Origin of the sequence: Kineococcus gynurae (assembly GCF_042433995.1) — a bacterium.
GTDB classification, from domain to species: Bacteria; Actinomycetota; Actinomycetes; order Actinomycetales; family Kineococcaceae; genus Kineococcus; species Kineococcus gynurae.
In genome coordinates this window covers 260173-375515 of record NZ_JBHLUI010000008.1, presented here as the reverse complement: position 1 = coordinate 375515, position 115343 = coordinate 260173, and the positions used below count along the sequence as shown (strand labels likewise).

103 protein-coding genes, 1 pseudogene and 1 riboswitch (2 of these 105 only partly in view) are annotated in these 115343 nt (G+C 74.0%); of the genes and pseudogenes, 49 read left to right on the top strand and 55 right to left on the bottom strand.

Going from position 1 to position 115343, the window contains the following annotated elements:
* Positions 1–182, top strand: the end of a protein-coding gene (locus tag ACFFKU_RS08185; protein WP_380137075.1) for a putative oxygenase MesX. 811 nt of this gene lie to the left of the window's left edge; 182 of the gene's 993 nt are visible here — the last part of the coding sequence; its start codon lies beyond the left edge, outside the window; its stop codon occupies positions 180–182.
* An 11-nt stretch (positions 183–193) separates the two neighbouring features.
* Entirely contained in the window at positions 194–1243 is a 1050-nt protein-coding gene (locus ACFFKU_RS08180; protein ID WP_380137074.1) for a methionine synthase, read from the top strand.
* Positions 1244–1271: 28 nt separating this feature from the next.
* On the opposite strand, the gene ACFFKU_RS08175 is transcribed toward ACFFKU_RS08180, so the two are convergent.
* From ACFFKU_RS08175 to ACFFKU_RS08145, 7 genes are all read right to left on the bottom strand, one after another.
* Complete coding sequence (locus tag ACFFKU_RS08175) at positions 1272–2771, bottom strand: mannitol dehydrogenase family protein (RefSeq protein ID WP_380137073.1); 1500 nt, start codon at positions 2769–2771, stop codon at positions 1272–1274.
* 183 nt (positions 2772–2954) lie between these two features.
* Positions 2955–3851 (bottom strand): carbohydrate ABC transporter permease, encoded by an 897-nt coding sequence (locus ACFFKU_RS08170; RefSeq protein ID WP_380137071.1) that lies wholly within the window; start codon positions 3849–3851, stop codon positions 2955–2957.
* Positions 3848–4840, bottom strand: coding sequence for a carbohydrate ABC transporter permease (locus ACFFKU_RS08165; RefSeq protein ID WP_380137069.1), 993 nt, complete (start codon positions 4838–4840; stop codon positions 3848–3850). The genes ACFFKU_RS08170 and ACFFKU_RS08165 overlap by 4 nt, the downstream gene beginning before the upstream one ends.
* Positions 4841–5003: 163 nt before the next feature.
* On the bottom strand, positions 5004–6362 hold the full coding sequence (locus ACFFKU_RS08160; RefSeq protein WP_380137068.1) for an ABC transporter substrate-binding protein: 1359 nt from the start codon (positions 6360–6362) through the stop codon (positions 5004–5006).
* A 64-nt stretch (positions 6363–6426) separates the two neighbouring features.
* Positions 6427–7470 carry a LacI family DNA-binding transcriptional regulator gene (locus tag ACFFKU_RS08155; RefSeq protein ID WP_380137067.1) on the bottom strand — a complete coding sequence of 348 codons (1044 nt, stop codon included), beginning with the start codon at positions 7468–7470 and terminating at the stop codon, positions 6427–6429.
* Positions 7471–7727: 257 nt separating this feature from the next.
* On the bottom strand, positions 7728–8762 hold the full coding sequence (locus ACFFKU_RS08150) for a zinc-dependent alcohol dehydrogenase family protein (protein WP_380137066.1): 1035 nt from the start codon (positions 8760–8762) through the stop codon (positions 7728–7730).
* A gap of 128 nt (positions 8763–8890) precedes the next feature.
* Positions 8891–9535, bottom strand: a complete 645-nt coding sequence (locus tag ACFFKU_RS08145; protein ID WP_380137064.1) for a transaldolase family protein — start codon at positions 9533–9535, stop codon at positions 8891–8893.
* 142 nt (positions 9536–9677) lie between these two features.
* Between ACFFKU_RS08145 and ACFFKU_RS08140 the strand changes: the two genes are divergently transcribed.
* On the top strand, positions 9678–10613 hold the full coding sequence (locus ACFFKU_RS08140; protein ID WP_380137063.1) for a sugar-binding transcriptional regulator: 936 nt from the start codon (positions 9678–9680) through the stop codon (positions 10611–10613).
* A gap of 28 nt (positions 10614–10641) precedes the next feature.
* Here ACFFKU_RS08140 and ACFFKU_RS08135 read toward each other — a convergent pair whose 3' ends face one another.
* The gene (locus ACFFKU_RS08135) at positions 10642–11598 is read right to left on the bottom strand and encodes a carbohydrate kinase family protein (RefSeq protein ID WP_380137062.1); all 957 of its coding nucleotides are present in this window, start codon (positions 11596–11598) and stop codon (positions 10642–10644) included.
* Between the two features lie 161 nt (positions 11599–11759).
* Between ACFFKU_RS08135 and ACFFKU_RS08130 the strand changes: the two genes are divergently transcribed.
* From ACFFKU_RS08130 to ACFFKU_RS08120, 3 genes are all read left to right on the top strand, one after another.
* Positions 11760–12554: an SDR family oxidoreductase gene (locus tag ACFFKU_RS08130; protein WP_380137061.1), complete on the top strand. Its 795-nt coding sequence runs from the start codon at positions 11760–11762 to the stop codon at positions 12552–12554.
* Positions 12555–12626: 72 nt separating this feature from the next.
* Positions 12627–13844 carry a trans-sulfuration enzyme family protein gene (locus ACFFKU_RS08125; RefSeq protein ID WP_380137060.1) on the top strand — a complete coding sequence of 406 codons (1218 nt, stop codon included), beginning with the start codon at positions 12627–12629 and terminating at the stop codon, positions 13842–13844.
* A gap of 736 nt (positions 13845–14580) precedes the next feature.
* Positions 14581–16113 carry a diguanylate cyclase domain-containing protein gene (locus ACFFKU_RS08120; RefSeq protein WP_380137058.1) on the top strand — a complete coding sequence of 511 codons (1533 nt, stop codon included), beginning with the start codon at positions 14581–14583 and terminating at the stop codon, positions 16111–16113.
* A gap of 5 nt (positions 16114–16118) precedes the next feature.
* Here the strand turns inward: ACFFKU_RS08120 and ACFFKU_RS08115 are convergent, their stop codons facing one another.
* Positions 16119–16790: an NAD(P)-dependent oxidoreductase gene (locus ACFFKU_RS08115; protein WP_380137057.1), complete on the bottom strand. Its 672-nt coding sequence runs from the start codon at positions 16788–16790 to the stop codon at positions 16119–16121.
* 99 nt (positions 16791–16889) lie between these two features.
* On the opposite strand from ACFFKU_RS08115, the gene ACFFKU_RS08110 reads away from it, so the two are divergent.
* Positions 16890–17891: an AraC family transcriptional regulator gene (locus ACFFKU_RS08110; protein WP_380137056.1), complete on the top strand. Its 1002-nt coding sequence runs from the start codon at positions 16890–16892 to the stop codon at positions 17889–17891.
* A 26-nt stretch (positions 17892–17917) separates the two neighbouring features.
* Complete coding sequence (locus tag ACFFKU_RS08105; protein WP_380137055.1) at positions 17918–18424, top strand: DUF1697 domain-containing protein; 507 nt, start codon at positions 17918–17920, stop codon at positions 18422–18424.
* Here ACFFKU_RS08105 and ACFFKU_RS08100 read toward each other — a convergent pair.
* Positions 18408–18656: a helix-turn-helix domain-containing protein gene (locus ACFFKU_RS08100; protein WP_380137053.1), complete on the bottom strand. Its 249-nt coding sequence runs from the start codon at positions 18654–18656 to the stop codon at positions 18408–18410. The genes ACFFKU_RS08105 and ACFFKU_RS08100 overlap by 17 nt on opposite strands.
* On the bottom strand, positions 18657–19145 hold the full coding sequence (locus ACFFKU_RS08095) for a DUF2975 domain-containing protein (RefSeq protein ID WP_380137052.1): 489 nt from the start codon (positions 19143–19145) through the stop codon (positions 18657–18659).
* 147 nt (positions 19146–19292) lie between these two features.
* Between ACFFKU_RS08095 and ACFFKU_RS08090 the strand changes: the two genes are divergently transcribed.
* Complete coding sequence (locus tag ACFFKU_RS08090) at positions 19293–21326, top strand: WD40 repeat domain-containing protein (protein WP_380137050.1); 2034 nt, start codon at positions 19293–19295, stop codon at positions 21324–21326.
* Between the two features lie 21 nt (positions 21327–21347).
* Here the strand turns inward: ACFFKU_RS08090 and ACFFKU_RS08085 are convergent, their stop codons facing one another.
* Positions 21348–22232: an SDR family NAD(P)-dependent oxidoreductase gene (locus ACFFKU_RS08085; protein ID WP_380137048.1), complete on the bottom strand. Its 885-nt coding sequence runs from the start codon at positions 22230–22232 to the stop codon at positions 21348–21350.
* A gap of 36 nt (positions 22233–22268) precedes the next feature.
* The gene (locus ACFFKU_RS08080; RefSeq protein ID WP_380137046.1) at positions 22269–22973 is read right to left on the bottom strand and encodes a DUF998 domain-containing protein; all 705 of its coding nucleotides are present in this window, start codon (positions 22971–22973) and stop codon (positions 22269–22271) included.
* A gap of 169 nt (positions 22974–23142) precedes the next feature.
* Here ACFFKU_RS08080 and ACFFKU_RS08075 point away from each other — a divergent pair, with 169 nt between their 5' ends.
* On the top strand, positions 23143–23814 hold the full coding sequence (locus tag ACFFKU_RS08075; RefSeq protein ID WP_380137045.1) for a TetR/AcrR family transcriptional regulator: 672 nt from the start codon (positions 23143–23145) through the stop codon (positions 23812–23814).
* Between the two features lie 13 nt (positions 23815–23827).
* Here ACFFKU_RS08075 and ACFFKU_RS08070 read toward each other — a convergent pair.
* A pseudogene (locus tag ACFFKU_RS08070) lies at positions 23828–24040 on the bottom strand (hypothetical protein); the annotation flags it as partial.
* 438 nt (positions 24041–24478) lie between these two features.
* Between ACFFKU_RS08070 and ACFFKU_RS08065 the strand changes: the two are divergent.
* Complete coding sequence (locus ACFFKU_RS08065; RefSeq protein WP_380137044.1) at positions 24479–25330, top strand: methylenetetrahydrofolate reductase; 852 nt, start codon at positions 24479–24481, stop codon at positions 25328–25330.
* 7 nt (positions 25331–25337) lie between these two features.
* On the opposite strand, the gene ACFFKU_RS08060 is transcribed toward ACFFKU_RS08065, so the two are convergent.
* The 4 genes from ACFFKU_RS08060 to ACFFKU_RS08045 form a co-directional block, all read right to left on the bottom strand.
* Positions 25338–26336 carry a PDR/VanB family oxidoreductase gene (locus ACFFKU_RS08060; protein WP_380137042.1) on the bottom strand — a complete coding sequence of 333 codons (999 nt, stop codon included), beginning with the start codon at positions 26334–26336 and terminating at the stop codon, positions 25338–25340.
* Positions 26333–27436 (bottom strand): aromatic ring-hydroxylating dioxygenase subunit alpha, encoded by a 1104-nt coding sequence (locus ACFFKU_RS08055; protein ID WP_380137041.1) that lies wholly within the window; start codon positions 27434–27436, stop codon positions 26333–26335. Before ACFFKU_RS08055 ends, ACFFKU_RS08060 begins: the two co-directional genes overlap by 4 nt.
* 193 nt (positions 27437–27629) lie before the next feature.
* Positions 27630–28373 carry an IclR family transcriptional regulator gene (locus ACFFKU_RS08050; protein WP_380137039.1) on the bottom strand — a complete coding sequence of 248 codons (744 nt, stop codon included), beginning with the start codon at positions 28371–28373 and terminating at the stop codon, positions 27630–27632.
* Positions 28374–28391: 18 nt separating this feature from the next.
* Positions 28392–28931: a MarR family winged helix-turn-helix transcriptional regulator gene (locus tag ACFFKU_RS08045; RefSeq protein ID WP_380137037.1), complete on the bottom strand. Its 540-nt coding sequence runs from the start codon at positions 28929–28931 to the stop codon at positions 28392–28394.
* 299 nt (positions 28932–29230) lie between these two features.
* Between ACFFKU_RS08045 and ACFFKU_RS08040 the strand changes: the two genes are divergently transcribed.
* The 9 genes from ACFFKU_RS08040 to ACFFKU_RS08000 all read left to right on the top strand — a co-directional run bounded on the left by ACFFKU_RS08040 (position 29231) and on the right by ACFFKU_RS08000 (position 39032).
* Entirely contained in the window at positions 29231–30112 is an 882-nt protein-coding gene (locus ACFFKU_RS08040; RefSeq protein WP_380137035.1) for a transketolase, read from the top strand.
* Positions 30112–31071, top strand: coding sequence for a transketolase family protein (locus ACFFKU_RS08035; protein ID WP_380137034.1), 960 nt, complete (start codon positions 30112–30114; stop codon positions 31069–31071). Before ACFFKU_RS08040 ends, ACFFKU_RS08035 begins: the two co-directional genes overlap by 1 nt.
* Positions 31068–32135, top strand: a complete 1068-nt coding sequence (locus ACFFKU_RS08030) for a zinc-dependent alcohol dehydrogenase (protein ID WP_380137032.1) — start codon at positions 31068–31070, stop codon at positions 32133–32135. The genes ACFFKU_RS08035 and ACFFKU_RS08030 overlap by 4 nt, the downstream gene beginning before the upstream one ends.
* Before the next feature lie 5 nt (positions 32136–32140).
* Positions 32141–33688 (top strand): sugar ABC transporter ATP-binding protein, encoded by a 1548-nt coding sequence (locus ACFFKU_RS08025; RefSeq protein WP_380138045.1) that lies wholly within the window; start codon positions 32141–32143, stop codon positions 33686–33688.
* Positions 33685–34683 (top strand): ABC transporter permease, encoded by a 999-nt coding sequence (locus ACFFKU_RS08020; RefSeq protein WP_380137031.1) that lies wholly within the window; start codon positions 33685–33687, stop codon positions 34681–34683. The genes ACFFKU_RS08025 and ACFFKU_RS08020 overlap by 4 nt, the downstream gene beginning before the upstream one ends.
* Before the next feature lie 135 nt (positions 34684–34818).
* Positions 34819–35799: a sugar ABC transporter substrate-binding protein gene (locus tag ACFFKU_RS08015; protein WP_380137029.1), complete on the top strand. Its 981-nt coding sequence runs from the start codon at positions 34819–34821 to the stop codon at positions 35797–35799.
* A 13-nt stretch (positions 35800–35812) separates the two neighbouring features.
* Complete coding sequence (locus tag ACFFKU_RS08010; RefSeq protein WP_380137028.1) at positions 35813–36631, top strand: SDR family NAD(P)-dependent oxidoreductase; 819 nt, start codon at positions 35813–35815, stop codon at positions 36629–36631.
* A gap of 4 nt (positions 36632–36635) precedes the next feature.
* Positions 36636–37514, top strand: coding sequence for a sugar phosphate isomerase/epimerase family protein (locus tag ACFFKU_RS08005; protein WP_380137027.1), 879 nt, complete (start codon positions 36636–36638; stop codon positions 37512–37514).
* 15 nt (positions 37515–37529) lie between these two features.
* Complete coding sequence (locus tag ACFFKU_RS08000) at positions 37530–39032, top strand: benzaldehyde dehydrogenase (protein ID WP_380137025.1); 1503 nt, start codon at positions 37530–37532, stop codon at positions 39030–39032.
* Between the two features lie 47 nt (positions 39033–39079).
* Here ACFFKU_RS08000 and ACFFKU_RS07995 read toward each other — a convergent pair whose 3' ends face one another.
* Both ACFFKU_RS07995 and ACFFKU_RS07990 read right to left on the bottom strand, forming a co-directional pair.
* Positions 39080–39784: a haloacid dehalogenase type II gene (locus ACFFKU_RS07995; protein WP_380137023.1), complete on the bottom strand. Its 705-nt coding sequence runs from the start codon at positions 39782–39784 to the stop codon at positions 39080–39082.
* A 77-nt stretch (positions 39785–39861) separates the two neighbouring features.
* Positions 39862–40647, bottom strand: a complete 786-nt coding sequence (locus ACFFKU_RS07990; protein WP_380137022.1) for an IclR family transcriptional regulator — start codon at positions 40645–40647, stop codon at positions 39862–39864.
* Positions 40648–40764: 117 nt separating this feature from the next.
* Here ACFFKU_RS07990 and pcaH point away from each other — a divergent pair, with 117 nt between their 5' ends.
* The 4 genes from pcaH to pcaDC are packed head-to-tail and all read left to right on the top strand — an operon-like array spanning position 40765 to position 44613.
* Positions 40765–41586, top strand: a complete 822-nt coding sequence (gene pcaH, locus ACFFKU_RS07985) for a protocatechuate 3,4-dioxygenase subunit beta (protein ID WP_380137021.1) — start codon at positions 40765–40767, stop codon at positions 41584–41586.
* The gene (pcaG, locus tag ACFFKU_RS07980; protein WP_380137019.1) at positions 41583–42203 is read left to right on the top strand and encodes a protocatechuate 3,4-dioxygenase subunit alpha; all 621 of its coding nucleotides are present in this window, start codon (positions 41583–41585) and stop codon (positions 42201–42203) included. Before pcaH ends, pcaG begins: the two co-directional genes overlap by 4 nt.
* Positions 42200–43429 (top strand): lyase family protein, encoded by a 1230-nt coding sequence (locus ACFFKU_RS07975; protein ID WP_380137017.1) that lies wholly within the window; start codon positions 42200–42202, stop codon positions 43427–43429. The genes pcaG and ACFFKU_RS07975 overlap by 4 nt, the downstream gene beginning before the upstream one ends.
* Positions 43426–44613, top strand: a complete 1188-nt coding sequence (pcaDC, locus tag ACFFKU_RS07970) for a bifunctional 3-oxoadipate enol-lactonase/4-carboxymuconolactone decarboxylase PcaDC (RefSeq protein ID WP_380137016.1) — start codon at positions 43426–43428, stop codon at positions 44611–44613. Before ACFFKU_RS07975 ends, pcaDC begins: the two co-directional genes overlap by 4 nt.
* Before the next feature lie 9 nt (positions 44614–44622).
* Here pcaDC and ACFFKU_RS07965 read toward each other — a convergent pair whose 3' ends face one another.
* Positions 44623–45975, bottom strand: a complete 1353-nt coding sequence (locus ACFFKU_RS07965) for an HNH endonuclease (protein WP_380137015.1) — start codon at positions 45973–45975, stop codon at positions 44623–44625.
* 116 nt (positions 45976–46091) lie between these two features.
* Positions 46092–46976 carry a LysR family transcriptional regulator gene (locus ACFFKU_RS07960; protein ID WP_380137014.1) on the bottom strand — a complete coding sequence of 295 codons (885 nt, stop codon included), beginning with the start codon at positions 46974–46976 and terminating at the stop codon, positions 46092–46094.
* A gap of 82 nt (positions 46977–47058) precedes the next feature.
* On the opposite strand from ACFFKU_RS07960, the gene ACFFKU_RS07955 reads away from it, so the two are divergent.
* The 3 genes from ACFFKU_RS07955 to ACFFKU_RS07945 are packed head-to-tail and all read left to right on the top strand — an operon-like array spanning position 47059 to position 49651.
* Positions 47059–48276 carry a thiolase family protein gene (locus tag ACFFKU_RS07955; RefSeq protein ID WP_380137013.1) on the top strand — a complete coding sequence of 406 codons (1218 nt, stop codon included), beginning with the start codon at positions 47059–47061 and terminating at the stop codon, positions 48274–48276.
* Positions 48273–48992: a 3-oxoacid CoA-transferase subunit A gene (locus tag ACFFKU_RS07950; protein WP_380137012.1), complete on the top strand. Its 720-nt coding sequence runs from the start codon at positions 48273–48275 to the stop codon at positions 48990–48992. The genes ACFFKU_RS07955 and ACFFKU_RS07950 overlap by 4 nt, the downstream gene beginning before the upstream one ends.
* Positions 48989–49651 (top strand): 3-oxoacid CoA-transferase subunit B, encoded by a 663-nt coding sequence (locus tag ACFFKU_RS07945; RefSeq protein WP_380137010.1) that lies wholly within the window; start codon positions 48989–48991, stop codon positions 49649–49651. The genes ACFFKU_RS07950 and ACFFKU_RS07945 overlap by 4 nt, the downstream gene beginning before the upstream one ends.
* Positions 49652–49670: 19 nt before the next feature.
* Here ACFFKU_RS07945 and ACFFKU_RS07940 read toward each other — a convergent pair whose 3' ends face one another.
* Positions 49671–50327 carry a TetR/AcrR family transcriptional regulator gene (locus ACFFKU_RS07940; RefSeq protein ID WP_380137008.1) on the bottom strand — a complete coding sequence of 219 codons (657 nt, stop codon included), beginning with the start codon at positions 50325–50327 and terminating at the stop codon, positions 49671–49673.
* Positions 50328–50418: 91 nt separating this feature from the next.
* On the opposite strand from ACFFKU_RS07940, the gene ACFFKU_RS07935 reads away from it, so the two are divergent.
* Together ACFFKU_RS07935 and ACFFKU_RS07930 are read left to right on the top strand one after the other, a co-directional pair.
* Positions 50419–52269: a bifunctional sugar phosphate isomerase/epimerase/4-hydroxyphenylpyruvate dioxygenase family protein gene (locus ACFFKU_RS07935; protein ID WP_380137006.1), complete on the top strand. Its 1851-nt coding sequence runs from the start codon at positions 50419–50421 to the stop codon at positions 52267–52269.
* Positions 52270–52278: 9 nt separating this feature from the next.
* Positions 52279–52716: a VOC family protein gene (locus ACFFKU_RS07930; RefSeq protein WP_380137005.1), complete on the top strand. Its 438-nt coding sequence runs from the start codon at positions 52279–52281 to the stop codon at positions 52714–52716.
* Positions 52717–52725: 9 nt separating this feature from the next.
* Here ACFFKU_RS07930 and ACFFKU_RS07925 read toward each other — a convergent pair whose 3' ends face one another.
* The 4 genes from ACFFKU_RS07925 to ACFFKU_RS07910 all read right to left on the bottom strand — a co-directional run bounded on the left by ACFFKU_RS07925 (position 52726) and on the right by ACFFKU_RS07910 (position 57061).
* A complete protein-coding gene (locus ACFFKU_RS07925) occupies positions 52726–53607 on the bottom strand; it encodes a serine hydrolase domain-containing protein (protein ID WP_380137004.1) in 882 nt (293 codons plus the stop codon).
* Positions 53608–53662: 55 nt separating this feature from the next.
* Complete coding sequence (locus tag ACFFKU_RS07920; RefSeq protein ID WP_380137002.1) at positions 53663–54919, bottom strand: excalibur calcium-binding domain-containing protein; 1257 nt, start codon at positions 54917–54919, stop codon at positions 53663–53665.
* A 102-nt stretch (positions 54920–55021) separates the two neighbouring features.
* Positions 55022–56233, bottom strand: coding sequence for a 4-hydroxybenzoate 3-monooxygenase (locus ACFFKU_RS07915; protein WP_380137000.1), 1212 nt, complete (start codon positions 56231–56233; stop codon positions 55022–55024).
* Positions 56234–56302: 69 nt separating this feature from the next.
* The gene (locus ACFFKU_RS07910; RefSeq protein ID WP_380136999.1) at positions 56303–57061 is read right to left on the bottom strand and encodes an IclR family transcriptional regulator; all 759 of its coding nucleotides are present in this window, start codon (positions 57059–57061) and stop codon (positions 56303–56305) included.
* A 268-nt stretch (positions 57062–57329) separates the two neighbouring features.
* Between ACFFKU_RS07910 and ACFFKU_RS07905 the strand changes: the two genes are divergently transcribed.
* Complete coding sequence (locus ACFFKU_RS07905; RefSeq protein ID WP_380136998.1) at positions 57330–57524, top strand: hypothetical protein; 195 nt, start codon at positions 57330–57332, stop codon at positions 57522–57524.
* Between the two features lie 91 nt (positions 57525–57615).
* Here ACFFKU_RS07905 and ACFFKU_RS07900 read toward each other — a convergent pair whose 3' ends face one another.
* Positions 57616–58359 carry an SDR family NAD(P)-dependent oxidoreductase gene (locus ACFFKU_RS07900; protein ID WP_380136997.1) on the bottom strand — a complete coding sequence of 248 codons (744 nt, stop codon included), beginning with the start codon at positions 58357–58359 and terminating at the stop codon, positions 57616–57618.
* A gap of 150 nt (positions 58360–58509) precedes the next feature.
* Here ACFFKU_RS07900 and ACFFKU_RS07895 point away from each other — a divergent pair, with 150 nt between their 5' ends.
* Positions 58510–59433 (top strand): alpha/beta hydrolase, encoded by a 924-nt coding sequence (locus tag ACFFKU_RS07895; RefSeq protein ID WP_380136996.1) that lies wholly within the window; start codon positions 58510–58512, stop codon positions 59431–59433.
* Positions 59434–59621: 188 nt separating this feature from the next.
* Here the strand turns inward: ACFFKU_RS07895 and ACFFKU_RS07890 are convergent, their stop codons facing one another.
* The 9 genes from ACFFKU_RS07890 to ACFFKU_RS07850 form a co-directional block, all read right to left on the bottom strand.
* Complete coding sequence (locus ACFFKU_RS07890) at positions 59622–62666, bottom strand: LamG-like jellyroll fold domain-containing protein (protein WP_380136995.1); 3045 nt, start codon at positions 62664–62666, stop codon at positions 59622–59624.
* A 367-nt stretch (positions 62667–63033) separates the two neighbouring features.
* Positions 63034–64002: a transketolase family protein gene (locus ACFFKU_RS07885; RefSeq protein ID WP_380136994.1), complete on the bottom strand. Its 969-nt coding sequence runs from the start codon at positions 64000–64002 to the stop codon at positions 63034–63036.
* 11 nt (positions 64003–64013) lie between these two features.
* Positions 64014–64910, bottom strand: a complete 897-nt coding sequence (locus ACFFKU_RS07880; RefSeq protein ID WP_380136993.1) for a transketolase — start codon at positions 64908–64910, stop codon at positions 64014–64016.
* Between the two features lie 35 nt (positions 64911–64945).
* On the bottom strand, positions 64946–65713 hold the full coding sequence (locus ACFFKU_RS07875) for an SDR family oxidoreductase (protein WP_380136991.1): 768 nt from the start codon (positions 65711–65713) through the stop codon (positions 64946–64948).
* A gap of 32 nt (positions 65714–65745) precedes the next feature.
* The gene (locus ACFFKU_RS07870; RefSeq protein WP_380136990.1) at positions 65746–67239 is read right to left on the bottom strand and encodes a sugar ABC transporter ATP-binding protein; all 1494 of its coding nucleotides are present in this window, start codon (positions 67237–67239) and stop codon (positions 65746–65748) included.
* 67 nt (positions 67240–67306) lie between these two features.
* Positions 67307–68281, bottom strand: a complete 975-nt coding sequence (locus ACFFKU_RS07865) for a substrate-binding domain-containing protein (RefSeq protein ID WP_380136988.1) — start codon at positions 68279–68281, stop codon at positions 67307–67309.
* A gap of 80 nt (positions 68282–68361) precedes the next feature.
* Positions 68362–69363 (bottom strand): ABC transporter permease, encoded by a 1002-nt coding sequence (locus ACFFKU_RS07860; RefSeq protein ID WP_380136987.1) that lies wholly within the window; start codon positions 69361–69363, stop codon positions 68362–68364.
* 93 nt (positions 69364–69456) lie between these two features.
* Complete coding sequence (locus tag ACFFKU_RS07855) at positions 69457–70278, bottom strand: SDR family oxidoreductase (protein ID WP_380136985.1); 822 nt, start codon at positions 70276–70278, stop codon at positions 69457–69459.
* The gene (locus ACFFKU_RS07850) at positions 70275–71789 is read right to left on the bottom strand and encodes an FGGY family carbohydrate kinase (protein WP_380136983.1); all 1515 of its coding nucleotides are present in this window, start codon (positions 71787–71789) and stop codon (positions 70275–70277) included. The genes ACFFKU_RS07855 and ACFFKU_RS07850 overlap by 4 nt, the downstream gene beginning before the upstream one ends.
* A gap of 93 nt (positions 71790–71882) precedes the next feature.
* Between ACFFKU_RS07850 and ACFFKU_RS07845 the strand changes: the two genes are divergently transcribed.
* Positions 71883–72896 (top strand): sugar-binding transcriptional regulator, encoded by a 1014-nt coding sequence (locus tag ACFFKU_RS07845; protein WP_380136981.1) that lies wholly within the window; start codon positions 71883–71885, stop codon positions 72894–72896.
* Here the strand turns inward: ACFFKU_RS07845 and ACFFKU_RS07840 are convergent.
* The 9 genes from ACFFKU_RS07840 to ACFFKU_RS07800 all read right to left on the bottom strand — a co-directional run bounded on the left by ACFFKU_RS07840 (position 72886) and on the right by ACFFKU_RS07800 (position 84154).
* Positions 72886–75243 (bottom strand): LamG-like jellyroll fold domain-containing protein, encoded by a 2358-nt coding sequence (locus ACFFKU_RS07840; RefSeq protein ID WP_380136979.1) that lies wholly within the window; start codon positions 75241–75243, stop codon positions 72886–72888. The two genes, ACFFKU_RS07845 and ACFFKU_RS07840, sit on opposite strands and share 11 nt — an antisense overlap.
* 332 nt (positions 75244–75575) lie before the next feature.
* Entirely contained in the window at positions 75576–76436 is an 861-nt protein-coding gene (locus ACFFKU_RS07835; RefSeq protein WP_380136977.1) for an aldo/keto reductase, read from the bottom strand.
* 61 nt (positions 76437–76497) lie between these two features.
* Positions 76498–76716, bottom strand: a complete 219-nt coding sequence (locus ACFFKU_RS07830; RefSeq protein ID WP_380136976.1) for an RNA-binding S4 domain-containing protein — start codon at positions 76714–76716, stop codon at positions 76498–76500.
* A 2-nt stretch (positions 76717–76718) separates the two neighbouring features.
* Complete coding sequence (locus tag ACFFKU_RS07825) at positions 76719–77081, bottom strand: hypothetical protein (protein ID WP_380136975.1); 363 nt, start codon at positions 77079–77081, stop codon at positions 76719–76721.
* Positions 77082–77159: 78 nt separating this feature from the next.
* Positions 77160–80690, bottom strand: a complete 3531-nt coding sequence (locus ACFFKU_RS07820; protein ID WP_380136973.1) for an ATP-binding cassette domain-containing protein — start codon at positions 80688–80690, stop codon at positions 77160–77162.
* A 269-nt stretch (positions 80691–80959) separates the two neighbouring features.
* The gene (locus ACFFKU_RS07815) at positions 80960–81223 is read right to left on the bottom strand and encodes a hypothetical protein (protein WP_380136972.1); all 264 of its coding nucleotides are present in this window, start codon (positions 81221–81223) and stop codon (positions 80960–80962) included.
* Between the two features lie 46 nt (positions 81224–81269).
* A complete protein-coding gene (locus ACFFKU_RS07810) occupies positions 81270–81764 on the bottom strand; it encodes an HNH endonuclease (RefSeq protein ID WP_380136971.1) in 495 nt (164 codons plus the stop codon).
* A 417-nt stretch (positions 81765–82181) separates the two neighbouring features.
* The gene (locus tag ACFFKU_RS07805; protein ID WP_380136969.1) at positions 82182–82919 is read right to left on the bottom strand and encodes a C40 family peptidase; all 738 of its coding nucleotides are present in this window, start codon (positions 82917–82919) and stop codon (positions 82182–82184) included.
* Between the two features lie 62 nt (positions 82920–82981).
* Positions 82982–83105, bottom strand: a riboswitch (cyclic di-AMP (ydaO/yuaA leader).
* A gap of 353 nt (positions 83106–83458) precedes the next feature.
* Positions 83459–84154 carry an iron-dependent transcriptional repressor DtxR gene (locus tag ACFFKU_RS07800; RefSeq protein WP_380136968.1) on the bottom strand — a complete coding sequence of 232 codons (696 nt, stop codon included), beginning with the start codon at positions 84152–84154 and terminating at the stop codon, positions 83459–83461.
* Positions 84155–84284: 130 nt separating this feature from the next.
* Here ACFFKU_RS07800 and ACFFKU_RS07795 point away from each other — a divergent pair, with 130 nt between their 5' ends.
* Positions 84285–85655, top strand: a complete 1371-nt coding sequence (locus ACFFKU_RS07795; RefSeq protein WP_380136967.1) for a cryptochrome/photolyase family protein — start codon at positions 84285–84287, stop codon at positions 85653–85655.
* 94 nt (positions 85656–85749) lie between these two features.
* Positions 85750–86721, top strand: a complete 972-nt coding sequence (locus ACFFKU_RS07790) for a hypothetical protein (protein ID WP_380136966.1) — start codon at positions 85750–85752, stop codon at positions 86719–86721.
* A gap of 30 nt (positions 86722–86751) precedes the next feature.
* Here ACFFKU_RS07790 and ACFFKU_RS07785 read toward each other — a convergent pair whose 3' ends face one another.
* Together ACFFKU_RS07785 and ACFFKU_RS07780 are read right to left on the bottom strand one after the other, a co-directional pair.
* On the bottom strand, positions 86752–87828 hold the full coding sequence (locus tag ACFFKU_RS07785; RefSeq protein ID WP_380136965.1) for a GGDEF domain-containing protein: 1077 nt from the start codon (positions 87826–87828) through the stop codon (positions 86752–86754).
* Between the two features lie 60 nt (positions 87829–87888).
* Entirely contained in the window at positions 87889–89136 is a 1248-nt protein-coding gene (locus ACFFKU_RS07780; protein WP_380138044.1) for an MFS transporter, read from the bottom strand.
* A 575-nt stretch (positions 89137–89711) separates the two neighbouring features.
* Here ACFFKU_RS07780 and ACFFKU_RS07775 point away from each other — a divergent pair.
* From ACFFKU_RS07775 to ACFFKU_RS07755, 5 genes are all read left to right on the top strand, one after another.
* Positions 89712–90416 (top strand): NUDIX hydrolase, encoded by a 705-nt coding sequence (locus tag ACFFKU_RS07775; protein ID WP_380136964.1) that lies wholly within the window; start codon positions 89712–89714, stop codon positions 90414–90416.
* A gap of 110 nt (positions 90417–90526) precedes the next feature.
* Positions 90527–91822: a quinolinate synthase NadA gene (gene nadA / locus ACFFKU_RS07770; protein WP_380136962.1), complete on the top strand. Its 1296-nt coding sequence runs from the start codon at positions 90527–90529 to the stop codon at positions 91820–91822.
* Positions 91819–93411, top strand: a complete 1593-nt coding sequence (nadB, locus tag ACFFKU_RS07765; protein WP_380136960.1) for an L-aspartate oxidase — start codon at positions 91819–91821, stop codon at positions 93409–93411. The genes nadA and nadB overlap by 4 nt, the downstream gene beginning before the upstream one ends.
* A complete protein-coding gene (nadC, locus tag ACFFKU_RS07760) occupies positions 93408–94322 on the top strand; it encodes a carboxylating nicotinate-nucleotide diphosphorylase (RefSeq protein WP_380136958.1) in 915 nt (304 codons plus the stop codon). Before nadB ends, nadC begins: the two co-directional genes overlap by 4 nt.
* Positions 94319–95464, top strand: a complete 1146-nt coding sequence (locus ACFFKU_RS07755; RefSeq protein ID WP_380136956.1) for a cysteine desulfurase family protein — start codon at positions 94319–94321, stop codon at positions 95462–95464. Before nadC ends, ACFFKU_RS07755 begins: the two co-directional genes overlap by 4 nt.
* On the opposite strand, the gene ACFFKU_RS07750 is transcribed toward ACFFKU_RS07755, so the two are convergent.
* From ACFFKU_RS07750 to ACFFKU_RS07735, 4 genes are all read right to left on the bottom strand, one after another.
* Positions 95454–95936 carry a 2'-5' RNA ligase family protein gene (locus tag ACFFKU_RS07750; RefSeq protein ID WP_380138042.1) on the bottom strand — a complete coding sequence of 161 codons (483 nt, stop codon included), beginning with the start codon at positions 95934–95936 and terminating at the stop codon, positions 95454–95456. The two genes, ACFFKU_RS07755 and ACFFKU_RS07750, sit on opposite strands and share 11 nt — an antisense overlap.
* 77 nt (positions 95937–96013) lie before the next feature.
* A complete protein-coding gene (locus ACFFKU_RS07745) occupies positions 96014–96268 on the bottom strand; it encodes a hypothetical protein (RefSeq protein WP_380138096.1) in 255 nt (84 codons plus the stop codon).
* A gap of 157 nt (positions 96269–96425) precedes the next feature.
* On the bottom strand, positions 96426–99425 hold the full coding sequence (locus tag ACFFKU_RS07740) for a S8 family serine peptidase (RefSeq protein ID WP_380136955.1): 3000 nt from the start codon (positions 99423–99425) through the stop codon (positions 96426–96428).
* A 308-nt stretch (positions 99426–99733) separates the two neighbouring features.
* Complete coding sequence (locus ACFFKU_RS07735) at positions 99734–100987, bottom strand: MFS transporter (RefSeq protein WP_380138040.1); 1254 nt, start codon at positions 100985–100987, stop codon at positions 99734–99736.
* 158 nt (positions 100988–101145) lie between these two features.
* Here ACFFKU_RS07735 and ACFFKU_RS07730 point away from each other — a divergent pair, with 158 nt between their 5' ends.
* Complete coding sequence (locus tag ACFFKU_RS07730; RefSeq protein ID WP_380136953.1) at positions 101146–102072, top strand: LysR family transcriptional regulator; 927 nt, start codon at positions 101146–101148, stop codon at positions 102070–102072.
* Here ACFFKU_RS07730 and ACFFKU_RS07725 read toward each other — a convergent pair.
* Positions 102062–102685 carry a superoxide dismutase gene (locus ACFFKU_RS07725; protein ID WP_380136951.1) on the bottom strand — a complete coding sequence of 208 codons (624 nt, stop codon included), beginning with the start codon at positions 102683–102685 and terminating at the stop codon, positions 102062–102064. The genes ACFFKU_RS07730 and ACFFKU_RS07725 overlap by 11 nt on opposite strands.
* 189 nt (positions 102686–102874) lie before the next feature.
* Here ACFFKU_RS07725 and ACFFKU_RS07720 point away from each other — a divergent pair, with 189 nt between their 5' ends.
* The 4 genes from ACFFKU_RS07720 (at position 102875) to ACFFKU_RS07705 (ending at position 108547) form a co-directional block, all read left to right on the top strand.
* Positions 102875–103660 carry an HAD family hydrolase gene (locus ACFFKU_RS07720; protein WP_380136950.1) on the top strand — a complete coding sequence of 262 codons (786 nt, stop codon included), beginning with the start codon at positions 102875–102877 and terminating at the stop codon, positions 103658–103660.
* Between the two features lie 147 nt (positions 103661–103807).
* A complete protein-coding gene (locus ACFFKU_RS07715; protein ID WP_380136949.1) occupies positions 103808–104191 on the top strand; it encodes a cold-shock protein in 384 nt (127 codons plus the stop codon).
* A gap of 7 nt (positions 104192–104198) precedes the next feature.
* On the top strand, positions 104199–105362 hold the full coding sequence (locus ACFFKU_RS07710; RefSeq protein WP_380136948.1) for a DUF3027 domain-containing protein: 1164 nt from the start codon (positions 104199–104201) through the stop codon (positions 105360–105362).
* 8 nt (positions 105363–105370) lie between these two features.
* Entirely contained in the window at positions 105371–108547 is a 3177-nt protein-coding gene (locus tag ACFFKU_RS07705) for a sacsin N-terminal ATP-binding-like domain-containing protein (protein ID WP_380136947.1), read from the top strand.
* A 33-nt stretch (positions 108548–108580) separates the two neighbouring features.
* On the opposite strand, the gene ACFFKU_RS07700 is transcribed toward ACFFKU_RS07705, so the two are convergent.
* The gene (locus ACFFKU_RS07700) at positions 108581–108838 is read right to left on the bottom strand and encodes a DUF2530 domain-containing protein (protein ID WP_380136945.1); all 258 of its coding nucleotides are present in this window, start codon (positions 108836–108838) and stop codon (positions 108581–108583) included.
* 71 nt (positions 108839–108909) lie between these two features.
* Here ACFFKU_RS07700 and ACFFKU_RS07695 point away from each other — a divergent pair, with 71 nt between their 5' ends.
* On the top strand, positions 108910–109686 hold the full coding sequence (locus tag ACFFKU_RS07695; protein WP_380136944.1) for an SDR family NAD(P)-dependent oxidoreductase: 777 nt from the start codon (positions 108910–108912) through the stop codon (positions 109684–109686).
* Between the two features lie 78 nt (positions 109687–109764).
* Here the strand turns inward: ACFFKU_RS07695 and ACFFKU_RS07690 are convergent, their stop codons facing one another.
* Positions 109765–111930 (bottom strand): putative bifunctional diguanylate cyclase/phosphodiesterase, encoded by a 2166-nt coding sequence (locus ACFFKU_RS07690; RefSeq protein WP_380136942.1) that lies wholly within the window; start codon positions 111928–111930, stop codon positions 109765–109767.
* Positions 111931–112058: 128 nt separating this feature from the next.
* Between ACFFKU_RS07690 and ACFFKU_RS07685 the strand changes: the two genes are divergently transcribed.
* The 4 genes from ACFFKU_RS07685 to ACFFKU_RS07670 all read left to right on the top strand — a co-directional run.
* On the top strand, positions 112059–112583 hold the full coding sequence (locus ACFFKU_RS07685) for a MarR family winged helix-turn-helix transcriptional regulator (RefSeq protein ID WP_380136940.1): 525 nt from the start codon (positions 112059–112061) through the stop codon (positions 112581–112583).
* Positions 112580–113881 (top strand): MFS transporter, encoded by a 1302-nt coding sequence (locus ACFFKU_RS07680; protein WP_380136939.1) that lies wholly within the window; start codon positions 112580–112582, stop codon positions 113879–113881. Before ACFFKU_RS07685 ends, ACFFKU_RS07680 begins: the two co-directional genes overlap by 4 nt.
* 77 nt (positions 113882–113958) lie before the next feature.
* Complete coding sequence (locus tag ACFFKU_RS07675; RefSeq protein WP_380136938.1) at positions 113959–114315, top strand: DUF3140 domain-containing protein; 357 nt, start codon at positions 113959–113961, stop codon at positions 114313–114315.
* Between the two features lie 40 nt (positions 114316–114355).
* A protein-coding gene (locus ACFFKU_RS07670) for a class I SAM-dependent methyltransferase (protein ID WP_380136937.1) crosses the window boundary here: on the top strand, positions 114356–115343 show its 5' portion. Its footprint extends 275 nt past the window's final position; the window shows 988 of its 1263 coding nt (coding positions 1–988); it begins with the start codon at positions 114356–114358; its stop codon lies beyond the right edge, outside the window.

Genomic DNA, 115343 nt, shown 5'->3' with positions numbered 1-115343 from the left:
GGGACGCCTTCACCCCGAGCCTCGCGCACCCCGACTTCACCCGCCCGCAGATCGAGTACGACCGCGAAGAACGCAGCCGGCTCGCGCTCACCCAGGGACGATTCACCGAGGAGCACTTCATGGAGCCGCACCGCGACGTGCTGCAGCAGTGGGCCGCCCGCTACCCGGCGCTCGTCGGTTGAGCGGCGGCCCCGTGACCACGTCGACCGGCACGTCCACCCTCCTGCCCACCGCCACCGTGGGCAGCCTGCCGAAGCCGTCGTGGCTCGCCGAGCCCGAGATCCTCTGGGCGCCGTGGAACCTCGAGGGCGCTGCCCTCGTCGAGGGCAAGCAGGACGCCCTGCGGGCCGTCGTGCACGAGCAGGAACGTCGCGGCCTCGACGTCGTGACCGACGGGGAGCAGACCCGTCGGCACTTCGTGACGACCTTCATCGAGCACCTCTCGGGCGTCGACTTCGAGCAGCGCGAGACCGTCCGCATCCGCGACCGCTACGACGCGAGCGTGCCGACCGTCGTCGGTGCCGTCACCCGTGAGCAGCCGGTGTTCGTCGACGACGCCCGGTTCCTCCGCAGCCAGACCGACCGGCCGATCAAGTGGGCGCTGCCGGGCCCGATGACGATGGTCGACACCCTCTACGACCGGCACTACCGCAGCCGGGAGAAGCTCGCGTGGGAGTTCGCCACGATCCTCAACCAGGAGGCGCGCGAACTCGAGGCGGCCGGCGTCGACGTCATCCAGTTCGACGAGCCGGCGTTCAACGTGTTCCACGACGAGGTGCGCGACTGGGGCGTCGCGGCGCTGGAACGGGCGGTCGAGGGCCTGCGGGCGCAGACCGCGGTGCACATCTGCTACGGCTACGGGATCAAGGCCAACAACGACTGGAAGGCGACGCTCGGGCCCGAGTGGCGGCAGTACGAGCACTCGTTCCCGCTGCTGCAGCGGTCCTCCGTCGACATCGTCTCCCTCGAGGGGCACCACTCCCACGTCCCGCTGGACCTGATCGAGCTGGTGCGGGGCAAGACGGTCATGCTCGGGGCGGTCGACGTCGCGAGCGAGGACGTGGAGACCCCGGAGGAGGTCGCCGACACCCTGCGCCGGGCGCTCGCGTTCGTCGACGCCGACCGCCTGGTCCCGAGCACGAACTGCGGCATGGCGCCCCTGCCCCGGTCCGTGGCCGACGCCAAGCTCAGCGCCCTCGTCGCGGGAGCGGCCCTGCTGCGCGAGGAGCTCGCCGCCCGCTAGGTGTACTGCCCAGGCACGCTCGGAGCCGTCAGAGGAGGCGTTCCAGCGTGGCCCGCGCCCCGTCCCGGTGCAGGTCGTCCAGCGCCCGCCGGTAGGCGGTGGTGAACTCCTCGTTCTCGGCGAGATCCCCGAACAGTTCGCGGTCGCGCAGGAACGCGAGCGGGTCCTCGCCGAGCTGGCGCCGGGCCGCGGCCAGGACGCGGTCCTGCCGCCGGTCGACCACGGTGATCGGTTCGCCGTGCTCGTCCACGCCCTCGGCGTAGCGGGCCCAGCTGGCCACGATCGCCGCGGCGCGGTGGACGTCGCGTCCGGCCTCGAGGTTGGCCCGGGCGACCGGGACGAGCCACTTGGGGATACGGTCGGAACTCTCCGCGGCCAGCCGGGCGGTGGTGTCACGCACGTGCGGGTTGCCGAAGCGCTCCATCAGCGTGTCCTTGTACTCCTCCAGATCGACCCCGGGCACCGGGGCGAGGGTCGGAGTGGCCTCGGCGTCCATGTAGGCGCGCACGAACGGGGCCAGGGCGGGGTCGGTCGCGGCGGCGTCGACGAGCTCGTGGTCGAGGAGCCGGCCGAAGTAGGCCAGACCCTGGTGGCTGGCGTTGAGCAGCCGGAGCTTCATGAGCTCGTAGGGCTCCACGTCGGGCACGACCTGGACCCCCACCCGTTCCAGCGGCGGGCGCCCGGCGGCGAAGGCGTCCTCGAGCGCCCACTGCGTGAACGGCTCGCAGACCACGGGCCAGGCGTCGGCGATGCCGAACTCGCGCGCGACCAGGTCGACGTCGGCGGGGGTGGTGGCCGGGGTGATCCGGTCGACCATGGAGTTCGGGAAGCGGACGTTCTCGCCCACCCACTCGCCGAGGGCCGGGTCGCGCAGCGCGGCGAACGCGGCGAACGCGGTCTTCGCCAGGTGCCCGTTGCCCTGCAGGTTGTCGCAGCTCATGATCGTGAACGGGTCGAGGCCACGCTCGCGCCGGCGCACGAGGGCCTCGACCACGAACCCGAACACGGTGCTGAGGCGGCCGGCGTCGGCCCCGGCGGCGGCGTCGGCCGCCACGGCGGGTGTCCCGGTGACGAACTGCCCCGTGATGTCGTCGAGGTTGTACCCGCCCTCGGTGACGGTGAGCGAGACGATCCGGGTGCCCGGGTCGGCCAGCTTCTCCACGACGGCCTCGGGGTCGTCGGGCGCGAAGAGATACTCGACCATCGAGCCGACGACGCGGGGTTCGAGCCGTCCGTCGGGGTGCTTGAGGACGAGGGTGTACAGGCGGTCCTGGGCGGCGAGGGCATCGCGCATCCGGGCGTCGCCCGGCAGGACCCCCACCCCGCAGATGCCGTACTCCCTGGCCGCCTCGAAGTCCTCCTCGAGCAACCGGTCCAGGTACATGGCCTGGTGGGCCCGGTGGAAACCACCGACCCCGAAGTGGACGACGCCCGCGGTCACCGCGTCGCGGTCGTAGCCGGGGACGGGGACCCGCTCCCCCACCGCGGTCAGGTTCGCAGCGGTCAACGGAATGGTCTCGACGGACATGGTCGTCTCCTGTGCGGTGCGGTGGTCGACGAGCGCGGGGAACGAGCGGGCGACGGGGAAGGACCCTGGTCACAGGCTGTCAGAGAGGAGCGGGCCCGACCCGGCGAGGGGTGCCGGCGGGGTGCCCCGGGTCCGGCCCCCACCACCGTCGCGGCGGGCGGGACCGGACCTCGGGGCGGATGACTACTTGACGGCGCCGAGGGACAGACCCTGGACGAGCTTGTCCTGCGCAGCGAACCCGGCGGCCAGGACCGGCAGGGAGATGACCATCGCCGCCGCGCAGACCTGGGCGAGGAAGAGGCCCTGGCTGGTGGCGAAACCGGTGAGGAAGACCGGCGACGTGCCGGCGACGATGCTGGTCAGCGTCCGCGCCAGCAGCAGCTCGTTCCAGCTGAAGATGAAGCAGATCAACGCGGTGGCCGCGATGCCCGGCAGGGCGACCGGGGCCACGACCGAACGGAGCAGCCGGATGAGGCCGGCGCCGTCGATCTGGGCGGCCTCCATCATCTCCACCGGCACCTCGGCGAGGAAGCTGCGCATCATCCACACCGCGATCGGCAGGTTCATCGAGGTGTAGAGCAGGACGAGCAGGTTGATGTTGTCGAGCAGACCGGTGTTCTTCGCGAACAGGAACAGCGGCAGCAGCCCGGCCACGATCGGCAGGAATTTGGTGGAGAGGAAGAAGAAGAGGACGTCGGTCCACTTCTTGATCGGCTTGATGGACAACGCGTAGGCCGCGGGGATGGAGAGGATCAGCACCAGGATGGTGGAGACCACCGACGCGGTGAGGGAGTTGATCAGCGGCGGCCACGGCGTGCGGCCCCCGTCGGCCCCGAAGAAGGCGCGGTAGCCGTCCAGCGTGAGCGGGGCGAAGACCGAGGGCGGGTTGGTGGCGGCGTCGACCTCGGAGTGGAACGACGTCAGCAGCATGAACAGGACAGGAGCCACGAACAGCAGGCCCACGGCCCAGGCCGCGATGCCCCAGGCGGGGTTCGACTTCTTCTCCACGCTGCGACGCTTCTTGGCCCGCCCACCCTTGAACGAGGTGGCGGCGATCGCGGGGTTGGTGTGGGTGGTCATCGGCCGGTCTCCTCGTCGAACAGGCTGGACACGGTGCGCAGGGCGAAGGTGGCGATGATGAACGTGCCGATCACGACGACGACGCCCTGGGCGGAGGCCAGCCCGTAGTTCTGCTGCTGGAAGAAGGTGGCGTAGATGGTGTAGGGGAGGTTCGCCGTGCCCAACGCACCGGCGGTGATGATGAAGACGGCGTCGAAGGCCTGCACGATGTAGATCGAACCGAGCAGCCCGCCCAGTTCGAGGTAGCGACGCAGGTGCGGGAACGTGATGTAGCGGAAGATCTGCAGCGCCCCGGCGCCGTCCATGCGGGCGGCCTCGACGACGTCGCCCGGCTTGGACTGCAGCCCGGCCAGCAGGATCAGCATCATGAACGGGGTCCACTGCCAGATCAGGGACAGTTCGATGGACAGCAGCGGGTACTCGCTCAACCAGGCCGGCTGCGGGGGGTTGTCGGAGCCGAACAGGCTCCAGATCCAGGTGAGGACCCCGTTGAACAACCCGTAGCCGGAGTTCAGGATGCCGTGCTTCCAGAGCAGGGCCGAGGCGACCGGGACGACCAGGAACGGCGCGATCATCATCGTGCGCACGGCTCCGCGGCCGAAGAACTTCCGGTCCAGCAGCAGGGCGATGCCGGTGCCCAGGATCAGGCTGACGATGACGACGGTGGCGGTCAGCAGAATCGTGGTGAGCACCGCCGAGCGGACGGCGGGGTTGGTGAAGACCTGGACGTAGTTGTCGAAACCGGTGAACCCGATCTGGTCCGGGCGCAGGGCCCGGTAGTCCATGAACGAGATCACGATGGTGACCAGGAACGGCAGCTGCGTGGCGGCGATGGTGAAGATCAACGCGGGCAGCAGCGGGATGCGGCGGCGGCGGGCCTCGCGCTTGTCGCGGGCGGCCTGGCCTTGAGGCGACTGATAGGTGGTGCGCTGCTCCGGCGTGAGGTCGGTGGCGTGGCCGGAGCCGGGCGATGCGGAGGCGGTGCTCATGTGGTCCTTCTTCCGCCGGGCGGGTGGGGGGATGCAACCCGCCGCGGCATCATCGGAGGACGCAGCAGCGGAGTGGTTCGAGGTCACGGACCTGGCGGGACGCATGTCCGGGCCGGGCCCCGGCCCGGGGTCCGCACGCCGTCGCGCGGACCCCGGGAGGAGGTCATTCCTTGTTGGCGTCGCCGGCCGCCTGCGCCAGCGGCTGCCCGGCGGCGAGGGCTTCCTGGACGGTCTGCTGCCCGGCGATCGCGGCGCTCACGCCCTGCGAGACCTGGGTGGCCATGCCCGCGAACTCCGGGACGGCCACGAACTGGATGCCCGGGGCCGGACGGGGCTGGACACCGGGGTTGTTCGGGTCGGCGGCGTTGATCGCGTCCTCGGTCGCCTGGTAGAACGCCTGCGCCGACTGCTGGTAGTCGGTGTTGGCGTAGGTCGAGGTGCGCTTGCCGGCCGGGACGCGGGCCCAACCGAGCTGCTGCCCGACGAGTTCCTCGTACTCCTGACTGGAGGCCCAGGAGACGAACTTCCAGGCGTCGTCCTTCTTCTGCGAGGCCTCCTGGATGCCGAAGGCCCAGCTGTACAGCCAGCCGGAGGACTCGGTCTCCTTGACGGGAGCCGCCACGTAACCGATCTTGCCGGCGACCGGGGACCCCTCGGCCTCCAGCGAACCGGCGGCGGAGGTCGCGTCGTACCACATGGCCACGCCACCCTGGGTGAGGGCGTTCAGGCACTCGGTGAAGCCGGCGTTGGCCGCGTCGGGTTCACCGTGCGCCCGGACCAGGTCCACGTAGAACTGGGTCGCCTCCTCGAAGGGCGCGGCGTCGACCTGGGCGTTCCAGTCGGCGTCGAACCAGGTGCCGCCGAACGTGTTCACGACGGTGGTCAGCGGGGCGAACACCTGGCCCCAGCCGGCCTGCCCGCGCAGGCAGATGCCCTTCATCCCGGGCTCCGCGCCATCGGCCTGGGCGGCGAGGTCGGCGACCTCGTCCCAGGTCGGCTTCTCGGGCATGGTCAGACCCTTGGCCTCGAACACGTCCTTGCGGTACATGAGGAACGAGCTCTCACCGTAGAACGGCTCGGCGTAAATGCTGCCGTCGGAACCCTTCAGGCCCGCCGCGATCGGCTCGAGGATGTCGCTCTGGTTGAACTCGCTGTCGGCGGAGATGTAGCTGTCCATGTTGGCGATCCAGCCGTTCTTCGAGAAGAACGGGACCTCGTAGTTCGAGATCGTGGCGACGTCGTACTGACCCGACTGCGCGGCGAAGTCGGTCTGGATGCTGTCGCGGGCGTCGTTCTCGGGGAGCACCGTGTAGTTGACCTTGATACCGGTCTCCTTGGTGAAGTTGTCCGCGGTGAGCTGCTGCAGATCCTCCATCTGCGGGTTGTTCACCATCACCACGTTGATGGAACGTTCCCCGTCGTCGCTGCTGCCCCCGCCACCGGCGCCCGAGCAACCCGCCGTGACCACGGCGAGCCCTGCTCCGGCGGCGATCAGCGAAAGAACACGTCGTCGTGCTGCCATGAACTGTCCTCTTTCTTGGGTGAGACCCGGGGCGTGCTGCCACCGGACGTCGAGCGGTGCTGGATCAGAAGGCGGTGAGGGTCCGGCCCGCAGGGGCCAGCTCACCGGAGCCGCGCTCGATCATGCGCAGCGGGACCTGCTCGTGGCTGGGCGGTCCGTCCCAGCCCTCGATGCGGGCGAAGAGCAGCTGGGCGGCACGGGCGCCGATGGTCTCGACGTCCTGCTCCAGCACGGTCAACGGAGGGTTGAAGGCGTCCGCCCCGACGAGGTCGTCGATGGCGGCGAAGGCCACGTCGCGCCGGTCCAGGCGGGCCAGGGCCGAGACCAGACCCATGGTGACCCGGGCGACCCCCGAGAGGATCGCCGTGATCCCCGGGGTCGTCCCGTCCCCGAGGTACTGCTGCAGGGCCACGACGGCCCGGTCCGCGGTCTCGACCGGGAGGAAACCCAGGTGGGTGGAGAGCGGGGCGAAACCCGCGGCCCGCATGGCCTGCTCGTACCCCTCCCGGCGCAGTTCCACCGTACTGGCGGCGGGACCCGAACCGACGAACAGGACACGTTCGTGCCCGTGGGCGAGGACGTGCTCGGTCAACCGCCGCCCCGCGGCGACGTTGTCGATGCCGACGGCGTCGGAGAAGGGGCTGCCCAGCGGGGCGTCGACCTGGACCACCGGCATGGAACTGGCCAGGTCGGCCAGGAAACCCTCGGGGGCACCGGCGGTCCCGGTGGCCACGACGAGACCGGCGACGTTGCGGGAGAGCAGGGGTTCGACGGCCTCCTCCTCCGATCGTCCCGAACCGGCGCAGGTGATGACCACGCCGAAACCCCGTTCGTGGGCGGCCTGCTCGACCTGCGCCACGATCGTCCCGAAGTACGGGATGGTGAAGTCCTCCACGACCACGCCGATGGCGGTGTCGTGACCGCGGCGCAACGAACGCGCCTGACGGTTGACCGAGTAACCGAGTTCACGGGCCGCCTGACGGACCCGCGCCGCGAGCTCGTCGGTGACCCCGGCCCCGCCGTGCAGGGCGCGGGACGCGGTGGAGGGGCTGGTACCGGCCGCGGTGGCCACGTCGACGAGCCTGACGCGGGAGGTGCTACCGGCCACAGCTCGCCTCCCCCATCGAACGACGTCGTCCTGACAAGAGGTAGCTTGGCCCGAGTCTGCAATCGTTGTCAACGCCCGCTTCGTAACGATGGCGTCACAGCAGCTGCAGCGATCCTGCACCGGGACGTCACAGGTCGTCCTCGGCGCGCCCCGCCCTCCCCAGGAGCGCTCGACGAGCGGTCCCGTTGCGCGACAATCGGAACCGGAAGCCGGCCCCGGACCCGGACGGACGGGTCGGGGCGGCCGGGCCACCCGGGTCAGTCGCCGTCGGGCCAGACGATGCCGACCTTGCCGCCCGCCGCGGCGTCCGCGGTCCGGTAGGCCTGGGCGGCCTCCTCGACGGGGTAGGTGTCGCTCACCAGCCGCTCGGGGTGCAGGTCCCAGCGCACCAGGTTGTCCAGCAGCTCGCTCATGCGGCCCACCGAGGTGACCCAGGACCCGTGCACGGTCAGCTGGCGGTGGATGAGGGTCTCGGAGACGTCCATCGACAGCTGCCCGCCCTCGCCCACCAGCGCCGCCCGGCCCCAGCGGCGGGTGTGCTGCAGCGCGGTGAGCTGGCCCCGGCCGTTGCCCGAGCAGTCGACCGCCACCTCGGCCCCGTCCCCGAGGAGTGCGGTGAGTTCCTCCGGCGTACCGGCCACGGCCTCGTCGACGGCCCCGAGCTCGAGGGCCAACGCCCGCCGCTGCGGGCTCGGATCGGTCCCCACGACCAGCGGGGAACCCAGGGCCTTGGCCAGCAGGCCGACCGCCCCGCCCACCGGACCGAGCCCGGTGACCAGGACCCGGTCCCGACCCGAGACGGCGACCCGGCAAAGGGCTTCGTAGGCGGTGCCGAAACCGCAGGCGACCACGGCCCCGTCGACGAACGTGAGTTCGTCGGGCAGGACCAGGAGATCGCGTTCCTCGGCGAGCAGGAGATCGGCGTGCCCACCGTCGCGCTGCCACCCGTAGGCCGCTCGACGCGAGGAGGTGCAGGAGATCTGGTAGCCGTGACGGCATTCGTCGCACTGCCCGCACCCGCTGATGTGGTAGACGACGACGCGCTGGCCGACGCCGATGCGTTCGACGCCCTCCCCCACCGCCACCACCCGGCCCGCGGGCTCGTGCCCACCGACGACGCCCTGGTAGGCCTCGGGCCCCTCCCCCAGGTGCTCGCGGTAGATCGCCCTCAGGTCCGAACCGCAGATGGTCGAGGCCCGCATGGCCACCACCACCTGACCGGGACCCGGACGGGGATCCTCCACGTCCCGCAGGTCGACCCGACTACCCCCGGGCAGGAACGCTGCACGCATCTTCATCCTCCATCGGCTCGATGCTCGCGCTCGGGCGCGCGACGTCGTCGTCGGCAAACTAGGGCATGGCCCGGGAGAACCCCGTGATCGAGGACCGACACCGTCGGGTCGGCCGGGTCACGGGAACATCACCGGCCGGAGTTGGAGATCTCCTCGAACTCCGCCGCGGACTCCTCGCTGACCGGGTGGAGCCACATCGCCTGCAGAACAGGCACGTCGGCCGTGAGGTGGCTGATGCCCTCCAGGGCCAGGGTCGCCGCGACCTCGGGGGTCCGCACGCTCGCCACGAGAACCCTGGTCGCGGTCGGGGCGAGGACGGTGTCCATGGCCTTGACCGTGGCCAGGCCGTCCTCCCCGGCGTCGTTCAACCGTCCGAGGTACGGGGCGATGTAGGCCGCCCCGAGGGATCCGGCGACCGTCGCCTGGGCCAGGCTGTACACCGCGGTCAGCAGGACCGGGACGCCCTCGCGCACGAGGGATCCGGCCACGGCGAAACCGGCCGTGGTCGCCGGAACCTTGACCACGACCCGGTCCCCGAGCCCGGCGATGAACTCGCCGCTGCGCCGGAGTTCGGCGAGGTCGCCCCCGACCGCCTGCAGGAAGACCTCCGCGGCACCGGCCGTCACGAAGTCCTGGTACAGCTCCGGCAGGTCGGCCTGCGAACGACCGTCGCGGTGCAGGATCTTCGGGTTCGTGGTGACCCCGTGGACCAGGTTGTCCCGCAGCAGGCCCAGCACCGCCTCGCGGTCGGCGCTGTCGGCGTAGAGCTTCATCCGAACTCCCTCGATCCTCGGGGCCGACCAGGCGAGGTGCAGCCTGGCGTCTCATCTGAGAGCCTAGCACTCATCCGTGAAGGGCTTGAGGTACCGGCGGGGGTGGTGGCACCGTGCGGGGCACTGGGGCAGGGTGAGCCCCGTGGACCACCTCGTCGCCGCCCTCGCCGCCCGGCGCTTCCACCTGGAGGGGGCGACCAAGTCGCAGATCGCCGCCGAGCTCGGCGTCTCCCGGTTCAAGGTGGCGAAGATCCTGGAGGACGCCGTGCGTGACGGCGTCGTCCGCATCGAGGTGGTGCCGCCCGCCGACGTCGACCTGGAGCTCTCCAGCCGGGTGGCCCGGCACCTGGGCCTGCGGCAGGCCGTCGTGGTCCGCGCCGGCGGGGCCGCGGAGGAGCGGGAGCAGCGGGACCGGTTGCTGGGCCTGGCGGCCCGCGAGGTCCTCGCCGCGGTCCTGTCCGAGGAGTCCGTGCTGGGCGTCTCCTGGGGTCGCACGCTGTACGCCGTGGTCGACGTCCTGCGCGACCTGCGCGCCGCCGAGGTCGTCCAGCTGGTGGGCAGCCCGCCCGGCGCCCAGCTCGCCCTCACCTCCGTGGACCTGGTCCGCCGGCTGGGCGAGGTCACCCGGGGTGTGGTGCACCCGTTGCACGTCCCGCTCACCGTCGCCGACGCGCGCCTCGCCCGGGGGCTGCGGGAGGATCCGCAGATCGCGGCGACCACGTCGGCGTTCTCGCGGGTGAGCCACGCCCTGGTCGGCATCGGGGCGTTCGCGGCCGGCACCTCCTCCTTGCACGACGTCCTCCCGGACGACCTCGTGGGACGTCTCGTCGCCGGAGGGGCCGTCGGGGACGTCTGCTGCACCGTCGTCGACGCCGACGGCCGACCGGTGGCGGGCGAGGACGTGGAGGCGCACTGCCTCGCCATCGGCCGGGCCGAACTGGCCCGCGTCCCGGACGTCACCGCCGTGGCCGGGGGCGTCGAGAAGGCGGCGGCCCTGCGCGCCGTGGCCCGGTCCGGCCTGGTGCACCGACTGATCACCGACAGCGCCGCCGCGGAGACCGTGCTGGACCTGTCCTGACGGCGGGCCCGTGGGGGTGCCACGAGCGTCAGGACGCGACCGCGACCTCGTCGGCACGGGGCATCGCCTCGGCACCACCCGATCGGGAGCAGGTCGACGCGGCCACCCGCATGGCGAAGCGGAGCACGTCGTCCCACCCGTCCGGACCGGGCAGCTCGGGGAGTCCGACCAGGCGCGAGACGATCGCCGCCATCACGGAGTCCCCGCCGCCCGTCGTGTCCACCGCGGGCGCGAGCCCCGCCGTCGGCACGGTCACGACCCCGTCGGGCGTCCACGCCTGCACGCCCTGCGACGCCCGGGTCAGGACGACCGCGACCGCCCCGAGACCGAGGACCCGGCGGGCCACCCCCTCCCGGTCGAGATCGGGGTAGAGGTACTCGGCGTCCTCGGCGCTGAGTTTCACCACGTCGGCGAGCGCCATCAGACGTTCGGTGCGGCTGAGGAACTCCGCCCGGTCGGCCACCAGGCCGGGTCGGACGTTCGGGTCGAAGGTCGTCCGGCCGGGGGCGGTCTCGAAGGCCCGCACCGCCGCCTCGTGGGCCGGGCGGTGCAGCAGCCCGATCGACCCCGCGTGCACCACCCCGGCCGCCCGGACCAGCGCCTCGGGCACGTCCTGGACGCGCAGGTCGCACAGCGAGGCCGGGGATCCGTAGAAGGAGTAGGAGGGTTCCCCCGCCTTGAGGGACATGATCGAGACCGGGGTCGGCGCGGTACCCACCCGGGCGGCAGACGTGTCCACGCCGTTCTCCTCCAGGAAGCCCCGCAGCCGCCGTCCGAGGGCGTCCCCGCCCAACGATCCGAGGAAGGCCGTCGGCACGCCCAACCGGGCGGCCCCCACCGCGACGTTGAAGGGACTCCCACCGGGATGGCTCTGGTAGAGCCCGGCCGCGCCGGGGCCGGGGGTGACCTCGGTCAGGTCCATCAGGGCCTCGCCGATGCAGACCAGTCCCACCCCGGGTGTCGCGTGCTCCGCGTGCTGACCCATCGGTCGCTCCTCACTCCGGCCCACGACGGCGGGCACCGGCCGCTCCCTCGACCGGACCGCAGGTGCTTGCGGTCGGCGGGGTCAAGGCGTCACAGTACTGCCTCATACGAGAGCGTAGCGCTCATACGAGACGAGCAACCGGGACGACAGGGGTGGGACGTATGGAGGTCGAAGCCACGCCGCGACGACGATCGGCGTTCGTGACGGGGGCCGCCGGGGGCATCGGCACCGCCATCGCCCGACGCCTGCACGCCGACGGCCTCGACGTCACCCTGTGCGACCTGGCGTCGACGGCGGAGCGGCTCGACGACCTGGCGACCACCCTCGACGGTCCCGCCCTCGCCCGCGCGTGCTCCGCGGACGTGACCGACCGGGCCGCCGTCGAGGCGGCCGTGGCCGCGCACGTCGAGGCGTTCGGCGCGATCGACGTCATGGTCGCCAACGCGGGGATCGCCATCACCGCCGGCCTGCTCGAGACGACGACGCAGCAGTGGGACCGCACGATGGCCGTGAACGTGCGGGGGGTCTTCAACTGCTACTCCGCGGCGGCCCGGCAGATGGTGGAGCACGGGACCCCGGGTCGACTGATCGGAGCGGCGTCGGTGGCCGCCCACCGGGCCGGGAAACTCCAGGGGGCCTACTCCGCGTCGAAGTTCGCCGTCCGCGGGCTGACCCAGGCGGTCGCGCAGGAACTGGCCGAGCACGGCATCACGGCGAACTGCTACAGCCCCGGTGTGGTCCACACGCCGATGTGGGAATCGATCGACGCCGCCCTCGCCAGCCGCCACGGCACGCCCGTCGGGTCGGAGATGTCGGCCATGGTGGCGAGCATCCCGCTCGGCCGGTTGCAGGTTCCGGACGACGTCGCCGGGGTCGTCTCCTTCCTCGCCTCGCGGGACGCCGCCTACATCACGGGCCAGTCCCTCGTGGTGGACGGCGGGATGTGGTTCTCCTGACCTCCGGGTGATCGGCCCCTCCGCCTCCGCCCGGTGCAATCCCGGACGGGTGCGGACGAGAAGGTGTCGGGCATGGAGCACCGACAGCCCCGGCCCGACCGCCGCGACCCGGGCAGCCTGGGTGACCTCTCCCTGGCCGTGCACGCCGGTCTCGGCCCCGACCCGGGCAGCGGTGCGCTGCGCACGCCGATCGTCATGGCGAACTCCTACGAACTGCCGGACGACCCCAGCGCCATCAGCTGGTCGGCCACCGCACCGCACCTCTACACGCGCAACACCGGCGTCAACCAGCTGGCGCTGGAGCGGCGCATCGCCGCGATGGAACGCGCCGAGGCCGCGGTGGCCCTCGCCAGCGGGGTGGCCGCCCTGCACGCGGTGTTCTTCACGCACCTGCGGTCGGGGGACCACGTGATCGTGAGCGACGTGGTCTACGAGGCGACCTGGCGGCTCTGGAGCGACCTGCTCCCCCGCAAGTACGGCATCGAGGCCTCGTTCGTGGACAGCACCGACCTCGAGGCGCTGCGCCGGGCGGTCCGTCCGACCACCCGGCTCGTGGCGGTCGAAGCCATTGCCAACCCGACGACGCGGGTCACCGACGTGGCCGCCGTCGCCGAGATCGCGCACGCGGCGGGGGCGTTGCTGATGGTCGACTCGACCTTCACCCCGCCCCCGCTCTACCGCCCCCTCGCCGACGGTGCCGACCTCGTCGTGCACTCGCTGACGAAGTTCGTCAACGGCCACGGCGACGCCATGGGTGGCGCCGTGGCGGGACGGCGCGACCTGGTCGAGGCGATCAAGGCCGACGCCATGGTCGACGTCGGCGGGGTCATCTCCCCCTTCAACGCGGCCCAGATCCACCGCGGGGCCGTCACCCTGCCGCTGCGGCTGCGCCAGCACCAGGCCTCGGCCGCCGCCCTCGCCGAGCGGCTCGAGGCCGACCCGCGGATCGCCTTCGTCGCCTACCCCGGCCTGCCCTCGCACCCCCAGCACGCCCTGGCCCGCCGCCAGTTCGGGGACCGGGGGTTCGGCGCCATGATGGCGTTCGCCCTCGACGGACCCCCGGCGCTGCAGAACCGCTTCGTGGCCAACCTCCGGTTGATCACCTCGGCCTTCTCCCTGGGGCACGAGGACTCGCTGATCGTCCACGTCGGCGGGGACGGTCCCCGCGCCCGGGCCTACCCCGAACCGTTCCGGCGCCTCGGCCACCTGCGGCTCTCGGTCGGGCTGGAGGACACCGCGGACCTGCTCGCCGACGTCGCGGCGGCGCTGGACGCGACGCACGCCGGGTAGGCGGGAGAGGGGCGGACGGGGGAAGGTCGCCCCTCGCCCTTCAGCCGGTCCACTCCGCGCCGATCCGGTCGTGTGGGCTGGAACGGACGCACGCTCGGCGTGCTCGGCGGGCTGGGTGCGGTCGCCTTCGTGCTGCTGGCAGGACCCGTCGGGTCGATCGCCTGGTCGGGGGTGCCCTACAGCGTCGTCGGCCTCCTCTGCGTGGCCGCCACCGTGGTCGGCATCCGGCGGCACCGTCCGCGCCACGCCGCCGCCTGGTGGTGCATCGCGGCCTCGCACGCGATCTGGAGCCTGGCCGACACGACCTACTACCTTCTCGCCGCCTTCGGGGACATCACGTTCCCCACCGCCGCCGACGTCCTCTACGTGGCCGGGTACGCCCCGCTCCTGGCGGGCGTGGCCCTCCTGGTGCACCGCAGCCGGTCCCTGCGGCAGCTCGGCGGCCTGGTCGACGGCGCCGTGGTCGCGACCGGTCTCGTTCTGCTCGGCTACGTCCTCTTCGTGGGGCCGGTGATCGCCTCTCGCGGCGAGGGGTTCCTCAGCCACCTCACCGGCGGCGTCTACCTCGGCGCCGACGTGCTCCTGGTCGCCCTGGGCGCCCACCTGGTCGCGACCTCCCGCCGCCTGCCCCCCGGTGCCTGGCTGGCGTTGACCGCGATCCTGCTCCTCCTCGTCGGCGACTCCACCTACGTCTGGGGGGGCGGTACTGCCCGGCTGGGCCTTCACGGCCCTGAGCGTGGGCTGGCTGCTGAGCAACGTGGCGTGGAGCGCGGCCGCGCTCCACCCGACCATGGCCGCGGTCTCCGACCGCGACCAGCCGACCGCCGGGGGCATGACGACGCGCCGCACCGCCGTGCTGCTCGTGGCCGTCCTGCTGGGTCCCGCGACCCTGGTCGTCCTGCAGCTCCTCCACCAGGAGGCCGACTGGGCCGTCGCCGCCGCCTCCACCGTCATGTCCGTGCTCGTGGTCCTGCGCATGGGCATGGCGCTGCGGGCCGTCGCGGCGAGCCTGGCCGCGCGCGAGGAGATGCGTCGGGGAATGGAGCACCAGGCAACCCACGACGCCCTGACCGGGCTGGTCAACCGGGCCGCCAGCACCGAACTGCTCTCCCGGGTGCTGCACGCGGCCCGGGAGGGCCACCCTGCCGTCGCACTGCTGTTCGTGGACCTCGACGGGTTCAAGGGCGTCAACGACACCCACGGGCACCGGGCCGGTGACGACGTGCTGCGCGAGGTCGCGGTGCGCCTGACCGACGCCGTGCGCGACGGCGACGTCGCCGGTCGGCTCGGGGGTGACGAGTTCGTCGTGGTCCTCGTCGAGGTCCAGGACGTGCAGGAGGTGCTCACCGTCGCCCAGCGCGTCGTCGCCCGGGTGACCGAGCCCATCGTCACCGACGGTCACGTGGTGCGGGTCGGGGCCAGCGTCGGGGCCGTGGTGAGCGGCGCCGGGTCCGAGCCCGCCGCGCTGCTGCACGAGGCCGACACCGCCGTCTACCGGGCCAAGGCGCTCGGACGTGGCCGCGTGGAGTTCTACGACCACGAGCTGCGCGCCGCGGACGCCGCGCGCGCCGCCGTCGAGGACGACCTGCGCCGCACCTGGCCGGAGGCCGAGCTCACCCTGCCCCTGGCCCCCGTGGTCCTCCCCTCCCCGAGCTCCCCCGCGCCGGCGCCGATCGCTCTCCTCGGGCGCGTCGCCTGGGCGCGGCCGGAGGGTGACGTCGGACCCGACGCCCTCGTCGCGGCCGTGGAGAAGGCCGGGCGGACGCACGACCTCGGGCGGTGGGCGCTCTCCGAGGCGCTGCGCCGGCACGGGGGTGGCCCGCACGACCCCGCCGTGTGGGTCTCCGTCCCGCCCGCGCACGCGGCCGACGCCCGCTTCGTCGAGGAGGTGACCGCCGCCCTGGACACCCACGGCACGGCACCCCTCACGCTGGGCGTCCTCACCGGCGGCCCCGAGGTGCTGGGCGCACCGGGGCTGCGCACCACCCTGCGGGCACTGCGCGACCTGGGCGTCGGCGTCGTCCTCGAGGGCCTCACGGCCCAGACCACCCGGTTGGGTGATCTCGCGGCGCTGCCCGCGAGCGCCCTGCTGCTGCGGGCCGAGGACCTGCCCGACGAGGGGGTGCTGACCCTCTTCGTCCGCAGCGCCCGCTCCTGCAACCTCGTCGTGGTCGTCGAGGGCGAGCCCCGCGCCGAGCTGTCCGGCCCGGTGCGGGCCCTGGGACTCCCGGTCGTGGGGACCTCCCTGGCGGTGTGCCACCCCGGCTGACCGGCTCAGCCGGAGACCGTGACCGTCTCGTGGACCTGACCACCCCCCTCGAGGAGGTCGGCGTGGACCCGGGCGACGCTGCGTCGGCCCACCCGCATCGCGCGGACGGCCCCGTCGGTGCTGGTGGCGGGCGGCGGGGTGGTCCGTCCTGACGCGACGGCCTCGTCGTCGGCGAGGTAGACGGGCTGGACCAGCGTCCAGTCCAGGCCGCTGCCACGCACGACGGCCTCCTGGCGCTCGGTGTCGGCCATCTGCGGCTCGAGGAGCAGCGCGAAGACCACCCGGGCCCCCAGCGGGAGCAGGTGCCGCGTCGGTCCGACCCCGAAGGACGTCTGCACCACCACCCGCCGCACCCCCGCCCGGCGGGCGGCGTCGACCAGGACGGCCGTGCCGCGCGAGCGGACGTCGTCGGCGGTGCCGACGGCCCCGCGCAGCCGGACCCGCCAGGCCGGTTCGCTGATGCCGAGGGTGACCACGACGGCCTGGTGCCCGGGAAGCAGCGGTGCGACGACGGCGGGATCGGTGGCGTCCCCGTCGACGGAGCGCAGGCCGGCCCGGGCGGGCAACGCCGTCGTGGCACGGCGGGCGAGGGCGGTGACCCGGTGCCCGCGTCCCAGCAGTTCCTCGACGACGGCGCGGCCGGACCCGCCGCTCGCACCGATGACCATGACGTCCATGAGAACTCCTCCGGTGGTGGGTGGACCTCCACCCTCGCCAGGGACGGCCGGACGTACTAGCGTCCGAGATCCGCCGTCCTTGACCGGAAGTCCAGAACCGTGCAGCGAACCACCGACCCGACGAACCCCGGTCCCCCTGCCCCCTGGGCCGCCCCGGAACCCCTCGCGGAGGCGCTCTACCACGTCCGTCTCCGGGGTTCCTTCTACTGCTGGGCCCGGACCCGCGGCGAGGTGTCGGTCGAGATGCCGCGGCTGCCCCGGACGTTGAGCTTCCACGTCGTGGCCCGGGGCGAGGTGTGGCTGGAGGGGGACGAGGACGACGCGGTGCTCCTGCGGCCGGGTGACGTCGCCCTGGTGCCGAGGGGCCTCGGGCACCGGCTCAGCGCGGCGCCCGGGATCGCCCCGACGGGGCGGGCCGACCAGTTGGAGCAGGTGATGCTGGGCGACCGTTTCTCGGTCCTCACCCTGGGGACGGAGGGAGCCGAGGCCTCGACCCTCTGCGGGGTCGTGGAACTCGACACCCCGCAGGCCCAGGAACTCCTCGCCGTCCTGCCGCCCGCCGTCGTGACCCGGGCCGGGTGGAGCGCGACCACGGCGCAGCTCGTCGCCCTCATCGTCGCCGAGCTCGTCGATCCCCGCCCCGGCGGCGAGACGGTGGCCACCCGGCTCGCCGACGTGCTCGTCGTCGAGACCATCCGTTCCTGGCTGGCCACGGAGGGCGCGGCGACGGGTGGGTGGTTGGCCGGTCTGCGCGATCCGCACCTGGGCCGGGTGCTCGTCGCGATCCACCGCGAACCCGGGCACGCCTGGACCCTCCCCGAGCTGGCCTCGCTGGCGGCGATGTCGCGCTCGTCGTTCGCGGCGCGGTTCACCGCCCTCGTCGGTGTCCCGGCGATGCGGTACGTGACCAGGGCCCGGATGCTCGCCGCCCACCGGCGCCTGGCCGACGGGGAGACGGTGGCCGCCGTCGGGACGTCCCTCGGCTACGGGTCGGAGTCGGCCTTCAGCCGGGCCTTCACCCGGGCGACCGGCCGGACCCCGGGCCGCGTCCGCCGGGACGGGTCCGATGACCGGCCCACCGACGGATCGGCACCGCGATGAGCCCGACCGGGACATCGAGGTGCGCGGTGCTGCTGCGCGGGATCAACGTGGGCCGGCACAACCGGCTCGCCATGGCGGACCTGCGCGTCCTGCTCGCCGACCTCGGCTGCCGGGACGTCACCACGCACCTCAACAGCGGCAACGCGGTGGTGACGGCCGACCCGGACGGGTTGGCGGAACGGGTGGCGGCGGCACTGCCCGTGCGGGTTCCCGTGGTGGTCTTCACCGCCGCGGAGCTGCGGGAGGCGGTGGAGAACTGCCCCTGGTCGGAACGGGCCCGCACGTCGCCGAAACAGGTGCACGTCGGTTACCTGGACCGGCCGCTGTCGACGAAGGAGGTCGACCGCCTGGGCACGCGCCACGGTGACGACGAGGTCGCGGTCGGGCGGCGGGTGCTGTACCTGTCCTACGCCGGCCCCTCGACCGGTTCCCCGTTGGAGGCCGCCTTCACCCGGGCCCGCACCGACGTGGTGCTGACCACGAGGAACTGGTCGACGGCGACCCGGCTCGTGGACCTCACCCGCTCTCCCTGATCTGCGCCGCAGCGGATCCGACCTCCTCGTCGGGAACCCACTCGAGCAGGTCACCGGGCTGGCAGCCGAGGACGCGGCACATCGCCTCGAGGGTGGAGAACCGGACCGCCCTGGCCCGGCCGTTCTTGAGGACGGCCACGTTGGCGGGGGTCAGACCGACCTGCTCGGCGAACTCGCCCACCGACAGTTTCCGCCGCGCGAGCTCCACGTCGATGCGGACCACGATCGCCACTCAGACGACCCCCTCGAGGTCGGTGGTGAGGGCCGTGGCGCGCCGCAGCAGGGTCCGCATCACCAGCATCATGAGCACCGGCACCGCGGCGACCAGGAGCAGCATCAGGTGCAGGCCCCCCAGGCCGGGCGCGTCGTCGGCCTGCGCGAACTGCAGCACGGGCATCGCGGCCGCCAGCAGGATCACCCAGGCCATCACGAGCGCGACGACGATCGCGTCCACCCAGGGGAGCGCACCGGGGCGGAAGATGCGGTCGCTGCGCACCAGGCCCAGCAGGCGCCAGGTGGCGACGAGCACCACCTGCAGGCAGACCAGACCGAGCCCGGCCGCCAGCAGCACCGCCCACCGGAACCGTTCCAGCTCGGGCGATCCGGCGGGCACGAGCATGGTCGACCCCAGGATCAGCAGCACCTGGGCCCCGACGAAGGCCACGAACAGCGTGACCAGCAGGAGTTGGAGGGGACGGATCACCCACGGAGTCACGGCCATGTCCCGAGTATCGGTAGGTACCTATCGAAAGTCAATCGGACACGATGATCGTCGCCGGTGCTGCCGACCCCCGTCGCCCCCGGTCCGGCCCGATCCGGTCCGGCCGGGGACACCACCGGGCCCTCGCCGCCCCCCTACGATCGGCCGATGCCGCCAGCCCGCCCCGCGCCCCGCCGCCCGTCCCGAGCCCTGCGCGCGGCGTCCGCCGTCCTGGCGGTTCTCATGCCGGCGGCGCTCGCGAGCCCCGCCGGGGCCGACACGGTGCCGACCGGGACGACCCCGGCGACGGTGAGCGCAGACCCGCTGCCGACCGTCCAGATCGACGGCGTGGTCTGGGACCAGGTCGTGGTGGGCACGACGGTCTACGCGGTCGGCAGTTTCAGCTCGGCCCGCCCCGCCGGTTCCCCTCCGGGGCAGGGTGAGACGGTCCGCAGCAACGCCCTGGCCTACGACCTGCGGACCGGGGAACTCCTCCCCTCCTTCGCCCCCGGGCTGAACGCGCAGGCCCGGACCGTGGCGGCGTCGCCCGACGGGTCCACCGTCTACGTCGGGGGGAGTTTCACCGCGATCGACGGGCGTCCCGCCTACCGGCTCGCCGCCTTCAGCACCGCCACCGGGAAACGGATCACGACGTTCACGGCCGGGACCGACGGGACCGTCTCCGCCCTGGCCGTCTCGGCGGGCAGCGTCTACGTCGGGGGTTCGTTCGCGTCGGTGAACAACCAGGCCCGGCTGCGGCTGGCAGCGGTGAACCCCACCACCGGGGCGCTGCAGGCGTGGACGGCTCCCGTCCGCAACGGCGGGGTCGCCGCCCTGCTGGTGTCGCCGGACGGTTCCCGGGTGATCGTCGGTGGCTCCTTCGGCAGCATCAACGGCGTCGAGACCTACGGTTCGGCGTCGCTGGACGCACAGACCGGGCGCTCGCTGCCGTGGGCGGCCAACCAGGTCGTGCGCAACGGCGGCATCCCCTCCGGGGCCACGTACCCGGTGAGCGGCATCACGTCGTTGTCCACGGACGGTCGATCGATCTTCGCCTCGGCCTACGGTTTCGGGACCACCGGTCGCCCCTCGCTGGAGGGGACGTTCGCGGCCGAACCGAGCACCGGGGCCGTCCGCTGGATCAACGACTGCACCGGGGACACCTACGCCACCACCACCGTCGGCGGGGTCCTTTACACCGTCGGACACACCCACAGTTGTTCGGCTCCCGGATGGTTCGACAACGCCCCGGACACCGCGGGGACGTTGCAGCACTGGCACAGCCTGGCGTACACGACCACCGACAGCGGGAGGAACAACGTCCGGCCGGACCAGTACGGCCAGGACTTCACCGCCTACCGCACCTCGTCGCTGCTGCACTGGTCGCCGCGGTGGACGGCCGGCACCTACACCGGGCAGTCGCAGGCGGGGTGGAGCGTCGAGAGCACCGGGCAGTTCGTCGTCGTGGGCGGGGAGTTCCTGACGGTCGGCGGGCGGGCGCAGCAGGGTCTGGTCCGGTTCGCGGTCAAGGGTTCCGCCCCGAACGCCGTGGGGCCGCGCGCGCTGAACCCGGCCCCCCTGGTCGCGAACGCCCGGGGGGCGAACGGTCGGGCCGTGGTCTCGATGACGACACGGGCCACGTGGGACCCGGACAACGCCGACCTCACCTACCGCCTGGTGCGCGACCCGGGGACGAGTTCGGCAACCGTGGTCGACACCCGGACCGTCGGTTCCTCGTTCTGGAGACTGCCCCTGGTCGCGATGGGCGATGCGAACCCCCCGTCGGACCGACGAGCGACCTACGCCGTCCGCGTCAGCGATCCCCTCGGCGTGACCACCACCTCGACGCCGACGACCGCTGCGACCTCGGGCTGGGCCGCGACGTCCGGTCAGGTCTCGGCCGCCGTCGGCGGGTACACGGCCACGCTCGGCCGCGCGACGTTGTCCGGTCGCACGCTCACCGTGCCGTTCTCCGCCAAGGGACCCGGTGATCTCCGCCGGCCCGAGGGCACCTGCCTGAGCGACGGGACCACCTCGCTGACCCCGGTCTCGACCGTGCTGTCGGCGGACTCGGCCGGGGCCTTCGCCGGCTCGTTCACCTACCGGTTGCCCGGCCCGGGGACCTGGACGCTGCAGTACTCGTGCGGATCCGTGTACACGCGCGCGGTCGTGGGTACCTGGACCGGCCTCGGGGTGGGCTGAGTCGAGGACGACCCGTCGGTCCTAGGGCCGGGGTGGGCCGGGTTCCGGGGCAGGTCCGACGGGGTGCCCCCCACGCTCCTCGGCGACGGAGTTCCCACCGTCGACGACGAGGACCTGGCCGGTGACGTAGGAGGCGCCGGGCGAGGCGAGGAACGCGACGACGGCGGCCACCTCCTCGGGGCGTCCGGGCCGACCCATGGGCGTCGCCTCCCCCATCGCCACCTCGTGCGCGGTCGACGACGTCGTGCGGATCCACCCGGGAGCCACGGCGTTCGCGGTGATCCCGCGCGGGGCGAGGTCGACGGCCAGGGAGCGGGTCAACCCGACCAGACCCGCCTTGGCGGCGTGGTAGGCCGCGTCCGCCGCGTAGGCCATCACCGGCCCCGACACCGAGGCCATCATGACGATCCGCCCACCCCGGGGCAGGTGCGGGATCGCGGCGCGGGTGACGTAGAACGCGGTGTCGAGGTTCCGGGAGATGCCGGCCCGCCAGGTCTCGTCGGTGGTGGACGCCGCCGGTTCCGGGTCCTCGGCACCGGAGACCGAGACCATGCCCGCGTTGTTGACCAGCACGTCGAGGCGTCCGAACCGTTCGACGACCCCGCGGACGAGGCCCGTCGCCGCGACCGGGTCGGTCAGGTCGGCGACGGCACCCTCCGCCCGGGCCCCGTCCCGACGCAGCTCGGCCGCGCGCTCCTCGACGCGGTCGCTCGTCGCGGTCACGACCACGGTGTGCGTCCGGGCGAGGAGGCGGGCGCAGGCGAACCCGATCCCCGTGGGGCTGCCCGCCCCGGTGACGAGGGCGACGGGTCGGTCGGCGGACGGGGTCGATGGCGACGGGGTCGATGGCGACGGGGTCGGCGGCGACGGGGTCGATGGCGACGGGGTCGGCGGCGACGGGGGCACGGGAAACTCCGATTCGTCGTGGGAAGAGGGGATCGGTCAGGTCGTCCCCGTCCGCCGGGCCAGGACGGGGTGCGGGACGTGGCGGTAGAACCGGACGCTGATCAGGGCGACCCAGGCGAAACCGGCGAGGACGGCGAGCCACAGCAGGGCCACCCCGAGCCCGGAGGTGGCCAGCGCCGCCCCGCCCAGGAAACCCAGGAGCACGACGAGCCCGAGGGCCAGCGAAACCCGGGCTCCGGCCCGCTCACCCCGTCCCGCCCGCCACCGGCTCGCGGTCAGCGCACCGACCGCGAGGGCGAGGAACCCGATCGCCCCCAGGGCGAGGTGCAGCAGGCCGTGGGTGGTGACCCCGTCGGGGGCGGGGCTGCCCGGGGGGAAACCCGCGACCGGGTCGGGCAGGGCGATCGCCGAGCCCACCAGGCCGATCCCGAAGATGCCCAGGGCCGCGGCGATCGCCCCGCCGCGCCCCTCGCGCAGCGCCCGGGCCGCCCCGACGGCGGCGGCCAGGACCATGAGACCGGTCAGGACGAGGTTGGCGCGCTGCGCCCACCCGTGCTCCCCCAGGGTCAGCAGGGACAGCGCGTGCCGGGACAGGTCGAAACCCGGCCGGGAGAACGCCAGGACCAGACCGACCACCACGTAGAACGGGCCGGCGACCACCCCCCAGCCCAGCAGGCTGCGGGTCACCGCCGCACCGTTGTCGAAACCCTCGCGTCCCACCTCGGCACCTCCCAGGATCATGCACTCCTTGGTGCACGACTGTAAGCCCTGGCCGGGTCGGGCGGGTCCGTCCCGGACGAAGAACGCAGTGGGTCACCACCGGGACGGCGAGGGGCAGGACCGAGACCGGCCGGACACTCCCTAGGCTGACGGGCGGACCAGGGTTCGTCCGGGATCGGGGGTGGGTGCGGTGGCGCAGGACGGCGACGCCCGACCGCCCCACGAGGAGGACCCGCGGGTGGCCCGCTCCCGCGCGCGCCTGCTCGATGCCGCCACCGCCTGCTTCCTGGCCCGGGGTTACGACGGGACCACGGTCGAGCAGGTGGCCGAGACCGCAGGGGTGTCCCGACGCACCGCGTTCAACGTCTACGCGGACAAGGACTCCCTCTTCCGGGCCGCCCTCGGGCGCTCGGTCGCCACCGCCCAGCGGTTCACCGGTTCGCTCACCGAGCGGGTCCACCTGGTCCCCGGGCGGGGCGACCTCCGCACCGCGCTGGAGGAGTTGGCGCTGGACCTGGCCACGACCGTGCTGACCGGCCCGGTCGTGCCGTTGCGCCGACTCCTCGCCCGGGAGGGCGAGCGGTTCCCCGACCTGCTCGAGGACTACCGGCGCGGTGCCCCCGAAGCGGTCCTGCGGGCGCTCGCCGGGTGCCTCGCCGACCTCCACGGACGCGGGGAACTCGACGTCCCGGATCCCGCCGTGGCCGCCGAGCACTTCGCCTTCCTGGTCATGGGTGCCGATCTCGACCGGGGGATGCTCGGTCGCCCCCCGCCACCGCCCGCCCGGGTCCGGGACCGGGCGCGCAGCGGGGCCGCCGCGTTCTGCCGCGCCTACGTCCCGCGCGGCGGCGCGCCCGCGTGAAGGGCCCACCGGTTCACCACCCCGTCGCGAGGACGTGCCCGAGCGCGTCGGCGAACCGGTCGACCGAACCTCGGCCGATGCACAGCGGGGGTTTGATCTTCAGGACGTCGAGGTGGTCCCCCGTGGGTTGCACGGCGATGCCGAGGTCGAGCAACCGGTCGCAGATCGCCGCGGTCTCCGCGGTGGCGGGTTCCAGGGTCTCCCGGTCGCGGACGAACTCCAGCCCTGCGGTGCTCCTGCTCCGGGGCCTGCACGCAGGCCCGGGTCGGGACGTTCCCGGTCGCCCGCACCACCCCGGTGCGGGTGACGGTCGAGGGGCGCACGTCGACGGCGTTCATCGACGACGTGGCGACGGTGGGCCGCTCCACGCTGGACGGCACGACCCTGCCCGTCCCCTGCAGCGCCGCCGGGCCGAACACCTGCGCCGGCCCGAGAACACCTGCCTCGTCTCGGGCGCCACGACCCCGCCCCCGACGGGGGACTCGTCGGCCACGGACCGGGCGGGGGCCTAGACCGGCGCCCGACCTGCCAGCTCCCCATGGCCGGAACCTACGGCCTGCGGTACTCCTGCGGCCGCACTCCACGGCCGAGGTCGGGACCTGGAGCCCCTGACCCGGCATTAGGGTTCCCCCGTGACGGTTCTGCGACGAGCGGCGGCGCCGCGATGACGACCGGCGTCCGTCCCGGCGATCTCCTCGCGGACTTCTCGCTGGAGATCACCGGGAAGGACCTCGCGGCCCTGGCCGAGGCGGGCCCCGCCCTGCCGGCCGGTACCCGGGTCAACGTCACCCACCTCGGCAGCGAGGACCAGGCGTTGCGGGTGTCGGCCGCCCGCGCCCTCGTCGAGCGGGGTTACGTCGCCGTACCTCACATCTCCGCCCGGCGGCTGACCTCCTCCGCGCAGCTCGCCGAGTTTCTGCAGGAACTCTCGGCGGTGGGCGCGAACCGGGAGGTCTTCGTCGTCGGGGGTGACCCGACGACCCCGGAAGGGCCGTTCGCCGACTCCCTGGCCGTCATCGGCAGCGGGTTGCTGGCCGAGCACGGCGTGGAACGCGTGGGGATCAGCGCGTACCCCGAGGGCCACCCGGGCATCACCGACCCGGTGCTGTGGGAGGCGTTGTCCGCCAAGACGGCGGCGTTGCGGGAACAGGGGCTGGCGGGGAACGTGATCACCCAGTTCGGCTTCGACGCCGAGACCGTCCTCGCGTTCCTCGCCGCCGCCCGCGCCCGCGGGATCGACCTGCCGGTCCGGGTGGGCGTCCCGGGGCCGGCCGGGATCCGGCGTCTGACGAGCTACGCCGCCCGGCTCGGGGTCAGCACCAGCGCGGGCATCGCCCGGAAGTACGGGCTGTCGTTGACGAACCTGCTCGGCACCGCCGGCCCGGACCGGTTCGTCCGGGCCCTGGCCCAGCAGCTGGACCCCGCGGTGCACGGGGACGTGGCGCTGCACCTCTACACCTTCGGCGGGGTGCGGGCCGCGGCCGAGTGGGCCCGGGAGTTCCGCGACCGTTCCTGACCGCCCCTCAGGGCAGGCGCAGCACGAGTTCCGCCGGTCCTCCCCCCTCCCCCGCGACGACCCGGGACACGCAGACGCACAGCGCCGTCCCGGCCTCCTGCTGCCGTCGGCTGAGGAACACGTCGCGGTGGTCGAGGGTGCCCCGGACGTCGGCCACGGTCAGGCGGCACAACCCGCACTCGCCCTTGCGGCAGTCGTACATGAGGTCGGCACCGGCCCGCTGCAGGGCCTCGAGCAGGGTCGAGTCCGGACCGACCGTGGTGCGCAGCCCGATCTCGGGGATGCTCGCCACGAACTCCTGCGGCGCGTACCAGCCGGAGCTGCCGAACGTCTCGAACCGCAGCGTGCCGGCGGGCAGACCATGCCGCTCCCAGCTGCGCCGCACCGCGTCCATCAACCGGATCGGGCCGCACACGTAGACCTCGGTGCCCCCGGCGTCGGGTCCGGACGCGACGCCCGCCACCAGCGCGTCCACGTCCAGGCCGCTCCCCTCGGCATCCACGTGCAGGGTGTACCGCTCGCCGAGTTCGGCGGTGAGCACGTCGACGTAGGCGGCCCGGGCCCGTTCCCGCACGACGTGGTGGAGTCGGACGTCCCTGCCCCGCGCGGCCAGGAGGCGGGCCGAGGCCAGCAGCGCGGTGATCCCGATCCCCCCGGCCACGAGCACGTAGCGCGCCGCGCCGGGTCGCAGCGGGAAACCCTGCCGGGGTCCGCTGCACCGCACCTCGTCCCCCACCTCGAGCGCGTGCACGAACCGTCCGCCCCCGCGCGAGGTCGGGGTGAGCAGGACCGAGATCACCGAACGGTCCCCCGTCGGGCTCGACTCCACGACGGAGTAGGACCGCAGCTCCGGACGCCCGTCCACGACCACCTCCAGCTGCAGGTGGCTCCCGGGTTCGGCGGGGCGACCCGGGGCGTGCTGCAGCACCACCCGGCGGACGTCGCGGGCGACGTCGCGCGCCTCCACGACCCGGGCACGGTGGAGCGGGTCGTTCGTGGTGCTCACGCCCGTCCCTCGGCCCGCAGCATCCCGTCGAGGATGCGGCGCACCCACATCCCCCCGGCGTCGATGTTCAGGCTGTAGAACTGCTTGTCCGGGTTGGCGTCGATGGCCCGCTGCTGGGCGGCGAGCATCGCCTCGTCCTCCCCGAACACCCCGTGCACCCCCTCCCGCAACTGGGTGGTGATGAGCTGGCTGTCCAACCGGTAGTTGCGCATGAACGCCCAGAAGTAGTGCGACGCCCGCTCGGACTCCGGGGTGATGGTGTTCATCACGTACCCGTTCACGCCCTGGCTGCGGTCACCCTCGGGCGCGCCGGTCCCGGTGGGGGCGACCCCCACGTCGATGCAGATGGTCGAGGGCGCGTAGTAGTGGATGATCTGCCAGCGGTCGACCCGTCCCTCGAACCCCGGGAACCGGTCGCGGATGTTCTTCAGCCAGAACGGGGGTGGGACCACGTCGCGCATCCAGCGGGTCACCGTGACGCTGCCGTCGTCCTCCCGCCGCGTGACGAACTCCGACCCGCTCAGCTCGTCCTGCCCGATGCTCGACCCGTGGACGAACTCCTCGTGGGTGAGGTCCATGAGGTTGTCCAGCACCAGCTGGTAGTTGCAGGGCGCCTCGATCGTGAGACCGTCACCGGCCCACTCCGGGGAATCCATCTGGTGCATGTCGGGGATGCTCGCGGGATCGGCCAGCAACGGGTCCCCCGGCCAGACCCAGACGTAGCGGTACCGCTGCTCGACGGGGTAGGAGGTGACCAGCGCGCTGGGGTTCACCGTCTCCTGCGCCGGCATCGACGTGCACCGACCCGCGGAGTTGTACCGCAGGCCGTGGTAAGGGCACTGGATCCCGTCCCGGCCGACCAGGCGGCCCATCGACAGCGGTGCCAGCCGGTGCCAGCAGGCGTCGGCCAGTGCCACGGGACGCCCGTCCTGCGTCCGGTAGAGAGCCAGCGGGTGACCGGCGACCGTCCGGGCCAGGACCCCCTTCGCGGTGACCTCGTGGTCCCAGGCCGCGACGTACCAGGCGTTCAGGGGGAAGGGGAAGATCTTGGCGTTGACCTGGCCGGGCTCGGCGAGCGGGCCGGCGTGCACGTCGGTCATGAAGGTGCTCCGCATCCTCGGGGGGCGATCCAGCGGTGTCCGCCCCGGTGACCCGTGGGGAACCGGGGGACCACGTCGTCGTGGGACCGCAGCCTGACCCGGGACCGCGCTCGCGCGGCAGCCGCGATTCCGACTGTCGGAAGCAGGGCGGGGTGAAGATTCCGGTGGCCGGAAGCCACGACCCCCCGGGGGGTCAGGAGGTCAGGGACCGGACGCCCAGCGCTCGCGAGATGCCCAGGGCGGCGGTGCGCACGGCGGGCACCAGGGCCGTCGCGGCGGTCCGGCCGACGCCGTAGACGACAGAGATCGCGGCCACCACCTCCCCGTCGCCGCGGCGCACGGGAGCGGCCACGGAGGCGGCGCCGAGGGTCACCTGCTGGTCGCTGAAGGCCACACCGGCCCGACGGACCTCGGCCAGGACGGCCCGCAGCCGATCCGGGTCGACGAGCGTCCGGTCCGTCCAGCGTCGCATCGGGGCCGCGAGCGCGGCCTCCTGGACCTCGGGCGGGGCGTGCGCCAGCAGCACCCGGCCGACCCCGGTGGCGGGCAACGGGAACCGGGTCCCCACCCGGGTCATGACGTCGACGGCGTCCGGGCCGGTCAACCGCTCCACGAAGACGCTCTGCAGGTCCTCGCGGACCGCGAGCTGCACGTTCTCCCGGGTCGCGGTGTAGAGATCCTCCAGGAACGGCAGCGCGACGTTGCGCAGTTCCGGCCCCCGGGGGACCAACGAGGCGAGCTCCCACAGCCGCAGGCCCACCGAGATCGTCCCGTCCTCGTCGCGCTCCAGGGCACCCCACCCGACGAGGTCGGCCACGATGCGGTGCACGGTGGTCAGCGGCAGTCCCGTGGCCGCCGCGATCTCCACGAGCCGGAGCCGCGGGTGACGGGCGGTGAAGGCGCCGAGGACGTCGAGGGTCCGGGTGGTCAGGGTCACGCGCTCCCCCCGCTCGGGTCAGCCGATGTCGCCGACGGGCACCGGCCCGTCGCCGTCGACCCGCTGACCCCGCAACCCGCTGAGCATCGTGCGCAGCAGCTCGTTGACCTGGGCCCGCTGCTCCGGGTCCAACCGGCTGAGGACGAGTTCCTGACCGTAGGCCGACACGGGCAGCATCTCGTCGTGGGCCGCCGCCCCCGCACCCGTGAGGTACATCGGCCGTGAACCCCGGGGTCCCTCCAGCAGGACGACCAGCGCGCGCTGGGTCAGCACGGCCACGCTCTTGGAGACGATCGCCTTGTTCACGCCGAGGAACTGCGCCACCTGGGTGGCCGACAACCCCGGGGACCCGGCCAACGTCGAGATGACCCGCCAGTCGTTGGTGCCCAGCCCGAAGCGGTGGCGCAGCTCGTGCGACTCCCGCCAGACGAGGGCGTTGGAGAGCAGGTGCAGCAGCCGGGGGGTGAACTCCTCGATGTCGAGGGCGGTCGACATCGGCTCGGTGACGATCTCCTCGGCGGCACGGCCACCGTTGGGCCACGCGTGGACGACGGTCATGGGCACCTCGGGGGTATCGGGCGAACGCTGCGTGGCAGGTCCTCAGGGGTTTCCGCCTGTCGGAACGAGGGTGGCACACGGCCGCCTCCTCGCGGCCATCATCCTCGTGAACGAGTTTCCCGGTGAAGCTGTTTACATGTCAACACGCGGCTGTTACGTTTCGGCCCAGTGATCGCCGACACGGACGTCGACCGGTCCTCCCACCACTCCCCCCGCTGCACCCGGCACACCCCTTCCGCCCCGGCGGCGCGTCACCGACGCGGCCGCCCCATCCGTGGACGTCGACGAGGAGACACGCGATGAGCGCCCAACCCCTGACCGCCACCGGCCGGCGCAGCGTCGCCGAGCTCGAGGACCTGGCCTACGAGCTGCGCACCAAGCTCCTGGAGCTCTGCGGCACCTACGAGGGAGCCGTCCACATCGGCGGGGACCTCTCCGCCGCCGACGTCTTCACGGTCCTCTTCGAGTACGGCATGGACGTCGACCCCGACGACATCCGCAACCCGCACCGCGACCGCTTCGTGCTCAGCAAGGGGCACGCCGCGGTCTGCATGTACATCGCCATGGCCATCCGGGGTTTCTTTTCCTACGAGGGCATCGTCGAGACCTACGGCCAGCTCGACAGCGCCTACGGCATGCACCCCTGCAAGGTGCAGCTGCCCGGGGTCGAGGCCTCGACCGGGTCGCTCGGGCACGGGCTGCCGCTGGCGGTCGGCATGGCCCTCGGGGCACGCCACCGCGGTGAGGAGCACCGCGTGTTCTGCCTGCTGGGCGACGGGGAGACCGGTGAGGGGTCGGTCTGGGAAGCGGTGATGGCAGCCCGCAGCAACGAACTGGGCAACCTCGTCGCCGTCGTCGACCGCAACCGCCAGCTCATGACGAGCTTCGCGGAGGAGCGTGTCGTGTTCGAGCCCTACCCCGACAAGTGGCGGGCCTTCGGCTGGAACGTCGTGCACGTCGACGGCCACGACATGGCGGAACTGGTGCGCGCCGTCGACGACCTGCCCCCGGCCACGAGCGACCGCCCGACCGTCGTCATCGCCGAGACCGTCAAGGGCAAGGGTGTCGACTTCATGGAGCGCAACCTCGCCTGGCACGCCGGCTCCCTCGGCGCGGCCGATCTCGACCGCGCCCTGACCGCCCTGGCCGCCTCGCGCGCCGCCACCAAGGAGAACGTCTGATGCCCGTCACCTTCACCTTCGACGAGATGCTGTCGGCCCGCTCCGTCATCGGTTCCACGCTCGCCGAGCTCGGGGAGACGCACGACAACCTCTGGGTCCTGACCCCCGACATCGGCGCGACCCTGGTCGAGTTCCGGGACCGGTTCCCCGACCGGTTCGTCGACGTCGGCCTGGCCGAGCAGGCCTGCGTCGGCATCGCCGCCGGCCTCGCCTACGACGGCAACGTCCCGGTCGTCTCGGGGATGCTGCCCTTCCTCAGCATGCGCGCCCTGGAACAGGTCCGCACCGACGTCTGCTACCCCAACCTGCCGGTCAAGATCATCGGTACGCACGGCGGCCTGGTGGGCAACGGCGGTTCGACGCACTACGCCGTCGAGGACCTGGCCCTCATGTGCGCCCTCACCAACATGACGGTCACCTCCATCGGGGACCCGCTGCTGGTGGGCGAGGTCATCCGGCAGTCGATGTCGATGCCCGGCCCGATCTACATCCGCCTGGCCGTCGGCAAGAAGGACAAGGTGCTCTACCAGCCGGGCGAGCACGACATCCGCATCGGCACGGGCATCGTCGCGCGGGAGGGCACCGACGCCACGATCTTCACGCACGGGACCACCGTGGCCCAGGCCCTCGACGCCGCGGAGCAGCTGGCCCTCGACGGCCGGTCGGTGCGGGTCGTCGACATGTTCACCCTCAAGCCCATCGACGCCGACCTCGTCTCCCGCTGCGCCGAGGAGACCGGTGGCCGGTTCGTCGTCCTCGAGGACCACCTCGCCTACGGCGGGCTCGCCACCCGGGTCGCCGACGTCGTCGCCGACCGGGGCATCCACCTCACCGGTTTCGAGCGGCTGGGGATCCCGCAGGTCTACGCCGGTTTCGGCGACGACGAGCAGCTGCGCGACAAGCACGGGTACGGCCTGACCGCCACCGTCGCCGCCGCCCGCCGGGTCCTCGCGGCATGAGCGTCCGCACCGTCGCCGTCACCCGCATCGGCAGCCTGAAGGCCACCGACGAGGCCGCCCGCGGCCGCATCGAGGTCATCGACCTCCCCGAGCCGGACCTCGGCCCCGAGGACGTCCGGGTCCGGGTCGCCTACTCCGCCATCTGCGGTTCCGACCCCCACCTGGCCGAGGGGTTCTTCGGCACCGACGTCCCGATCGGACTCGGCCACGAACTCTCCGGCGTCGTCGAGGCGCTCGGCCCCGGGCTGCGGCGGACCGACCTCGCCGTCGGCGACCGGGTCTCGGGGAACTTCCTGCGGTTCTGCGGCTCCTGCCGACCCTGCCAGCAGGGGCGGCAGCAGTTCTGCGAGCACATCCAGGAGTACAACCGGCCCGGGATGTCGGAGACGATCACCTGGCACGAGTCCCAGCTCTACAAGCTGCCCCACTCCGTGTCCCTCCTGCACGGGTGCCTGCTCGAACCGGTGTCGGTCGCGGTCCGCATCGCCGACAAGACCCGGGTCCGGGTGGGCGACCGGGTCGCGATCTGCGGGGGCGGCCCCATCGGGCAGCTCGCCCTGCAGGTCATGGCCCGCTACGGGGCCACGTCGCTGACGATGATCGAGCCGATCGCCGAGCGGCGCGAGCTGGCCCGCCGCTGCGGGGCGGAGCACACGATCGACCCGGTGACCGAGGACCAGGAGGGTCGAGCCCGGGAGATCACGGACGGACGCGGGTTCGACGTGGTGATCGACGCCTCGGGCTCCCCCCGGGCCACGCGGGGCCTCCTCGACCTCGCCGCCCAGGGCGGGACCGTCGTCTACGGGGCGATGTACCCGACCGGTCACGAACTCCCCCTGGACCTCTCCCGCTACCTCTACCTGCGGGAACTGACGCTCACCGGGTTGTTCGTCTCCCCTTACGCGTTCCCGCGTGCGGTGCAGCTGCTGCCGCACCTCCACCTCGACGAGTTCACCCGGGCGGTGTTCCCCCTCGAGCAGGCCGCCGAGGCCTTCGAGGTCCACCTCAGCGGTCGGTACCCCAAGGTCGTGCTGCGTTGCAACGAGTTCGAGGAGCTGGTGTGAGCGCCATGACCGAACCCGCCGGACCGGTCGGAGCCGTCACCGCCGCGGGCGGCACCGTGCAGCCGGCGTTGGAGGCCCACGACGTCCTCAAGCACTTCGACGGCGTCCACGCCCTGCGCGGCGCCCACCTCTCGGTCCGACCGGGAGAGATCCATGCCCTGCTCGGGGAGAACGGCGCCGGGAAGTCCACCCTCATCAAGGTGGTCACCGGCGTCTACGCCCCCGACGGGGGCACGATCCGTCGCAACGGGGAGGAGGTGCAGTTCGCCGGGGTCCGCGCGGCCAACCGGGCCGGTGTCGTCGCGCTGTACCAGGAACTCTCCATCATCCCCTCCATCACCGTCGCCGAGAACGTCCTGCTGGGTGAGCAGATGCCCGCCCGCGGGGGTGTGGTCGACTGGCGGCGGATGCGGCAGCGGGCCCGGGTCCACCTGGAACGCCTGAACCAGCGGATCCCGCTGGACCGGCTCGCCGGGGAGCTCTCCCCCGTCCAGCAGACGATGGTGTCCTTCGCCCGGGCCCTGGCCACCGACGCCAAGGTGCTCATCCTCGACGAACCCACCGCGTCGCTGACCGACACCGAGATCCGTGAACTCTTCGTCGTCCTGCGCTCCCTGCGGGACGAGGGGGTCGCGATCCTCTACGTCTCCCACCGGCTGGAGGAGGTGTTCGAGCTCTGCGACCGCCTCACCGTCATGCGCAACGGCGCGACCATCACCACCAAGGACGTCGCCGACTCCACCATCGACGAGGTCATCTCGACCATGGTGGGCCGCGAACCGGGTTCGCTGTTCCCCGACCGGGGAACGGCCACCTCGACGGTCAGCCTCGCGGTCGAGGGGTTGCACGGCCGGCGCGTCAAGGACGTGTCGTTCCGCGCGCACGCCGGGGAGGTCCTCGGGATCGGCGGGCTCGCCGGGTCCGGGCGCAGCGAACTCCTGCGCATCCTGGCCGGCGCCCAGAAGCAGACGGGCGGGACCGTCGCGGTCAACGGCACCGTCCTGCCGCACCGGGCCGCGGTGCCCGAGATGCTCGCCGCGGGCATCGCCCTCGTCCCCGAGGAACGACGCAGCCAGGGGGTGGTTCTCGCGGCCACCATCCGCGACAACATCGCCCTCGCCAACATTCCCACGGTGAGTTCCGCCGGGGTCGTCTCCGGGGCGCGCATCAGCGCCATCGTCGAACGCGGGATGCGCGACCTGCAGATCAAGGCCCACGGCCCGCGCCAACCGGTCGGCGAACTCTCCGGAGGCAACCAGCAGAAGGTCGTCCTGGCCAAGATGCTGGCCCGCAGGCCCTCGGTGCTGCTCATGGACGAACCAACCCGCGGGATCGACGTCGGCACCAAGGCCGAGATCTACCGGCTCATCCGCCGGCTCGCCGCCGAGGGGACCACCGTCATCGCCGTCAGCTCGGAGCTGCCGGAACTGATCGGGATGAGCGACCGCATCCTGATCATGCACGAGGGCCGGGTCTCCGGCGAGGTCGACGCCGCCGAGGCGGACGAAGAGATCCTGCTCTCCTACTGCTACGGAAAGGCCGACGCGCGATGAGCACCACCACGACCAACCCGGGGATCGAGGACCCGACCGGCCTGCGCGCGGTGCCCCGCCGCTCGCTCGGGCAGCAGATCCTCTCCGCCGGAACGATCCTGGCCCTGCTGGCGCTCGTCGTGTTCTTCTTCGCGATGCGCCCGGACGTGTTCCTCACCTTCACCAACGTGCGCAACATCCTCTACCAGGTGTCCATCCTGGCCATCATCGCGGTGGCCCAGACGGTCGTCATGGTCGTCGGCGACTTCGACCTCTCGGTGGCCGCGACCTCGAGCCTGGCCGGGTCGGTGGCCGGGGCGCTGCTCACCGGCGGCAGCTCGGTGCCGGTCGCGATCCTCACCGCGCTCGCGGTCGGTCTGGGGATCGGGCTGATCAACGGCGTCCTGGTCGCCTACCTGAACCTGTCCGCGTTCGTCGCCACCCTCGCCTCGATGACGTCGATCATCGGCGGCGCCTACCTCGTCACCGAGGGCACGACCCTGTTCAACTTCCCCCCGGCCTTCACCGAACTGGGCCAGGGCCGGTTGCTCGCCATCCCGATGCCCGTCTACTTCGCCACGCTCATCGCCCTGGCCGCGTGGGCCGTCCTCCGGTTCACCACGCTCGGTCGCAGCTGGTACGCCATCGGCGGCAACGTCGAGGTCGCCCGGCTCTCCGGGATCTCGGTCCGCCGCTCGCGCCTGCTGGCCTTCACGGTGGCCGGTCTGGTGGCCGCCACCGGTGGGGTCCTCCTGGCCGCCCGCCTCGGTTCGGCGAGCGCGGTGCAGGGCAGCGACAACCTGATGTTCTCGGTCGCGGCGGTCTTCCTCGGCATGACGGTCATCCGCTCCGGTGCGGCCAACCTCGGCGGCACGATCATCGGTGTCGCGATCATCGGCGTCATGAGCAACGGCCTGAACATCCTGGGCGTCAACAGCTACGTCCAGCAGGTCGTCACCGGGATCATCATCATCGCCGCGGTCACCCTGTCGTCGTTGAAGACGCGGGGTCGCTGACCCCCTCCCGGCTCACCCCGCCCCCGCGGCACCCGCCGCGGGGTCGGTCCCCCCTGCACGCCCCTGCACGCCCCCGCACGTCCCCGCAGCACACCCCCAGCACACCCCAGCACGTTCCCCGACGAAGGAGTCATCATGCGCACTCGGTTCACGGCGATCGCCGCGGCCACCCTCGCGGCCACCATCGGCCTCACCGGCTGCGGCGCCGGATCGGCCGGCACCGACGGCGACACGTTCAAGGTCATCGCCTTCACCTCGGGGAACCAGACCCCGATCGGCGCGTGGTGGGTCAAGGCCGTCGAGGCCGAGGCCGAGGCCAAGGGCTGGGACCTCACGATGATCCAGGGCGACTTCGACTTCCAGAAGATGAACCCCCAGGTCGAGAGCGCGATCGGTCAGGGCGCCGACGTGATCCTCGACGGGTACACCGACGTCGCCTCGATCAGCTCGATCGTCACCGCGGCGAAGGACTCCGACATCCCGATCTTCGCGATCGACAGCGCCACGGAACCCTCCGACGCGTTCGCCCTGAACATCACCACCGACCAGCAGGGCATCGCCGACAGCACCGTCGCCGAACTGGACAAGTCCCTCGGTGGCCTGCAGGGCAAGACCGTCATGGTGATCGGGCACGACCCGCACCCCGGCATCCGGATGCGGGCCGGCCTGGCCGAGGAGGCCCTGAAGAAGGCGGGGGCGACCATCGCCGGCGGTGACGTCCAGAAGATCAAGTCCCCGGCCACGGGCCGCACCGAGGCGCTCGCGCTGGTCAGCGACTACCTGTCGGCCAACCCGGACGGTCTGGACGCGGTCTGGGTGGGCTGGGACGACCCCGCCCTCGGAGCGACCAAGGCCATCACCGAGGCCGGTTCCTCGGCCAAGGTCACCGGGGTCGACGCCACCAGCGAGGCCCTCGCCGCGGTCGAGGCCGGAGGCCCGTTCCTGGCCACGGTCGAGCAGCCCTGGCCCACGATCCTGGACTCCCTCGACGAGGCCGTCGCCGCCTACCAGAAGGACAAGACGCTGCCCTCGACCAACTACGAGGCCGTCGGGACGACGCTGGTCACCGCGGCGAACGCCGCCTCGATCACCCCGTCCGACAAGCTCGGCAACTGACGCGGGACCGGACGTGACGAACACGGGCAGCACGGCGCTGCAGGACAAGGTCGCGCTCATCACCGGGGGGGCCGGGGGCATCGGACTGGCCACGGTCCGGGCCTTCCTCCGTCAGGGCGCGAAGGTGATGATCGCCGAGCTCGACCAGGACCGGGCGCAGCAGGCCGCCGAGCAGGTCGCGGCCGAGTTCGCGGCCGACGACTCGGTGGCGGAGGGCTCGGTGGCGGGCGTCGCGGTCGACGTGGCCGACTACGCCCAGGTCGCGGCCGCGGTCGCGCGGACCGTCGAGGTGTTCGGGCGCCTCGACGTCATGTTCAACAACGCCGGGATCGCCGGGGGGAAGCCGTTGCTCGAGCACGACCCGGAGAAGGACTACGACCCCATCATCCGGATCGACCAGGACGGCGTGTACTTCGGGATCCTGGCCGCGGGCCGGCAGTTCCGCGACCAGGGCGGCGGGGGGGTCATCATCAACACCTCCTCGATCTACGGGGAGCAGGCCGCCGAACTCGCCTTCACCTACAGCGCGGCGAAGGCGGCGGTCATCTCCTTCACCCGTTCGGCCGCCTACGAACTGGCCGAGCACGGGACCCGGGTCGTGGCGATCACCCCGGGTCGGATCGCCACCCCGATGATCCGCCAGTTCAGCCCCGAACTGCAGGAGCTGTTCGCCTCGGAACTGCTGCGCAACAAGCTCACCGAACCCGACGAGGTCGCCGAGGTGGTCGCCTTCCTGGCCTCCGACGCGGCCAACGTCATCAACGGCACTGTCGTGAGCGTCGACGACGGGTACTCCGTCTTCAAGCAGCGTTTCGACCTGCCGGCGTTCTGAACCCGTGCGCACCGACCTCGCGTTCCACCTCGCCGCCCTCCCGGTCGCACCCGACCCCGCCTCCCTCAGACCCGCCCTGGAGGCGTTGCGGGAGATCGGGTACGACCGGGCGGTCCTCCCCCCGCTGGATCCCACCACGACGGACGCCCGGGCCCTGGGGAGGGCGTTCCGCGACGCCGGGGTGGAACCCGTCGCCATGGTCGGGCTCGCCCCGGGGCAGGACGTCTCCTCGACCGATCCCGACGAGCGCGCGGCGGGACGCGCGGCACTGCTGGCGGCGGTCGAGTTCGCCGCCGCGCTCGGCGCCGACCAGCTCAACGGCGTCCCGTACGGTCTGTTCGGGAAACCCGGCACGGTCCCCGACGCGGGCGCCTTCCACCGCAGCGCGCGGGAGGTGGGACTGGTCGCCGACCGGGCCGCCGACCGCGGGGTGCACCTCACCTTCGAGGTCCTCAACCGCTACGAGCAGGGCTTGGTCAACACCGCGGCCCAGGCCATGGACTACGTGGCGGCCAGCGGTTCGGCCCACCTCGGCATCCACCTCGACACCTTCCACATGGGGATCGAGGAGTCCGACCTGGCCGCAGCCGTCCGCACCGCCCTCCCCCGGTTGCGCTACCTCGAGCTCGGCCAGTCCGGCCGGGGGGACCTCGGCACCGGCGCGATCGACGTCGCCGGGGTCCTCGAGGCCGCCCTCACCGCGGGCTACCGCGGACGGGTGGGGGTCGAGGCCTTCTCCCGGCGCCTGCTGCCGTCGCCCGTCGCCGACGCCCTCGCCATCTGGCGCTCCCCCTACGACGACGGACTCGCGCTCGCCCGCAGCGCCGTCCGTCTCATCCGTGCGGTCACCGACCGCTTCGACGTACCGTCCATGCAGTCCTGAGCAGGAGGAGCACCGATGACCGCCACCGCGACCGACACCGGCACCGACGCCGGCACCGCCCGCCTCATCGACGAGGCCGACTTCAGCGGAAAGATCTTCATCGACGGGGCCTGGGTGCCGGGGGCGACCCGGATCGCCTCCGTCGCCCCGGCCACCGGCGAGACCATCGCCACCGTCGGTCTCGCCGGTCCCGACGACGTGGCCCGGGCCGCCGCCTCGGCCTCCCGTGCGCAGAAGGAGTGGGCCGCGACACCGCACCCCGCCCGCGCCGCCGTGCTGCGCCGGGCCGGTCAGCTGTGGGAGCAGCACGCCGAGGAGATCATGGGGTGGAACGTCCGGGAGGTCGGGGCCATCCCCCCGCTCGCCGGTTTCGCCCTGCACGTGACCGCCGCCGAGTGCTACGAGGCGGCGGCCCTCCCCTCGGCTCCCCTGGGCTCGGTGCTCTCCAGCGAGTCGCCGCGCCTGTCGCTGGCCGAGCAGGTCCCGGTCGGGGTGGTGGCCGTCATCTCCCCGTTCAACGTGCCGCTCATCCTCGGCATCCGTGCGGTCGCGCCGGCCCTCGCCCTCGGCAACGCGGTGCTGCTCAAGCCCGACCCCCGGACCGTGGTCACCGGCGGTGTCGCGATGGTCCGGGTCTTCGAGGAGGCCGGGTTGCCCGCCGGTCTGCTGCAACTGGTCCCGGGCGGCGCGGACGTCGGCGAGGCCCTGGTCACCGACCCGCACGTCCGGGTCATCGCGTTCACCGGGTCCACCCGGGCCGGACGGGCCGTCGGCGAGCTGGCCGGCCGTCACCTCAAGCGGGCCCACCTCGAACTCGGCGGGAACTCCGCGTTCATCGTGCGAGGGGACGCCGACGTCGACCAGGCGGTGAACCTCGCCACGTGGGGCTCGTTCCTGCACCAGGGGCAGATCTGCATGACCGTCGGGCGGCACATCGTCCACGAGTCGGTGTTCGAGGAGTACGTCGAGAAACTCGCGGCCAAGGCCGAGTCCATGCACGTGGGCGACCCCGCCGCCGGTCCCTGCCACCTCGGCCCGCTCATCGACGAGGTGCAGCGCGACCGCGTCCACACGCTCGTCCAGGACGCCGTCGCCCAGGGGGCGCAGCTGCGTGCCGGCGGGACCTACGACGGGTTGTTCTACCGCCCGACCGTGCTGGCGAACACCCCGCGCGACGCGCAGGCGTACTGCGAGGAGGTGTTCGGCCCGGTGGCATCGGTGGTCTCCTACGCCGACGACGACGAGGCGGTGGAACTCGCCTCCGCCACGGAGTACGGGCTCTCGCTGGGCATCGTCAGCCGCGACGCGCTCGGGGCGCTCGACCTGGCGCGTCGGATCCCGACCGGCATCGTCCACATCAACGACCAGACCGTGAACGACGAGGCCAACACCCCCTTCGGCGGGGTCGGCGCCTCGGGGACCGGGTCGCGGCACGGGGGTGCGCAGGCCAACGTCGACGCGTTCACCGAGACCCGTTGGATCACCCTGCGGCGGGAACCGGGGCAGTACCCGCTCTGATCCGTGGGTGCGGGGCGGGGTGGGCCGACCACCCCGCCCCGGGGTCGTCAGCGGGCGGCGCCGAGCTGCTGCCGCAGGTCGCGGAGATCGCCGACCCGCCACGTGGGGGCGGTGAACGACCCCGGGTACGGCGAGCGCCCACCTCCCGTCCGGTCGACCCACGCGGTCCGCAGCCCGGCGCGCGCCGCCCCGTCGACGTCCCAAGGGTGGACCGCCACCAGGACCGCGTCCGCAGGAGGGACACCGACCCGACGCAGGGCGTCCTCGTAGGCGCCGCGCCCGGGTTTCCAGACGCCGGCGTCCTCCACCGACAGCACCGCCTCGAACTCCGCCCGGACCCCGGCCCTGGTCAGCAGTTCCTCGGCGACCGCGGCGGACCCGTTGCTCAACGTCAGCAACCGGAAGCCGTCGGTCCGCAGACCCCGGACCCCCTCGACGACGTCGGGGTGCAGCGGGAGCCGGGCGAGCCCGTCCAGGACGGTCCCGACCGCGTCCTCGACGGTGCCTCCCGCGGCCGACGCGTCGACGTCGTGGACGAGGAGCAGCTCACGCAGGAGGTGACCGCCCAGCTCGGCGAAGGTGGCCGAGGCCCCCACCGCCGTCAGCGCGAACCCGTCCCGCAGGACGCGGGCGAACCACAACGACGCCGCGTGGGCGGGGAGGCCGACCTGCTCGAAGCGGTCGGCCAGCGGGGCCAGGTCGGACAACGTCTCGTTGACGTCGAAGACGACCACCGGGGGAACGGACGACATGAGGGACTCCTGGGGCCGGGGACGGCGGACCCCCATCGTGGGTCGGGTGGGGCCGGGTCGCCCGAGCACGCCACCGGTCAGCCCGACGCCCGCTCCCCCGCACCGACCGCGGGCAGGGCCGTCAACGACCGTCCGATCCCCTGCGCCGCGACCTGCAGGGCGGCGACGAGCTGCGGGCGGTCCCGACGCAGCGACGGCACGACCACGCCCAGGGCCGCGACGACGCGCTCGCGCTGTAGCACGGGGACCGCGATCGAGCAGGCGCCGAGCCCCATCTCCTCGGCCGTGCTGGCCCAGCCGTCGCGCAGGACGAGCGTGAGCTGCCGGCGCAGGCTGCCCGGCTGGGTGATCGTGTACGGGGTCACCCGGGTGAGCTCGCGGAAGACCTCCTCGCGCACGTCGGCGGGGGCGTGGGCCAGCAGCACCTTGCCGACACCGGTGGCGTGCAGGGGCAGGCGGGACCCGACCGTGGAGACGATCGGCAGGGTCGTGCTGCCCCGCAACCGGTCCACGTAGAGGGCGCGGGTCCCGTCACGGACCGCGAGGTGGACCGTGGCCCGCGTCGCCCCGTGGAGGTCGTTGAGGTAGGGCGAAGCCACCTCGCGGAGCCCGGACTGGACGGGGGCCAGCAGACCGAGGTCCCAGAGGCGCCGGCCGATCACGTAGTCACCGGCCTCGGTGCGGGTCAGGGCCCCGAACGCGACGAGGTCGCCGACGAGGCGGTGCGCGGTCGGCAGGGGCAACCCGGCCCGCTCCGCCAGCGCGGTGAGGCCGAGCCGACGGTGCTCACCGTCGAAGGCCGCGAGCAGACCGAGCGCGCGGGAGGTGACGCTCCGCCCCGGTGCCCCGCTGCCGCCCGCCACGGTGCCCAGTGTGCTCGGACCGGTCGGTGCGGGCAACGTCCTTCCGACGCGATGGACTTCTGCTGGACGGAAGGGGACGCGGTACAGGTGGGGGTCGACGGGCCTAGCGTCGACGCCATGAGCAGCTCCCGAGTCGACCAGGGCGCACCGTTGCGCCACCCGAGCAGCGGGCTTCCGTTCCAGCGCGTCATCGACGCCGAGATGGCCGCCGTCAGCCGCGCCTACGAGGGCTCGGGGGCCGTCGAGGAGCAGCCCCGCCTCGACTACGCGCCCTACCGGTCCAGCCAGCTGCGTCACCCCACCAAGGACCTGCAGCACGCCGACCCGGAGGGCGTGGAACTCTGGGCCCCCTGCTTCGGCGAGCGCGACGTCGACCCGTTGGAGTCCAACCTGACGATCCAGGACGGGGGCGAGCCCGTCGGCGAGCGCATGGTCGTCACGGGTCGGGTGCTCGACGGCGAGGGCCGCCCGGTGCGGCGGCAGCTGGTCGAGATCTGGCAGGCGAACGCGGGCGGGCGCTACGTGCACAAGCGCGACCAGCACCCGGCCCCGCTGGACCCGCACTTCACCGGGGTCGGCCGCTGCCTGACCGACGACACCGGGACCTACCGGTTCACCACGATCAAGCCCGGCCCGTACCCGTGGCGCAACCACCACAACGCCTGGCGGCCGGCGCACATCCACTTCTCGCTGTTCGGGACCGACTTCACCCAGCGCGTCGTGACCCAGATGTACTTCCCCGGCGACCCCCTGTTCGCGCTGGACCCGATCTACCAGTCGATCGTGGACCCGCGCGCCCGTGAACGCCTCGTCGCCACCTACGACCACGACGTCACCCAGCACGAATGGGCCACCGGGTACCGGTGGGACATCGTGCTGACCGGCAGCCACCGCACCCCGCTCGAGGCCGACGTCGAGGACGAGGGGGACGAGCAGTGAGCACCCTCCCTGCCCCGACGGCGCGACCTGACCGGTTGTCCCCGACCCCCGGGCAGACGGTGGGTCCGTTCTTCCACTACGCCCTGCCCTACGCGGGCGACCGCGACCTCGTCGCCCCGGGAATGCCCGGCGCCTTCCTGCTGCACGGCACGGTGACCGACGGTGCGGGCCGTCCGGTACGCGACGCGCTCGTGGAGATCTGGCAGGCGGGACCGGACGGGCGCGTCCTGCAGCGGCAGGGTTCGCTGCGCCGCGACGGGCACGCCTTCACCGGTTTCGGCCGGTGCAGCACCGACCGGACCGGACGGTTCGGTTTCACGACGCTGCGTCCCGGGGCGGTCGAGGGGTCGTTGCCCTTCTTCGCGGTGACCGTGTTCGCGCGCGGACTGTTGAACCGGCTGTTCACCCGCGCCTACCTGCCGCTCGACGGCGCGCAGCCCGATGCGCTGCTGCGCGCCGTCGGGGACCGGGCGCAGACCCTGATCTGCGTCGAGGACGAGGAGGGTCTGCGTTTCGACATCTCCTTGCAGGGGAGCGACGAGACGGTGTTCCTGAGGTGGCCCGGTGAGGGGCGCGGGCCCGCGGACGCCGGCCCCGACGCACAATCTCCGGCATGACCGACGCGTGGTGGTGGCCCGGCGGGCACCGTGCCGGTTCCCTGATGGGGACCGGTTCGTTCGTCGACGCCCTGCTCGGCGTCGAGCAGGCCTGGTCCCGAGCCCTGGTCGGCGCGGGCGTCGCGCCGGCGGGCGCGGCCGTCGACCTCGACCCGCTGCGGAGCGAGCTCGACGTCGAGAGCCTGGGCATGGCCGCCGAGTCCAGCGGCAACCCCGTCGTCCCGCTCGTCGGGGCGTTGCGGGCGGTGCTGCCCGAACCCGCAGCCACCTGGCTGCACCGGGGCTTGACCAGCCAGGACGTCGTCGACACCGCTTTGGTGCTCTGCGCGCGCGACGCGGTCGGCGCGGTCCGGGCCCACCTGCGCGGGCACGCGCGACGGTTGGCCGCCCTGGTCGCGGAGCATCGCACGAGCGTGATGCTGGCCCGCACCCTGACCCAGCCCGCCGTGCCGACGACGTTCGGCGCCAAGGCCGCGGGGTGGTTGCACGGCGTCCTCGACGCCGACGAGCAACTGGCCGCCCTGCGCTGGCCGGTGCAGCTCGGCGGGGCGGCCGGAACCCTCGCCGCCCCGGTCGAGCTGGCCGGGGTCCAGGGGGCCCGCGCTCTGCGCCGCGCGTTCGCGGCCGCGCTCGGGCTCGACGACGTCGCCCCGTGGCACACCCGCCGCGGGCCGATCACCCGGATCGGTGACGCCGCCGTGAGCGCGACCGACGCGTGGGGACGGATCGCCAACGACGTCCTCGCCCTCGGCCGACCCGAGGTCGGCGAGCTGCGCGACGGATCGGCGGGAGGGTCCTCGACCATGCCGCACAAGGCGAACCCGACCCTCGCCGTCCTCGTCCGTCGCGCCGCTCTCGCCGCTCCCCCGCTCGGGGGGACCCTCCACCTCGCCTCCGCCGAACAGGTCGACGAACGCGCCGACGGCGGGTGGCACGTCGAATGGGAAACCCTGGCCCTGCTGCTGCGGCGCACGGTCGTCGCCGCCGCCCAGGTCGGCGACCTGCTGGCGGGCCTGCAGGTCGACACGGCACGCATGGCCGCCCGGGTCGACGAGCTCGCCGAGGACGTGCTCGCCGAGCAGGTCGCGATCTGCCGCCTGACCGGGCGCGCCCCCGCGGCCGACTACCTCGGGCTGACCGCGGACCTCGTCGACGAAGCCCTGGCCCGGACGAGGACGCACCTGGAACTCCACCCGTCACCCCGTCCTGAGGAGGACCCGTCGTGAGCACCACCCTCGTCCACCTGGCCGGTGACGACACCCGTCCCCTGCTGGTCGTCGGCCCGTCGCTGGGCACGAGCGCCGAGACGTTGTGGTCGACCGCGGCGGACCTGCTGGGCGCGCACTTCCACGTCGTCGGCTGGGACCTGCCGGGGCACGGCCGCAACGCCTGGGTTCCCGAGGGCGACCTCGTCATGGCCGACCTCGCCGCCGACGTGCTCGCCGCGGTGGACCAACTGACCGGGCCCGGGGCGGCCTTCGACTACGCGGGTGACTCGGTCGGCGGTGCCGTCGGGTTGCAGCTGCTGCTCGACGCCCCCGAGCGGATCCGCTCGGCCACCCTGCTGTGCACCGGGGCCAGGATCGGCGACGAGGACGCCTGGTCGGCCCGCGCCGAAGCCGTCACCGCGTCCGGGACCCCGTCGTTGGTGTCCGCCTCCGCCGGACGCTGGTTCGGTCCAGGTTTCCTGGACCGAGAGCCGGCACGGGGTTCGGCTCTCCTGCACGCCCTCTCGAGCGTGCAGGACCGCGGGTACGTAGCGGTCTGCGGCGCGCTGGCCGCGTTCGACGTCCGGGACCGGTTGGGCGGGATCACCGCGCCCGTCCTCGCCGTCGCCGGTGCGCACGACGTCGCGACCCCGCCCGCGAACCTGCGCGAGATCGCCGACGGGGTGCAGCGCGGGCGCCTCGTGGTCCTCGACGAGGTCGCCCACCTCGCCCCGATCGAGTCCCCGGCCGAGGTCGCCCATCTCGTGCGCGAGACTGCCCGCCGGGGGACGGCGGGTCCCCGCGACGACGCGACCGTCGCCGAGGTGCGGGCCGCCGGGATGGCCGTTCGCCGGGAGGTGCTCGGCGAGGCGCACGTCGACCGCGCCACCGCGGGCATCACCGGGTTCACGCGGGAGTTCCAGGAGTTCATCACCGAGTACGCCTGGGGTGGGATCTGGACCCGACCGGGACTGGACCGACGTTCGCGCTCGATGATCACCTTGACCGCGCTGATCGCGCGGGCCCACCACGGAGAACTGGCGATGCACGTGCGCGCCGCGCTCGGCAACGGCCTGACGGTGGCCGAGATCAAGGAGGTGCTGCTGCAGTCGGCGATCTACTGCGGCGTCCCCGACGCGAACCACGCGTTCCAGATCGCCCAGACGGTGTTCGACGAACTGGGGGTGGACACGGGTCGCTGACGGGACCGCTCAGGCGGCGGGTTCGTCGGGTTCCTCGGGTTCCGGTGGCGGGATGTCCATGAGGGCGGGCAGCAGTTCGGGGTAGCCGAGCGGCGGCGGATCGTTGCGGGTGAGGGTGTGCCCGGTGGGGATGGTCCAGGTGGTCGTCCCCGCCGCGTCGTCCCGGACGACGCGGAACCCGGGGAGTTCCTTGGTGTGGTTGCAGCGGACGCAGAGTCCCTCCCCGTTCGCGAACGAGGTCCTCCCACCCTCCGCGACCGGGGTGACGTGGTCGAGGTGGCGGATCGGGGCGTCGCAGAACGGGGCCGCGCACCGTTGGTCGCGCAGGCGGATCAGCTGGGCCAACCCGGACGGGTACAAGCGGGTGTCGGACTCCATGGCCACCAGGCGGGACCGGTCGGGGCTGAGGAACAGCCGCTGGATCCACAGCCGGTCGTTCGTCGCCGCGGTGGCGGCGATCTGGCGGGCCAGGTCGGCGGGGACCGGTCCCACGCCGGGGATGGTGGCCGGCGCGTCGCCGGCCGGACCGTCCGTGCCGAAGAGGGTGCTGTCGGTCATGACGAGGTGGAGTTTCGTCGGCACCGGGTCGGTGACCGGGTCGGCCCCGGTGATCAGGTCGACGAGGAGGTCGGCGGTCAGCTGGGCGTGGGTCCGCGCCTCCCCGGCTCGCGGGTCGTTGGCGGCCACCAGGGTGGCGGCTGCGTGGTTGAGGGAGGCCTGGACCCGGTACCCGTCCTCCGCGGTCAGCACCGCGGTGAGGTAGGTCATGCAGTCGGGCGCCGGTCGCAGGGTGACCCGCCGGTCGGCGGCCGCGCGCCGAGCCGCGGTGAGTGCGGCGGCGGGGTCCAACTGCTGTGCCAGGGCGCGCGCGGACCCCACGAGCCGACGTCCGCCTTCCCCGGGGGCGGTGAGCTGGCGGGTGAGGGCCTCGTCGACCCGCCGCCGGTCCGCGGAGGTCAGGTCGTTGGTGGCGGCGACGAGCTGATGGGCGGTCCATTCCTCGATCCGCCCGCCGCGCAGCGCGTCGAACGTCTGCGGCATCTCCCGCACGAGGACGGTGGCGGCGGCGGTGTGCCGCCCTCCTCGGCTCTCGGAGAGGCCGCGGGCGCGGGCGACCATCGGGGCCACGGAACGTCCCCGGCGGGCGGTCGGCACCCCGCGCTCGGCGTCGGCCGCCTCCACGGTGGCGGCGAGGGCGGCCGTGGCCAGGGCCTGGTGCGCGCAGAGGAGTCGTTTGAGGGTCTCCGCCCCGGCGATGAGGTCCACCAGCCCCGCCTCGGACGGACCCGGATCCGCCTGCTGCTCACCCCCGGTGATCTCCAGCAGGTGGAGGGCGGCCTGGAGTTTCTCGTTCGTCAGCACCGTCGCCCCCCTTCGTCCATGCGCCGATCCTGCCCACCGCCCGACCCGCCCGCGGGCGGGCCGCCACGGGCTGTGGACAGCCCCCCGACGACGGTCGACCTGTGGACGGCGGGGGGTCAGCGGGTCAGCGCGCGCACCACGTCCGCCACCCGGTGCACCGCGGGCCCTGCCCCCTCCCGCAGGGCGAGGGCCAGGGGCACCGGCACGGGCGGACCGGCCAGCGGGCGGTAGACGACTCCGTCCAACCGCAGCGCCCGGACCGCCGCGGGGACCAGCCCGACCCCGAGACCGGCGGCGACGAAGGCGACGAGCGTCCCGGTCTCCCCGACCTCGATGACCTCCGGCTCGTACCCGGCGGCGTGGCAGGCGGCGAGCACCATCGGCTGCATCGTCGAGCGTCGACCGGAGGGGTGCGCCACCAGCGGGTCCCCCACGAGATCGGACAGCCGCACCTTCTCCTGCCCGGCGAGCCGGTGCCCGGCGGGCAGGGCGAGGACGAGCGGTTCCCGCCGCAGTTCCTCGACGACGACGCCGGTGGGTGTGGGCCCACCCCCCGGCCGCAGCACGGCCACGTCGAGCTCGTCGGCCACGACCCGGTCGAGCAGGGCTGGGCCCAGCAGCTCACCGTGCAGGTCGAGCTCGATCCCCGGCAGCTCCGCCCGGACCCGACGGGCCACGGTCGGCAGCAGCTCGTAGGTGGCCGTCCCGACGAAGCCCAGTCGGACCCGCCCGCCGCGGCCGGCCCCCAGCAGCGCGAGGTCGCCGGAGGTCCGTTCCAGGACCGCGAGCACCTGACGCGCCCGCTCCTGGAGCAGACGCCCGGCCGCCGTGAGCTCGACCCGCCGGGTCGAACGGTCCAGCAGCCGGGTGCCCACCTGCTGCTCCAGCGACTTGACCTGTTGCGAGAGCGCCGGTTGCGCGATGTGCAGGCGGGCGGCGGCCCGGCCGAAGTGCTCCTCCTCGGCGAGGACGACGAAGGAACGCAGCAGCCTGGTCTCCACCACGGCATCTTATGCATCGCCCTTATCAATCAACGTCGAATTCGTCTTGGACGCCGATGGATCGGACGCCTAGCGTTGACGCATGCCCTCCAGCCACCTGTACGCGAGCACCCGGACCCCCTTCGGTCGTTTCGGCGGAGCGTTGGCCGGCGTCCGTCCGGACGACCTCGCCGCCACCGCCCTGACCGCCGTGCTCGAGCGCACGCCCGCGCTGGACCCGGCCGCGATCGACGACGTCGTGTGGGGCTGCGCCAACCAGGCCGGGGAGGACAACCGCAACGTCGGTCGGATGGCGGTGCTGCTGGCCGGGTTGCCCACGTCGGTCCCCGCCACCACCGTCAACCGGCTCTGCGGTTCCTCCCTCGACGCCGCCGCCCTGGCCTCTCGCGCCGTCGAGGTCGGTGACGCCGACGTGGTCGTCGCCGGCGGCGTGGAGTCGATGTCGCGGGCCCCGTGGGTGCTGCCGAAACCGGAACGGGCCTATCCCGCGGGCGACGTGACCGCGGCCTCCACCACCCTCGGCTGGCGCCTGGTCAACCCGGCCATGCCCGCGGAGTGGACCGCCTCGCTCGGCGAGTGCAACGAGCAGCTGGCCGAACGCTTCGGCATCTCCCGTGAACGCCAGGACGGCTTCGCGGCCCGGTCGCACCGGTTGGCGGCGCAGGCCTGGGCCGAGGGGTTCTTCGACGACCTGGTCGTGCCCGCCGGGCGGATCACCGGGGTCGAGGCCGGGGACCTCCCCCGAGACGAGTGCATCCGCGACGGGTCGACGCCGGAACGCCTGGCGGGTCTGAAGCCGTCCTTCCGCAGCCCGGCGCAGGGCGGGACCATCACCGCCGGCAACGCGAGCCCGCTGACCGACGGCGCCGCGGCCCTCGTCATCGGTTCCGAGGCGGCCGCGGACCGGCTGGGCACCGCTCCCCTGGCCCGCATCGCCGGACGGGGGGCCCACGCGCTGGACCCGCGCGAGTTCGGGTTCGCCCCGGTCGAGGCGGCGAACGCCGCCCTGGCGCGGGCGGGGATCAACTGGTCGGACGTGGGGGCGGTGGAGCTCAACGAGGCCTTCGCCGTGCAGTCGCTGGCCTGCATCGACGCCTGGGACGTCGACCCCGAGCTGGTCAACGTCCGCGGCGGCGCGATCGCCCTGGGGCACCCGCTGGGGGCATCGGGGGCGCGTCTGCTCGGGACCCTCGCCGCGGTCCTGCGCGAACGGGACACCCGTTGGGGCGTCGCCGCGCTCTGCATCGGGGTCGGGCAGGGCCTGGCGGTCGTGCTGGAGAACCAGGAGGCGTCGCGATGAGCCGCACCCGGGTGCACGCGGGACCCGACCGGGCCGCCGCCGCCGATGCGGCGCTGGCCGCGGCCGGGATCGAGACGGGGTCGACGATCCTGGTCGGGGGTTTCGGCATGGCCGGGATGCCGGTCGTCCTTGTCGACGCGCTGATCCGGCACGGGGCCGACGACCTCACCGTGGTCAGCAACAACGCCGGCAACGGGGACACGGGGCTGGCGGCGCTGCTCGCCGCGGGACGCGTGCGCAAGGTGGTCTGTTCCTTCCCCCGGCAGGCCGACTCGTGGGTGTTCGACGGGTTGTACCGCGCCGGGCGCATCGAACTGGAGGTGGTCCCGCAGGGCACGCTCGCGGAACGGATGCGCGCGGCCGGGGCGGGTCTGGGCGGCTTCTACTGCCCCACCGGCGTCGGGACGCTGCTGGCCGAGGGCAAGGAGACCCGCGTGATCGAGGGGCGAGAGCACGTCCTGGAACTCCCCCTGCGCGGGGACGTGGCCCTGATCGGGGCGCATCGCGCCGACCGTTTCGGCAACCTCGTCTACCGCCGGACGGCCCGGAACTTCGGACCGGTCATGGCGACCGCGGCCGCGGTGACCGTGGTGCAGGTGGACGAGGTCGTCGAACCGGGTGAGCTGGACCCGGAGGCCGTGGTGACGCCCAGCATCTACGTCGACCACGTCGTCGACCTGTCCGAGAACCCCGCCGGAGTGGAGTCGCGCGCATGAGCACCGTCGAGCACGTCGAGCGGGGACCGTTGTCCCGCACCGAGATGGCCGCGATCGTCGCCCGGGACATCCCCGACGGTTCCTTCGTGAACCTCGGGATCGGGCAACCCACGAGCGTCGCGGCCCACCTGCGCCCGGGCAGCGGGATCACCCTGCACACCGAGAACGGGATGCTCGGGATGGGTCCCGAGGCGCACGGGGACGACGTCGACCCGGACCTGACGAACGCCGGCAAGGTCCCGGTCACGGAACTGCCCGGGGCGGCCTACTTCCACCAGGCCGATTCCTTCGCGATGATGCGCGGTGGTCACCTCGACGTCTGCGTGCTCGGCGCCTTCCAGGTCTCCGCCGGGGGGGACATCGCGAACTGGCACACCGGCGCCCCCGACGCGATCCCCGCGGTCGGCGGGGCGATGGACCTGGCCGGGGGCGCGAAGGACGTCCTGGTGATGATGAACCTGTTCGCCAAGGACGGCTCCGCGAAACTCGTCCCGACCTGCACCTACCCGCTGACCGGTGTCGGGTGCGTGAGCCGGGTGTACACCGAGGTCGCGATCTTCGACGTCGGCGGTCCGGAGGTGGTGGTCCTGGAGACCTGGGGGACGACCGTCGCCGAGCTCGCCACCCGGCTGCCCGTCCCGCTGCACCCGGCGGACTGAGGGGCGCGGCCCCGTGGCGTCAGCGCCGCGTCAGCCAGGCCGAGACGAGGTCGCCCATCATGGTCCGGTGGTGCGATCGCGCGTCCTCGTCGGCGAGGTCACGGCCGAACAGGTGCTCGAAGGTGTGCCGGTTGGCGACCTGGAAGACGCAGTACGCGCTGATGACCATGTGCACGTCGATCTCGTCGACGTCGGTGCGGAACAGGTCCTCGGCCCGACCCCGCGCCAGGATGCGGGCGATCTGGGCCGGGGCGCGGTGGGCCACGGTCCGCAGCGTGTCGAGCCGGCGGATGAACTCGCCCCGGTGGATGTTCTCGATGGAGACCAGCCGGATGAAGTCGGGGTGCTCGTGGTGGTAGTCGTAGGTGAGCTCGGCCAGCCGGCGGATCGCCGAGACCGGGTCGAGGTCGTCCACCTCGAGCGCCTGCTCGGCGGTGCGGACCCCGTTGTAGGCGTTCTCCAGGACGGTGAGGTAGAGCTGCTCCTTGCCGCCGAAGTAGTAGTAGATCATCCGCTTGGTGGTGCTGGTGATGCTCGCGATCTCGTCCACGCGGGCGCCGGAGTAGCCGTCGCGGGCGAAGACCGTGGTGGCCACCTCGAGGATCTCGGCCTTCGTCCGCTCGGCGTCGCGCTGCCGAGGAGCCGCCCCGGCGGCGGGGACCGGTGCCCTGACCATGTCCCGACCCTAGCGGCCACGCCGCGCCACCCCGGAGACCCGTCCGGGCCGTCCGGTTCGTCCCCTACCCGTCGACCCCGAGGAGCCCCCCGTGCGCCGCAGCATCGCGACCGTCTGCCTGAGCGGAGACCTGGCCGAGAAGCTGCGGGCTGCCGCCGCGGCCGGGTTCGACGGGGTGGAGCTGTTCGAACCCGACCTGGTCGCCGGTGAGATGTCGCCCGAGGAGGTGAAGGCCCTGGCCGACCGCCTCGGGGTGACGCTCGACCTCTACCAACCCTTCCGCGACGCCGAGGGCGTGACGGAGCCGGAGTTCGCCGACGTCCTGCGCCGGGCCGAGGCGAAGTTTCGCCTGATGCAGCGTCTCGGGATCACGACCATGCTGGTGTGCAGCAACGTCGCGACCGCGAGCGTCGACGACGACGAGGTCTCGGCCGGGCAGCTGCGACGGCTGGGGGACCTCGCCCAGGGCTACCGGGTCCGCCTCGCCTACGAGGCGCTCGCCTGGGGTCGTTTCGTCGACGACTACCGACGGTCCTGGCGGATCGTCGAGCTCGCCGACCATCCGGCCGTCGGCATCTGCCTGGACTCCTTCCACATCCTGTCGCGCGGGCACGACCCGGCGGCGATCGAGGACGTCCCCGGTGACAAGATCTTCTTCGTCCAGCTCGCCGACGCCCCGCTGCTGAGCCTCGACTACCTCTCCTGGAGCCGGCACCACCGCGTCTTCCCGGGCGAGGGGGGTTTCGACCTCCCCGGATTCACCGCGCACCTGCTGCGCGCGGGCTACACCGGTCCGTTGTCGTTGGAGGTGTTCAACGACGTGTTCCGCCAGACCGACGTCCACCGGACCGCGGTGCACGCGTTGCGGTCGCTGATCTGGGTCGAGGACCAGGCGCGGCGGGCACTCCCCGCGGGCGCACAGACCCCGGACACCGGTCCGGGCGAGGCTCTCGACGCCTCTTCCCTGCTGCCCGCCACCGCGGCCACCGGTATCGACTTCGTCGAGATCCGCTGCGAGGACCCGTCGTCGGTCGAGATGGTGCTGGACCGGCTCGGCCTGACGTTCCGCGGGGTCCACCGTTCGAAACCGGTCGGTCTGTGGACGTCGGGTGCGGCGCGCATCATCGTGAACCAGCAGCAGGCCCACGGTGCGGAACCGCACCTGTCGGCGGTGGGGATCACCGTTCCCGACCTCACGGCGGCGACCGTACGGGCCCACCGGTTGAAGGCTCCTCCGGTGCACCGGCGCACCCTGAGCGCCGAGGTCGCCCTGGAGGCGGTGCTCGCCCCGGACGGGACCGAGATCTTCTTCGGCGACGCCACCACGGCGGCCTGGGTCGCGGAGTTCGCCGGCGGGAGCGACCTCGGTGGGACGGAGGGCCCGGAGGATGCGGATGCACCGACCGGGGGGATCACCGGGGTCGACCACGTGAACCTCTCCGGGGCCTGGGAGGACTTCGACGAGGCGGTGCTGTTCTACACCTCGGTGCTGGGCCTGACCGCCGGTTCCGCGACGCACGTCCCGGGGCCCCGCGGCCTCGTCCGCAGCCAGGTGATGACGTCGGAGGACGGTGCGGTCCGGGTGCCGCTGAACGTGTCCCCGACCCTGGACACCGGGCCCGCCCTGCAGCACGTGGCCCTGGCCTGCCCCGATCTCCGGGCCGTGGTGCGACGGGCCCGCGAGCGCGGCCTGGTCATGCTGCCGGTCCCGCAGAACTACTACGACGACCTCGACGCCCGCTTCGACCTCGACCCGGAGCTGCTCGCGGAACTGCGCGACCTCCACGTCCTCTACGACCGCGACGCCGAGGGCGAGTACCTGAACGCTTACTGCCCCACGGTCGGGCAGGTCTTCGTCGAGCTGGTGCAGCGCTCGCCCGGGTACGCCGGGTACGGGGCGGGCAACGCCCCCGTGCGGTTGGCGGCGCAGTCGCGTCGGTAGCGTGACCCGATGGGCATCCGGTTCGAGAACGTCGCCATCGCGGTCCGCGACCTGGAGGCCACGGTCGCGTTCTTCACCGACCTGGGCCTGGAGGTCCTGGGCCGCGACGAGGTGAGCGGTGGCTGGAGCGACGCCGCGGTGGACCTCGACGACAACCACGCCCGCATCGCGATGCTGCAGACCCCGGACGGGGGCGCGCGGCTGGAACTCTTCGAGTACGTCCACCCCGCCGCGATCGAGACCGAGGACACCCGCCCGAACCAGATCGGGATGCACCGGTTGGCGTTCTCCGTCGACGACCTGGACGACGCACTTCGCGTCGCCGCCCGGCACGGTTGCCGGCCGCTGCGCGGGATCTCGACCTACCAGGACCTCTACCGCCTGACCTACGTGCGAGGCCCCAGCGGGATCATCGTCATGCTGGCCGAGGCGCTCCGTCCGAGCTGACCGGTCCCGTCAGCGGGCGTCGACCCCGGCCCTCCCGAGTTCGGCGACGACGCGCTCGGCCATCCGGTCCGCGCGGACGTGGTCGTCGGCGGTGATCGTCACCACGGCCTCGCCCAGGAAGATCAGCAGTTGTCCATAGGCCCCGTGCAGCCGCCAGGCCGCCCCCGGACCGCCCCAGCCGGCCAGGGCGTAGCGGGTGTACCCGGGGCCGGCCTCGCGCTCGGTCCAGTTCGTGTGCAGGGCCTCGATCCATCGTCGCGAGACGAGCACCCGCCCCCCGTGGACGCCGCCGTCGCGGACGAACCGCCCCAGCTCGGCCAGTTCGTCGAGGTGCAGGTGCAGGCCCTCCCCGGCCGCGACGAACCCCAGCGGGCACCGGTCCCAGACGGGGACGCGGCCGAGCAGCGGGAGGAACAAGCGGGTACCGAGGAACGCGACGACGTCGCCGACCACCGCGGCCAGCACCCGCATGGCGGTGTAGGTGCTGGCGTTGGAGTACTGGAACGTGGTGCCGTCGGCGGGGCGGGACAGGAACTCCGCGGCGAGGTCCGGCCAGTCGGTGAGCAGGGTCGACGACCAGGGCAGGTCGACGCCGCTGCGCATCCCCAGGAGTTCCCGGGTCGTCACCCCGTCGACCCCGGGTCCCGTCGCGAGGTCGGGCAGGTAGCGGGCCACGGGGGCGTCGACGTCGAACCCGACCGCGTCGGCAGCGATCCCGCAGGCCAGCACGCAGACCCCCTTGGCCACCGAGTGCACGTCCCGGGCGTCGTCCGGACTCCAGAGGTGGCGGGCGGTCTCGTCCCCGATCCGCACGTGCAGACCGTGAGCGCCGAACCCGTCCTCCTCGGCCGCCGCGACGAGGGCGGTCAGGACGGTCTGCGCGCGGTTCACCCGCCCATCCTGACGGCGCTCGAAGGGGATGACTGACGCGCACCCCTCGGCGACGTCAGCGGACCGGTCGGGGATCCGTCGGGCAACCCACCCCGTCACCGTCGGGGTCCAATCCGGCGCGGTATCCCTGCTGTCCACGGCGGACCGGTGCCTCCACGGTGTCCCACACCGCGACGCAGTTCCGGTAGTAGCGGGCACTGTCCCGCACCACCCCGTCCCGAGCGCTGCGGACAAGAGTGAGGCCCTCGAAAACCTGCCAGGTGCTGTCCGGAGCTCCGCGCGCGTCGTCCACAGGGAAACCCCGATCGCTGTAACGCAGCCCTGTCCAGGAGACGAACGGCTCGAGGACGGCGTGGGCACCGAGGTGCGGCCGCCACATGATCTCGCCGTGATCGAAGTCCTGGGACCGCCCGTAGTCACCCAACTCCATCGCGATGGGCCAACCCAATGGACCCTCCTCGGAGCCAAGTTCGCGATATCGCGTGTAGATGGCTCCGTAGACGAAGTAGGCGGTCAGGTTGCAGCATTCGGGGGCGTATCGGACCCCGTTCTCGAACCGCTGGGTCAGGTACCCCTCGTACACTCTCGGGTTCCTGATGCGACGGAAGTCGGCGATCGGGTATCCCATGATCGTCGACGGGGCATGCACCCGGCTGATGGGCCCCGGGACGACGTGGGCCCCCACTCGGGGGTGCCAATGCACGGAGCCACCCGAGAACGCCTGCCACCGACCACCATCAGCGGCGGGGAACTCGTCCCCGAAGGCGAGACCCAGGCTCCAGTCCGATCGTCGGGCGGCCTCGGAGATCGCGCCGCGCACCACGGCCATCTGCGTGTCCGGGTACCAGAACAGGTCCCCGTACTGGAACCGACTGATCTTGGCCCACCGCTCACCCAGTCGCTCATAGGTCTCGTCGCTGATGGGGTAGCCGAGGAACGACCGCTCCCACCCCTCGGAGGCCCAACGGTCCCGGATCGCCCCGTGCACTTCGTGCGCCCCGGTGGCCGGGGTCCAGTAGATCGACCCGCGCTCGAAGTGCGTGAAGCGCCCCACCCCGTCGGGGGCGGTCCATTCGTCGGTGAGGGGCGCGCCCAAGAATCCGGACGCTCCCCCGGCCCGGAGCCAGGCCCGTTCGATCTCCCCGATCACGGAACGGGGGCCGTCAGGCCCGGGGTAGCGCTTGGCCGAGGCCGGCGCCACCCCGACCGTCAGGGTGATCAGGACGGCCAGCATCAGTGCCGAGACCGTGCGGGCCCGCCGCGAGACCGACCGCTCCATGAATCGTCCGACCGTGCCACCGTCGTTCTCCACGAGAGCACTGTGACCTACCCGGGAGACCGGTGGGCAGCGAATCGGTCGGCGGGCGCCCGTGTCACCCACCCGGGTCAATCCGTCGGCGTGCGGTGGCGGGCTTCAGTCCTCGTCGGCGGGCCAGCCCGTGTACCCCTCGGCCAGGAACTGCCGCCCGGCGCGGGAGGCGACGAGGGTCCGCAGCTCGGCCTCCTGACGGCGCCGGTCGAACTCGCTGCCGTCGGCGCCGGTGTGCAGCATCGTCGTCATCCAGTACGAGAAGTGCTGGGCCCGCCACACCCGCTCCAATGCCCGCTCGGTGTACTCCGCCAGGCCGGTCTCGTCCCCGTCGCGGACGGCCCGGACCAGGGCGGGGGCGAGGCGGCGGACGTCGGCGAGGGCGAGGTTGAGACCCTTGGCCCCGGTGGGCGGGACGGTGTGGGCGGCGTCCCCGGCGAGCAGCATCCGCCCGTGCCGCAGGGGGGTGTGCACGAAACTCCGGAACCGGAGCACCGCGGGGTCGCGGATCGTCCCCGTCCGCAGTTCCAGACCGTTGACCCGCGTGCGCCGGTCCATCTCGGCCCAGATCCGGTCGGCATCCCAGGCGGCGGGGTCTTCGTCCGCGTCGCACTGGAAGTACATGCGCTGCACGGTCTCCGTACGCTGGCTCACCAGCGCGAACCCGTGCGGGGAGTGGCTGTAGACCAGTTCCTCGGCGCTCGGCGGGGCGTCGCAGAGGAACCCGAACCAGGCGAAGGGGTACTCCCGTCCGATCTGGGTGGCGGCGTCGGCGGGGACCTGACGCCGGCACGTGCTGCGCGACCCGTCGGCCCCGACGAGGTGGGCGCACCGGATCTCGTGCTCGTCGCCGGCGGCGTCGCGGTAGCGGATCCCGGGGTTCGGCCCCTCGAGGTCGACCACCCGGGTGTCGCTCACCCCGAACCGGACGTCGCCGCCGTCGCGTTCGCGGGCGTCGGCGAGGTCCTTGAACACCTCGGTCTGCGGGTAGAGCCACGCGGAGGCGCCGACCAGGTCGGCGAAGTCGATGCGGTGCCGGGCCCCGGCGAAGGCGAGCTCGATCCCGCAGTGCTCGTACCCCTCGCGGAGCACCCGGTCCGACACCCCGTCCTCGACCAGCGACCGGACCGTGCGGTGCTCGAGGATCCCGGCCCTGACGGTCGCGTAGATCTCCTCGCGCGAGCGTGCGTCGACCACCACGGACGGCACCCCGGCCCGGGCCAGCAGGTGCGACAGCATGAGTCCGGCGGGGCCACCGCCGACGATGCCGACCGCGGTCGTGGTGCGGGTGGCCGGGGACGTCGTCGTCGTGGTCATGGCCCTAGGGTGACCGCCGCGCCTCCCGCGACCGAGCCCGGCTTTCCGTTGGCCGGAAGCATGGGGGTTTCAGTCCCGGTCCAGGCTGGACAGCCGCCGCCCGATCCCCTGGGCCGCCACCCGCAGCCCGGCGATGAGTTCACCGCGGCCGCGCCGCAGGTCGAGCACCACCACCCCCAGGGCCGCGATCACCTCGTCCCCGCGCACCACCGGCACGGCCACCGAGGACGCACCCCGACTCATCTCCTCCCCCGTGGTGGCGAACCCCTCGGAGCGGGCCCGACGCAGCTGCCCGTCGAGGATCGCCGGTGACGTGATCGTCCACGGCGTGTGCCGGGTGAGCCGCCCCATCACCCGGGTCACGACGTCGTCCGGGGCGTGGGCCAGCAGCACCTTCCCGACCGCGGTCGCGTGCATCGGCAGCCGGTACCCGATCTGCGAGACCACGGGGACGGAGACGTTGCCCGACAACCGGTCCACGTAGAGCACCTGGTCGCCGTCGCGGACCGCGAGCTGCACCGTGGCGCGCGTGGCGGCGTGGAAGTCCTGCAGGAACGGGGCGGCGACGCTGCGCAGGTCGGAGTGCACGGGGGCGAGCAACCCCAGGGTCCAGAGGCGCCGGCCGACGGTGTACGTCCCGTCCGTCGTCCGGTCCAGCGCACCCCACTCCGCCAGCTCCGCCACCAGGCGGTGCGTCGTCGAGACGGGCAGGCCGGCCCGCTCGGCCAGCCGGGACAGGGTCAGCTCCCGCGCCCCGGGGTCGAACGCCCCGAGCACGGCGAGCACCTTGCTGGTCACCGAGCGCCCCGGCGACTCGTTGCGCGACATCGCATCCTTTCCGACCAACGGAAGGAGCAAGCATGCCAGGTCTGCGTGGCCGTCGGAACGGTCTCGCCGCGAGCGGGGGCTGCGCGGGTCATCCGGCGACGGGCAGGGGCTCCACCCCGGTGACGACGACCTGGTCGCGGCCGGCGGCCTCGACCCGGTCGCCCCCGCCCCGGTGTTCCCCCGACCGGCCCGGGCCCTGGGAGGGCTCCCCCGTGACCCGGTCGATCCTGCCGGACGGCGTGCCCGGGACGCCTTCGTCGCCGAGCTGGTGCCCCTCGCGCAGGAGGTGGGGGCGGTGCTCGGCGAGGTCGTGATCGGCGTGCCCGTCGAGGTGGCGACCGCCCGGGTCGAGCGGCGTCCGCTCGAGGCGCGGCGGGTCGAGCACGTCGATGCGGCCGAGCTGCTGCGTCGGGCGGGTGGACCGGTCGTGCTGCACGAGACCGCCCGGCGACTGGCCCGGTGACCGGCCCGGTCCGTGGCGCGCCGCCCCGGGGTGCGTCACGTGAACGGCGCGGAGGGTCCCGAGGAGGCCTACCGGGCCCTCGTCGACGCGCTCACCGCGGACGCGGGGTGAGCGGCCACTCCCCCGCGCCGAGCCGGACGGCGCCCTCGCGGACCGCGTCGGTCCACTCCTCGGGCACCCAGGCGAAACGGTCCTCCCGCACGAGGTCGAGCGCGCGGCGGGCGATCTCGGCGGGCTCGCGGCCCTGCTCCGACATCCCGGAGCGCACCAGGTCCGGGCAGAGCACGTGCACCCGGACCGGGGTTCCCTCCAGGGCCAGGGCGGCGTGCCGGGCGACCGCCAGCACCGCGTGCTTGGAGGGGCCGTAGGCCCCACCGCCGCCGAACACCGCCGCCCCGGCCAGGGATGCCGTCACGACCACGTGCGCCGGTCCGCCCGCCGCCAGCAGGCGCGGCACGAAGGACCGCAAACCGTTGACCACCCCGCCGAGGTTCACGTCGAGGACGCGGCGCCACTCCGCGGGCGGCACCTCCCAGGGGGCGCCGACGTGCTCGCCCACGATTCCGGCGTTGAGGAAGACCCAGCGCACGCCGGGCACGGCCGCGGCCAGGGCCTCGACCTGGGCGGGGTCGGCCACGTCGACCCGGTGGGCGCCGGCCGCCGGTCCGATCGAGGCCGCCACCCGCTCGACCGCCGTCCCGTCGAGGTCGGCCAGGGCGACCGCGTCCACCAGCGGGGCCACCGCACGGGCCAGGGCCTCACCGATGCCGCCGCCCGCCCCGGTCACGACCGCCGTGCCCGCTCCGCGCGCGTGCCCGATCCCTGCCTGGTCCACCCGCGAGATGGTGCCACCACCACGGGGGGCGACGGGCCGGGCACCGCGGGTCGCGCGACTGCTCCGGGGCGGGCGGAGCAGACGGTCCGGTCGGGTGGAACCGCTCACGTCCGGTACCCGGGGACGGCTGAACGTGCCCAGACTGCTGCGGTGAATCGTTCGCGCACCTACCTCGACCCGAACCAGGACGCCGACCGGCCCCGCCTCCCCCGGCGGGCGGTGGTCGCGGCCGGGGTCGGCGCCTCGGTCCTCGCGGTCGGGGCGGCCGCGCTGGCCGTCCGCCGGCTGCGGGCCGACGACAGCGTGCGCACGGGTCCCGTCGCCGGGCCCTCCGAGGCCCCCACCGCCCCCACGACCTCCGCCGGCTGCCCGAGCAGCAGCGACCTGCGTTTCGATACGGCGCTGACCGCGGCCGACGGGCACCAGGTGCCCTACAGCGTCAGCCTGCCGGCCGACTACGCCGACGGCTGCTCGACCTATCCCGTGCTGTACGCGCTGCACGGTCGGGACGAGAGCAACGCCACCTTCCTCGACGACGCCGAGTCGGTGCGCGCCGCCGTCCGCGACGGGGCCCTCGCCGACGCCGTGATCGTCACCGCGGACAGCAACCGGGACGGGCGGTGGGAGGGGCGCTACGACACGGACTTCGTCGACGAGCTGATCCCCCACGTCGAGCGGACCTACCGGGTCACGCCCGGGCCCGCGCACCGGCTCCTCGTGGGTTTCTCGATGGGCGGGCACGGCGCGTTCCGGTTCGCGCTGGAGCACCCGCAGGACTTCGCCGCGGTCTGGTCGGTCGACGGGGCGATGGCCCGCTCGCCCGAGGACTACCTGGAGTTCCTCGACCGCGTCCGGGCGGTGTACCCGGGCGACCCGCAGCTGCGGCTGGTCGGGGGGAACCTGAACGGCGACCGCGTCGAACAGGTCGTCGACCTGTTCCGGCAGAACGGGATCGACTTCCCCTACGAGCGGCTTCCCCTGGAGCACGAGTTCCCGCTGTTCGTCGAGGCCGACCGTCGGGCCGGGTGGCCCACCCTGCGCTGGATGAACCAGCGCCTCGGCACCACGGACTGAACCGGGCCCACCGCTCGACCGCACCACCCACCAGATCGCCCACGACCGCACCTGTCGTGGGCGATCGTGCGTTCCGGGTCCACCGGGACGCACGAAGGCCGGTGCCACCGCCCGTGGGGGCGGTGGCACCGGCCTTCGTGGAGGACCCGGGAGCGGATCCGCTCAGCGGGTCGGCCCGGGGTCGCGGGTCAGCGGTTGCCGGCCTGCTGGTGGGCGGTGACCTCGTCGGCGCTCAGCGCGCGGTCGTAGATCGCCACGTCGTCGATGCTGCCGGCGAAGTAGCCGTTCTCCGAGTCACCCCAGCTGCTGTCGCCACCGACGCGCCAGAACCCGTAGTAGTCCTGGGCCTGGGTCTGCGGGTTGGTGCCCTGCAGGACCCCGTCGACGTAGAGCGCCATGCCGTCCGCGCCCTGGGTGGCGACCAGGTGGTGCCACTTGCCGTCGTTGAACGATCCGGACGTGGTCACCAGGTTCTCCTGGCCGGTCCACGCCCCGAACCGGAGCGACCCGTCGCGCTGCATGAACACGTGCCGGTCGTAGGCCCCGCTGTACCAGTTCTGCGAGCCGCCGAACCCGACGAGCTTGCCCCCGCGGTCCGTGGTCGTGCTGAACCACAGCTCCATGGAGTACGTGTTCGTCCCCTGCTGGCCGTCGTTCGCGCCGATCCCGGAACCGGACTGACCGTCGAAGGTCGCACCCGTGCTCCCGCTGATGCCGGGGGCGCCGGCCGTGCCGAGCGTGACGCCGCCGAACACGGTCGCGTCGTTGCCGCCCTCGGGGCCGGAGTCCTTGACGCTGGTCCCGGAGGTCTCCTGCAGCCGCCAGAAACTCTGCGGCTTGGAGGCGAACACCGCGGCGCCGTAGGCATCGGTGGGGGCCGGGACGCCGGCGCCCGGGGTCCGGCCGCTGGCGGTGAAGTGGTTCGCGACCTGGGTGGCGGTCAACTCGTTCGGGTAGACCGAGACGTCGTCGATGCTGCCGGCGAAGGCCCGGGCGGCGGGCTGGTTGGGCCACCAGTCCAGGTTGTCGCCACCGATCCGCCAGTAGCCGGAGAAGGGCTGGGCCCCGCGGACGTCGCTCTTACGACCGACCTGGACGCCGTCGACGAACAGGGCCAGACCGTTGTCGCCCTGAGTCATGACGACCTGGTGCCACTGGCCGTCGTTGTAGCTGCGCTTGCTCGTGACGGTCTGGATGCCGTTGACGTAGACCCCGCCGACGAGCTTCCCGTCGTTGGTCATGTAGACGTGCCGGTCGTACCCGCCGCTGGTGCCGGTGGCCGAGTCGCCGAAGCCGATGATCTTGCCGCCCGAGGTGCTGGTGGTGTTGAACCACGCCTCGGTGGAGAACACCTGCGGACCGGTGGTCGCGTTCGTCGTGCCCGCCGGCACCTCGGCGGTCCCGGCGAACGTGGTCGCGGTGTCCCCGTCCCCGGTGGCCCCGGCCGCACCGCGGGTGGCGGAGGCGTCGAGGGTGAGGTCGTCGCCACCGACGGAGTCCAGACCGGTGGCCCCCGTCGACTCGTCGAGCCGCCAGAAGTGCTCCGCGCCGTCGGCGGTGACCGCCGAGGAGTAGGCGCTGTTGGCGCCCGCGGCGCTGACGGTGACCGTGGTCGGGTTGCCGACCAGGACGTTGCCGTTGCCGTCGGTGACCCGGACCCGGTAGGTCTGGGAGCTGCCGGCCGGCGCGGACTTGTCGAAGAGGGTCGTCGTCGGGCGGTTCCACCAGGTCGAGGCCTGGACGGTGGTGGCGACCACCGCGGCGGTGGAAGCGTTGGTGCCGCGCAGGAGCTCGTACTTCAGGGTCGCGTCGTCACGGTCCCAGGCCGCGGTCACGCCGGCCCGGACGGCGCCGGTGGGCAGCGCGACGAGCGTCGGCTTGAGCTCGGAGGAGAGCTTGCCGATGGGGCCCGACTTCTTCGGTGCGAGGTCCTTGACCGCGAAACGGACCAGACCCTGCTGGGCGGTGCCGTTGACCTTCGGGAACTCCCCGCCCATGACGACGTAGCGGGAGTCACCGGTGACGTTCCAGGCGGCCTGGGACTGACCGGTGAAGGTGCCGACGGCGAGCTCGGGGAGCCACTGCACCACCTTGGCACCCGGCATGCCGTTGAAGTTGCCGCCGTTGTTGGTGGTGGTGGCGTCCGCGGTGAAGGCCAGGGCGTGCTGGAACGTCCACGGCTGGGTCTGCGGGTGCCCGCCGACGGCGGAGCAGTTGTGGGCGTGCCCGGCGGTGTAGACGACCCCGGCGGAGGGGAAGGAGGAGTACGTGTCGCCGTAGCACCCGTTGACCCACTTCAGGTTCCCGCCGTCGGCGGTGGCCGCGAAGGTGTTCTCGAGGTTGCCGGTCCCGTAGAAGTTGTACCCGGTGCCGTAGACGGTGGAGCCGTCGGTGGACAGGCTGTAGATCGCGGCGTTGGGGCCGTAGTCGTTGGCCTGGGCCTGCACGGCCCACGGCTGGGTGGCGCCGGTCGTGGCGTCCAGCGCCCCGGAACCGAGCGAGGAGTCACCGTTCAGGGTGCTGAAGCGACCGGCCACGACGATCTGGTTCGGGGTGGCGGCCGGGCGGACCATGGCCATGACCTCGGCGTCGGCGGCGGGGGCCCAGGGCAGGACCGCCCCCGTGGCCGCGCTCACCGCGGCGAGCCGGCTGCGGGCCTGACCGCCGACCGAGGAGAACGCCCCACCGAGGTAGACGGTGTCGTTCGTCGCGACGATCCCGCGGACGCGGTAGTCGGCGCCGGCGTTGAAGGAGGTGATCACCGCGCCGGTGGTCGCGTCGAGGGCGACGACCCGGTAGCGCTTGATCCCGTTCACCGACGTGAAGTTGCCGACGACGTAGATGCGCGAGCCGTCGGGCGAGGCGGTGATGCCGAGGCCCGTGCTGTTCAGGGTCGGGGCCCAGGACGAGATCAGGTTGCCGGTGGTGATGTCGTAGGCGAGGAGGTTGGACCGGGCGGTCTCGTTGGTGCCCGCGGGCGAGCCGGCGGGACGGGCCGAGGTGAACGAGCCGGTGACGTAGACGCGGTTGCCGACGACGACCTGCGACCAGACGACACCGTTGATCTGGACGGTGGGCAGCGCGTCGGCGGAGACGGTGGTGCTGGGCAGGGTGCGGGCCGCCAGGTCGTCGGCCTGCGACGGCGCGGCCAGGGCGAGCGAGGCGGTGGTCGCCATGGCGAACGTCACGGCGCCGGAGACCATGCGGCGCGAGAACTTCGTGGAGAAAGACATCCGTGCTCCTGACTCGAGCGCCTCACGGCGCGGGGGGCACGGTTTCCGGTCGGACCGGCCGTGCTCAACACTTAGATGCTCGATGCAGCCAAGTGAAGAATCAATCGAGTGCGGAGCCGAACGCGTTACGGCCGAACGGGTGGCGTCATCACCAGTGACACAACGTATCTGGGGCCGGAGGGGATTGTCGCCGGCGGTCAATCCGCCGGACCGGTGAAACCGTCGTCACCGACCGTGGGATCGACCACCGTTCGCCGGCGATGAGAACTCAGAGTGTTTCCTCGCAACTCTTAGTAGTTGCCTCCCACAACGAGAACCGGGTGCCGACCGCACGCGGTCGGCACCCGGTCGGGGGATGCGGGAGGCGTCAGGCCCGGGCCAGGTTCCGGGCCGCGTCGGCGATGCCCTCCGGGGACATCCCGTAACGGTCGAGCAGGAACCCGGCCGACCCGGTCGGAGCGAACTCGGGCACCCCGAGGATGGTCATCCGGGTGGGGTGGTGCTGGACGACCGCCTCGGCGACCGCCCCGCCCAGACCGCCGGCCGTCGTGGACTCCTCGGCGGTGACGATGCCCCGGGTCTCCCGCGCCGCGGCCACGACGGCCTCGACGTCGAGCGGCTTGACCGTGGGCATGGACACGACACGGGCGGAGACGCCCTCGCCGGCCAGCTGCTCGGCCGCGGCCAGGGCCCGCCACAGGACCGTGCCGTTGCTGATGATCGTGACGTCGTCACCCTCGCGGACCGTGGTGGCCCGGCCGGGCACGAACTCGTGGTCGGCGTCGTGGATCTCGGGCACGGCCATCCGGCTGACCCGGATGAAGGCGGGTCCCTCGGTGGCGGCCGCCCAGCGCATGGCCGCCGCGGTCTCCACCGGGTCGGCCGGGACGACGACGACCATGTTGTCGATGGCCCGCAGCCAGGCGATGTCCTCGATCGAGTGGTGCGTCGGGCCGAGCTCGCCGTAGGCCATCCCCGGGCTCATACCGCACAGCTTGACGTTGCGGTTGGAGTAGGCGACGTCGGCCTTGATCTGCTCCAGCGCCCGTCCGGTGAGGAAGCACGAGGCGGCGGAGACGAACGGGATGCGCCCGCCGTTGGCGAGCCCCGCGGCCACGCCGACCATGTCCTGCTCGGCGATGCCGACGTTGATCAGGCGGTCCGGGAAGGCCTTCTTGAACGCGTCGAGCTTGGAGGAGCCGACGGAGTCGTTGACGACCCCGACGATCCGGTGGTCGGTCCTGGCGAGCTCGGCCAGCGTGGCGACGTAGGCGTCGCGGCAGTCGAAGCGGGGGCGGTCGGCGATCGGCGTCGCCGCCACGGTGCTCGTGGTCATGTCGGTCTCCTTCAGTTCCGGACGAGGGCTTCGAGCTCGCTCAGCGCGAGGTCGAACTGGTCGCGGCTGGGGACCTTGTGGTGCCAGGCGACGTTGTTGCTCATGAACGAGATCGGGTGGCCCTTGTGGGTGTGCGCGATCACGAAGGTCGGCTTGCCGGGGCGGTGCGGGACCGCGGAGAGGACGTCCAGCAGCTCGCCGTGGTCGTGCCCGTTGACCTCGACGACGGCGAAGCCGAACGCGGCGGCCTTCTGGTCCAGGGGGTCGAGGTCGTTGGTCTCGCGGGTGGTCGCCCCCTGCTGCAGCCGGTTGCGGTCCACGATGACGGTCAACCGGTCGAGCTCGTGCTGCGAGGCGGCCATCATCGCCTCCCAGTTGCTCCCCTCCTGCAGCTCGCCGTCGCCGACCAGGACGAAGGTGCGGCGGCGGGACACGTCGAGCTTGGCGGCCAGCGCGTGACCGACGGCGATCGGCAGGCCGTGGCCGAGCGGACCGGTGTTCGCCTCGACCCCGGGCACCTTGTTGCGGTTGGGGTGACCGTTGAGCCGCGACAGCGGCTTGAGGAACGTCGCGAGCTCCTCGACGGGCAGGAACCCGAACGTGGCCAGCGTCGTGTAGAGCGCACCGGCGACGTGCCCCTTGGACAGGATGAACCGGTCGCGCTCGGGGTCCTCCACCGTCTCCGGCGTGATGTCCAGCACCGCCCCGTACAGGGTCGCGAGGACGTCGATGGCGGAGAAGTCGCCGCCGATGTGCCCGGCGCCGGCGTGGTGGACGAGCTTGAGGTCCTGGATGCGGATCTGGCGGGCGGCCTCGGCCACGTGGGCCACGACCTCGTCGCGGTGGGCGGTGGGGGCGAGCCGGCCGAGGACCGGCATCGTGGCGTGCTCCGCTGCGAGTGCAGACATGGGAGTTTTCCTCTCGGGGTTGGGGTTGGGTCCGCTCACCAGCAGGTGAAGCCGCCGTCGACGACCAGGTCGACACCGGTGCAGAAACTGGCCGCGTCGGAGAGCAGGAAGACGGCGGGGCCGACCATCTCCCCGACCCCGGCCATGCGGCCCAGCGGGGTGTCGGCCTCGAACTGCCGCACCTGCTCGGCCACCTCGGGACGCGTGTTCATCGGGGTGGCGGTGTACCCCGGGCTGATGGAGTTCACCCGGATCCCGCGGTCGGACCACTCCATCGCCAGCGACCGGCTGAGGTGGATGACCGCGGCCTTGGCCGAGTTGTAGTGGGCCTGCAGCAGGCCCCGGTTCACGATGGAACCCGACATCGAGGCGATGTTGACGATGGAACCCCGACCGTGCGCGAGCATGGCCCGCGCCTCGGCCTGGCAGGAGAGGAAGACGCCCGTGTAGTCGATGTCGACGACCTTCTGCCACTGGGCCAGGGACATCTCCTCGGCCGGGGCCGCGTTGGCGATCCCGGCGCAGTTCACCGCGAGGGTGAGCTCGCCGAGCTCCTCCTCGGTGCGGGCGACGGCCGCGGCCAGCCCCTCGGGGTCGGTCACGTCGGCCGGGACCGCGACGGCCCGGCGCCCCCCGGCCTCGATCTCGGCGACGGTGGCGCTCAGCCCCTCCCCGGCCAGGTCCAGGCAGGCGACGTCGGCGCCGCTGGCGGCGAGGCCGAGGGCGACGGCCCGACCGATCCCGCTGCCGGCCCCGGTCACCAGGGCCACCCGGGCGTCCAGGCGGAAGTCGGGTGCGTCCATGGGTCGTTCTCCTTCCGTTGCGGCGCGGGTCATCAGACCGCTGCCAGGTGCATGACGGCCACGTCCGTGGCCTCGGTTCGGTCCAGGACCCCGCGGTCGGTGCCGCGGGCCAGCACCATGACGCGGTGCGACAGCCCGAGGACCTCCTCGAGCTCCGAGCTCACGACCACCACCGCGATCCCCTGGGCGGCGAGACCGACGATGACGTCGTAGATCGCGGCCCGGGCGCCGACGTCGATCCCCCGGGTGGGTTCGTCCAGGATCACGACCCGGGGCTTGCGCTCCAACCACTTCGCGATGACGACCTTCTGCTGGTTGCCACCGGAGAGGGTGCGCGCCGGCTGGTCCACCCGACCCTTGACCGTCATCGTGCGGCAGGCCTCCCGGGCGATCCGGGCCACCCGCGCGGGGGCGATGAACCCGGCCCCGTCGGAGACGGAGTCCAGGTTGGCCAGGGCGACGTTGTCGGCGATGGACATGTCCAGCACGACCCCCTGCGCCTTGCGGTCCTCGGGGACGAGGACCAGTCCGGCGGCGATGGCCGAGCGGGTGTCCCCGGGTCGCAGGGTCCGGCCGTCCACCGTCACGGTCCCCCGCGCCACCGGGTCCGCCCCGGCGATGGCCCGGACGAGCTCGGTGCGCCCGGCCCCGACGATGCCCGCGATCCCGAGGATCTCGCCCCGGTTCACGGTCAGCGAGATGTCACGGAACGAGCCGTCGGCGGCGGTCAGGCCGTCGACCTGCAGCGCCACCTCCGAGGTCGGCGGGGTCAGGTCGGGGAAGACGCTCTCGATGCTGCGTCCGACCATGTCCTCGACCAGGCGGCGGACGGGGACCTGGGCGGTGTCGTGGGAGGCCACGCCCTGACCGTCGCGCAGGACGACGACCCGGTCGCAGATCCGGGCGATCTCCTCCAGGCGGTGGGAGACGTAGACGAACGAGACGCCCTGCGCGCGCAGCGCGTCCACCTGGGCGAACAGGTGCTCGGTCTCCTCGGCCCCGAGCGCCGCGGTCGGCTCGTCGAGGATGAGCAGCCGCGCGTTCAGGGTGAGCGCCTTGGCGATCTCCACCTGCTGCTGCGCGGCCACCCGCAACGACCCCACCAGCCGGCGCGGGGAGATGTCCAGACCGAGGCGGTGCAGCACCTCGGCGGTCCGGCGGTCCATCTCCTTGCGGTCCAGCCGACCGCCCTTCATGAGCTGCCGACCCACGAACACGTTCTCCGAGATCGACAGGTCGGGCAGCAGCCGCATCTCCTGGTGGATGAGCGCGATGCCCGCGTCCAGCGCGTCCCGCGGGGCGGCCGGCGCGTACTCCTGCCCGTCCCAGGTCATGCGTCCGGTGTCGGAGCCGAACACCCCGGCGATGATGTTGGACAACGTGGACTTGCCGGCGCCGTTCTCGCCGAGCAGCGCCACCACCTCACCGGGACGGACGTCCAGGTCGATGCTGTGCAGCGCCTGCGTGGCCCCGAATCGCTTCGAGACACCGCGGACGCTCAGTCCGCGCTCGTGGGTGGTGCTCATCCCTGCTCCCTGGGTCCTCGGGTGGGTCGACTGGCTGGTGGGGGTCGTCACGACGGGTCGCGACGGCTCACGGGTGCTCGGCGAGGAACTCCTGCGCCTTGGCCTTGTCGTCCTTGGTCAGCAGGGTGGCGGTCTGCAGCTGCTCGGCCGGCACGTCCTCGCCCTTGGCCAGCTTGATCGCCGAGTCCACGGCCAGGCGCCCCATGAGCTGGGTCTGCTGGACCATCGTGGCGTCGATCCCGCCCTCGGAGACGGCCTTGATGCCGGCGGCGTCACCGTCGAACCCGACGACGACCGGGGCCGGGTCCAGGTTCGCGTTCTTGGCGGCCTGCGCGGCCCCGAGCGCCATGGCGTCGGCCTGGCCGAAGAACACCGAGATGTCGGGGTGGGCCTGGATCATGTCCTGGGCCACCGCGAAACCCTTGTCCTGGCTCCAGTCGGCGGACTGCTCGGCGACGATCTTCATGCCCGGCGCGGCGTCCATCGCCGTACGGAAACCCTTCTCGCGGTCGACCTGGGGGGTCGTGCCGATCTGCCCCTGCAGGATGGCGACATTGGCGTTGCCCCCGGTCTGCTGCACGACGTACTCGCCGAGTTCCTGGGCCGCGGCGACGGAGTCGGTCGCGATGAAGGTGTCCCCCGGCTGGTCGTCGGCGTTGCGGTCGACGTTGACGACGGGGATGCCGGCGGCCTTGGCCGCCTTGACCGGGACGCCGGCCGCGGTGGCCCCGGCGGGGATGTAGATGATCGCGTCGACCTGGCGGGTGATGAAGTCCTGGATCTGGTTGACCTGCGTGGCCGAGTCGCCACCGGCGTCGGAGACCTGGACCGTGACGCCCTTGGCCTTCGCCTCGGCCTCGACCGACTGCTTGATCTGGTTGAAGAAGTCGGCCTGGAGGTTCGCGACGGCGAGGCCGATGGTGATCGCCTGCCCGTCGGTCCCGGCGGCGGCGCCGGGCGCGGCGGACTCCCGGTTGCAGGCGGTCAGGCTGACGGCGACGAGGGCGACGGCGGCAGCGGCGGTGATGCGGCGGAACGGCATGAGGGTGCCTCTCGGGTTTCTGGGTGGTGAGGGTGGTGGGTCGTGCGGGGTTCCCGACGGGGGCCGGCTGGTCGTGGGGGTCAGTGGTCGCGGCGGCGGCGCAGCACGTCGACCATGACGGCGAGGGCGATGACGACCCCGATGACGATCTGCTGGACGAAGGGCGAGACCGACAGGAGGTTCAACCCGTTGCGCAGCACGCCGATGATGAGGACACCGACGACGGTCCCGGGGATGCGTCCCACCCCGCCGGAGAGGCTGGCGCCGCCGATGACGACCGCGGCGATGACGTCGAGCTCGAGGCCGACGGCCGCCGAGGGCTGCGAGGAGTCGAGCCGGGCGGCGAGGACGACGCCGGCCAGCCCGGCGAGCAGCCCCATCACCACGTACACGCCGGTGGTGGCGCGCTTGACGCGGATGCCGGCGAGCCGGGCCACCTCGGCGCTGCCGCCGATGGCGTAGAGCGCCCGACCACCACCGCGATAGCGCATGTAGGCCCAGCCGGCGGCGAGCAGCACGACCAGGACGACGGCGGTGACGGTGAGGAAACCGAAGTACCGCTCGGTGGGCAGGGCGGTGAACCAGTCCGGGTAACCGACGATCTGCTGGCCGTCGGTGATGACGTTGGCGGTCCCGCGGGCCACCGACAGCATCGCCAGGGTGGCGATGAACGGCGGGAGTTTCGCGACCGTGACCCCGAGACCGCTCAGCAGCCCGCACAACCCCCCGACGGCGACGGCGGCCACGATGCTGAGCCCCAGGGGCCAGCCCGCGTTGTGGGACGTCCAGCCCAGCACCATCATCGACAGGGCGAGGACGGCCGCGACGGACAGGTCGATGCCCCCGGTCACGATGACGAACGTCATGCCCAGCGCGAGGATCCCGAGGATCGTCACCTGGTCGAGGATGTTCAGCAGGTTGTTGACGGTGAGGAAGTAGGGCGTCGCGATGAACAGCACGATCGCGAGCAGCACCAGGCCGACGAGCGGTCCGCCGGTCCCGCTCAGCACGGCGCGCAGGCGGGTCGAGAGGGGGTTCGGGGCGGGATCGGTCGGGGCGGGTGGCGCGGCGGTGGTGCTCACTCTTGCTCCTTCGCAGGGGGTGACGGAGGGTTCGCCGACGGGTCGGCGGAGGGGTTCGGGTCGGGTCGCGGGGCGGGGCGGGCGGGGCGGCCCTCAGTTCATGAACATGCCGCCGTCGACGTTCACGGCCTGCCCGGTGATGTACCCCGCCTCGGCGGAGGCCAGGAACAGCAGCAGGTCGGCGACGTCGTCCTCGGTGCCCGCCCGGCCCAGCGGGATGCCGGCGACCCATTCGGCCATAAGTTCTCCGGGGGCGTAGTCCCCGAGGAGGCGACCCCACTCGCGGTCGTTGTAGGCCCACATGTCGGTGCCGACGATCCCGGGGCAGTAGGCGTTGACCGTGATGCGGTCGCGGGCGAGCTCCTTGGCCAGGCTCTGCGTCAGGCCCACGACGCCGAACTTGCTGGCCGCGTAGTGCGGTGTGTAGATGAAACCCTGCCGTGCCTGCCCGGAGGCGGCGTTGAGGATGCGCCCGCCCTCGCCCCGTTCCTGCATGAGGGCCGCGGCCGCCTTGGCGCACAGGAAGACCCCCGTCGTGTTCACGGCGAGGACCCGGTTCCAGGCCTCCAGGGTGAGCTCGGCGAGCGGGGCGATGGTGATCGTCCCGGCGTTGTTGACCAGGACGTCCAGGCGCCCGAACTCCGAACCGATCGTCGCGAAGGCCGAGGAGACGGCGCTCTCGTCGGTGACGTCGCAGACCAGACCGCGGGTCCTGGCCCCGGTCTCGGTCGCCACGGTCGCCGCGGCGTCGTGCACGGTCTCGGACCGGTCGAGCAGGACGACGGTCGCGCCCTCCCGGGCGAAGCGGGCGGCGATGCCGCGTCCGAGACCCTGGGCGGCCCCGGTGATCGCGACGACCTGGCCGCGGAACCGGGCGACCCGGTCGTGGGACTGGTCGGTGTGCTGGTCGGTCACGGGTTCCTCCGGGGGGTGCGGCGGGCGGCGTCGACGGCGGCGTGCCAGGCGGACAGGCGGGACTCCCGGTCGGTGCCGTCGGCGGGGAGGTAGGGCGTCCGCGCGGCGGCGCGGCGCTCGAGGTCGGCGAGGGTCCACAGCCCCGCCCCGACCCCGGCCAGCTGGGCGGCCCCGACGGCCGAGAGCTCCCGGACGGCGCTGACCTCGACCCGTCGACCGGCGAGGTCGGCCTGCAGCTGCATGAGGGTGGGGTTGGCCGAGGGACCGCCGTCGGCGAGGACGACCTCGACCGGTCCGGCGCTCTCCTCCACGGCGGCGACCACGTCGGCCACCTGGAACGCGATGGACTCCAGGGCGGCCCGGGCCAGCTGCCCGGGGCCGGTGGACTCGCTCAGCCCGGCGACGAGGCCGGCGGCGTTCTCGTCCCACCAGGGGGCGCCGAGGCCCGTGAACGCCGGGACCAGGGTGACGCCCTCGGCGTCGTCGGCCGCGGTGGACAGGAGTTCCTCGACCGTGGTGCCGAACAGGCGGGCCAGCCAGACCAGGGTCGCCCCGCTGGAGCGGATGTTGCCCTCCAGCGCGTAGCGGGGTTCGTCGAGCTCCCAGGCGAGGGTGCGGGCGATGCCCCCGCCGGTCGTCACCGGCCCGGGGGCGACCCCCATGACCGAGCAACCGGTGCCGTAGGTGGCCTTGACCCGGCCGGGGACCCAGCCGGCGTGGGCGAACAGGGCGGCGTGGGAGTCGCCGAGCACACCCGTGACCGCCCGCCCGTCCAGGTCGGGGTGCAGGCCGCGCACGGTCCCGAACGGGCCGGTGGAGGCGGTGACGGTGGGGAGGATCTCGGCGGGAACGCCGAACAGGTCGAGGAGCCACGGGTCCCAGGCCCGGCGGGCGATGTCGAGGAGCTGCGTGCGGGCGGCGCACCCGGTCTCGATCCGGTGCTCACCGGTCAGCGTGAAGACCAGCCAGGAGTCGATCGTGCCCAGGCAGAGCTCGCCGGCGCGGCTGCGGGTGCGCTCCGGGTCGTGGAGGTCGAGCAGCGCGCGGGCCTTGGCCGCCGAGAACATGGCGTCCAGCGGCAGTCCGGTCAGCTCGCGGACCCGCAGGCCGTGCCCGGCCGCGACCAGCTCGGCGCACACCCCGGCGGCGCGGATGTCCTGCCAGCCGAGGACGGGCCCGAGGGGGACCCCGGTGGCGCGGTCCCACAGCAGCACCGACTCGCGCTGGGTGCTCAGGGCGAGGGTGGCGACCTGGTCCGGACCGGTCCCGGCGGGGAGGGCGGCGAGGCAGTCGGCGACGGCGCGGCGCGCGGAGTCCGCCAGTTCGTGGCCGTCCTGCTCGGCCCACCCGGGCCGCGGGAACGACTGGCCGACCGCGCAGGTGGCGCGGGCGACCACGGCCCCCGAGCCGTCGATGACGACGGCCTTGGTGGCGCTGGTCCCCTGGTCGATCGCCAGGACGAACGTGCCGGTGGCGGCGGGTCCGTCGACGGCGTGAGCTCCGTCCCTCATGATGCATCCCCATTCATCCTTGAACAGCGATGCAAATCTAGGCCGGGACTGAATGGCTTGTCAACGATGAATGTCTACCCATACGCTGTCGGCATGGCCCCGCCCCAGAACCCCGACCAGCTCCGTCTGCTGGCCAAGGTCGCCCGGATGTACCACGAGCGGGGCATCCGTCAGCCGCAGATCGCGGCCGAGCTGCACATCTCGCAATCGCGGGTGTCCCGGCTGCTCAGCCAGGCGGTCGAGGAGGGCATCGTCCGCACCACCGTGACCCTGCCCCCCGGCGTCCACACGGGGTTGGAGGACGAGCTCAAGGAGCGGTTCGGGCTGCTCGACTGCCTGGTCGTCGACACCGCCGGTTCGCGGGGGGACGTGACCCCGGCGCTGGGGGCGGCCACGGCGGTCTACCTCAACGACACGCTGTTCGCGCGCGACGTCGTCGGCATCTCCTCGTGGAGTTCGACCCTGCTCGCCGCGGTGGAGGCCATGCGCCCCGGCAGCCGGCTCGCCGTCGAACGCGTGACCCAGCTCATCGGGGGGGTCGGGGACCCGCAGGTGCAGGTGGAGGCGACCCGCCTGCTGCACCGGTTCGCGACCATCACCAACGCGACGGCCATCTTCCTGCCCACGCCCGGTCTGGTCTCCGACGCCACGGTGCGCCGGGCCCTGCTGCGCGACCCGGCCGTCCTGGACGTCCAGCGGGCCTGGTCGGACCTGACCGTCGCCCTGGTGGGCATCGGCAACGTCGAACCCTCACCCCTGGTGCAGCGCAGCGGGAACGGGCTCGACCGGGACGCGCAGGTCGAGCTGCACGAGCTCGGGGCGGTGGGCGACGTGTGCTTCCGGTTCTTCGACCAGGCCGGGAACCTGGTGCCGTCGGCCCTCAACGAACGGGTCCTCGGCATCTCCCCCGAAGCGCTCAAGGCGGTCCCCCGGCGGGTCGGCGTCGCCGGCGGCCCGGACAAGCACGCCGCCGTCCGGGCCGCCCTGCTGGGCGGGTGGGTCAACACCCTGGTCACCGACCTGGACACCGCCCACCACCTCGCCGCCCCGGATCCCGGGATCGAGAACTCCGGGACCGCGGATCCCGGAGCCGTCCTCAGCGACTGACGGAGTTCCCCCCGGCCGCGGTGAAGTGCCGCGCGACCTGCGCCGCCGTGAGTTCCGTGGGGTACGTGGCCACGTCGTCGACGCGCCCGGCGAAGGCGGTCGTGGCGGGTTGCGCGGGCCACCCGGCGAGGGAGTCCCCGCCGATGCGCCAGAATCCGGTCATGGGCTGTGCTCCCGTGGCGGAGGCGTTGCGCCCCACCGCGATCCCGTCGACGTAGGCGGTCAGACCACCGGAGCCGACGGTCATCACGACCTGGTGCCACCGGCCGTCGTTGTACCGCCCGGCGCTCGTCACCGTCCGCACCCCGCCGGAGTAGGTTCCGGCCACGAGGCGCCCGTCGTTGGTCAGGTAGACGTGACGGTCATAACCGCTGCTCGCCCCCGTCGAGGCGGTGCCGAAGCCGACGATCTTGCCGCCCGTGGTGCTCGTCGTCCGGAACCACGCCTCCACCGAGAACACCTGGGGTCCGGTCGCGGCGCGGGTGGTCGTCGCCGGGACGGGTGCGGACCCGGTGAACGTCGTCGCCGTGTCGCCGTCCCCCGTGGCCCCGGCGGTCCCGCGTCCGGCCGAGGGGTCCAGGGACAGGTCGTCGGCGCCCGCGGTGTCCAGCCCGAGGTTCCCCGACGCCTCGTCGAGGCGCCAGAAGTGGTCGGCCCCGTCGGCCGCGACCGCGGCCGCGTACCTACTGGGCGCGCCCGCCGCCGGCACCGGCACGCCCAGGACGGCCCCGTTGCCGGTCAGGACGTTGCCGGACGCGTCGCTCACCCGGACCCGGTAGGTGGGCGTGGTCCCGACCGGCGGGTTCGGGTCGACCAGGGCGACGCCGGCCCGGTTCCACCACGTCGAGGTCTGCCGGCCGGTGGCGACCACCGTCGACGACGCGGCCGAGGAACCACGCAGGAGCTCGTAGGTGAGGATCGCGTCGTCGCGGTCCCACGCCGCGGTCACCGTGGCCCGGACGGTCCCCGAGGGCAGCACCGTGAGCGTGGGTTTCAGGTCGGTCGAGAGTTTCCCGATCGGACCCTGCTTGTTCGGTGCGAGGGAGCGCACGGCGAACCGCACGAGCCCCTGTTGGGCCTTGCCGTTGACGGTCGGGAACTCCCCGCCCAGGACGACGTAGCGGGAGTCGCCGCTGACCGACCAGGCCGCCTGCGACTGCCCGGTGTAGCTGCCGACCGTGAGCGTCGGGAGCCAGGCCCGGGGTTTCGAACCGGGCAGGCCGGAGAAGTTCCCGCCGACGTTCGTCGTGGAGGCCTCCGCCCCGAACGCGTAGGAGCGCTGGAAGGTCCACGGGGTCTGCTGCGGGTTCCCACCCACCGGGGCGCAGTTGTGGGCGTGGCCGACGACCACGACAACCCCGTTCGTGGGGAACGACGAGTAGGTGTCGCCGAAGCACCCGTTGACCCACTTCAGGGTCCCGCCGTCGGCGGCGGCGGCGAAGGTGTTCTCCAGGTTCCCGGTGCCGTAGTAGTTGTACCCCGTGCCGTAGACCGTGGAACCGTCGCTGGAGAGGCTGTAGACGGCGGCCTTCGCGCCGTAGTCGTTGACCCGCTCCTGCACCGCCCACGGCCGGGTCGCCCCGGTGGTGGCCGAGAGGGCACCGGAACCCAGCGCGGGGGAACCGTTCAACGTGCTGAACCGCCCGGCCACGACGAGCTGGTCGGGGGTCGAGGCGGGCCGCACCATGGCCATGATCTCGGCGTCGGCCGTCGGGGCCCAGGGCAGCAACGCGCCCGTGCTCGCGCTGACCGCGGCCAGCCGGCTGCGGGGGGCACCGCCGACGGAGGAGAACGCCCCCCCGAGGTACACGGTGTCGGCCGTCGCGACCACGGACCGGACCCGGTAGTCCGCACCGGCGGCGAAGGAGGTGACGACCGCGCCCGTGGCGGCGTCGAGGGCCGCGACCCGGTTGCGGGTGACCCCGTTCACGCTGGTGAAGTTCCCGACGACGTAGACGCGCGACCCGTCGGGCGAGGCCGCGAGCCCGAGCCCGGTGCTGTTCAGGCTGGGCGCCCAGGAGGAGATCAGGGCCCCGGTGGTGACGTCGTAGGCCAGGATGTTGGAGCGGGGGACCTCGCCCGTGCCCGCGGCGGCGCCCGCCGGGCGGGCCGAGGTGAACTCGCCGGTCACGTAGACGCGGTCCCCCACGACCAGCTGGGCCCACACGACGCCGTCGATCTGCACGGTCGGCAGGGCGTCGGCCGACAACGGACCGCTGGGCAGCGCCCGCGCGGTGAGGTCGTCGGCGTGGGCGGGGCCGACCAGACCGAGCAGGGCCGAGCCCGTGAGGGCGATCGTGGCCAGCGCGGCCACGGCGCGACCGGGCAACCGGACGGCGAGCGACATCGGGAACTCCAGGGGGCTCGTCGAGCCCGCACCGTTCCTCGGGCGGGTCTCGGCCCCACCCGGACCACGGGACGACCGGGACGGGGCACCGGACGATCGCGACCTCCGCGGCGGTCGTTACCCGCCGTCGGCACCGCCCCGTCCCGTCGCTCGGGACGCACCCCGTCCGTCGGCGGCGGGTCGCTCCCCCGTCCGGGTGAACGGCGCCGCCCGCGCCGCACCCGTCCGTGATCGCCTGCGCCGAACGGTTCCCCGTCCGGTCGAACCCTCCGTCCGACGACGAGGAGCGGGGCCACCGGACGGATCACCCGTCCGGCGGCCCCGCCGCCCGCTCAGCCGAAGACGTCCGGGTCCGGGCCGATGCGCTCCCCGCGCTCCAGCCCGGCGATGGCCGCCATCTCGTCGTCGGTGAGCTGGAAGGAGGACAGCTGGATGTTGGAACGGATGCGCGACGGCGTCACCGACTTGGGGATGACGACGTTGCCGAGCTGCAGGTGCCACCGGAGCACGACCTGGGCCGGCTCCTTCCCGTGCGCCGCGGCGATCTCGCCGATCGTGCTGTCCTGCAGCAGGTCTCCCCCTTGGCCGATGGGGCTCCAGGCCTCGGTGACGATCCCGTGCTCGGCGTGGAAGGCTCGCAGGTCCTCCTGCTGCAGCCACGGGTGCAGTTCGACCTGGTTCACCGCGGGGACGATCCCGGTCTCGTCGAACAGGGCGCGCAGGTGCGTCTTCTGGAAGTTCGAGACCCCGATCGAGGTGATCCGGCCCTGTTCCTTGAGTTCGGCGAACGTCTTCCAGACCTCGACGTAGGTGGACTGGTCGGGACCGGGCCAGTGGATCAGCCAGAGGTCGAGGCGTTCCAGCTGCAGCTTGCCCAGGGAGGCGTCGAACGCGCGCAGCGCCTGGTCGCGCCCCCCGGCCCGGTCCTCGTTGGCGAGTTTCGTGGTCACGAACACGTCCTCGTGGCTCAGCCCGAGGGTGGACTGCGCGGTCCGGAGCGCGTCGCCCACCCCGGCCTCGTTGCCGTACCCGGCGGCGGTGTCGATGTGCCGGTAGCCCGCGGCCAGGGCCTCGCCGACGACCTCGGCGGTGCTCTCCGGCGGCACCTGGAACACGCCGAGGCCGACCTGGGGGATGGAGCGGTCGTCGTTCAGGGTCAGGGAGGGAACGAGCGTTCCGTCTTCGAGGGGCATGCCTCGACCCTAGGCACGGGTTCCGCGAGCGGCACCCGGGCCGTTCCGGGGGGGCCGCGGATCACCCTTCGACGAGGACCCGCCAGACCCGCCCGCGCAGCTCGACCTCGTCGCCGTCGGAGAGCTGCCGACCGCGCCGGTCCTCGGGTTCCCCGTTGACCAGGACGTCCCCGTCGGCGATGAGTTCCCGGGCCTCTCCCCCGGAGTCGACCGCCCCGCAGAGCTTGAGGAACTGCCCGAGCCGGACCACGCCGGTGACCTCCACGTCGGTGGCGGCCACGCTCATTCCTCGTCGAGGGCGAGCGCGGTGAGCACCGCGGCGACCCGGTCGGCGTCCGCGCTGCCGAACCGCGTGGGCAGCTCCAGCGTCGCGGTCCGTCCCCCGGCGAGCGGGACGGTGTGGACCTGGGTGGTCTCGACGTCCTCGACCGCGATGTGCACGATCTCGGCGTCGGCGGCCTCGTCCTCGGCCGGGACCGCCGACCCGGCCGGGTCCTCGCGCCCCGCGGCGGAACCGTCGCGCAGGAACGCCCGCAGCCTGTCCACCCCGTCGCGGGCCAGCCGTTCGGCGTCGGTGCTCATCCGCCCCTGGGCCAGCAGCGAGCGGAGCAGGGCGTCCAACGATTCCCGGTTGTCCTGGGTCATGCCCCCATTCTGACGCCCCGCCCGCGACCCGCCCGCCCGCCTGCCTGCCTGCACCGGCGAAGCCCGGTTCAGGCCGGTTCAACCCGCGAGGTGGCCCCACTCCCCCTCCAGCTCGCTCCACCGGTCGAACCCCGCGACCCGGCCGCCCGCCAGCACCAGCACCCGGTCGGCCAGCAGCAGGGCCGACCGCTTGGAGGTCGACCCCAGCACGGTGGTCCGGCTCTCCCGCAACGCCTCCCACAGTTCCAGCTCGGTGCGGGCGTCGAGGGCGGAGGAGACGTCGTCGGCCACGAGCAGCTCGGCCCCGGTGGCCAGGGCGCGGGCCAGCGCCAGGCGCTGGACCTGCCCCCCGGAGAGCCGGACGCCGCGGTGGCCGACGAGGGCCGCCGTCCCGCCGGCGGCGGCCACGTCGACGTCGAGGCGGGCGGTGCTGACCGCCGCCCCCGAGCGGCCCCGGGCGCCCTGGTGGTCCAGGGCCACGTTGTCGTCGAAGCTGCCCGAGAGGACCCGGGGCAGCTGGGCGACGTAGCCGACCTGGCCCGGGCGCAGGAACGTCTCGGCGTCGGCGACCTCGCGCCCGTTCCAGAGCAGCCGGCCCTCGTGGTCGACCAGCCCGGCCAGGGCGGCGAGCAGCGAGGACTTGCCCGCCCCCACGCCGCCGACGACGAGGACCAGCTCACCCGCCCGCACGTCGAGGTCCACGCCGGCGACGCCGACGGTCCCGTCGTCGTGGACGGCCGTGAACCCCCGCAACCGCAACGTGCGCAGCGGTTCCTTGCCCACCGGGGCGGGTGCCGGGGCCGCCCCGGCGACGAGGTCGACGTCGTCGGGGGCGGCCAGGACGTCGGAGCGACCCGCGAGCGCCGCGGTCTGGCGCAACCACTCCCGGGCGACGGGGGCCTCGGTGACGACGGCCCCCGCGACGGTCCCGAAGTAGGACGTCCCGGCCACAGCGGTGGAGACGAGCAACGCCGTCGCCAGGCTCCACGCGCCCCCCAGGTGCAGGCCCCAGGTCAGCACGAGGCCGGCCTGGACGAGCAGTCCCGGCACCCCGTCGAGCACGGCCCGGACCCGGAACTCCCGGATCGAGGCCCGCACGCGGACGGCGTCGACGGCGTGCAGGTGCGCGGTGACCGGACCCACGACCCCGGCGAGCTTCACCGTCCGGACGGCGTCGACGGCCGAGCCGAGCGCGCGACCGTAGGCCACGCGGGCGTCCCCGGCCCGGCGGCCGTTGCGTCCGGCGACGGGGGCGCCGAGGGTGGAGACCAGGGCCGAGCCGAGCATGACGACGGCGATGATCCCGCCGGCGACGAGGCTGCGCGCGACCAGGGCGGTCACCACGACGGTGACGGCCCCGAGCACGACGTCCACCCACCGGTCCACGTAGAGGACGAACCGTTCGGAGTCCAGCGCCCGGGCGGTGACCTCGCCGGGCGGGGTCCGGGGCAGCCGCCGCTGGCGGGTCTGCCCGAGCAGCACCGACAGCCGCAGCCGGAGGGTGATCGCGTTCCACCACAACGGGTACAGGCGCAGGGCACCGGCGAGCACGAACGGCAGGGCGAGCAGGCTGACCCCGACGGTGGCGGCCAGCACCCACGTCGTCGTCCCGTCGCGGCCGTCGGCCAGGGCCTGCACGAGTCGGCCCCAGGCCCAGCCGGTCAGGACGCCGTAGGCCCCGATGAGGGAGAGCGTGCCGAAGAGCAGGCCCCCGGCCAGACCCCACCGCGGGTAGCAGCGGATCGCGGCGAGGACCGTGCGGGCCAGCCGCGGCCGCGGGGCGGGCGCCGGGACGGGCGTGCGCCGGCTCCGGGGGCGCTGCTCGCCCAACGGGTCGCGGGCCCCCGGGATGGTGACGGGCGTCAGGGCGGAGGCGGCCAGCAGCTCGGCGAACGGGCCGGGCCGGGTGGCCAGGTCGGCCCGGGGACCGCTCTGCACGACCCGCCCGCCGGCCAGGACGACGACGTCGTCGGCGCGCCGGGTGGTGCCGAGCCGGTGGGCGATGACCACCCCGGTCCGACCGGCGAGCAGCCGCTCGGCGGCCTGGGTGACCCGGGCCTCGGTCAGCGGGTCCATCCGGGCGGTGGCCTCGTCGAGGACGACGAGCCGCACGTCGCGCACGAGCAGGCGGGCGAACGCGACGAGCTGCGACTCCCCGGCCGACAGCGTCACCCCGCCGGGACCGAGCGGGGTGTCGAGCCCGTCGCGCAGCCCGGCCACCCAGTCCTGCAGGCCGAGGGCGGCGATGGCGGTCTCGACCCGGTCGCGCGCCACGGGCTCGGTGAGGGTGATGTTGTCGGCCAGGCTCGCGGCCAGCAGCTCGGTGCGCTGGGTGACCACGCCGACGGCCCGGCGCAGCTCCTGCAGGTCGAGGTCGAGGATGTCGACCCCGCCGAGCAGCACGGTGCCGCGCGGGGGTTCGACCGCCCGGGAGAGCAGGGCCGCGAGGGTCGACTTGCCCGACCCGCTGCGCCCGACGAGCGCGACCGTGCGCCCCGCGCCCACGGAGACGGTCACGTCGCGCAGGGCGTAGGTGCCGACCTCGTCGTCGGGGTAGCGGAAGTCGAGGTGGTCCAGGCGCAGGTCGAGGTCGCCGGCGGGCAGGCCCTGCCCCCCGCGGGGTTCGGGCTCGGCCCGCAGCAGCGATCGGATCCGTTGCAGCGCACCGAGTCCGGCCTGGACGTCGGGCAACCGGTTGGCCACCTCGGTCAGGTCGCCGACGAACCCCGACATGAGCAGCCACACCGTGACCAGGGCCGCCACCTGAAGGTTGCCGGCCCCGACCAGCGCGGTGCCGGTGAGCACCAGGGCGAGCAGCAGGGTCGAGAGGACCATGCCGGTGCGCCAGCCGACGAGGGAGGCCAGGCGCGTCGTGGCCCGGACCGCGGTGAGCAGACGGGCCCCGAGGCCGGCGTAGCGGCGCACGACGTGGGCCTGCCCGAGGCTGGAGCGGACGTCGTCGCGGCCCGCGACGGCCTCCTCGAGCTGGGCGGCGTGGTCGGTCCAGGCGCTCTCCTCGACGACCTTGCGCCGGGCCAGCTCGGCGGTGAGCGGGCGGGCCACGAGCAGGGCGAGGGCCGCGACCACCGGGAAGGCGAACCAGGCGGGCCACCAGGTCAGCCCGGCGACGACCCAGGCGAGCGCCGAGCGGACGATCGCGCCGAACAGGCTCCAGAAGGTGTCGCGCAGGAGCTGCCCGAGCTGGCGGGGGTCGTCGTCGACGCGGTCGATGACCTCCCCGACAGCCTGCTCGGCCAGGGTGGGCAGGGGTTGCTGCAGCGCCGCCCCGAGCAGGTCGGCCCGCAGCTCCCCCTCGGCCCGCCCGACCGCCGTCGCGAACGACGCCCGCCCGACCGTGTCCAGCGCCGATCCGCCGAGGGCGAGGACCGCGAGCAGGCTCAGCAGCTGCGTCGTCGGGTCCTGGGCCATCCGCCCGACGACGACGGTCGCCAGGGTCTGCGCCAGTGCCGCGAGCACCACCACGACCAGGGCGATCGTCGTGGGCGGGCCGGCCAACCGGCGGAGCGTCAGGGGTCGGGCCGCCCCGGCGGACGCGGTGGCGGACGCGGGACGGCGGGCGGGACGGAGACGGGGTCGGGCGAACAGCACGTCCTCGACGGTAGTGAGCGCCCGCGACCGTCCGCCTCACCTTTTCCGCCGCCCACCCCTCCCCGCAGCGGTCCCCGACGACCCCGACCTCCCCCGCCCCCCACCCCCCACTCTGACCGTGATCAAGGAATGAGTGCGCTCCTGCCCCTGTCGTCACACGACGTACGGGTCCCGGCGGGGACGGGTGGGGCGGCGGGCAACACATTCCTTGATCACGGTCGAGGAGGAGGGGGGGCCGAGGGGCGGGGCCGAGGGGCGGGCGGGGGACGTCAGCGGCGGCGGAGACGACGGCGCAGCCGGAAGCCCCGGCGTTCGGCCGTCGGCTGCAGGCAGCAACCGACGGTGAGGACGACGGCCGGCACCACCGCCGATCCCCGGTCCACCCACCCGAGAGCCCGGGCCCCGAGCGCGACGAGGCCGGCGAGGAGCAGGACCGCCACGAACGCGACCGCCCGCTCGGGCCACGTGCCCGGGGTGGGGGGCGGGGCGTCCGGGTCGCGGGTGAGGCCGAGCGCGTCGGTGGCCCGGCGCACCCGGGAGGGACCGGACCGCCGGGCCCGGCTCACCGGCCCCCGGCCCTCACGCCGCCTGGGCCAGGAACGAGTCCCAGCGGGGGTCGGGCTGCTCGGCCCCGCGCACCGCCCAGGACGCGCCGCGGGGCGGCCCGGGGCGGAACCGCAGCGACCAGCCCATCTCCTCGGGCGTGCGGTCGCCCTTGAGGTTGTTGCAGCGGATGCAGCAGGCGACGAGGTTCTCCCAGCTGTCGGGGCCGCGGCGGCTGCGGGGCTGCACGTGGTCGACGGTGGTGGCGTGCCCGCGGCAGTAGGCGCACCGTTGGTGGTCGCGGCGCAGCACCCCGCGCCGGCTCACCGGGACGACCGAACCGCGCGGGACCCGGACGTAGCGCGCGAGCAGGATGACCGAGGGCCGTTCCAGGCTCATCGATGCGCCGACGACCGGTTCGGGATCGGCCACGACGACCGATGCCTTCCCGGACAGGACCAGGACCACGGCCCGCTTGAAGGAGACCACGGCGAGCGGTTCGTACCCCGCGTTCAGGACCAACGTGCGCATCTTCCACCTCCGGGAACGCAGAAGGCGCCCTCCCCGGCTGGGAGGGCGCCTCTGTCGGCGACGACGTGGCCATGCTCGTGACCCGGGACACGACCCGGCGCACGGACCGGCACGGCGGCACCGTGCTGGTCGGGGCGTCCGGGTATCTGCACCGCACCGGAGGCGCTCGACCGGCGCGCGCGGGCGGGACCGGGCTGGGGACCCGTTCCGCTCCGTCGTCCCGGTCGATGCATCTCCGGCCTCTCGCGTGGCTCGTCCTCACCGTTCACGGGAACTGTACGACCGGAAATCGCGATCGTCAGCGAATTCTCGGTGAGGGCACGCGGAACGGACGACGACCCGGCCCCGCCGGAGCGGGACCGGGTCGGTCGCAGGAGAGGTCGTACGGGGTTCGGCGGCTGCCGGCGGGGGGCCGGGTCAGGCGACGGGGGCGACCCGGCCGAAGGAGACCGCGTCGGACCAGATGCTGCGCAGGGCGACGGGCTTGCCGGTACGCGGGGAGTCCCACATCTGGTTGCCACCGGCGTAGATGCCGACGTGGAAGACGCGGCCGCCGTTGGAGAAGAACACGAGGTCGCCGGGGACGGCCTCGCCACGGGAGATGTTCGCCGCGGCGGCGCGCTGGGCGCGGGAGGTGCGCGGCAGCTCGATGCCGACCTGGCGCATGACGTAGCTGGTGTACCCGGAGCAGTCGAACCCGGCGGGGGTGGTGCCGCCGTAGACGTACTGGATCCCGGCGTACTGCGAGGCGATGGAGAGGATCCGCTCGCCCAGCCCGGAGGCGTTGCTGCTCACCGCGACGGGCGCGGCGGAACCGGCGGCCTCGGCGGCGGGAGCGGCCGCCGCGGCGCGGGAGGCGCCGGCGCGGGCGACGGCCGACTGGCTCAGGCTCACGGTCGGGCGGGCCACGACCGGGGCCGGGGTGGGGACGGCCGAGAAGGCGGCGGGAGTGGCCAGCCCGGTCGCACCGGCGGCGGGGGCGGAGATGACGCCGACCGGGGTGGCGCCGAAGGCCGCGTCGACCGCGGTGCCGACCGCGGCGGGCACGGCGGCCGGGACGGTCGCGGGCACGACGGTCGGGGCGGCACCGGCGGGGCCGGCCAGGGTGACGGTCAGACCACCGGCGACGACCGCGGCAGCGGCGGCACGGCTCAACCGGGCGACGGGAAGCGGGCGTGCAGAGGCGCGGTGGCGCGCCAGAGCGCGAGTGCTCAAGGTGTTGACCTCTCCGACGCCTACGAGGTGAGCTGTCGGGTTCGGGCGGAAGGTCTCGCCCGGCCGGCTCGCGCCGGCTTCACCCCGAGGACTCGCCCTGCTCCGCGCACGAGGTGCGGACGGGGACGAGCCCGGGAAACGTGGTTCCCCCACTCCTGCCATGACTGACTCGAGGGACCTCGTCGCGGTGGCAGGACTCGGCGTCCGCGTGAGGACTGCCCCGACCTCTGCCGGGGTAGCGCTTGGACACTAACCCAGGGCGTTCGCGGATGTCACGCCTCGGTCACGACGATGTGGCGGGAAGGTGACGCGAAGCACAGACTCCGCTCCGTTCTCCCCCAGAAAACGAACGGAGAGCGGCGATCGCGCCACTCTCCGTTCATCTTCGCGGAGCGTCCGGGTGACGAGTCACCACCGCGACCCGGAACCCGCCCGACGACAAGATCACCGTCGCCGCAGGTCGCAGGCCCGGACGGGCGTCAGCTCGCCGACTCCAGGGCCACGAAGATGTGAGATGCCTCACCCGGGTGCAGTTCGACCTGCTCCCCCTGGTCGACGGTCACCGCCACGAGGGAGCCCGAGGCCGCGATCGTCACCTCGGCGCCCGGGCGCAGCCCCACCGCCCCGAAGCGGGCCATCAGCTCCACGTCGGTCTGCAGCGGTTCGCCCAGCCGGCGCACCACGACCGTCCGTCCCTCCAGCCCAGCGGTGGTCAGCGGCTGCACGCCCTCGCGGAACTCCTCCTGCGTCGGGGTCTCCCCCAGCTCCTCCAACCCCGGGATCGGGTTCCCGTAGGGGTCGAAGTGCGGGTGGTGGAGGATGTCGACGAGGCGTCGCTCGACGTGCTCGGAGATGACGTGCTCCCAGCGGCAGGCCTCCTCGTGCACGAGCTCCCACGGCAGACCGATGACGTCGGTCAGCAGCCGTTCGGTCAGCCGGTGCTTGCGCATCACGCGCATCGCCTTGTTGCGGCCGTTCTCGGTCAGTTCCAGGCGCCGGTCCTCGCCGACGTGGAGCAACCCGTCGCGTTCCATCCGCGCGACCGTCTGCGAGACCGTCGGACCGGAGTGGTGCAGGCGCTCCGCGATGCGGGCCCGCATCGGGGGGATGCCCTCTTCCTCGAGCTCGAAGACCGTCTTCAGGTACATCTCGGTGGTGTCGATGAGGTCGCTCACGGTGTCATCTTCGGGCATCGGGGCCCGACGTCGAACCCGAGGGCGGACCCGAGGGCGGACCTGGACGCGGTGGGGGTCCGGGGGTGGCGTCCGGATCGCGGGTCGGGGAGATCGTCATTACCGTCGGACGGTGCCCGGACGACGCAGTGTGCTGTGGTTCCGCCGCGACCTCCGCCTGGGCGACCACCCGGCCCTGCTGACCGCCGCGGCCGCCGCGGACGAGGTGGTCCCGCTCTTCGTGATCGACCCCGCCCTCTGGAAGCCCGCGGGCGACGTGCGCCGCGCCTACCTGCTGGCCTCGCTGCGGGCCCTCGACGAGAGCCTCGACGGTCGGCTCGTCGTCGAGCGCGGGGACCCGACCACGGTGCTGCCCCGTCTCGCCCGACGGGTGGGCGCCGACAGCGTCCACGTCACCGCGGACACCGGTCCCTACGGGCGGCGCCGCGACGAGGCGGTGGAGGAGAAGCTGGCGGGGCGCGACGTGCCCCTGCACCGCACCGGCACCGCCTACGCCGTGGGGCCCGGCACGATCCTCAACGGCAGCGGCAGACCCTTCCAGGTGTTCACCCCGTTCTCCCGCGCCTGGGCCCGGCACGGGTGGCCCACCCCGGCCGACTCCCCCGGCCGCACCACCTTCGTGGCCGACGCCGGCGAGGGGGTCGACGGCACGCACTGGCCGGCCGAGCCCGACCTCGGCGACCTCGGCCTGCCCCCCGCCGGGGAGCAGGCCGCCAAGGACCGGTGGGCGGAGTTCCTCGAGGACCGCCTCGGCGACTACGACGGCGACCGCGACCGCCCGGACCGGGCGGGCACCTCGCAGCTCTCGGCCCACCTGAAGTGGGGGGAGATCCACCCCCGGACGCTGCTCGCCGACCTCGCCCCCCGTCGCGGCAAGGGGGCCGACACCTACCGGACCGAGATCGCCTGGCGGGAGTTCTACGCCGACGTGCTGTGGCACCGACCGGACTCCGCCCGCGAGTACTACAAACCGGAACTCGCCGGGTTGCGCTACGAGCGGCCCGGGGCGGCGTTCGACGCCTGGGCGGCGGGCCGCACCGGGTATCCCATCGTCGACGCCGGGATGCGCCAGCTGCACGCGGAGGGGTGGATCCACAACCGCGTCCGGATGATCACCGCGAGTTTCCTGGTCAAGGACCTCCACGTGGAGTGGCAGCACGGGGCCCGGGAGTTCATGCGCTGGCTGCGCGACGGCGACCTGGCCAGCAACAACCACGGCTGGCAGTGGGTGGCCGGTTCCGGCACCGACGCCTCACCGTTCTTCCGCGTCTTCAACCCCGTCACCCAGGGCGAGAGGTTCGACCCCGACGGCGACTACGTGCGTCGGTACGTACCGGAACTGCGGGGGCTGGCGGGCAAGCAGGCGCACCGGCCGTGGGAGGCGGCCGACGGGGTTCCGGAGGGGTACCCCGAGCGGATCGTCGACCACGCCGAGGAACGGACGCGGGCGCTGGAGGACTACCGCCGGGTGCGGGAGTCCTGAGCCGACGGTTCGCCCGGGTCACCAGTGATCGTCGGGAAGGTTTCCGGTCTACTGTCGGCGGACGCGCGGGCGTCGAAGGGGTGCGGTGGAGGACATGCTCGTGATCGGGTGCGCCGCCGAGGATTCCTCGGCGGCGGAGCAGGACTTCGCGGAGCGTCTGCGCTCCCCCGTCCTGGCCGGTGTGGCGCTGCTGCTCGGGGTCGAGGGCCGTCCACGAGCGGGCCGCACCGCCCTCCTCATCACGCCGGACGGTCTGCGCTGCGTCGACGTCGAGGACGCCGGGAACCGGGTTCCGCGCCCGGGCGGGGGCGTGGGCCGGGCCCGGCCCGGTTCCGACGTGGCGGGTCGGCTCTCCGGTGTCCTCGCCGACCGTGCGCCGGAGGCGGGGCCCGTCCTGGCGATGGCCGTGGTCTACGGCCCCCCGTCCGCACCACCCCTCGTCGCGGGTCCCGGGGCGGGGACCGGGGCGGGGCCCGGCGCGGGGCCGTGGACCACCACCCCCGAGCGGTTCCCCCTCGACCTCGCCGCCCTGGAACCCTTCCCGCTCACGCTGTCGACGGCCCGGGCGGTCCTCACGGCCCTGGACCTCCCCCCGATGCTGGTCCCGCCGGAGGACGTCCTGCGGGAACAGGGTTTCGCCGCTGCGGACGGGTGGGCCCGGGGTCGGCGCGATCCCGGACCCACGGCGGAGTTCCCCGCCGGTTTCCCGGCCGGAGCGGCCGACCTCGCGGACCGCATCGACCACCCCGACCGGCCGCCGTCGGCCACCGAGGTGCCCCTCCCGGCCGACGCCCTCGGCGTCCTGGGCGCGGAACCGCTGTTCGTGCCGGACGAGTGGGTCGAGGAGGAGATCCGCCGCCGGCGGCGCTCGCGCCGGCCGAAACTGCTGGTCCTGCTCGCGCTCCTGCTGCTCGGTCTGGCGGCGTTCGGCCTCAGTCGGTTGAGCGCGGCGGAGGGACCCACGGCGACCCCACCGACGACGCCCGTCCCGACGGTGACCTCTTCGCCCGAAGGCGGCGTCGCGGCCAGGGACGTGACGGCCGCACCGACCCCGGTGCGGGACTGACGACCCGACCTCCGTCGGAACCGGTCGGGGTCAGGCCCGGCCGTCCCGACCGGTCGTCTGCTTGTCGGCGTACATCGCCGCGTCGGCGCGGCCCAGCAGTTCCGACCAGCCGGTGCGGCCGTCGGCGACGACCACCCCCACGCTCGCCCCGCACCGCACCGCAGCCCCGTCCGGGCCGGACGCGGCCGGGACCGCCGCCCGGAACCGCTCCACCGTGGCGGGGTCACCGCCGGCGCGCCCGGGTCCGAGCACGACCACGAACTCGTCCCCGCCCAACCGCGCGAGCAGCGCCGGCTCCCCCGCCTCCGCGCGCAGCCGTTCGGCGACACGGGACAGCAGGTCGTCACCGACGGCGCGGCCGAACCGGTCGTTGACGGCCTTGAACCCGTCGAGGTCGACGAAGACGACGGTGGTCCCGGCCGGCAGGTCGGGACCGAGCCGGGCCACCCCCTCGGCGAGACCGCGGCGGTTCAGCAACCCGGTCAGGGGGTCCTGGCGGGCGGTCTGCTCGAGGTCGTGCTCGCGCTGCCGCTGCAGCCGGGCGAGTTCGTCGGCGGTCCGACGGCCCTCGACCGCGATCACGAAGAGGTTGAGGACGACGAGACCGAAGAGGAGCAGTCCACCCAGGAGGAGCGCGCCCGCCCAGGCGAGCCCCGGGACCGGCGGGACCAGCAGACCGGGACGGTGCCCGAGGGTCGCCGCGGCCGCCAGCACCGCGGAGCAGCCGAACGCCGAAGCGAGGCCTCCGAACGCCGCCCGTCGGGGGTTCCACTGCAGGTGGGTCCCGGCGACGACGGCGCCCAGCAGGGGCAGCAGCGGCGCGAGGCCCGTGGCGAGCAGGCCCGCCGTGCCCACGGCCAGCCCGAGCAGCATGCGGCGCACCGTGCGGTCGGCCAGGTCACCCCCGCCGAGGCGCACCTGCAGGACGTCTGCGCGCAGCACCCCGAAGACGAACCAGATGGTCCAGCCCCACCCCGGCGGCACCGGGGTCGACCCCGCCAGCGCTCCCAGCGCCGTGAACGCGCACGCCGTGGCCACCGCCCCGGCGACGGCCGAGGACAGCGGCGCCCCGGAACGGGCGCCGGCGCGGGGGGAACTGCGGGTCACACGTCGCTGGATCGGCCGGACCGGGACCCGACCTGAGCACCGCCCGCCCGGGTCACCGGTTCAGGCGTGGGGGTCGCGGGCGTCGTAGGCCCGGAAGGACGGTTGGGCCCGGGTCAGCAGCAGCACGAGCGCGATGCACACGAGGCCCCCCGCGAGCGCCGTGACCGCCTCACCCACGACGTCGGCCGAGGACCCGAGCACGAGGTCGCCGAGTCGCGGTCCACCGGCGACGACGACGATGAACACCCCCTGCAGCCGTCCGCGCAGCGCGTCCGGGGTGGCGACCTGCAGGATCGTCGAGCGGAAGATCGCGCTGACGGAGTCGGCGGCCCCGGCGAGCACCAGCAGCACGGCCACCACCGGCAGCCGGTGGTCCAGGCCGCCGTCGCCGGCGGGGAGGACGAGCAGCACCAGGCCGACGAGGCTGATGCTCGCCCCCCAGACCAGGATGCAGACGACGACGGCCAGCCCCTGACGACGGACCCCGCCGAGCGGACCGGAGAACAGTCCCGCCAGCGCCGCCCCGAGGGCGAGGGCGGCGGTGAGGACGCCGACCGTGGTGGCTCCGCCGCCGAGGACGACGGCCCCCAGGGCCGGGAACAGCACCCGCGGCATGGCGAAGATCATCGCGGCGAGGTCCAGCAGGAAGGTCATGCGCAGGTTGGGCCGGGTGCCGAGGAACCGCAGTCCCTCGACGACGCTGCGGAACCCGGCCCGGGGGCGTTCCCCGGCGGCGACCTCGGGCGGGATCGCCGGCAACCGGAACACCGACCAGAGCGCGAAGACGTACATGACGGCGTCGACGGTGTAGGCGAGCCCGAAGCCGCCGGTGCCGACGAGGACGGCCGCCAGCAGCGGACCGGCGGTCAGGGCGACGGTCTGGGCCGTCCACACGAGGGCGTTGGCGGCGGGCAGGAGCTCGGCGTCGACCAGCCGCGGCAGGATGGCCGAGCGGGCCGGGGAGTTGATGGCGAAGGCCGCGCTCTGCAGGGCGACGAGGCCGTAGAGCAGGCCGGCCGAGCCGACGTCGAGCCAGGCCTGGGCGGCGGTGGCGAGGGACACCACCCACAGCACGCTGGAGGCCAGCAGCGCGACCCGGCGGCGGTCGTGCACGTCGACCAGCGCCCCGCCGTAGAGGCCGAGCACGACGAGCGGGACGAGGGCGGCCAGGCCGACCAGACCGACCGCGAAGGTGGACCGGGTCAGGTCGTAGATCTGCAGCCCGACCGTGACGACCGCGATCTGCTGGCCGACGCCGGCCAGGGACAACCCGATCCACAGCCGACGGAAGGCGGGGCTGCGCCGCAGCGGGGTGGTGTCGGCGAGGAGGGCCCGGAACCGGCCGGGTCGGGGATCCGACGTCGTGTCGCGGGTCCGCGGGGTCGGGGGCACCGCGTCAGCATAAGTGGTTCGTTGAGGTAAGCACCCGCGCTGCGCGCCCCGGCCGACCGGACCCGGACAGGAAGAAGTCCCCGGGCACTTCCACCGCCGTGGCGGTGGGTCGGCTGGACAGGCCGACGCCCGGGGACCCGGTGACTGCCGTGGATTCGCCGCTGCCTGCGGGGCGACCAGAGCGGTCCGCGTCCAACGCGGCTGCTAGCGGGCAGCCACCTCACGCGTCCGATGAGTCATCAAGGTCGGACCACCTCCTCTCTCGTGCTGGAAAAACCGTACGTCGGCGCCCGGGAGCTGTCACCCCCTTTTTTCGCCGGACGGCACAGGGAGACCCTGCGCCCGGTCATCGAGCACAACGTCCCCCTGTGCCGATCCGGTGCGGCGGGCCGTGCAGTTGTGGTTGATCTGACCCTTACACTTCTTGTCGTTCGCACCTGTACGCAGCGCGCCCGCCGCGCCGCGACGACGAGGCACCGGGGAGGTCGGCCGTGAGCGCGCAACCGCCGCAGATCCGCGTCGCCGTCTCCACCGTGATCTTCGCGCTGCTCCCCGCGCCGGACGGCGAGATCCGCGTGCACCTGCCCCTGGTGCGGCGCACCCGGGACCCCTACGCCGGGGCGTGGGCCCTGCCGGGCGGGTGGGTCTGCGCGCAGGAGAGCCTCAGCGACGCCGGGCGGCGCACCCTGGCCGAGACGACCGGGCTGCGCCCGAGCTACCTCGAGCAGCTCTACACGTTCGGGCACCCGGAACGCTCGCCGGGCGGACGCGTCGTCTCCGTCGTCTACTCCGCCCTGGTCCGCAACCACGAGGCGGCCGGCACGGGGGCCGGGCCGGTTCCGGTGGACAACGTCAGCTGGTGCCCGGTGGACGACGCGGTCGGGCTGGCGTTCGACCACGACGAGATCGTCCGCTACGCCATCTGGCGGTTGCGGTCCAAGGTCCAGCACGCGCACGTCGCCCAGCACTTCCTGGGCGAACGGTTCTCCCTCGCGCAGCTGCGCGAGGTGCACGAGGCGGTCCTGCAGAAACCGCTGGACCCGGCCAACTTCCGCCGTCAGGTGGAGGGGTCGGGGGCGGTCGTGCCGACCGGCGAGCGGCTCACCGGGGGGCGGCACCGCCCCCCGCAGCTCTACCGCGCGGTCCTCACCCCGGAGTCGGCCGGACCGTTCGGCCGCGCCGGCCCCCCGTCCTGACCGCGCACCCCCTCGCCCCCGCAGACCCCGCAGACCCCGCAGGACCCGCAGACCCCGAAGACCCCGTCCCGCGGGCACCACCCCCGCACCTCGCCTGGAAGGCACCCGAGATGGCCTCCGTCCCCGTTCAGATCGACCTGCTGGCCCGTTCCGCCGGAGGGGCCGGCGCCGCCGTGTGCGACCCCGACCTGCCCAGCGGGCCCTGGAACTTCGACGCCGTCCCGGGCCTGCCCACCCCGGCCCCGAGCTACGGCGCCGGGGCCAGCCGGGCCGACGTCGCCCCCGCCGACACCCCCGTCCAGCGGCAGATCCCGGCGCAGTACCGGTTGATGCCCGCCGAGGAGCTGGCCCGCCGCATCGACGCCGCCAAGGCCGCGCTCGGGGACCGTCTGACGATCCTCGGGCACTACTACCAGCGTGACGAGGTCGTGCGGTACGCCGACTTCGTGGGCGACTCCTTCCAGCTCGCCCGCGAGTCGCAGACCCGCACCGGGGCCGAGTTCGTCGTGTTCTGCGGCGTGCACTTCATGGCCGAGACCGCCGACCTGCTCTCCACCCCCGAGCAGGCCGTGATCCTGCCGAACCTCGCCGCCGGGTGCTCGATGGCCGACATGGCCGACATCGACTCGGTCACCGCGTGCTGGGAGCAGCTCGAGGCGCTCTACGGCACCGAACCCGACGAGCAGGGTCGGGTCCCCGTGATCCCGGTGACGTACATGAACTCCTCGGCCGCGCTCAAGGGTTTCTGCGGCGAGCACGGCGGGATCGTCTGCACCTCCTCCAACGCCGAGCAGGTCCTGGCCTGGGCGTTCGAGCGCGGGCAGCGCGTCCTGTTCTTCCCCGACCAGCACCTGGGCCGCAACACCGCCTCGGCGATGGGGGTCCCGCTCTCGGCGATGCCGGTCTGGGATCCGCGCAAGCCGCTGGGCGGCAACGACTCCGAAACCCTGAACGACGCGCGGGTGGTGCTCTGGCGCGGATGGTGCTCGGTCCACCAGCGGTTCACCACCGACCAGATCGCGCAGGCCCGGGCGAAGAACCCCGCCGTCCGCGTCGTCGTGCACCCGGAGTGCCCGCTGGAGGTCGTGCAGGCCGCCGACGAGGCCGGTTCCACGCAGTACATCAAGAAGGTGGTCGACGCCGCCGCCCCCGGTGAGGCGTTCGCCATCGGCACCGAGATCAACATGGTCCGTCGCCTCGCCGACGCGCGTCCCGACCTGACCATCGAGTGCCTCGACCCGGTGATCTGCCCCTGCTCGACCATGTACCGGATCCACCCCGCCTACCTCGCCTGGGTGCTCGAATCCCTGCTCGCCGGGGAGGTCGTCAACCAGGTCCGGGTCCCCGCGTCGGTCGCCGCGGCCGCCACCGTCGCCCTGGAGCGCATGCTCGCGGTCCGGCCGTGACCAGTCGTCCCCTCGGCCCGGGCGCGCTCCGCCCGGCCGACCTCACGGGTCCCGCCCTCGACCTGCTCGTGGTCGGGGGCGGGCTGGCCGGGCTGACCGCGGCGCTGGAGGCGCACGCCGCGGGGGCCCGGGTCGCGCTCGTGACCAAGACGGTCCTGGGCGACGGCAGCACCCGCTGGGCCCAGGGCGGTCTGGCCGCGCCGGTGGGCCGGGCCGACGTCGCCGCGCACGTCGCCGACACCCTGGCCGCGGGCGGCCCCACCGTCCCGCCGGCCGTGGCGGCCGCGGTCGTCGGGCACGGGGCGGACGCCGTCCGCGACCTCTGGCGGCGGGGCGTCCGCTTCGACACCGACCCCGACGGGTTCTGGGCCCTGGGGCTGGAGGCCGCGCACTCGCGGCCCCGGATCCTGCACGCCGGGGGTGACCGGACCGGGGCCGTCGTCGCCGCGGCGCTGGCGGCCGCCGTCCGGGCGGCCGGCGTGCCGGTCGTCGAGGGCGCCTTCCTGGAGGAGCTGCTCCTCGACGAGCAGGGCGTGCACGGGGCCCGGGTCTCCGGCGTCGACGTCCGGGCGCGGGCGGTCCTGCTGGCCACCGGCGGGGCCGGGCAGGTCTGGGCCCGGACCACCAACCCGGCCGTGGCCACCGGTGACGGTCTCGCCGCGGCCTGGCGGGCCGGAGCGCTGCTCGCCGACCTGGAGATGGTGCAGTTCCACCCGACCACCGCCGCCTTCGGGACGCGGTCGCTGATCTCCGAGGCCGTCCGCGGCGAGGGCGCGGTGCTCCGGGACGAGTCCGGGCACCGGTTCGCCCTCGACGTGGACCCCCGCGGCGAGCTCGCCCCGCGCGACGTCGTCGCCCGGTCGATCGCCGCGGTCATGGCCCGGCAGGACGCCCGCCCGGTGCTGCTCGACGCCCGCGGGGTCTCCGCGCGGCTGGGCCGACCCTTCGCCGAGCGCTTCCCGCAGATCACCGCCGACTGCGCCGCCGCCGGTCTCGACCCCGAACGGGACCTCCTGCCGGTCACCCCGGCCGCGCACTACCTGATGGGCGGCCTCCGCACCGACGCCTCCGGGCGCACCAGCCTGCCCGGGTTGTGGGCCGCGGGCGAGGTCGCCTGCACCGGGGTGCACGGCGCGAATCGGCTGGCGTCGAACTCGCTGCTGGAGGCCGCCGTGCTCGCCGCCGTCGCCGTGGCCGACCTGCTCGCCGACCCGGGCGCCGACCGGGCCGCGGTCGGCGCCGACGACGAGGTGCTGGACGTGGTGGACCCCGCGGCGAGCGCCCGACGGTCCCCCCTGCCGCGGGCCGAGATCCAGCAGATCGCCTGGGAGCACGCCGGGTTGCTGCGCGAGGGGTCCGGTCTGGAGCTGGCCGGGAAACTCCTCGGTCTGGACGAGGACCCGGCGACCGGACCGCTGCCCGCGGACGCCTCCCCCGCCGAACGGGAGGACGCGAACCTGCTGACCGTGGCCCGCCTCGTCGTCACGGCGGCCCGGGCCCGCCCGCACAGCCTCGGCGCGCACCACCGCAGCGACGCCGTCCCCACCCCGGCGGCCCCCCGCCGCCGCAGTCTCCGGAGGACCCGATGAGCTCCACCCGTTCCGCCGCCGCGGCGGTCGTGGCCGCCGCGCTGACCGAGGACGCCCCCTGGGGGGACGTCACCAGCGAGGCCCTGCTGCCCCCGCACGCGCGGGCGGTGGCCGAGCTGCGGGCGCGCGAGGCCGGGGTGCTGGCCGGCGGGGAGTGCGTGCGGGCCGCCTTCGCCCAGGCGGCGGCCCTGGTCGGCGGCGACGCCGAGGTCCGCGACCTGCTCCCCGACGGCACCCGGTTCGCGGCCGGCGACGTGCTGGCCCGGGTCGAGGGGACGGCCCACGCCGTCCTGCGGGCCGAGCGGATCGCGCTGAACCTGCTGCAGCACCTGTCGGGGATCGCCACGCTCACCGCGGCCTTCGTGGACCGGGTCGCGGGGACGAGGGCCCGGGTCGTCGACACCCGCAAGACCACGCCCGGGCTGCGCACCCTGGAGCGGGCCGCGGTCCGGGCCGGCGGCGGGCACAACCATCGCCGCACGCTCTCCGACGCCGTCCTGGTCAAGGACAACCACCTCGCCGTGCTGCTGGCCGAGGGGTCCGACGTCACCGAGGCGCTGCGCGAGGTCCGGCGCCGCGTCCCGCACACCACGGCCGTCGAGGTCGAGATCGACCGGCTCGACCAGCTCGACGCGGTGCTGGCCGCGGCGCCCGACGTGGTCATGCTCGACAACTTCACCCTGGCCGACCTGCGCACGGGGGTCGAGCGGATCGCCGGACGGGCCCTCGTCGAGGCCTCCGGCGGGGTCCGTCTCGACACGGTCGCCGCCATCGCTGCGACGGGCGTCGACCTGGTCTCGGTCGGTGCGCTCACCCAGAACGCGCCCACCCTGGACCTCGGCCTCGACGTCGAGGTCCGGGCGGCGGCGGGCGAGGGGCCGGTCGCGGTCGGTGGCACCCTCGGGGCATGAGCGTCTACCTCGACCACGCGGCGACCTCCCCCCCGCGCCGGGAGGTGCTGGAGGCGGTGTGGCCCTACCTGACCACGGTCACCGGCAACCCCTCCAGCGCGCACGAGGCGGGCCGGGCGGCGAAGGCGGCGCTCGACGGGGCCCGTGAGCTGGTCGCCGGGGTGCTCGCGTGCCGCCCCGGGGAGGTCGTGTTCACCGGCTCGGGCACCGAGGCCGACAACCTGGCCGTGACCGGGATCGCGACGGCGGCCCCGCGCGGACGGCACGTCGTGCTCTCGTCGATCGAGCACCCGGCCGTCCTGGAGACCGCCCGGGCCCTGCAGGCGCACGGGTTCCGGGTGGACGTGCTCGGCGTGGACGACGCGGGTCGCCTCGACCCGGCCGACGTGGCCCGCGCGATCACCACCGAGACCACGCTGGTCTCGGTGATGACGGCCAACAACGAGATCGGCACGCTGCAGCCGACGGCCGAGATCGGCGCGGTCTGCCGCGAGCGCCGCGTGCCGTTCCACACCGACGCCGTCCAGGCCGCCGGTCACGTCCCGGTCGACCTGCCCACGCTGGGCGCCGACGCGGTGACGCTCTCGGCCCACAAGTTCGGGGGGTTGCGCGGCAACGGGGTCCTCGCCGTGCGGGGCGCGGTCCCGTTGGCGCCGGTCCTGCACGGCGGGGGGCAGGAACGCGGTCGACGGTCGGGCACGGTCGACGTCGCCGGGGCGGTGGGCACCGCCGTCGCGCTGCACCACGCCGAGGCCGACCGGCTCGCCGAGCACGCCCGCCTGCGCGCGCTGCGGGACCGGCTGGTCGCGGGCGTCCTCGGTTCGGTCGAGGGGGCCCGCCTCACGGGGCACCCCGAGCACCGTCTGCCCGGGCACGCCTCGTTCACCTTCGCGGGCCTGGGCGGGGAGACGATCCTGGCCGAGCTGGAGGCCCGCGGGATCCTCTGCTCCAGCGGCTCGGCCTGCTCCGCCGACGCCGACGACGCCTCGCACGTGCTGCTGGCCTGCGGTCTCGACGCCGACACGGCCCGCACGGCGGTCCGGTTCTCGATGGGTCGCACCACCACCGAGGAGGACGTGAGCGCGGTCCTCGCGGCGCTGCCGGTGGCGGTCGGCGCGGCCGGGGGCGGCCTCAGCCGCTGACGGCCCGCTCCCCCGCCGGTCGCTCCCCGATCCGCACCTCCGTGACGAGCTCCCAGGGCCCGCCCCGGTAGCGGTGCACGGCCACCCCGGGCACCCGGACGGGGCGGGGCTCGAAACCGGCGGCGAGATCCTCGAGCAGGGCCCGGGCGCGCGCCGGGGGCAGGAAGTTGGCGACGGTCACGTGCGCGCGGAACCCGTGCGCGTCCTGCCGGGTGAGCCGGTCGCGGTAGCGGTGGGCGACCGCGGAACGCAGACCGTCGAGACCCGGCACGTCGACGACGACGGCGACGCCGCGACCCAGCGAGCGCACCCCGCTGAGGGTCCCGACCGGGGCCTCGGGCGGCAGCACCTCGCGCAGGTCCTCGGGCAGCGTGCCGAGCACGTCCGGCGGCAGGGCGTGGAACAGGGTCAGGTGGGCGGCCAGCTGGTTGCGCTCGGGCGGGAACCAGCGCCGCCGCCACCCGTCGAGCAGGTCCTGGGTGTCCTCGTCCAGGATCGCGGTGAGGACGAGGGGGTCGGGGTCCGCCGGGTCCCAGGGGTCGGCGCGGGTCAGCGCAGCACCACCAGGAAGAGGACCGACAGCACGAGGGACACGATCGCGACCACCGACGCCGCGACGTGGAACCCGCGGTCGGGGCCACCGCCGCGCAGCGCCGGGGGCCCGGCCACGACGAGCGCGGCCAGGGCCAGCGCGATCGCCGCGGGCACGAAGATCAACCCGAAGAGCAGCGACACGACCGCCACCAGCAGGCAGATCAGGGCCCCGATGCCGCGCTCCTCGGTCCGCTCCGGGCGACCTGCCACCGCGTCCCTCACCCCTGCCTCGTCCGATCACCACCGCCGACGTCGGCGGCCGGGGGCAGTCTCGCAGAGGTCCCCGGACGCGCCACCGCCGTGCCCCCCGTGGTGGCCCTCGGGGGCCTGACGGGGGGCACGGCGGGAGGAGGGGCGGGCGGCTCGCTCAGCCGACGCCGATGACGGTGTCGGAGTCCTGGCCGAAGCGGAGCAGGCCCAGGTAGGACGTGCGGGGGTCCAGCGCCGAGGCGTCCCAGGTCGCGGTGACCTGGGCGGCGCGACCGACGCCGGCCTGGACCGGGTCCGGGTAGACCCCGAAGTCGCCGACCCCGGTGTCCTGGGGCCCGAGCGTCCACGCGCTGAACCGGTAGCCGCCGCGGTCGCCGTCGGTGTCGAAGCCGATGAGGGCGGCGACGTACTGACCGGGCTCGGGGGCGCGGACGTCGACGACGCCCCCCGGGTCGGCCGAGGCGGCCCGGCCGACCTCGACCGCCTCGCCGTCGTCGGTGATCCGGTAGACGTAGAGGTCCAGGTCGGCGTCGGCGGCGTCGGCTCGCAGGTCGAAGCGGGCGACCTCGGTGCCCTCCGGCACGACCACGCCGTACTGGGCCATGCCGAGGGTCGACAGGTCACCCGTGAGCGCCTCCGCGCCGACCAGTCCGGTGCTGGTGACGTCGAGCGGACCGCCGACCCCGCTCACCAGGTCGACGTCGACCGCACCCTGCTCCAGCGGGGCCCCGACCGAGGCCGGGGCGGCCGAGTCCAGCGTGTTCAGCGCGATCGGGGAGTCGACGCGCAGCCCGGCCCCGCGCCACGTCAGCGACCCGGTGTTCCACCGGCCGGTGGGGGCGTCGGTGCGGGTCAGGGTGACCCGGAACTCCTTGGTCTGACCCGCGCGGTCGAAGTAGAGGACCTCCGGGGACACCCGGACGGCGAAGCCCGGCACGTCGGCCGAGGAGCTGTAGATCCCCGCCGTGCGCGCGGTCACCCGCCGCGTGACGGTCCGGGTCCCGACGAAGTCCCCGACGGAGATCGAGGCCTGGTTCAGGTCGCTCGGGTCGACCGCGCGGGCACCGGTCCCGGTACGGACCCCGGCCCCCTCGAGGTAGGCGAGCCACTCGCGCGGGGTCGACTCGTAGGTCAGCCCCGGGGTCAGGTACCGCGTCGGGTCCACGAACCCGGCCCCGGCGCTGAACGTGTCGTCCACGACCTGCCCGGCCGCGTCGACCAGCGGGCGGGCCGTCGTCATCAGCGCGCTCTTGACCTGCATCGGCGAGGCCGAGGGTCGCGCCGCCAGGTAGAGGGCGGCCAGCCCGGCGACGTGCGGAGAGGACATCGAGGTCCCGGACTCCGGCGCGAAGTCGTTGCCGCGCAGAGCGTCGGGCGAGTAACCGGCGATGATGCCGACCCCGGGGGCGGCGACGTCGGGCTTGAGCACGTCCCCGTCGGCGACGGTGGTCGGACCGCGCGAGGAGAACCCGGCGATCTGCGGCGTCGGCGTCGGCGTACCCGTCGTGTTCCCCGGCTGGAAAAGCACGTTGGCCCCCCGCGAGCGCGCCACGTAGGCCTTGATGGCCTCGCCGGCGGCGGTGTCGACGTGGATCGTCGGCACGGTGTGGGCGTCGGGGTCCAGGGAGTTCGGGGTGGGGTTGACCAGGATCATCCCCGCCCCGCCGGCTCGGCGGACCTCGGCGGACTTGGCGACCCGGTCGTAGGTGCCGCGGTCGCAGACGACCACGAGGTTGCGGGTGCGGACCGGGTCCAGTGACCCGGGACCGCACAGCCGGACCTCGTCGGCGGTCTTGCCGGGGAACCCGAGCGTGGTCGCCGACCGGAGCTGACGACGGCCCAGCAGCACCTGCTCCAGGCGCGCGCCCACGAACTTGCGGCCGTCGCCGAGCACGATGGTGCCCTCGCGGTCGACCGCGGTGGCCGCGCCGACCGTGGTCACCCACGGGCCCAGGTTGCTGAGGGTGTCGGCGTCGGGACCGGAGTTGCCGGCCGAGGCCGCGATGAAGATGCCCGCCGAGGCGGCCGAGAGCATGGCCAGCTGGATCGGGTCGTCGACGGTCTCGCCCTCGCCGCCGATGGAGAAGTTGATGACGTCGACGTTGTCGGCGACCGCGGCGTCGAGCGCGGCGAGGATGTCCGACGTCGTGCAGCCGGACTCCCCGTCGGCGGAGTCCCAGCAGACCTTGTACGCGGCGATCGAGGCCCCGGGGGCGACCCCGGAGACCGGGCCGTAGGAACGGCCGTCGATGGTGGCGGGCACGTTCGCGTTCCCGGCCGCGGTCGTCGCGGTGTGGGTGCCGTGCCCGTCCTGGTCGCGGGCGGAGGAGTACTCGTCCTCGGCCAGCGGGGCCGCGGCCTCGAAGCCCTCGCTGAAGGCCCGGGCCCCGACGAGCTTGGTGGAGCAGTCGGCGGCGGTGAAGTCCTGGCCCGTCTCGCAGGCCCCGGTGTAGGTGCCGCCGTCGGCCTTGCGCTGGTGGATCTCGCCGTCCGCGGTCCGGTAGGCCTGGTACTCGTCGGCGTCGGCGCGCGAGCCGAGGGCCTCCCCCGCGACCATCGGGTTCTCCGGCCAGATCCCGGTGTCGAGGACCCCGACGACCGTGCCGCGCCCGGCGTCGGCGGGCCCGCCCTGGCCCGCCCAGACGCCACCGGGACCGCTCAGCCCCAGGTAGTCGGCGGTCGTCGCGGCCTGCGGGTGGTAGAGCCGGTCCGGGGTCACCGAGACGACGCCGTCGGCGCCGGACAGCGCGGCCGCCTGCTTGGAGGTCAGATCGGCGGAGAAGCCGTTGAGGGCGACCGTGTAGCGCTGCGCGGGGGTGACGTCGGCGCTGCCCGCGACGTCGGACTGCTCCCGCAGCAACCGGGCGCGGTACTCCTCGGCGTCGGAGCCGCTGGTGGTGACGGAGCCGTCGGCCGACTGCAGGCGCGCGATGCCCGGGACGTCGCCCGTGTAGTCGGCCATCGACGCACCGGCGAGCGCCACGACGTAGCGGCCGGCCGGGAACAGCTTCTCCATCACCTCGGGGCTGAGCGGGCTCGGCCCGCCGGGGGCGGCGACCGCCCCGCCGGCCCCGGCCACCACGATCGTGGTGACCGCGGCGACGGTGCCGAGGAAGCGGCGGCGCGTGGTGCGGCCGGGTCTGGGACGAGAGAGCATGACGCCTCCGCGGGGTGGGTCCCGCGGGCATCCGCCGGACGATGGAGTGAACGTCACCCAGACGGCCGACGTCACGACTGAGAGCAGCCAACCCGGTGCGCAGAGTCGCGTCAAGCCGATCCGCGAGCTCTCCGACACGGCGTCGTGGTCCGTCCGACCTCCCGCTTCCTCACCGCGGGTGCACCGGGCCTGCCTGGCCGTAGTTGTGGTCCGACCCCGGCCGTGGCCCGGTCCGTGGCGGCGGGCGCGTCCGTCGTCCCGCGGCAGCGGGCCCCACCCCGTACCGTCGGACGATGACGTCCGGTTCCTCAGACCTGCTGATGACCCTCGGTTCGGCCGGCATCCTGGTCCTGGCGATCGTCGCGGTCGTGCTGGCCCTGCACCGAGGTGGTCACCTGCGCCGCCGGCGCTGACCCGGCCGCGGCCCGCTCCCGCAGCTCGACGCGGCGGTCGACGCCCCAGACGAGCCCCGCCAGCAGCGCGAGGACCAGACCGGCCCCGCTGACGGCGGGCCACCCCCCGCCCGCCCAGGCCACCGTGCCCACCGCCGAACCGAGGGCCCCGCCGGCGAAGTACGTCGTCATGTAGACGGAGTTGATGCGCGCCCGGGCGTCGGGGGCCAGGGCGTAGATGACGTTCTGGTTGGAGACGTGGGCCATCTGCAGGGCCAGGTCGGCCAGGGCGTAGCCGAGGACGAACCCGACCAGCCAGTGCGCCGAGAGGCCGAGCAGCACCCAGGTGAGCGCGAGCAGGCCGACGCCGAGCGCGGTCGCGAGCTGCACCCGACCGCGGTCGGCCAACCGTCCGGCGGCCCCGGCGGCGAGGGCACCGCCGACGCCCGCCAGTCCGACGAGCCCGATCTGCGCCGAGGACAGTCCGAACCCGGGCCCGGCCAGCAAGAAGGTGGTCGAGGCGAAGAGGGCGGAGACCGAGGCGAAGGCCAGCCCGCCGACCAGCGCCCGGGTCCGCAACCGGGGGTGGGTCCGCACGAGCCGGCCCATCGAGCGCAGCGCCTCGCCCCACGTCCGCCCACCGGCGGGACGGCTCACCGGCAGTCGCCGGTGCAGGACCACGGCGAGCAGCACCAGACCGACCGCGACCACGGCGTAGGGCGCCCGGCGTCCCGCCACCTCGGCGAGCAGGCCGGAGACGCTGCGGGCGAGCAGGGCCCCGACGAGCAGGCCGCTCATCACCGTACCGACGGCCCGACCGGCCTGCCCCTCCTCGGCGAGCTCGGCGACGAACGGGACGAGCACCTGCGCGGCCACGCTGAACAACCCCGCGATCGCGGTCCCCACCAGTAACCAGGCCAGGTCCGGGCTGAGCGCCGCCACCGCGTGACCGGCCGCGGCCAGCAGGGTCAGCACGGTCAGCAACCGGCGCCGCTCGAGCACGTCGCCGAGCGGCACCAGCAGGAGCAACCCGATGCCGTAGGCGACCTGGGCCACCGTGACCGAGACCCCCGCGGCGGCCTCGGACACCCCGAAGGTCCGCGCGAACAGGTCGAGCAGGGGCTGGTTGACGTAGTTGCCGCCGACGGTCAGTCCGGTGGCGACCGCCATGACCAGCAGCAGGCCGCGGGTGAGGACGGGGCGCCCGCTCGGGGCGGTCGGGGATCGATCGGTCACCCGGCCAGCCTGGGCCTCGATCTACATCCTGTCCAAGCGAAGGAACGTGCCCCGACGATCGCGAGAAGCGATCGATCACGCATGCTGGGTCGATGGAGAAAGGCATCACCCCGACCCAGGTGCGCTGCGTCCTCGCCGTGGCCGACACCCTGCACTTCGGGGAGGCCGCCGCAGGGCTGCGGCTGGCGCAGTCGGCGCTGAGCGCCCAGGTCGCCCGCCTGGAGGCCGACCTCGGGGTCCGGCTCTTCGAACGGACCAGCCGCTCGGTCTCCCTCACCGCCGCCGGGGCCGCCTTCCTGCCCCGGGCCCGGACGGTCCTGGCCGAGCTGGACCGGCTGCGGACCGACGTCGTCGCCGCCGGCGGACAGGTGGAGGGTCTGGTGCGGATCGGGACCATCTCGACGCTGGTCGACGTCGACCTGGCCGGTCTGCTGGCCACGCTGCGCGTGCGGCACCCCCGGCTGCGCGCCCAGGTCCACGTGCAGGCCAGCGAACGCACGGTGGCCGACGTGGCCGCGGGCCGGCTCGACCTCGGCTTCACCGGAACCCGCCTCGGGGAGAGCCTCACCGGGGTCGAGATCGCCGTGCTCACCACCGAACCGTTGCTGCTGGCGCTGCCGCCGGAGCACCCGCTGCGGCACCGGCGACGCGTCCGGCTGGCCGACCTGGCCGGGGAGCCGATGGTGGACTTCGTGGCCGGGACCGGCGGGCGGCGCCAGACCGACGAGGCCTTCGCGGCGGCCGGGGTGACGCGCGACGTCGTCGTCGAGGCGTCCTCCGGCGTCCTCCTGCTGGACCTCGTCCGGCAGGGGGTCGGGCTCGGGTTCGTGCCCGCGTCGCTGGCCCGCAGCCTGGTGTGCCAGGACGTGACGACGGTGCCGGTGACCGACGCGCCCGTGCGCCGGGTCAGCGTGGTGCACGCCGGTGCGAACTCCTCGGCGGCCACCCGCGCCGTCCTCGTCGTGCTGAGGGACGCCCTCAGCACGACGACGGACGCCGCCGGTCAGCTCACGGGATGATCAGCCCGGCGGTCTGGGTGCGGGCCTTCTCGAACCGCGAGGCGGCGTCGGCCCAGTTCACGACGTTCCACCACGCCTTGACGTAGTCCGGCTTCACGTTCTTGTAGTCCAGGTAGAAGGCGTGCTCCCACATGTCGAGCATGACGACCGGCACGAGGCCGAGGGCCAGGTTGGCCTGCTGGTCGTACAGCTGGACGTTGAGCAGCTTCTGCCCGACGGAGTCCCAGGCCAGGATCGACCAGCCGGAACCCTGGATCCCCAGTGCGGTGGCGGCGAAGTGCTTCTGGAACTTGTCGAAGGAGCCGAAGTTCTCGTCGATCGCGGCCGCGAGCTCACCGGTCGGCTTGTCGCCACCGTCCGGGCTCAGGTTCGGCCAGAACACCGAGTGGTTGACGTGCCCGCCGAGGTTGAACGCCAGGTTCTTCTCGTGCAGGTTGACCGCGCCCAGGTCACCGGAGTCGCGGGCCTCGGACAGCTTCTCCAGCGCGGTGTTGACGCCCGCCACGTACGTGGCGTGGTGCTTGTCGTGGTGCAGCTCCATGATCGCGCCGGAGATGTGCGGCTCGAGCGCGGCGTAGTCGTAGGGCAGGTCCGGCAGCGCGTAGTCGGCCATGAGCGTCTGATCGTCTCCTCGTCGGTCTCCGAACGGACGGGCCCGCCGGCGTCCGCGCGCGAACGCGGCGGCGCGGGTGGGACCCGGTGTCGACCCTTGCGCAGCCCGGGTGGGTGCGCAACCGGCCACGGGCAGCCTGCCACCGCAAGATCGGCGGCTCGTGTCGGGGGTCTCTCCTACGGTGGTCCCGTGCCCGACACCGCGCCCACCACCCCTCCCGCCGGCCCCCCCGCCGGCCCTGCCCGCACCCCGTCCTCCGACCTCCCGCCCGCCGTGCCCCCGCGCGTGCCGCTGGTCGGTTTCGATCTGGACATGACGCTGGTGGACTCCCGCGAGGGCATCGCGGCGACCCTCCGCCGGACCCTGGCCGAGGTGGGGGTGACGGTCACCGACGCCGACGTGTGGCCCTGGACGGGCATGCCGCTGGACCTGATCCTCGGCGGGCTCGTCCCCGACGCCGCCCCGGCGACCGTGCGCGTCCTGGCCGAGCGCTACCGCGAGCTGTACCCCGGCACGGGCGTGGACTCGGTGACGGCGCTGCCGGGGGCCGTGGCCGCCCTCGCCGGGCCGCACGCGCACGGCGGGCGCAGCGTGGTCGTGTCGGCCAAGCACACCCCCAACGTGCACCGGGTGCTGGCCGCGGCCGGGCTGACCGCGGCGCTCGGGGACGGGGAGGTCGCGGGCGACCTCTTCGCCGAGGCCAAGGGGGTCCTGCTCGGCGAGCTCGGGGCCACCGCCTACGTCGGCGACCACCCCGGTGACGTCCGCGCCGCCCGGGTCGCCGGGGCGGTGGCGGTCGGGGTGGCCACGGGGGCCCACACGGCCCGGCAGCTGCTGGCCGAGGGGGCCGACGTCGTCCTGGCCGACCTCGGGGAGTTCCCGGCCTGGCTGGCCGGGCACGCGACGGAGCTGCGCGGGCCGGTGGTCCCCGATCCCCGCGACGCGGTGGGCCGCACCGCCCGGCAGAGCGTCTAACCTGGGGAGGTCGGCCGCGGCGCTCACGAGGGCGCCCGCCGACCGCAGACATCCTGATCGCCCCACCCGATCACCGACGCTCCACCCAGAGACATCCATCGCACCGGCCGGACCTCCGCACCGGCCCGCAGCTCGAGAAGGTTCCAAGTGCCTACTGGCAAGGTCAAGTGGTTCGACACCGACAAGGGGTTCGGTTTCCTCGCCGCCGAGGACGGCAAGGAGGTGTTCGTGCACGCGTCGGCGCTGCCCGCCGGCACCACGACCCTGACGAAGGGGTCCCGCGTCGAGTTCGGCGTGGCCCAGGGCGAACGGGGCACCCAGGCCCTGCAGGTCCGCCTGCTGGACCCGCTTCCGTCGGTGGCCCGCGCGACCCGCAAGCCCGCCGAGGACATGACGCCGCTGGTCGAGGACCTCATCAAGCTCCTGGACGGCCTGTCCGGGCAGTTCCGCCGTGGCCGCTACCCCGACAAGGCGGCCGCCCGCAAGGTCGCCGCGGTGCTGCGCGCCGTGGCCGACGACCTGGAGGCGTGAGCCTCTCGTGAGCGAGCAGACCGTGACCGCGAGCGGCACCGCCGCGACCCGGGCCCGACGGCCCCGGCGCGCGGTGCTCGACACGGCGGCGGGCGGGGCGGTCGACCTCGCCCGCACGGCCGCGGAGGAGATCGCCGAACCCGGGACCGTGGGCGAGTACGCCGGCGCCGCCGTGGAGGGCGACCGCATCGTCACCCACACCTTCGAGTGCCTGCTGCCCGGCTACCGCGGGTGGCGCTGGAGCGTGACCGTGACCCGCGCCTCGCGCGCGAAAGTGGTCACCGTCAGCGAGGTGTGCCTGCTGCCCGGCGACGAGGCGCTGCGCCCGCCGCAGTGGCTGCCGTGGGCCGAGCGGCTCGCGCCGGGCGACGTCGGCCCGCTCGACGTGCTGCCCCGCCGGGTCGACGACCCGCTGCTCGACGAGGGGTTCGAGGCCACCGGGGACGCCGACACCGACGAGCTGGCCTTCTTCGAGCTGGGCCTGGGCCGCTCCCGGGTCATCAACGAGGCGGGCCGCGCCGAGGCCGCCGAGCGCTGGTACACCGGCGACCGGGGCCCGGGTGCCGAGGGGGCCGAGCGGGCCAAGGCCCCCTGCTCCAGCTGCGGGTACCTGCTCCTGCTGGCCGGGTCGATGCGCCAGCTCTTCGGCGTCTGCGCCAACGAGTGGTCCCCCGACGACGGTCGCGTCGTCTCCCTGGACCACGGCTGCGGCGCCCACAGCGAGACCGACGTGGAGTTCGAGCCGGAGACCCCGGCCGCGCGGGTGGTCGACGACCTCGCCCCGGCCCAGTACGACGTCACCGACCTGACCGCCGCCGACCCCGCCGACCCCGCCGACCCCGCCGACCCCGCCGACGACCGGCCCGGCGGGACCGTCGCCGCGTCGGCGGTCCCGACCGGGGCGGACGCGGTCCCGGCGGACGACGTCGAGGGCGCCACGAGCGAGGGCGCCACGAGCGAGGGCGCCACGACCGAGGGCGCCACGAGCGAGGGCGCGACGACCGAGGCGGGTGCCCCGGTCGAGATCGTGGCCGCGGTCGATGCGGAGGAAACCGCGTCCCCCGTCGACCCCGCTGACGCCGCCCCGGACCAGACCGCCGACGCCGACGCCGACGCCGACGACGCCCCCCACCACGCCGCCGCGGACGCCCCCGCCGAGCCGCAGGACTGACCGGGCCCGTGCCGGGCGTCGCAGGAGCGCGCGCGGAAGGTCCCGGGCCCACCGCGGACCCTTTTGGGACCGAGCGGTGGCGCTCGCTGGTCCTGCAGGCCTGGGCGGCCACGCCGGCGCGGTTCCGGGAGGACGCCAACGCCGAGGAGGACGCGGCCGTCGGCGGTTACCGCGACCGGCTCGTCGTCGAGCTGGCCCAGAACGCCGCCGACGCGGCCGCGCGGGCCGGGGTGGTCGGCGAGCTGCTCCTGCGCCTGGTCGAGGACGGCCCGCACGGCACCCTGCTCGCGGCCAACACGGGCGCCCCGCTCGACGCGGCCGGCGTCCAGGGGCTCGCGACCCTGCGCGCCTCCGACAAGCGCGACCCCGCCGCCTTCGGGCTGGTCGGCCGGTTCGGGGTCGGGTTCACCGCCGTCCTCGCGGTCGCCGAGGAGGTCCGGATCGGCTCGGGCACCGGCAGCGTGGGTTTCTCCGCCGCCGCCACCCGGCAGGCCGTGGCCGGGCGGGCCGACCCGGGTCTGGACGCCGAGGTCCGCGCCCGCGGCGGGCACGTCCCGGTCCTGCGCCTGCCGTTCCCCACGGACCCGGTGCCGGTGCCGGCCGGGTACGACACCGCCGTGGTCCTGCCGCTGCGCGACGGGGCCGCGCGCGCCCTGGTCGAGGGACTGCTGACGGCCGCCGACGACGTGCTGCTCCTCGCCCTCCCGCAGCTCGCCTCCGTGCGGATCGAGGTCCCGGGCACGCCCCCGCGGCGGCTGGAGGCCGTCGAGCAGCGGTGGCACCTGTTGCGCCGCAGCGGTTCGCACCCCCCCGAACGGTTGGCCGGACGCCCCACCGAGGAGCGTCGCCGCCTGGGTTGGCAGCTGACCTGGGCACTGCCCCGCGAGACGGGGTCGACCCCGGCCGGGGTGCTCTGCGCGCCGACCCCGACCGACGACCCGCTCCCCTGGCCCGCCACCCTGCTGCTCACCGTGCCGTTGGGTCCCGACCGCCGCCGCGTGGCGGACTCCCCGGCGACGACCGCGGTCCTCGGCGAGGCCGCACGCGCCTACGTCGACCTGCTCGTAGGCCTGGCCGCGGAGGGCTGGACCGGCACCGCGGACGTCGGGGCCCCGCCGGAGGCGGTCGACCTGCTCCCGCACGGGGTCCCCGCCGACCGTCGCGACGCCGAGCTGCGCGAGCTGGTCCTGGACGCCGCCCGGGAGGTCCCCCTGCTGCGCGCGGTCGAGGAGGTCGACGGGCTGCCGATGACGGTGCGGCCGGCCGACGCCGTGGCCCTGCAGGGTCTCGGGGCCGACGACCCGGCCCTGCTCGCGGCCCTGGCCCCCGTCCTCGCCGGGTTGGTCCCGGCCCCCCGGCACCGGGAGCCGTTGCTGCGCCGGCTGGGCGTGAACCGGCTGAGCCTGGCCGAGGCGCTGGAGCTGCTGCCCACGACCCGACCGGAGGACCTGGGGCCCCTGTACCGGGCGCTGGCCGGCACCGCCCACGACCCCACCGCCCGGGAGGCGCTGAGCGGGCTGCCGGTCCCGCTGGCCGACGGTCGCACCGTGCACGGGGCCCGTGGTCTCCTGCTCCCGGCACCGGGCACCGACCTCGCCCCCGAGGACGCCGTCGTGCTCGCCGGGCACGGGCTGCGCCTGGTCGAGCCGGGCACGGCCCAGGACTTCGGCGACCTGCTGGAACGCCTCGGCGCCCGCCGGCCCGGCGCGGTCGGGCTGCTGGACGAGCCGGCGGTGCGGGCCGCGGTCCTCGCCTCCCCCGACGCCGACGACCCCGACGCGGTGGTCGCCGCCGTCCTCGGCCTCGTCGAGGCCGCCCTGCCCGCGCCCGGCTCCGTGCCGGACGCGGAGCGCACCCGGGCCGCCCGCGAGATCGCCGCCGACCGACCCTGGCTGGGCGACCTGGCCCTCCCCGACGCCGGCGACGACCTCGCCCCGGCCTCGGCCCTGGTCCTGCCCGGCTCCCCCGCGGCCGACGACCTCGACCCCGACGAGACGGCCGAGGTGGCCCCGGACCTGCTCGCGGACCGGGGCGCGGCGGTCCTGGAGGCCGTCGGGGTGCGCGGCGGGACCGCCCTGGTCCGGAGGGCCCGTCTCGACCTGGCCGACCCCGACGAGCTGGCCGCCGCCCGCGACGAGGGCTTCGCGGCGGTCGGCGCCTACGCCCGCGCGGTCTGGGCGGACGTCCTGGAGGACCGGGACCGGACCCTCCCGGGCGCGGAGGAGGCGGTGGTGGAGCTCGCGGTGGCGGTGCGCGACCTGGACCTGCTGCGCTCCCCCGACCCCGCGACGCTGCTCCGCCTGGCCTCGACCCCCGCCGGCGTCGAGGCGCTGACCCGCCCGTGGCGGGTGGCGGGTCGGGAACGTCCGGGGCTGACGGCCTGGTGGTGGCGCCGCCACGGCCCGTTGCCCGCGGTGTCACGGACCCCCGACGGGGGGCCGGACTGGCTGCCGCTCGCCCCGGCCTGGACCGCGGACCTGCCCGCCGCGGTACGACCCGCGCTGGGGGTCCGCCACCTCCCCGGCCCCTGGCGACCGGCGGCGCACGACGTGCTCGACCTGCTGGCGGCCGCCGTCGCGGCGTTGCGCTCGGGCACCCCGGTGCCGGCCCGCGACACGCTGCTGCTGTGGGCGGCGCTGGCGGCCCACGCCGACGACCTGCCCGCCCCCGGACCGCCGCCGGACCTGCCCGTGGCCGAGGGGACGGGCAGCCGGCTGGTGCGGGCGGGGGACGTGGTGCTGGCCGACTCCCCCGCCTGGGCGCAGCGCACCGACCTCGGGCACGTCGTCGCCGTCGCGGCGGGGCGGGCCGAGGCGCTGGCCGACCTGCTCGACCTGGACCTGACCTCCGACCGGGCCGACGGCGACGTCGCGGCCCACGGGGGCCGCCCGGTCGAGGTCCCCGTGGAGGTGCAGCTGCTGCTGCCCGACGCCCCCCCGACCCTGGTCCGGGCCGACGGGGTGCGCGTCGACGGCGTCCCGGTCGGGTGGTGGGTGCGCGGGACCGGTCGCGGGGCCGAGGTCTGGGCCGGCGACCGGGCGGGGGCGGCCGCGGGGCTCGCGCTGGCCGCGGGGGCCTGGGCGGGTCGGCACGCCGTGGCCGACCTCCTCGCCGAGGACCCGGCGCGCAGGGCGGCCGCGCTCGTCGCCGAGCTGCCCGGGTTCGGGGCGCTGGCCGGGCCCTGACGCCCGAGGCCGGCCGGCCGGGGGGGCGGGGTCCTAGTCGGCGGCGTTCGATTCGGTCGAGCGGTGCCGCCGGCGGTGCAGGTAGGCGAGGGCGAGCGCCCCGAGGCCCAGCCCGGCGACGCAGGTCCACGCGGCGAGACCGCGTGGGCCGGGGGCGGACCCGGGAGCCAGCAGCGCGAGCACGAGGAGGACGGCCCAGACCGCCATGCCCACCGCCACCGCCCGCCGGTCGTTGGTGACGACCGGCGGTGGCGGGGTCTTGGCCCGCGACGGCGGCAGGAAGAGGGGCACGGGTCCAGTCTCGCGGCCGCGGCCCCAGGACCGCCAGCCGCCCCGGTCGCGGGGTCTGGTGGGATGAGGCCATGACCTCCCCCGGTGTCCCCGGCCCCACCGCCCCCACGAGCCCGCGCACCGCGCTGGTGACGGGGGCGAGCAGCGGGATCGGGGCGGCCACCGTGCGCGCGCTGGCCGCCGCCGGGTTCGCCACGGTCGCCGCGGCCCGCCGGGTGGAGCGCTGCCAGGAGCTCGCGGCCGAGGTCGGCGGTCGGGCCGTCCAGCTCGACGTGACCGATGCGGCCTCCGTCGCCGCGCTCGCCGAGGCGGTGCCCGAGGTGTCGGTCGTCGTGCACTCCGCCGGCGGGGCCCTCGGGACCGACCCGGTGTCCGAGGCCGACGTCGAGGGCTGGCGGACGATGTACGACACGAACGTCCTGGGGGTGCTGCGGGTGCACCAGGCCCTGCTCCCGGCGTTGCGCCGCAGCGGGAACGGTCACGTGGTCCTGCTGGGGTCGATCGCCGGCTTCGAGGTCTACCCCGGCGGCGCGGGCTACACCGCGGTCAAGCACGCCCTGAACGCCGTGCGCCGCACGATGCGTCAGGAGCTGAACGGCGAACTGGTCCGGGTCACCGAGATCGCGCCCGGAATGGTCGAGACCGAGTTCTCGCTCGTCCGGCTGGGCAGCGAGGAGGCCGCGGCCAAGGTCTACGACGGCCTGACCCCGCTGAGCGCCGAGGACGTCGCCGAGGTCATCGCCTTCGCCGTGACCCGACCGCCGCACGTCGACCTCGACCACGTGGTGCTGCGTCCGGTCGCCCAGGCCGACGCGGCCCACGTGCACCGGGGTCCGCTGCGCGGCTGAGGGCGGCGACCCCCGGACGGCGGAGGGTCGTCAGGGGTTCCGGGGGGGTTCCGGGGCGTTCCGGGGGTCCCGGAGGTCTCAGGAGTAGCGGACGGGCAGCTTCGTGGCGGTCATCGGCCGCCCGAACAGCCAGCCCTGGGCCCGGTCGCAGCCCATGCGCCGCAACGTCTCCGCCTGCAACCGGGTCTCCACGCCCTCGGCGGTGACGACCATGCCGTGCGCGTGGGCCAGGCCGATGAGCGCCTCGACGACGGCGTCGGCGCGGTCGGAACGCCCCAGGTCGCGGACGAACGACATGTCGATCTTGAGGAAGCTGAGCGGGAACCGGTCGAGGTAGGCCAGCGAGGAGTACCCGGTCCCGAAGTCGTCCAGACCGACCCGGGCCCCGATGCTGCGCAGCTCCCCGAGGCTGGCCCGGGTGGTGGTCGACAGGTCGATCAGGGTCCGCTCGGTGACCTCGGCCAGCAGGCTCGCCCCGGAGGCCCCGGTGCTCTCCACGCTGTGCGCCAACCGGTGCGCGAAGGCAGGGTGCTCGAGGGTCTTGCCCGAGACGTTGAACGAGACCTGGATGCCCGACCCCTTGCCGCGCCACTCCCGCAGCTGCCGCAGCACCTCGCCCAGCACCCACGTGTCCACGTCCACGATGAGCCCGGTGTCCTCGGCGGTGTCGACGAAGGTGCCGGGTTCGAGGGTCCCCTCGACCGGGTCGTCGATGCGGACGAGCGCCTCGGCCGCGACCAGCCGGTCGTCGTCGCGCAGGTCCACGATCGGCTGCCAGAGGACCCGCAACCCGTTGGTGCGCAACGCCCGCCGCACCTTGTGCTCGGCCTCGCGGCGGCTCTGCGCGTCGATCTGCATGGCCGCGTCGTAGAGGGCGCAGCGGTCCCGGCCGTCGTCCTTGGCCCGGTAGAGCGCCATGTCGGCGCTGCGGAACAGGTCGTCGGAGCTGCCGTGGTGCCCGACGGCCACCCCGGCCGAGGCGGTGCAGACGGTCGGCTCGGCCAGCCCCGGCAGCAGCACCGGCATCCGCAGGCGTCGCAGCAGGTTGCGGGCCATGACCAGGGCGGCCTCGGGCCGGTCCACACCCGGGACCATGAGCACGAACTCGTCCCCACCGAGCCGGGCCAGCGTGGCGCCGGGGGGCGCGCACTCGACGATCTTGGCGGCCGTGCGCTGCAGCAGCACGTCGCCCACCTGGTGCCCGAGCGTGTCGTTGACCAGCTTGAAGCGGTCCAGGTCGATGAGCACCAGGGCCACCTCGGCGCTCGGGGTCGCCGAGCGCAGGGCGTCGGCCAGCCGGGTGTCGAGCAGGGTCCGGTTGGCCAGACCGGTGAGGGAGTCGCTCTGGGCCAGGCGGACCAGCTCGTCGGTGCCGCCCTCGCGGACGGGGCTCACCAGCCCGGAGATCGTGCCGCGCCCGGCGTGCACGGTGATGCCGAGGAACGTCCGCGTCTCCTCGTCGGCGGCCGCCTCGGCGTCGGTGTCCGCGGGGCGCAACCGGAAGGGGTAGGGCGCCGGGGACAACCCGGAACCGCCGTGGGAGGTCGGGGGCGTGAAGGCCCCCCGGTCGTCGGGGTGGATCCGGGACAACCAGGGGCCCGGGTCGACGACGGAGGTCCCGACCGGCAGTCCGAGCATCTCGCGCAGGCGGTCGTCCAGGGTGACCACGCCGGTCTCGGGGTCGAAGACCCAGCGTCCGAAGTCCGAGAGCCGGGACGCGGCCTCGAGCAGGCGTCGGCGCCGCTCGGCCTCGTCCTCGGCGGTGCTCGCCGTCTGCTCCGCCCGCAGCGCCCGCCAGACCGCGCCGGCCAGCGCGACCAGCACCTCCGCACCCGGATGCTGCTCGCCGGCCAGACCCCACACGGCGACGACGGGGGCGTCGGCCCGGCCGGGGACGAGTTCGACCAGGGCCCCGGGCCGCATCCGTTCGAGGTCGGTCGCGGTGAGCTCCCGGCCCGGGGTCAGCAGGAGGTCGCCGTGCGCCCCGAGCACCAGGAACGACCCGGGCCGCGGTCGGGAGGTCCGGCCCAGCAGGAGCAACCGTTGGTAGCCGCAGGAGGACAGGTCGGCGACGAGGGCCGCGTGCAGCGCGGAGTGGTCGGGACACCCCGCGTAGCGTCGTTGGGCGGAGAGCAGGCCCGCCGCGGCCGACGTCCCCCCGGCGACCAGCGACACCTCGCCCGCGACGGCGGGGGCCGCCGCCGAGCGGGCGTCCGTCAGTGCTGTGGCGTGCTGGATGCGCACCCGGAAGCCCCCCTCAGGCGTAACGACGTGTGAGTGAACTGTAACCCTTCGTGAGCATTCCGGGGAGCCCCCGGCCGCCCTCTTCGTTGCATGTGGCAATTAGCAAAGCTAAGGAGTAGCCTCGTGACGTGATCGGCACCACTCCCCTCGCCCCCGGCTCCACCTCCGTCCCGGGTACCGCTGCGGCCTCGCCCGACGACGAGGGCCACGGGACGCAGAGCCCGACGGACCCCCTCGACCACGAGGCGCTGGCCACGGACCTGCGGATGGCCCTGCTCCGGCTGGCCCGGCGGCTGCGGGCGGAGAAGAGCGACGGCGAGCTCTCCGACACCCAGTTCAGCGTCCTCGCGCAGCTCTACCTGCACGGCCCGCGCACCCCGGGCGAGCTCGCCGAGGCCGAGCACGTGCGCCCGCCCTCCATGACCCGGACCGTCGCCGGCCTCACCGAGGCGGGTCTGGTGACCCGCACCGGCAGCTCGGAGGACCGTCGTCGCGTCCTCGTCGACCTGACCGCCGACGGTCGCCGGACCGTGGAGGAGACCCGTCGGCGGCGGACCGTCTGGCTCGGTCGCCGGCTCGCCGACCTCACGCCCGAGGAGCTGGAGACCCTGGCCGCCTCCACCGCCATCCTCCGACGGATGGGCGAGCGGTGAAGCGAGGACCCGGACGCACCTTCCGCTCGCTGCAGCACCGTGACTACCGCCTCTGGGCGGCCGGGGCGATCGTCAGCAACACCGGCACCTGGATGCAGCGCATCGCCCAGGACTGGCTGGTCATCAAAGTCCTGACCGAGGGGTCGGGCACCGCCGGGGGCATCACGACGGGCCTGCAGTTCGGTCCGATCCTCCTGCTGGCCCCCCTGGCCGGGCGCATCGCCGACCGCTTCCCCCGTCGTCGGACGTTGATGGCGACCCAGAGCGCGATGGCCGTGCTCGCGGCGGCCCTCGGTCTGCTGGTCGTCTCCGGTCACGCCCAGCTCTGGCACGTCTACGTCTTCGCCGCCCTGCTCGGCGTGGCCTCGGCGATCGACGGACCCGTCCGGCAGACCTTCGTCGCCGACCTCGTGCCCCCGCAGGACCTGCCCAACGCGGTCGGGCTGAACTCGGCCAGCTTCAACTCCGCGCGGCTGATCGGACCGGCGCTGGCCGGGCTGCTCATCGCCTGGGTCGGCACCGGCCCGGTGTTCCTCATCAACGCGGCCACCTTCGCGGCCCCGCTGCTGATGCTGCACCTGCTGCGCCCGGCGGTCCCCGTCGCCCGGCCCCGCCCGGCCAAGGGCGGGGGCGGCATGCTGGCGGCCCTCCGCTACCTGCGCGGACGCCACGACCTGATCGCCCTGCTCGCGGTGGTCGGCGTGGTCGGCACGTTCGGGCTGAACTTCCAGCTCACCAGCGCCCTGATGATCGGCGTCCACTTCGGCCGCGACTCCGCCGCCTACGGGCTCGCCGGCACCGTGCTGGCCGTCGGTTCGCTGGCCGGGGCCCTGGTCGCGGCCCGACGGGCACGACCCCGTTTCCGCCTGGTGGTGGGGGCCGCGTTCGCCTTCGGGGTCCTCGCGACGCTCGCCGCGCTGATGCCCTCCTACGGCTGGTACCTCCTGGTCCTGGCCCCGATGGGACTGGCGTCGCTGACCCTGATGACCGCGGCCAACGCCAGCGTCCAGCTCGGCACCGACCCGGCGATGCGCGGTCGGGTCATGGCCGTCTACATGGGCCTGTTCCAGGGCGGCACGGTCGTCGGGGGCCCGGTCGTCGGCTGGGTCGGGACCGTGGCCGGGGCCCCGTGGTCGATCCTCGTCGGGTCCCTGCCCTCGATGGCGATCGCGGTGCTGGCCGGGGTCTACCTGCTGCGGCACGCACGGGTCCGGGTCAGCTACCGGTTGCGCGGCACCCCCCACCTCCAGCTCGTCCCGGTCGCCGGGCGCGACGAACGCGACGCCGCCGCGGCCTGAGCCACGCTCCCCCGACCTGCGCCCCCGACCTGCGCCCCCGACCTGCGCCCCCGACCGACCCCGGGCAGGGTGTCGTCATGGCGGGCACGGAGAGCGACGAGCAGCGCGAGATCCACGACCGGTTCTCCGAGGCGGTCAACATGACCCCCAAGGAGCTCGAGGACTGGCTGGAGACCGACGAATCGCGCGACGTCGGCCAGAAGTCCGGCGGCAAGGGCTCCGAGGGCGGCGAGTCCGTCGGCCACGAGTCGGGGCGCCGCATCGTGGAGATCCTCCGCACGAAGAAGGCCGACCTCTCCGACGACGACTACCAGCACATGCAGAAGGTCGCGGGCTACGTCGCCCGGCACGCGAAGCAGCGTCCCGACGGCGACGTCCGCGACACCAAGTGGCGGTACAGCCTGATGAACTGGGGCAACGACCCGCTGAAGTAGGTCGGGCTCCGGGCCCGGCCGCAGGCGGGACAATGACCGGGTGCCCACCGACCTGACCACCGCCCTCGACGACGTCCGGGACCTGCTGCTCGACGGCGACTCCCTGGTCCGCGCGGTCGCGGCGGGGCGACGGCGGGGCCAGGAACCGCCATCGGCCGAACGCGTCGAGGTCCGACCGGTCGCCCTGAGGTCCGGGCCGCACCTGCAGCTCACGTCGCGCACCGGTCCGGTCGTGTCCATCCGCAACGCGGCCCTCGGCGAGGAGGCCGCGGCCGCGGTGGCCGAGCTGCTGGCCGAGCCCTGGGGCAACCTGCACGTGGAGACCGCGACCGAGATCCTGCAGCTGCGGGTCACCAAGAAGGGTGAGGCGCAGGTGCACCGGGCGGCCACCAGCCGTCGCGCGGTGTCGGGACCGCAGGGGCACGACCGGGTGAAGGAGCGGCTCGTCGACGCCGACGACCCGCTGTTCCGGGTCCTGGGGGCCGGCGGGGACAAGCGCCGGCAGGTCGACGCCTTCGTCCGCCAGCTCGCCCCGCTCGCCGGGCGGGCCGTGGCCGAGGCCCGCGGGGAGCACCGGCCCGTGCGGATGGCCGACCTCGGCTGCGGCAACGCCTACCTCACCTTCGCCGCCCACCGCTGGCTCTCGACCACCACCGACCTCGACCGGTCCGGCGCGGCCGAGGGGCCCACGGTCCGGACCGTCGGGGTCGACGTGCGACCCGACGTCGTGGAGCGCAGCGCCCGCCTCGCCCGGGAGGCCGAGCTGCCCGGCCTCGACTTCGCGGTCGGCGACATCATCGGGGCCGACCCCTTCCCCGGGGAGCGGCCCGACGTCGTCCTGGCCCTGCACGCGTGCGACACCGCCACCGACGAGGCCCTGGCGCGGGCGGTGCGGTGGCGGGCCCCCGTCGTCCTGGCCGCCCCGTGCTGCCACCACGACGTCCAGCGCCAGATCGTCGCGGGCCCGGCCACCGGGGCGGGGCAGAACCCCCTGCTGCGGCACCCGATCCTGCGCGAAAGGTTCGCCG

Bases quoted from the DNA above. Each gene is read 5' to 3' on its own strand.
- ACFFKU_RS08175 (WP_380137073.1), bottom strand. From the start codon at position 2,771: ATGTCCGTCGAGACCATTCCGTTGACCGCTGCGAACCTGACCGCGGTG.
- ACFFKU_RS08170 (WP_380137071.1), bottom strand. From the start codon at position 3,851: ATGACCACCCACACCAACCCCGCGATCGCCGCCACCTCGTTCAAGGGT.
- ACFFKU_RS08165 (WP_380137069.1), bottom strand. From the start codon at position 4,840: ATGAGCACCGCCTCCGCATCGCCCGGCTCCGGCCACGCCACCGACCTC.
- ACFFKU_RS08160 (WP_380137068.1), bottom strand. From the start codon at position 6,362: ATGGCAGCACGACGACGTGTTCTTTCGCTGATCGCCGCCGGAGCAGGG.
- ACFFKU_RS08150 (WP_380137066.1), bottom strand. From the start codon at position 8,762: ATGCGTGCAGCGTTCCTGCCCGGGGGTAGTCGGGTCGACCTGCGGGAC.
- ACFFKU_RS08145 (WP_380137064.1), bottom strand. From the start codon at position 9,535: ATGAAGCTCTACGCCGACAGCGCCGACCGCGAGGCGGTGCTGGGCCTG.
- ACFFKU_RS08135 (WP_380137062.1), bottom strand. From the start codon at position 11,598: ATGGGTCAGCACGCGGAGCACGCGACACCCGGGGTGGGACTGGTCTGC.
- ACFFKU_RS08130 (WP_380137061.1), top strand. From the start codon at position 11,760: ATGGAGGTCGAAGCCACGCCGCGACGACGATCGGCGTTCGTGACGGGG.
- ACFFKU_RS08125 (WP_380137060.1), top strand. From the start codon at position 12,627: ATGGAGCACCGACAGCCCCGGCCCGACCGCCGCGACCCGGGCAGCCTG.
- ACFFKU_RS08115 (WP_380137057.1), bottom strand. From the start codon at position 16,790: ATGGACGTCATGGTCATCGGTGCGAGCGGCGGGTCCGGCCGCGCCGTC.
- ACFFKU_RS08095 (WP_380137052.1), bottom strand. From the start codon at position 19,145: ATGGCCGTGACTCCGTGGGTGATCCGTCCCCTCCAACTCCTGCTGGTC.
- ACFFKU_RS08090 (WP_380137050.1), top strand. From the start codon at position 19,293: ATGCCGCCAGCCCGCCCCGCGCCCCGCCGCCCGTCCCGAGCCCTGCGC.
- ACFFKU_RS08080 (WP_380137046.1), bottom strand. From the start codon at position 22,973: ATGATCCTGGGAGGTGCCGAGGTGGGACGCGAGGGTTTCGACAACGGT.
- ACFFKU_RS08065 (WP_380137044.1), top strand. From the start codon at position 24,479: ATGACGACCGGCGTCCGTCCCGGCGATCTCCTCGCGGACTTCTCGCTG.
- ACFFKU_RS08055 (WP_380137041.1), bottom strand. From the start codon at position 27,436: ATGACCGACGTGCACGCCGGCCCGCTCGCCGAGCCCGGCCAGGTCAAC.
- ACFFKU_RS08045 (WP_380137037.1), bottom strand. From the start codon at position 28,931: ATGACCGTCGTCCACGCGTGGCCCAACGGTGGCCGTGCCGCCGAGGAG.
- ACFFKU_RS08040 (WP_380137035.1), top strand. From the start codon at position 29,231: ATGAGCGCCCAACCCCTGACCGCCACCGGCCGGCGCAGCGTCGCCGAG.
- ACFFKU_RS08035 (WP_380137034.1), top strand. From the start codon at position 30,112: ATGCCCGTCACCTTCACCTTCGACGAGATGCTGTCGGCCCGCTCCGTC.
- ACFFKU_RS08030 (WP_380137032.1), top strand. From the start codon at position 31,068: ATGAGCGTCCGCACCGTCGCCGTCACCCGCATCGGCAGCCTGAAGGCC.
- ACFFKU_RS08025 (WP_380138045.1), top strand. From the start codon at position 32,141: ATGACCGAACCCGCCGGACCGGTCGGAGCCGTCACCGCCGCGGGCGGC.
- ACFFKU_RS08020 (WP_380137031.1), top strand. From the start codon at position 33,685: ATGAGCACCACCACGACCAACCCGGGGATCGAGGACCCGACCGGCCTG.
- ACFFKU_RS08015 (WP_380137029.1), top strand. From the start codon at position 34,819: ATGCGCACTCGGTTCACGGCGATCGCCGCGGCCACCCTCGCGGCCACC.
- ACFFKU_RS08000 (WP_380137025.1), top strand. From the start codon at position 37,530: ATGACCGCCACCGCGACCGACACCGGCACCGACGCCGGCACCGCCCGC.
- ACFFKU_RS07995 (WP_380137023.1), bottom strand. From the start codon at position 39,784: ATGTCGTCCGTTCCCCCGGTGGTCGTCTTCGACGTCAACGAGACGTTG.
- pcaH (WP_380137021.1), top strand. From the start codon at position 40,765: ATGAGCAGCTCCCGAGTCGACCAGGGCGCACCGTTGCGCCACCCGAGC.
- ACFFKU_RS07975 (WP_380137017.1), top strand. From the start codon at position 42,200: ATGACCGACGCGTGGTGGTGGCCCGGCGGGCACCGTGCCGGTTCCCTG.
- ACFFKU_RS07955 (WP_380137013.1), top strand. From the start codon at position 47,059: ATGCCCTCCAGCCACCTGTACGCGAGCACCCGGACCCCCTTCGGTCGT.
- ACFFKU_RS07950 (WP_380137012.1), top strand. From the start codon at position 48,273: ATGAGCCGCACCCGGGTGCACGCGGGACCCGACCGGGCCGCCGCCGCC.
- ACFFKU_RS07945 (WP_380137010.1), top strand. From the start codon at position 48,989: ATGAGCACCGTCGAGCACGTCGAGCGGGGACCGTTGTCCCGCACCGAG.
- ACFFKU_RS07940 (WP_380137008.1), bottom strand. From the start codon at position 50,327: ATGGTCAGGGCACCGGTCCCCGCCGCCGGGGCGGCTCCTCGGCAGCGC.
- ACFFKU_RS07930 (WP_380137005.1), top strand. From the start codon at position 52,279: ATGGGCATCCGGTTCGAGAACGTCGCCATCGCGGTCCGCGACCTGGAG.
- ACFFKU_RS07915 (WP_380137000.1), bottom strand. From the start codon at position 56,233: ATGACCACGACGACGACGTCCCCGGCCACCCGCACCACGACCGCGGTC.
- ACFFKU_RS07910 (WP_380136999.1), bottom strand. From the start codon at position 57,061: ATGTCGCGCAACGAGTCGCCGGGGCGCTCGGTGACCAGCAAGGTGCTC.
- ACFFKU_RS07890 (WP_380136995.1), bottom strand. From the start codon at position 62,666: ATGTCTTTCTCCACGAAGTTCTCGCGCCGCATGGTCTCCGGCGCCGTG.
- ACFFKU_RS07885 (WP_380136994.1), bottom strand. From the start codon at position 64,002: ATGACCACGAGCACCGTGGCGGCGACGCCGATCGCCGACCGCCCCCGC.
- ACFFKU_RS07880 (WP_380136993.1), bottom strand. From the start codon at position 64,910: ATGTCTGCACTCGCAGCGGAGCACGCCACGATGCCGGTCCTCGGCCGG.
- ACFFKU_RS07875 (WP_380136991.1), bottom strand. From the start codon at position 65,713: ATGGACGCACCCGACTTCCGCCTGGACGCCCGGGTGGCCCTGGTGACC.
- ACFFKU_RS07870 (WP_380136990.1), bottom strand. From the start codon at position 67,239: ATGAGCACCACCCACGAGCGCGGACTGAGCGTCCGCGGTGTCTCGAAG.
- ACFFKU_RS07865 (WP_380136988.1), bottom strand. From the start codon at position 68,281: ATGCCGTTCCGCCGCATCACCGCCGCTGCCGCCGTCGCCCTCGTCGCC.
- ACFFKU_RS07850 (WP_380136983.1), bottom strand. From the start codon at position 71,789: ATGAGGGACGGAGCTCACGCCGTCGACGGACCCGCCGCCACCGGCACG.
- ACFFKU_RS07845 (WP_380136981.1), top strand. From the start codon at position 71,883: ATGGCCCCGCCCCAGAACCCCGACCAGCTCCGTCTGCTGGCCAAGGTC.
- ACFFKU_RS07840 (WP_380136979.1), bottom strand. From the start codon at position 75,243: ATGTCGCTCGCCGTCCGGTTGCCCGGTCGCGCCGTGGCCGCGCTGGCC.
- ACFFKU_RS07835 (WP_380136977.1), bottom strand. From the start codon at position 76,436: ATGCCCCTCGAAGACGGAACGCTCGTTCCCTCCCTGACCCTGAACGAC.
- ACFFKU_RS07825 (WP_380136975.1), bottom strand. From the start codon at position 77,081: ATGACCCAGGACAACCGGGAATCGTTGGACGCCCTGCTCCGCTCGCTG.
- ACFFKU_RS07810 (WP_380136971.1), bottom strand. From the start codon at position 81,764: ATGCGCACGTTGGTCCTGAACGCGGGGTACGAACCGCTCGCCGTGGTC.
- ACFFKU_RS07790 (WP_380136966.1), top strand. From the start codon at position 85,750: ATGCTCGTGATCGGGTGCGCCGCCGAGGATTCCTCGGCGGCGGAGCAG.
- nadA (WP_380136962.1), top strand. From the start codon at position 90,527: ATGGCCTCCGTCCCCGTTCAGATCGACCTGCTGGCCCGTTCCGCCGGA.
- nadC (WP_380136958.1), top strand. From the start codon at position 93,408: ATGAGCTCCACCCGTTCCGCCGCCGCGGCGGTCGTGGCCGCCGCGCTG.
- ACFFKU_RS07755 (WP_380136956.1), top strand. From the start codon at position 94,319: ATGAGCGTCTACCTCGACCACGCGGCGACCTCCCCCCCGCGCCGGGAG.
- ACFFKU_RS07740 (WP_380136955.1), bottom strand. From the start codon at position 99,425: ATGCTCTCTCGTCCCAGACCCGGCCGCACCACGCGCCGCCGCTTCCTC.
- ACFFKU_RS07735 (WP_380138040.1), bottom strand. From the start codon at position 100,987: ATGGCGGTCGCCACCGGACTGACCGTCGGCGGCAACTACGTCAACCAG.
- ACFFKU_RS07730 (WP_380136953.1), top strand. From the start codon at position 101,146: ATGGAGAAAGGCATCACCCCGACCCAGGTGCGCTGCGTCCTCGCCGTG.
- ACFFKU_RS07725 (WP_380136951.1), bottom strand. From the start codon at position 102,685: ATGGCCGACTACGCGCTGCCGGACCTGCCCTACGACTACGCCGCGCTC.
- ACFFKU_RS07695 (WP_380136944.1), top strand. From the start codon at position 108,910: ATGACCTCCCCCGGTGTCCCCGGCCCCACCGCCCCCACGAGCCCGCGC.
- ACFFKU_RS07675 (WP_380136938.1), top strand. From the start codon at position 113,959: ATGGCGGGCACGGAGAGCGACGAGCAGCGCGAGATCCACGACCGGTTC.